Source organism: Paenibacillus sp. O199 (assembly GCF_001636635.1).
Classification (GTDB): Bacteria; Bacillota; Bacilli; order Paenibacillales; family Paenibacillaceae; genus Paenibacillus; species Paenibacillus marchantiae.
Genome location: NZ_LGRP01000006.1, coordinates 57,672 through 173,014, shown reverse-complemented (window position 1 = coordinate 173,014; position 115,343 = coordinate 57,672). Strand labels below are relative to the sequence as shown.

The window sequence follows — 115,343 nt, the reverse complement described above, 5'->3', positions numbered from 1 at the left end:
ATTGCCGGCACGGTGATGATGGATTCCGATGATGTGAACGATCCCAAGGCACAGGAATACATGACAGCATTGTACAATAACACGGATGTTCTTCAGGTGGCGCTGAAAGGAAAAGCATTCAAGCCGCTTGAAGGGAATACGAATGCAAATGCTGCGGATACGTTTGTTCTGAAAGACGGCAATAATTATTACCTTGCCGTATTTAATTACAGCGCCAATAGTTCAGCGAACAAAACGATTAATTTGGGTCGTGCCGGATTGAATGAATCCAAATCCTACACGTTACAAGATTTGTGGACAGGTGAATCTTCGTCAGCCACGGGTTCATGGTCCATCTCGCTTGGACCGGCTGAATCGAAGTTGGTTAAATTGACCGAAAAACCAGTCAATCCGGAAAATCCAGGCAACCCAGGCAACCCAGGCAACCCAGGTAATCCAAGCAACCCTGGCAACAATGGCAATACCAATAATACTAGCGGGAACTCCGGAAATAGCTCGACCCCGGAGAACGATACAGCAAAACTGGTCATCACAGCCGATATGCTGAAAGTGGACAGTGGGGCAGGGAAAGCCGTTGTGGACATAAAGGCTGGTACTCAGGAGCTACAATTGTCATCTGATGTTTTACGCCAGCTCGGCGACCGTGCACTGGAAGTGAAATCAGGCATATTAACCCTGCAAGTACCTGCGAGTTTGTTCCAGCAGCTGTTGAGCAAGCTACCAGCGGGGCAACAGGAAGATAGTACCATTTCCTTGAAAATGGTTCCGCTTGGCAGCAAGGCCAAGGAGGTCATTGCTGCAGTGGAATCATCTTCCCGGGCAACGGTTTCCCTTAAGGGAGAAATCTATGAATTCAGCCTTTCGGTAACAACTAAATCTGGTACAACCGAAACACTCTCTGCGTTCGATCATCCGGTTACGCTGAGTCTGGAAGCGGCTGAAGGCTTCGACCCTTCACAGGGAGGGATTTATTATATTAACGAAAATGGGAAATTGGAATTTCTCAAATCGGATTACGTGAATGGCGTATTAACGACTAAAGTGAGCCACTTCAGCAAGTATGCCGTTCTGGAACTGAATCGGACGTTTGCCGATGTTCCGGCCAATCATTGGGCTAGCTCTGTAATCAAGGAGTTAGCAGCAAAGGGGTATGTTGAAGGCACAAACGAAGATCAATTTGAGCCAGGACGTGCAGTCACTCGCGCTGAATTCACCGCCATGCTCGTTCATTCTCTGGGACTGACCGTAGCAGGGGAAGTACAATTTACAGATGTAGCGACAGATGCCTGGTACGCGGAACCTATCGCGATCGCGACCCAAGCTGGTATTGTCAACGGCCGAAGCACAACCAGTTTCCAGCCGGACGCACGGATTACCCGAGAGGAAATCACGGTGATGCTGATGAAAGCATACAAACTGAATGATGGGAAAGTGCCTGTTGGTTCTACAGACATCTTGTTTACAGATATGGCTCAGGTTTCTTCATGGGCAACTGCTTCGGTAAAGGATGCAGCCAAACTAGGACTAGTTCAAGGCCAAAGACAGGGGCAGTTTGTGCCTAAAGGGATAGCTTCCCGTGCAGAGGCGGCTCAGGTCATCTATAACCTGATTTTGAAGTAAGATTTAAGGCTGCGAATTGCATCGCAGCCTTATTTTCATAATTTGAAATGAGAGATGATTTCCCCTATGGATTGTAAGAATGCGATATGGCTAATTTAACTCCTGCTTCCTACAATAATAGGTATGTTCACAACACACAGCACGAGGGTAACTGGAACTCGAAAGGATGATAAACTTGACGATTCAATATAATGAACAACTACGTATATTTGCAATACAGACGCAAAATTCGTCCTACATTTTCGGAATCAATGAGAGAGAACACCTCCAGCATCTGTATTGGGGTGACCCCGTAGACATCGCGGACAGCGCTCCGTTGCTCCATCTACAATCCCATAGCTCTTTTGATGCGGAAGTGGAAGGAGAGATGGAGGAATATAGCTTCTGGGGAGGAGCATCTTATACAGAGCCATCTCTGAAACTGCGTATGCCTGATGGTGTCCGCGATCTTCAGGTAAGGTATGACCGTCATGAGATCATTGAACAGGATGGCAGACAGACGTTGATCATCACGTTGAAGGATCAGGTGTATGCACTTGAAACGCAGCTGGTATATCGGGTCATTCCGGAATTCGACCTGGTGGAGCGTTACGCCAATATCGTAAATACGGGACAGGAGGATATCGTGCTGGAAAGCATGCAATCCGCAGCCTGGACATTTCCATATCTCCAGGATTACCGCCTGACGCATGTTACGGGGAAATGGTCGGGTGAATTCCAACTGCGTAATACCATTTTGACAGAGGGGAAAAAGATACTTGAATCGCGGAGAGGTTTCACGGACGGTCATGCCAACCCATGGTTTGCGATTGATGATGGTCTTTCGACAGAAAGCGGCGGCGGGGTATGGTTTGGTGCTCTGGCCTGGAGCGGCAACTGGAAGATTGTTGCGGAGAAGACCCCATTCACGCATGTGCGGGTAACAGGTGGCATCAATGATTTTGACAATGAATGGTTGCTGGGTGCGGGCGAAACGTTTGAGACGCCTGTCTTTGTCGGCGGATTCAGCCCAGAAGGCTTTGGCGGAATGAGCCACCGCTTGCATCAATATCAATACAATTACATACTGCCTCGCAGTGAAATCGGGAAAGTGCTGTACAACTCCTGGGAAGCTACCTACTTCGATGTTAACGCACAGGACCAAATGGCGCTTGCCGAGCGGGCAGCCAAGATGGGCGTGGAGCTGTTCGTCGTGGATGACGGCTGGTTTGGACAGCGGCATTCCGACCGAGCGGGGTTGGGCGACTGGAACGTGAATATGGAGAAGTTCCCGAACGGACTTGTTGAGCTGATTGACCGGGTTCACGGACTTGGGATGGAGTTCGGCATATGGGTAGAGCCGGAGTCGGTCAACCCAGATAGTGATCTCTATAGAGCACATCCAGACTGGGTATATCATTTTGAGACCCGGGAACGTACGGAGCTTCGCAATCAGCTGCTGCTGAATATTTCCAAGCCGGAGGTTAAGCAATACATTATCGATTTTATGACCGAACTGCTTGGCAACCATGAGATTAAGTTCATTAAATGGGACATGAACCGGACCATCACGGAGCCAGGCATGAAGGGGCACCCTATTAACCGCCAGAAAGAAGTATGGGTAAGGCATGTCCAGAGTCTCTATGATATCTGGGCACAGCTGAGAACCAAGTTCCCGGATGTGGAGTTTGAGACTTGCGCAGGAGGTGGCTCGCGGATTGATTTGGGCATCTTCCGTTATGCCGACCAGTCCTGGGCGAGTGACAATACGGATGCGTTCGACCGTCTGAGCATTCAGGAAGGCTTCTCCTATACGTACGCACCACGTATGATGACCTGTTGGGTAACTGAGTCACCTACAGGAATGAACGGTCGAAACGTCTCCCTGAAGTATCGTTTCCACAGTGCAATGATGGGCACGCTTGGTATTGGCTCCAATCTGAACGAGTGGAGTGATGAATGGATTGGGCAGTCCGGGGAATTCATCGGTCAGTACAAAGCCATTCGCCATCTCGTGCAATTCGGCAGACAATTCCGCCTGACTGCGCTTCGACATAAGGGGGTTACGGCTGTCCAGTACAGCGATGCTGCAGGAAGTGATCATGTGCTGTTCGCTTTTCTTCACTCGCAGAAGCTGGGTGAACCGTTGCCTAGACTCCGTTTGGCAGGTCTTCATGCTAACAAGACCTATCTCATTGAAGAGCTGGGATTATCGGTCAGTGGCCGTGCGCTGATGAACATCGGGGTGGAGCTGCCTCTACGTGGCGATTTCGATAGCTTGGTGTATCGTATCCGTGAGCAGGTATAAAAGGATGCTGTAGAATGTTTTAAAAGGAGTGCTTTGCAAGCCAATAGTGGCTGCATTGCACTCCTTTTTTATTGGATCTCTTTTTGTGGCAGACGGATTTGGACCGTGGTTCCCATGCCTAGTTTGCTGTACACTTTTACACCGTAATATTCACCAAATTTCAGCTTAATTCTCCGATCCACATTTGAAATGCCATAGCCGCGTCCTTCTTTCTCTTCAAACAAAGACTGAAGCGTCTCACGCCGCATGCCCATTCCATCGTCTATAACAGATAAGATGATACTATTGTTCTCGATGACGCCCTTGATATGGATATTTAGGGGCCGATCCTGGTTCCAAAGTGCATGAATCACTGCATTCTCCACAAAAGGCTGTAACGCAAGCTTTACGGTCGAGTAGGGCAAGATCGATTGATCTATCGTGTAGGTGATATTCAGCTTGCCTTTAAATCGAATAAGCTGAATGGCATTATAGCTCTGCGTCAATTTCAATTCCTCATTGATGGTCAGGATGCTCTTTCCTTTATTCAGGGATATCCGATAAAACTTGGCTAGATGAAGGACCATATCCTGAATCTGCGGATCCTGATGCTTTACGGCCAGAGAGGAGATCGAGCCGAGTGTGTTATACAGAAAGTGAGGATTGATCTGAGCTTGAAGCAGGTCAAGCTCGGCTTCCTTACTCTGTAGCTCCTTCTGGTAGACCTCCGTAACCAGACTTTTCAACCGGGTTGTCATCTGTTCGAATGCAAAGTGAAGCTGTCCTATCTCATCATTGCCCATTTGTTCCTCATGGGTAGGATTGAAATCCCCCCGTTCAATGCGCCGAATCATCCGAATTAACGTCCTGATACGTTTGCTGAACAGCGATGCAGTAATATAAATGAGCAACAGCGCCACGCCGATGAAGCCCAGTGAAATTTTGATAATAAGCTGAGAGAGAGATTTGGCATCTTTGATAATACTGTCGTAAGGGAAGATGGACACCGTTTTCCAGCCATTTTTAAGCGTGTTATAGACCGCTAGAGCCTTCACGTCTTGATAAGTTGTATCAAATCTGCCTGAAGGCGTCTCGTCAAAATTTTGATGAAGCAATTCGGGCAAGCTTGTATTGATTAACTGTTTGTCCGCTGAAGAAAGAATAATGCCCTTGTCATTTATAATAAAGATATCTTTGCCGCCTGCTTCTTTTTCCATGAGAGAGTAGATGACAGACTCGGAAATTTGAAAGACCAGCATTCCGTAGGGATACTGATTACTGTTGTTGTTCAGCAGCCGGGCAAGCGTAAACATGGCGGGACTATTCTCTGTCTGCGGCGATGAGAGATGAATAATGTTCCCATAGGATTGTTTCAATTTGTGGAACAGTTCCGTGTTCTGAACTTCGGGTGTAATCGGCCGGATATAATAATTGTCTTTGGGCAGAGATGGATTGTCCGAATAAATGAATGCGCTATCAAAATCGGGGTAGGCAGCCATCACGGTGTCGATTCGATTGCCAATATAATTATAGACATCCAAATAAGACGGATCATCCTGATACTCGTTCGTAAGGTAATTGGCAAGGCGGTTATCCAAATAAATGGAGGCGGAAATATGTTCGTAGCTATCCAGTTTATTCTCCAGATTTTTAGTGATCTGAGCTGTGGAGTTCGTCATGTTGATGTAGATCTGCTCGGTAAGTTTCGTTTTGGTAAGTTCATAGGAAAAATAAACCAATAACATCATTGGAATGATGGTGACGAGTACAAATACCATAAATAGTTTGGAACGAAAGCTCAGGTTAACAAAAGGCATGTATATGTATTTTCGATAGAATTGGCGCATTTGGAAGCCCTCTCTTGACTGATTATTCGTTGCACAATTCATCATAGCAGAGTGAATATGGAAAACCAATCCTCTCTTTTTACAAAAACATCTTTAAAAAGCGGTATCTTTCGGAGAATTCGACTATGGCAAGCGATCTGCGTCAAATTTATGATAAATAGGAGAGAAGTTGAATCAAGATATGGCCGGCCATGCTGCTGTATAGAAAAAGGGAGGGTACTTAATGCATAAGGTAAGCGCTATCAAAACAGTCAGGAGCAATAATCTGATAAGCAGACTAAAAGAGCAAAAATGGTTATTCGTGCTTATGCTTCCTGCCTTCATTGCGACATTGCTATTTTCCTATGGTCCGATGTTCGGACTGTATATGGCGTTTACGAATTATCAGCCGGGTGGGGGATCTTTTTTATACCAGTTCTTCCATGCCGAATTTGTAGGTTTCCAGTGGTTTGAGTATTTCTTTACAACAGGGGATTTCTATCGGGTTATGCGTAATACGCTTGCGACAAGCTTGCTGACGCTGTTCTTCGGATTTCCTGCGCCAATCATTCTCGCGCTTGTACTTAATGAAGCGAGACAGGGATTTTTCAAACGTTTTGTACAGACGGTTTCTTATCTGCCGCATTTTATCTCATGGGTTATTGCAGCCAACATTGTAATTACGCTGCTTGCTTCGGATGGAATGCTTAACAATATTCTGGTTCTGCTGGGCATTGTCAAAGAACCAGTCGCATTTTTGCAGAACGGGCCTCTATTCTGGTGGATTATCGCATTGTCGAACATGTGGAAAGAGATGGGGTTCAGCGCCATTATGTATCTCGCCGCAATCGCTTCCATTAATCCGGAGCTCTACGAAGCGGCCAGGGTGGACGGAGCCAGCCGATTTAAGCAAATGTGGCATATAACGCTGCCATCCATGCGCCCTACTATTGTCATATTGGCTATTCTCGCGGTTGGAGGCATTTTGAATGCAGGATTTGAACAGCAATACCTGCTGCAAAATAATACCGTGCTTGAATACTCCGAAGTTATTGATATTTATGCTTACAAATACGGACTACAGAACAGCATGTTCTCTTACGGTGCTGCCGTGGGGATGTTCAAATCCGTTGTTGCCTTTATTCTTGTCCTCATCGTGAACCGGATTTCCAGAAAAGTGAACGACCAGGCGTTGTTCTAACTACAAAAGACAGAGGGGAGCGCTTGTGATGATTCTGAACAGATTCGGGGATCGTATTTTCAAAATTATTGTGTATTTCATTCTTATTCTCGTATTACTGGTTACATTTCTTCCGTTTTGGAATATACTCGTTCTTTCATTGAACAGCGCGGAGGATACGGTACGGGGCGGCGTTTACTTGTGGCCCAGGGACTTGACCTTGGACAGCTATCAGCAGATTTTGAAAGATAGTGAGATTTTAAACGGGCTGTGGGTAACCGTCAAACGGACGCTGATTGGCGCACCGCTATCGGTTCTCGTCATTACGATGCTTGCGTATCCGCTAAGTCGGCGGAATCTGGTTGGCCGCAAAGGCTGGAACCTGTACTTTATCTTTACCATGTATTTCAGTGGTGGACTCATTCCGTTCTACATGGTGCTTAAGGCACTGAACATGATCGATACATTTTCGGTGTTTATTTTGCCAAGTTTGATGAATGTCTTCTATATGATTATTGTCCGTACCTTTATGGAGCAGCTGCCCCATGAGATTGAAGAATCGGCAAGGGTAGATGGGGCTAACGATCTGACGATTTTCTTCCGGATTGTGATGCCGCTGACAACACCTGTACTTGCCACAATAGGACTTTTTCAAGCGATTGGGCATTGGAATGCCTGGTTTGATTCCTATGCGTTCACCTACAGCTCGGACCTGAAGACCCTGCAGGCCGTGCTCGTCAAAATCTTGAATCAATTTCAGACTGGCGGCATGATTTCACAATCGCAGATGCTGGCCAACTCTGCTAAACGAAATGCTGTTTCGAGTGATACCATTCGAATGGCTGCTACCATGGTGGCCACCTTACCAATCGTTATGGTGTACCCGTTCCTGCAAAAATACTTTGTTAAAGGCATGACTTTGGGAGCTGTTAAGAGTTAATCTATTCCGTGATCCGGTTGCAGGGAAGGCTTGTCCGGTGGCTTCTCCCTGAAAGGGGGTGGGCAAAGATCGTTTTGGAAATGCTCAATCTAGCACTACAGGAATTTATTCATTGGGAGGAATTAGGGTGTCAATGATAAAGACAAAAAAATGGATGACCATGGGAATTACGGCTGCATTAGTCGTTGGTTTGCTTGCGGGCTGCTCCTCCAATGATGGGGAGAATAATACAGCGGGTAAAGATGGGGAACAAGGGCCGATTACGCTGACGTGGTTTGATGGCAATACCAAAGGAGAACCATTTACCGATGCAATTGCCCAGGAAATTACCAAAAAGACGGGCATAGAGATCTCCATCCAACAACCAACAGGTAATCCAACGGAAAAACTAAGCTTGATGCTCGCCAGTGGTGACTATCCGGATGTGGTGGTCATGAGTCGGGGAGACGCTTCACTTGATAAGTACATTTCAAGCGGTGCATTCATTCCACTGGATGAGTTAATTGAAAAGTATGGTTCTGACTTGAAAGAGATGTATGGCGAAACCTTGACCAAAACACGTTATACAGACGGCAAGAACTACTATCTGGCAAACTGGTATGGACTCGACACTGATCCGGTCTTCGGTATGCTGATGAGACAAAACCTACTGGAAGAGTTTCTTCCAGACAAAGCAGATGGTTCAAAGCCACTTACAACGGATGAGTTTGAAGCACTCCTGAAAAATTTTAAAGAAAAATACAACACGATTGATGGCAAAGAGTCCATTCCCATGACGATGAACGGTGAGAACATGGGCGCGAATTTGGGAACATTCAAAGGCATGTGGGGCTTAAAAGCCTACTATGACAACAATGGACGTCTGCAATATGATGTTAAAGACCCCAAATATCGCGAGATGCTGTTATATATCAATCGCTTATATAGAGAAGGTCTGATTGAGAAGGAATTTGCGATCAGCAAAACACAGACTTGGATTCAAAAGCTGACGACTGGCGCAGTATTCTCTACACCAGGTGCCTATTGGGACCCAGGTAACGGCAATGGAGCCTTGAAGAAAGATGGCGGGGAAAAGAATCAGTTGTTCGCATACAAGGTTGTTGCTCCAGGTGTAGACCCGGCTCAAACAACATTTGGCCCAAGAAGCTCGCTTGGATGGGATGCCATTGCGATTACCAAAAACAACAAACACCCGGAAGAAACCATAAAGCTGTTTAATTATCTGGCGAGTGATGAAGGACAGCATTTGCTGCTGTGGGGCAAGGAAGGCGAGCAATACACTATGGTGGATGGCAAGCGACAACCGGACCCTGCATTCCTGAAAAGCTTCAAGGATAACTGGGATGATACGGTGAAGAAAAGTGGCGTTCGTAAATGGTTATGGTTTGTCAAAAATGGCCTGGATCCAAATGGACAGCCGTACGACATGGCCGTTAAATTCCAACGCAGTGAAGTGGATGAACTGGCCCTCAAGAGTCTTGGTGATTCCGTATGGGATACAGCACAGTATGATAACCTGAATCCGGATGGGGGAACACCTCAAGCACTGACGGCCCAGAAGGTGAAGGATATTATGGATCAGAGCATTACGAGAGCCATTATTGCTCCAAGTGAAGCTGAAGCCAACTCCGTATTTGACAAGATGCTGGAGGATATGAAGAAGGCTGGCGATGAGAAAGTGGAAGATATCATTAACGAGAAATATGCTCAGCGTATGGAACTGTGGTCTTCCAAGTAATTGAAGAGTAAATTTGGTAATAAGAAGCGTCCCGGGATGGTCAGGGACGCTTCTTATTTATGGTCACATTTTACAAGATACGCTAAAACGTCGCTTTAACAATGGAGATGATATCTCCTGCTACGGTTGAGATCTTGCCAACCTGACCAGAAAACATATATTGTTCACCAGAAGAAACTGTGCACAATGCCCCTTCTGCCCATGGGATATAGAAGGTTAGGGAAGTACCAGCTTCGCTCTCAATCTCGATCCAATCCGTCTCCCCATCCACAAAAGCCGCGCTGACAAGGAAGCCTCCCACAGCACGGAGAGTATGGAACTCTGCTTTTTGTCCATTCGGCCAGTTGGGAAAGAAGCGCAGGGTGCCATTATAACTTTGAAGAAGGCATTCATTGATAACGGCAGGCAGGGAGAAATTTTCGAACCAGATGCCCATGCGTGACATGAAATCGAAGTTCTCCGTGTCAGCATAGCGACCACCGCTCATCAGGACCCGATCTGTACAAGTACCGTTTGGTAGCAGACAATACTGGATTTGACGCTTGAAGCGTTCCAGATCCAACACGCCAAGCCGGGCTCCTGCAAGATGAAAGAATACCAGTTCATTCCCGCCTTCGTTGCGGTGGTTAAGGTAGGAGTTTACTGCGGTCTGATATTCCTCCTCTGACGAATGAAGCCCGTGATCTTCACCTGGAAATACAGTCGTAATAGGAATTGGGACGTTATACACCACGTCAGGATCTTCCCCCTCCACCGACACAAAGACTGGACCGTTGCGTGATTCGGCTGTGGGATAAGAAGGGAACTGGTTTAAAATCTCCTCTACATTCTCTAGCAGTTCCTGCTCGGATTTTATCCTTTCAAGAACACCGCAGGCCTGGGTGAACGCATTGAACAGAAATCGCGTCAGTGTCAGGTCGATCAGGCAGTCTTTGTTTTTGGCAAAGCCGGGTGAAATCTCATATAGCTCCGGCACCACCGTCGGAAAAATGTGATAATTACCATCTCCCCAGCGTTCACCCTGTGCTTCCGGACGATTCATGTAATCGACCATGAACAGCACGGCTTCCTTCATGGGTTGAAATGCACGATCACGCAGGAACGTCTCGTCCATGGAATATCGATAGTGCCACCATAGACTTTGTACGGTCCAAGGCGTCTCACAGATTTCCCATCCCCAGTGCGGGACAGGGTAGGGCATCATGGACATCTCAACAGGATAGGCTGAGTGGGGGAAATAAGCTCCGCTTAGTCCGTAATAATCACGTGCCCATGCTCGGCTGATGGGAAGTACATGATCAACCATATCCACGTAGGGCAGATGTTTGTCGAGATGATTGCTGGAGAATGCGAGCCAAAATGGCTGCTGTGTGTTGTAATTCATGTGGTAATCCCCATGCCAGTCTGCACCGATGGTACGGTAGCTCCAGTTGGCGAATAGGCCTGGACAGGTAACGCCCTCTCTCACGGCACAATTAAAAAAGTAAAGATTGTGGTACCAGATACGCTCCAGAAATTCATCTTCCAGAGAGACGGAGGAGCGGCTCCAATAATCACGCCACATTACATTCGATTCTTCCTTAGCTTGACTAAAGGAAGACAGTTTTGGCGGGTCGGCCTCAATATTGAGTTCACTGTAAAGGCCTTCCCAGAGCTCTGCACAGGCCAAAAAGCCGAGTTCAGGTTCTCCCAGAGGACAGCCGTTGGATGCGAGCGTCTGATGATGCAAAGCATGTTTCTTCATTGCTGTTAATCCAGACGAGCGAACAGCGAGCCGGAAAGCTCTATCTTTTTCATGTGTGATATAGGGCGTAGCGGGATGCTCAACATGCGGCAAAATTTGCGTAAATGACTGTCTACCCGTAATTTCACTGGTTACGATTGCTGCTTGAGGAAATTCAGGCGGTGTTTCGGGATCAGGAATGAGCTTGATCTCCTCGAATAAGGGGATCGGAGCACCCGTCGCAGTATCACTTACCTTCATCCAGATCCGGTCGTGCGCTCCTTCCACAAAGAGTTCGAATACAGCAGGTTTGCCATCGATCAGGAAATCAATCGTGCAAAGGCCGTTGGCAATATCCATGGTGTGGCCGATGACTTCGGCCTTTCGCCGATCATACCGCAGCAGTAGTGACCCGCAGGGCATGGGCTTGGGATATGCCTTACTGTAATTTTGGCCAGCCAACTCACAATATTGTTTGTACCACGGATGATCCGTTAATCGCGGTAAATCAGCTGGCAGAGCAGCAAATCTGTCATATACCTCTTGGAAAGTCATGAGCTCTTCACGGTGTTCTTCGGCGAGACGAATATCCCATACATTGTTGTGCCCAAAATGGAGCATCACAGCGTCTGGACGGGTTGTTACGACAACACCTAGTCCTCCATTGCCCAGTAGTGCGCCTTCAAAAAAATCCGGCGCAGGACCAGTGAAGGAAATGGGATGCTGCTTGGCCCGTTCATAGCCTCTGTTCTTTTTTATCTCGTTTTTTCTCTTCGTTAGACTATCCTTCTTCTGCACAAGTCGTCCTCCTCATGAAGTCATGCGATGTACAGTTATTACTGTATCTGAACAGCAGTTTGCTGTATTTAGCAAGACGTCCATGATTTGCACGATCGTCAGATCAATTGGTGCTCTGCTGATATGTACCTCTAGTCCCCAATTGTACCTTTCGATGATGGAGATGAAAGGTTAACATCGAGAAAAACGGAGTCGGAAAGGAAACTTCCAATGAATTTTGCTTCCTTGCATCCCTATGTATATTTGGCGACCCGATACCCTTTTGCGAAGGGACAGTCGAGTTCTCCGCGAATTTGTTATACCAGTTCCATTTACTTGATCAGCGAAGGGTATGGGATATTAAGTATAAATGGTCTGAGCAGCAGGCTCGGTCCTGGTTCGCTGGTCTATATTCCAGCAGGGCAATTACATGAATGGGTGGCTGATGGGAATAACCCTATGGTACATCTGTGTTGTTATTTTGATTGGCACTATGTGGAGCGAAAAGAGGTATTTGATACGTCCTGTCCGATCTGTTATCCGCCGCAGGTGTTGCAACAAGCTTTTGTTGGCCCAGCCTTTCCATATGAACTTAGGGAGATTTCAAAGGTGGAGTCGTTGCGAATCTGGCAGGATCTGTTCCAAGACTTTTATAAAAGTGGTTCATATACCAATGAGCAGACTTTTATGCGGAGCTTGACGATTCAGCGTCATTTTCAAACGTTTATCGACTACTTTCTGAACTGCTGCATGGAGAAGGGGCATTTAATCCCTGATCGCCGGATAGCCCATATTCTTAAAATTTTGGAGAAAGACTTACTTCACGGAGCACCCAAGCCGCTGGATATCTATCACAAAAGTCTCAAAATGAGCCGTGGTCATTTTTTCGAGCTGTTCAAGAAATCTACCGGATACTCCCCCATCCAGTATATGAATCACTTTCGTATTGGACGGGCGAAGTATGATTTGCTTCACACGACATTAAATATCACTCAAATTGCTGAAAAATATCATTTTAGCTCGGTTCATTACTTCTCTCGCCTTTTTCATCAACTGACAGGTCAGGCTCCTCGCCAATATCGCTTACATCATTCCAACACAGCGGCCTTCAGCGCTCCATTGGAATGAACAGGCTTTTTTTGTCTACATATTCCCCCTTCATTGTTCAAATAATGATGGGACAGAACAAAGGAGGGAACGATGGATGAATAAGGCCGGACGAAAAGGGTGGTCCTGCACCTGGAAATTTAAAATGTCAGTGGTACTCACAGGTACGATATTCATGGTTTATGGTTTTGGCTTTTCTGCCAGCAGTGCGGAATCACAAATTCGTTCAGGGCAGCCAGAGCAAATGTTAACGGAGCAAACCATAATACAAGCACCTGGTTCAACTTCAGGTCAGATATCACCAACTCCGGCAGACAAATCGCAGCGTAAACGAATGGCGATCATCATTGATGATGCGGGGAATGACATGAAAGGTACTTCTGAAATTTTGGCGACCCCGGTTAAGTTAACGTTGGCCGTGATGCCATTCTTGCCAACGACGAAGAAAGATGCGATTGCCGCACATGAAAAAGGAATGGATGTGATTGTTCACATGCCAATGGAGCCCAAAAAGGGAAGACCAGAATGGCTTGGGCCAGGTGCGATCACAACCAATCTGACGGATGAGGAAGTGCGTGATCGAGTCGAGAAAGCCATAGATGAAGTTCCTTATGCCGTCGGCATGAACAACCATATGGGTTCCAAAATTACGTCTGATAAACGGATCATGTCCATTGTATTGGATGTATGTCAAGAGCGCGGGCTATTTTTTGTGGATAGTCGTACCAATTTTCGATCTGTGGTGGGGGAATTGGCCATCACCAAAAATATGCCACCCGTCGGCAACGATATTTTTCTAGATGACCACAATTCCAAACAACAAATACGCAAGCAAATGGATTTGGCGGCCCAACGTGCTCTCGACAAAGATGTGTGTGTAGTGATCGGTCACGTTGGTCATACCGGATTAAATACCTCTGCTGTTGTCCATGAATCCGTATCTCGGCTCAAAGGTCAGATTGAGTTCGTCGGTATTAGCGATCTGGTCCGAGATGTGTGGCATTGGCAAGCTGAGCCTAAACTGCCGACAGATAATAAATAATGCCATTAGCAATGGACTGTGCAATCCGTTTCTGTTCGCCCGGGTCGCTGATCATTGCGCGATCGTGTGCATTGCTCAGAAATCCGGTTTCAACAATTACAGCGGGTTGCTTCACATGATTTAACAGGTAAAAGGGCTTGCCCCATACCACATCGCGCTCCGTCTTGTACAATTGATTTAGCTGATTCTGAATGGAACTTGCGAGCATGTAGCTTCTTCCTTCGTTCTGATGTAAAACAACTGGGCCACGAGCAGCTGATCTTGGACTCCAGTTGGCATGGATACTGACGACGATGTCGGTGCTGACCTCTTCGCTAAGGCTTTTGCGTTGAGCCAAATCTCTGCGATGGCGTGAGCGACTGTTTAACCAGCGATTCTCGTCACTCAGCGCATAGTCTCCAAGTCGGTTGATGATGACTGCATAACCCTTGCTGCGAAGCAGAAGATACACTTTTTGGCTAATGGCTAGGTTGATGTCTTTTTCCAGTACGCCATGGTCTGTTGTTCCACCGTCAATGCCGCCATGACCAACGTCTAGAAGGATGACAGGTGCTGCAAACGCATGATGAGTGGAGTGATAGGCATCCCCATCGGTTACCGGCAGCATGGATGGGCTTATGGGTGATCGTTGTGAATGCAATGTAGGCAGGTCGGTTAAGGCAAATTTTGCCGCGCTGGCATGGGAGGTCAGAGGGATGGAACTGATGCTGATTAGCAATGCCATCGATGCGGCCAGCAGCTTATACATGAGAATACACGCTCCTTCTTGAAATAGGCATCTTATGCCATAAAGTGAGTGGATGGATACCTTTGGCATTAGACTGTGCATTCTTCTGTTTTTCATACTCTTTGCAGCAAAAAAAATGTTTATTGATGATCCCTTCTGCACACAATAGAGATAACATAAGCCCCGGCTTTGCCGGAGCTAAGGAGGCAGAGGTTATGGCCAAAAGTGATGAGCTGGTGAAATACATTACAGAGCGAGTTGTTCATTATATCGACACACCGAAGGATGAACGTAAAGGACGAACCAAGACCAAAGAGCCATGGACTATGAAGTGGTTTGGAATGATTCCTTTTGCTGTATCTCTATGGGTTGGAAAAAAGGAAAAAGCAATGAATTCGCAGGGGAAAATGCAGAAACGAAGCTCTTCAGGTAAAGGGTGAATCAAGAACCAACATAGGTAGAAGCTTCTTCCAAAGAAAAAGACGCATTCCTATGAAGAACCAGAGGAAGGCGTCTTATTTGTTGTATAGATCGGTCAAGGTTTCACAGCATAGAAATGCCCGTCCCGCAGCAAAGTCTGAAGAGGTACAAATCGTCTTACCGAAGTATTCCCGCCAATAGCTACATATTGTTTTTGAACGGTTCCACGGTCGTCACGCCAGATTTGATAACCACTGACAGGCAAAGCCCCGCCATACAAGACATTTTTCTCATCTGCAGAGAAAACGATCTTTTTATGCTCTTTCCATTGCTGATTCAATGTTTTTACGCCATTGATCGAAAGTGCTTTTGACGTGATCCATAACAGATTGTCCGCGGGATCAAAGAGAGGTTGCAGATCCATGGAGTCAACGGACAACGACAACGAGGAGACTTGTGGCGAATCCTCGGGGGTCATCACGACAGCTTGTACAGATATTGACCTTATGAACTTCATTCGACTCGTAGCCTGCCGTGAGTCCGTATCCAGTGCATCCAAAATACCCGTTGGTAAGGTGTCGCCGTTGGTTGCGTCAATATAGATTGCATCATCGTTAGGTCTCTCCACTTTCCAATAAGCGAGCAGGGGAGGCGCATAACGTAATTGAAGCCCTCCTCCGTCATTAATCATTTTCTTCAAGTCCAGTTGCTGTCGATCCAGAGCTTGATCCAACAAGGAAATGTTGTACGGTCGTTGTTCTCCCTGACCATACTCGCTGAGCTGTAATTGTCCTTGCTCGTTAGCTGAAATGATCATATAACCAACGGGTGACTCTCCAACATTAGCGTATACCAACCAGCTGCGTGTGCCTGGACCGAGGGGATAAAAGTCCAATTGAGCATGATCCCAATGGTTCCCTTCATGTTCAGTACTTAGAATGATAGCTTGCTCGCGAGCAAATTGTTGAACTGCATCAGGAGCCAGTGTGTCGGAATGAAGTCCCGCCGTACTTGTGGCCAATGTAGTGGGTAGTACGGGCCTATATGCATTTTGGATTCCAGCACCTTCAGCTTGGAGTATGGGGAGCGGGGTGATTATACATAGAAAACACATTACAATGCCGGTTATACGGCGAATCACGTTCCATCCCTTGTGGAAGGGTCGTTTCATGCCAACACCTACTTTTCTGGGGTACATATCCTGACAAAACGGACTCCATTTTCGCTACGTGATCGTTTCTAATTCCATTTTAGAGGACAGGTTATGCAAAGGTTGCTGCAACCTGTCGGGCTGCCACTCATGAATAAACACTACTTTTGCCGTCATTTGCGGGAAAAGTAGTGTCTTCGTCGTCTATCTCAAATGAAACATGCCGCTGCTAATTGCGGTCACCTTCACTTTGGGCTCATATTGCCAGATCATTTCGGTACGCCGTGTTTCATATTGCAGCTTCATAGCTTCCCGGTCCATGACCGCTTGGCGGGCTTTCTCCTGTTCCGGGTCCGTTTCTGGTTCTGCCTGAACAGCAGCTTCAGCAGCGAGTTCGACATCTGCTCCAATCATCACGCTAGTTGGTTCGACGGGCTGTAGATGTGCTTTCTGGATACGAGTAGGGCCGGAGCGAGAAGTCTGCATTTGGGGAGATGGCCCGGTCCCTGTATGTTCCTGATCCGTTGAACTACCGTCTGTGCTGGAGGCAGAGGTTGTATCAACGTCGACTTCAGGGGTGTCCTCTCTAAGAACTGCTTCATAGTACGTATCCACAACAGCAAGCTCCAGATCAAGCCGTTCTTTGGCTTTCTCTGCCCAGCTATAGTCGAGTTCCAGCAAGCGATTTGTCAAATGCGATTCCAGAGCTGCCCCGGCATCGGCTAGCGATACTTTGGCGGTCTGTACGTGCATATTCTCAGCCAGCCTTGGGCTAAGGTCACGCCTGTTCAGTTTCGAGCCGAACTTCTCGACAATTTCCCCTGTTCTGAGGGAGATACCGATAAAATGAAGTTCCTCTTTTTTCAGATCACAGGCGAATTCCACTTTAAAACACACACCAAGCCATGGCTCATATACTGCTGGCGCGGTAGCTCGCAATTGCCTTTTTGCAGCTTGTTCGAACAGGTTCACGAATGCGCCGCCTTCACGCGCTGCATTGAAGATCTGTTGCAACCTGCGACTGCCATATACAACATCTTCTTTCAAAATCCGTCCGGGTCCCAGCTGAGGCAGAGAAGGGACAATACCGAAGTACCGACCTAGAATAGTCTCTTTGGGAGCTTCGGGGGTACCGGTACCTGGTGAGGTTGGAGGAGCTAACTGTGCAGCTTTTGCTTCTTCAGCTTCCAACGCTTGCTGATGGGCATCCGGATCAAAGACGAATGTAAAGGACATCGTCTCCGCAGGTGCACCGGTTCGCTCCACAAATCCCCAATAATACGGACGGTTGGTTAATGCCTTGTCGGCTTCAGGTGAAAGTTTTACCGTAACATGGGCAGGAGAACGCTCCATAATCTGACAATCAAGTGTTTCCAGGTAAGTGAGCACATACGCTTGCACTTCATGGGGTGACATGGTCATGATCAGAGGCCTCCTTTACGAATATCAAGCCCGGATACGGCTGGTGCCTCATCTGCGACTTCGCGTTGAATGGAGTTCAACGATTGTCCAAGGGAGTCCATTTTACGGCGGATATCCTCTTCGTTTTGTGATTCAAGCATGATTTTGTACAAGCTTTTTTCTATCGATTCCTTCTTCTCCAGCCGCTCCAGAATGACATCCAATCCACCAATGACCATCTCGAACATATTGATCTTCTCATGAAGCAGATTCAGAATATGCTCCTCGATTGTGCCTGTCGTCGAAAGGTTGTAGATGTTCACATCATGCTGCTGTCCTAATCGGTGTACGCGACCGATCCGCTGCTCGACACGCATGGGATTCCAGGGCAGGTCGAAGTTGATCATGTGATGGCAAAATTGCAGGTTGATACCCTCACCGCCCGCCTCGGTTGCAATCATCGCTTGTACTCGACCACGGAAGAGGTCCATCATCCAGTCTTTTTTACCACGGTTCATGCCGCCCCGGTAGGGAACAGCGGTTAGGCCGTTGTTGCGAAAATAATTGAGCAAATACTCCTGCGTGGCACGGTATTCGGTGAAAATAATAACCTTCTCATTCATGTCACGAACGAGTTCCATTGTTTTTTCCGCTTTGGTATTTTCCTTGATCGCTTTAATATGGGCAACGAGTTCCCAAATCTTATCCCGCAGTGGGGAGTCCAGTGGAAGCTTCTTCGACAGATTGACCAACGTCACAAACACGGCATCCCGACTGCTGCATACTTCGCGTTGCAACGTCACTAGCGAAAGCATGCTGCTCAGATTGCCGCCGGCTTCCTGGTACTGATCCTTCACAAAGGAAGTCACCCCATCGTAAAGGGCTTGTTCTTCAGGCGAAAGCTGTAAATTCACATTGGACACGTTTCGTTTGGTAAATTGAACAGGTCCTTCACCGCGACGGTTACGGATCATGACTTTGGACAACTCATCCTTAAGCTGCTCCTGATTTTTCGGAATGCGTTTGTCGACGACAAAGTTGGCTGCAAAATCACCCTGACGGCCAAGCTGTCCCGGCTTGAGCAGATTAATGAGGTTAAACAGCTCGCTCATGTCATTCTGTACCGGTGTAGCCGTAAGCAGCAGGCAGTACTTTTTCCGCAATTTCAGCATGAATTGATAGTTCGTTGTTTTTTTATTTTTGAGCTTATGAGCCTCGTCGATAATAATCATGTCGTAATCTGTATTCAGCAGCATATCTTTATGCGGGTCACGCTTTGCTGTATCCATAGAGGCAACCACGATTTCATTTTGCCAGGAATAGGCTTTTTTCTGTGCAATCGCTGGGATGCCAAATTTGGAATTCAGCTCCCGGACCCATTGTAGTACAAGGGACGCAGGCACGAGAATGAGCACTTTGGATACAAGTCCACGGACCATATATTCTTTCAAAATCAGGCCAGCTTCAATCGTTTTGCCAAGTCCAACCTCATCGGCGAGAATGGCACGGCCTGACATTTCAAACAGTACTCTGCGTGCAGTATCCATCTGGTGTGGAAGAGGAGTGAGTCCCTGTAAATGCTTCAGACATTGGATTTCATCAAAATTGGGAATCAGATTCGTCTCTTCAGCTTGAATACCAAGTTGAAAGAGTCTGTAATCGCCCCAAGGGCCGCCTTTATCGAGTCTGGACTCCAGTTGGGTGATCCAGCTGCGATCGAATTCAAGCGGAACGGGTAGTTCTGCTGCAGGTTGATTAATTTGATGCGGGTTTTTCCGGTTCATGGTGCTTCCTCCCCTGCCATTCGTGATGACGGTTTATTCGTAGGTAATAGTATGGACGAATGAGAGGCAGTTCATAACCAACCTTGGAATAAGGGGTGATTTCAATCAGAAAGTTTGGAAGGGTTGTAAAATGATAGGTATTCACGTATGTTGATGAATAGTCACTTTACTTAAGTAGAGTGACTATTATATCTCAAACTATATCCTGAATATGAAGGAGGAGAATCTGTTTATGCTTTCATTGATTTTTGATATGGATGGTACGTTATTTCAGACAGATCGAATATTGGAAACTTCTCTACATGACACTTTTAATCATCTGAGATCAAAGGGATTGTGGGAGCAGAATACGCCAATAGAAAAGTACCGTGAGATTATGGGAGTTCCTCTGCCCGTCGTCTGGGAGAATTTATTGCCCGGATACTCGGACCAGATTAGACAACAAGCAAATGAATGGTTTCATGAAAAGTTAATTGCCAATATCGAGGCAGGCCATGGAGCACTATATCCGTACGTAGAAGAGTTCTTTCAATACTGCAAAGAGAAGAGTATACCGATATACATAGCGAGTAATGGACAAATCGAATACTTGAATGCCATCGTAACCTATTATCATTTGGATGAGTGGGTAACGGAAACCTTCAGCATACAGCAGATTTCATCACAAAATAAGTCTGATCTCGTACGCTCCATCGTGGAGAAATATAAGATCATTCATGGCATGGTTATCGGGGATCGCTTGTCTGACATTAAGGCGGCGAAGGATAATGATTTAATTTCCATTGGATGTAATTTTGACTTTGCTCAAGCCGATGAACTAGCTCAGGCGGATCGGGTTATTGATAGCTTCGAGGAGTTGAAGACTTTAATCGGTGTACTGTAAAATGGATGCGACAAAAAAGCGGCCCATGTGGCCGCTTTATTAATTAATTATTTAAAGAGATTAACTCCAATATTTCTTGATAATTTCGTCACGTCCGGAATAAATCCGGGATTCTTTATAATATTTCGGATCTTTGCGATGGAAATTTTGATGATATTCTTCTGCCGGATAAAATACGGAGGCTTCCTCAATGGCAGTAACGACAGGTTTATCGAATCGGCCTGTTTTGGCAAGTTCCTCTCGGGATTTCAGGGCCAATTGGCGTTGCTCTTCATTGTGATACAGGATGGCAGCCCGATATTGGCTTTTGCGATCATTACCCTGACCCGTGGCATCTGTGGGATCGATCTGCGGCCAGTACAGCTCAAGCAATTTCTCATATGGGAAAATGGCTGGATCAAACGAGATTTGCACAACTTCCAAATGCCCCGTTTCCCCGGTCAATACTTGCTCATATGTAGGGTTTTCTACGGTTCCACCCATGTATCCGGATATAATCCCGTGAATGCCGGGCTGCTCTTCAAAGGGACTTACCATACACCAGAAACATCCCCCGGCAAACGTTGCTTTTTCAATCACTGCTATTCCCCATTTCTCAGTTGTGTTTAATCAAGATTACTATGAATGCTAATTATAACGCAATCCATTTGATAGTTCACCCAGCCTCTTCTTTTCAAAAAGTGATTTGTGATAAGGAAGTAATTCTTTCTCATCCTTTACTTATATTGTATAATAATGGATGAGAAAAACGGCCTAGTGCTGCTTTGGGGCCAATTAAAAACGAAGAGGTGATCAGATGCGGAAACCGATAGATGAACCTATGTTTTATTCCTATCCCGGCATGGTGGCGGTAGTGACATCCCGTCATAAGGGCATGCAGAATGTGATGGCCTCAGGCTGGCATACCTATATTGGGTCGTCTCCCGGAATTTACGGGATATCGCTGAGGAAGGAAACGTACTCTTATGAATTGATTGAGCAGAGTGGAGTATTCGGGGTACACTTCCTTCCGGGTCATCATTCGGAGTGGATTCAGGCTGCGGGAACCTTCAGTGGAAGAGACACAGACAAATTCTCGAAATTCGGGATTACATACGAAGAAGGAATTAAAGTGGATGTACCCATTCTGACTGAAGCTTATTTTGCTTACGAGTGCAAGGTAATCAATATCACAACATATGGGGATCATGAATGGATTGCAGGTGAAGTGATACAGCGGTATCAAGACCCGGAATACTTCTTGGAAAATGGAATGGTTAATCTGGACAAATTGCAGATTCCAATGTACGTAGGACGATCCTCTTATCGGATTCTTGATGGGAGTGCGGAGGAGAAGGTTCATCCGTTTTACCTCTAGGGTCCTAGGCACCAAGATGCAATTATGAGCAAAACTTTCAATCCGGCAAGAGATAGGTTTATAATGGTTATTGGCTGCTGAGCAAGTCGGCAGCCTTTTCCTATTGGCATAAGTGTACACTCCAGACCCTCAGAGGGATCTGCTCATATATGAAATAAAAGGTAAGGTAATATTAGCCATTCTATGAAAAATGCTGTATTTAAAAATAAAATTAGAGTATGATTTTACAGCTATATATGCTTGGCAGGAAAGGTTACATCGTTTCACTGGATTGTAACTATTACTGTAATTTGTGAATAATCTTTCGGGCGTATAATGCTAAACGGGACATAACGACAAAGATATAAAGAAATCGTAATCATAAAACATCATGGTTAAGTAACACGTCTTCTTTATGTTGTAAATGAATGATGGAAGGTGCAATACGTATGTTAATGACAACCAGAACCACAAGGAGTTCTCGAACGCCCCAGACATGGATGATGTCGACTCACATTGTCAAGGAGGGGCTCGCATGTCACAATCGTTGAAAAGCAAGCGGCATATGAACGGACTGGATGGTTTGCGAGCCATCGCTGTGCTTGCAGTAATAGGGTATCATCTGAATTTAGGTTTTATTCCGGGCGGTTTGCTCGGTGTAGGCATTTTCTTTGTTCTATCAGGGTATTTGATTACAGATATTCTTTTGACACAATGGCAGGAGCATGGCCGGATTTCGCTCGGTGATTTCTGGGTGCGAAGAGTAAGGCGCTTGTTACCTGGCATGATCACGATGACTGCAGTGGTGATGATTTGGCTGCTTTGCACAGATCCATCTCGACTGGCTGCGTTGCGTGGTGACATTGTCTCGGGAGTATTATACATAAGCAATTGGTGGTATATCTTTCATAACGTTTCCTATTTCGAAAGTTTCGGCCCTCCATCACCCTTTGGACATTTCTGGTCGCTGGCTGTGGAAGAACAGTTTTACATTGTTTGGCCCCTTCTACTGGTCGCAGCAATCGTCTTGTTCAAAAGAAAGGGATGGCTGGTCGTCTTTATTGTCGTAGCAGCTGAATTGTCTGCTGGTGCGATGGCCATCATGTATAATCCGGATCTGGACCCGAGCCGTGTTTATTATGGAACAGATACAAGAGCATTCGCCTTATTGGCTGGTGCTGCACTGGCCGTGGTATGGCCGAGTCGCAAACTATCGTCATCCCTTGCCCGCATCAATCGCCTTGTCCTGGACGTGTTAGGTTTAGCTGCGCTGGCTTGGTTAATCTACATGATGCTGAATAGCAGCGAGTACGACCCTTCATTGTATCGAGGAGGAATGGTACTTCAGGCTATAGCGACGACTTTGCTCGTAGCTGTACTGGCTCATCCATCATCCTTCCTGGCAAGGCTTATTGGCGCCAAGCCATTGCGCTGGATCGGGGAACGATCCTATGGTTTATATTTGTGGCACTATCCTGTCATTATTCTGACGAGTCCAACGGTAGACACGGGTGGAGCACATCCTGTGCGAATGGTTTTGCAGGTTGCAGCAACGGTTGCACTGGCCTCCTTGTCACTTAAATATATTGAAAATCCAATTCGTCATAACGGATTTCGTGATTCCTGGTCCCGGTTATGGGGAAGAGGGCGCAATGCAACAGGTATTCGCAACGTATGGTGGAAGCGCGCTGGATTGCTGATGAGTATTCTGTTGATGTGCTTTACGGTGTCACAGATGATGATTACGTCAGCAGCGAATTCTGATTCCCATTCGGTATCGATGTCGGCCACGCTGAATGGAGATCATTCCGTAACGGAGGAAAAGGGGCAGGACGTTCTTCCAGCAACAGTGAGCACCTCCGGGGCCAACAACCAACCTGCGCCACAGAAAAACGATAAACCAGCGGCGAACGCTGGAGATCCACCAGGCAAAGGAGAACAGCAAACGACGAAGCCAGGTAATGCTCCGAAATCTGAGGAACCAACTTCAGGTGAGCAGAAAGGATCAACTCCTGGCGACTCGAACCATGCTGTTGGTAAACCCAAAGGAAGCACCGACAATCCTGGAAATCCAGAAGACAACGGTAATGAACAACCCGAGGATCCTGTCAATACATCAGATTCGTCCAAAGAGCAAGAGGAAACAGCCCCTCCAGCCAAAGATGGCAAGATTCATTATACGGTCATTGGAGATTCAGTTATTTTGGACGCCAAGCCTTATCTTGAACAAACCATTTCGGGCGTGCACGTGGACGGTCATATCGGCCGTCAGATGTGGGAGGCTGCCGATGTACTGGATGGCCTGAAGAGAAATAACCAAATGGGCAGTCAGGTCGTACTGGAGCTTGGAACAAACGGTTCCTTCAATTCCAAAAGTCTGAATTCCGTGTTGGATTATTTGAAAGATGAAGAACATGTTTATCTGGTTACTGTGCGAGTCCCTCGCCCATGGGAACGAACCGTGAATAAAGCACTGAACGAAGCGGCGTCAGATTATAGCAATGTATCTCTCATTGACTGGCACACTGCAAGTGAAGGACATGACGAATATTTCGAAAAAGATGGTGTACATCTGACGAAGGAAGGTTCGGAAGCTTTTGCAGCACTTGTGAAAGACAGTATGAAATAAATCAGAACTTATCTATTCATTTATTTATAAATTCAAGAATGGTTCCCGAATCCACATACAGAAAGAGCTCTCATGATGAGGGCTCTTTCTGTATGTAGCAAAGATTGCAGGATCAACGGGGAATCCGATATTTTTCACCCCTGCATCCGTGCATCGTCACCTTACAGAATGATAGCGTTACCATTTAAAATAAGTGTATTCAAATCGCCAAGGGGGACTATAGAGATGTTGAAAAAATGGCTTTCGGGAATATTGGCAATGACGCTATTTTCCATCGTTCTGGCTGGTTGCGGCGGCGGGGACAGCTCAGAAGGCAGCGACAGCAAGGATAAAGTAACCGTCACTATATGGCACAACTGGACTGGACAGGACGCCAAAGCGGTGGCGATGCGCAAAATCATTGAAGACTTCCGTGGGTCGCATCCGGATATTGAAGTCGTGGATGAAGGTCTGCCGACAGATGGCCTCAAAACAAGGCTCCGGACGGTGGCAGCGGCCAATGAAATGCCGGATCTGTTCGTCATGTGGCCGGATGCGATGACCAAGGAGTTTGTGAAAGGGGATCTGTTGCAGCCGATCAATGCCGAGCTGGACGCGAAGCCGGAATGGAAAGACAACTTTATTCCGAACGCTCTGGATGGATATACGGTGGACGGGGATATCTACTCGGTACCGATGAATCTCGCACCCACTTCCTTTATTTATTACAATGAAGCACTGTTTAAGCAGTACAACGTGAAAGTACCTGAAACGTGGGCTGAGCTGGAGCAGGCCATCGCTACATTTAATGAGAACAAAGTAATACCGATGGCACTGGGGAACAAGGCCAATTGGGTGGCTCAATCCACGATCTTCAGTACACTGGCTGACCGGGTAACCGGCACAGACTGGTTCTTAAAAGCAACAGCGCAGGATGGGGCCAGCTTTACAGACCCACAATTCATCCAGGCGCTGGACAAAATGCAGGAACTCGGTAACAGCAAAGCATTTCAGGATGGTTTCAACAGTATTGACGAAACACAGATGATGCAGCTGTACTTCCAGGGAAAAGCAGCGATGGTGATGAACGGCGGATGGGCATTGGCCAACCTCGTCAACAACGCACCGGAAGACATTTTGAACAATACACACATTACGATTTTACCAGCAGTAGATGGAGGCCAGGGTGAGGCCAGGACGACATCTGGCGTTGTAGGGACAGGCTTGGGTGTAAGCAAAAAGTTAAGCGGTGCCCAGAAAGATGCGGCCATGGAGCTATTCTACGCTTTGGCAGGCCCTGACGGTCAGAAAGCAACTCTGGATAGCAGCACACTCGTCAGCTACAAGATTGATCTGGACAAATCAAAAGCCCATCCATTGTTTGTGGAGCTCTATGACTTAATGCAGGAAGTAAAGATTACTCCGGTGTATGATTCCAAACTAGGATCTGCAACCGTCGAGGTTATCAACAATGGATTGCAGGAGCTATTGATGGGTGGTAAAGCCGCAGATATCGCGAATAAAATTCAGGCATCGCAAGCCAGTGCAGTCGGAAATTAAGGTCATAGGTCATTCCGATCCAGATCTGGATGAGCTGAAAGATGCTTTGCGGTAAGATTCAGACCCCTTCCCGGTAGGGGAGGGGTTTTGCATTGATATCAAGGGTTGTAATTACCAAAGGTTTGATGAAAGGAAGTGAGCAAGATGAACGCATTGCGCAGTCGACGTTTTATTATGCTGGGGCTCGCTCCGGCAGTTCTAATTTACGCTTTGTTTGTATTTGTGCCGGTTGTATGGTCAGCGTACTATGGATTCTTCAACTGGTCGGGAATCGGAGAGTCAAAATATATCGGACTGGATAACTATGTGGAAATATGGCATGATTCCGTATTTTGGCGGGCACTGAAAAACAACGTCATTTTTGTTCTAGCTTCAGTATTTGGACAAATTCCGTTAGCGTTGATGCTGGCGGTCATTTTGCACAAAAGCAATCCGTTACAGCGTTTTCTGCGTTCAGCCGTATTTCTGCCGATGGTATTATCCACAGTAGTTATCGGTATGATCTGGCAATATATCTATCACCCGCAGATCGGGATACTGAACTTTCTACTGGATGCATTAGGGCTGGAAAGCTGGAAGCTGCAGTGGCTTTCAGATGAGAAAATCGCCATTTTCTCCTTGGTGCCACCGCTGCTCTGGAGTTTTGTCGGTTTGTACTTGATTATCTTCATCTCGGCGCTGCAGAATATTCCCGGCGAAATTCATGACGCTGCCAAGATTGACGGTGCTTCCGGAATTCGCAAGCTGGTTTCCATTTCTTTGCCCATGATCTGGGGAACGGTTCAGGTAGCGATCATTCTATGTATCTCGGGCAGCCTAAAATCATTCGATCTGGTGTACATCATGACCAAAGGCGGCCCGGCGCATGCGACAGAGCTGCTGGCAACGTATATGTATAATTCAACCTTCAACACGTATCGCTATGGCTTCGGGAGTGCTATCTCGACCACCATTGTGCTAATCTCCCTGCTGCTGATCGGAACAAGCCAGTGGGCGACAAGCCGTAAGAGAAAAGAGAATTAGGAGAGAGGGGGGAATGTAATGAGTGTTACACCGTTATCGATGCCAACACCAGGGAATACTTCAGGCCATCCGGTTCGCCAATTCCGTAGTGGAATTGTTTGGACGCTGTTGACGGTCTATGGTATTTTAACATTGTATCCGTTCTATTGGCTTGTGATCAGTGCATTCAAAACGAATGAAGATTTCTATAGCAGGCCCTTCGGGCTTCCGGAGAAATGGAACGTGGAGAATTTCAGTAATGCTTGGGAAAGCTCAAAGCTGGGAACCGCTTTTGGCAATTCCCTGATTGTGTCCGTAGGTTCGCTTATCATAACGCTGTTTATAGCAGCGCTGGCCTCATTTATACTTGCACGTTTCCAGTTTCGTTGGAAAGGGTTGATCATGACCTTCTTCGTTGTAGGTATGCTGATTCCCATTCATAGCACATTGGTTCCGTTATTTATTTTGATGAAACAGATGTCTCTGCTGAATACGTATTGGGCACTGATATTGCCGTATACCGCATTTGCGTTGCCAACCGCGATATTTGTGCTAACAGCTTATTTGACTAGCATTCCACGTGACATTGAAGAGGCCGCTTTTATTGATGGAACAGGTCTATGGGGGCTGTTCACCCGGATCATGCTTCCCATGTCTGTGCCTGCCTTGTCAACGGTCACTATTCTAAGTTTTCTACACGCATGGAATGACTTTTCATTCGCACTCGTGTTTATTAACAAAACAGGGTTGAAAACGTTACCGCTCGCGATCGCCAACTTTGCCGACGGATATCAGACCGATTACGGCCTGACTCTTGCTGCCATGACCTTGTCCGTAATCCCGACCATCATTCTATACCTGGTATTTCAGGAACAAGTCATGAAAGGCATGACGGCCGGAGCAGTCAAAGGTTAAATGAGAGCGCATCCAGAGGAGGAAAAGGTGTGGGACGCTGGCTAACATCTTCACTGCAGCGGAAGCTGTCCGTCGTGGTTACGGCTTCCATGATTGTGCCGCTGCTGGCACTGGGGCTGTTCGCCTTTCTGATCTCTTCCCGCATCACAGAGCAAAAAACAAAGCTTTCCGGCATGGACACACTGAAGCAGGTAGAAGCGAATTTGCGCTATATGCTGCAGGATGCCGAGACATTATCGATTTTTTTGATTGGAGAAAGGGACATTCAGCAGTATTTGAGTAGCGATGAGGACGATGTGCAGGAGCGTGTGGATATTCTGGGCAGGATGACCAATTTGGCCGCTTCCAAAAAATATATTGCCAACATTGCCATCTATCCGGAACGTTTCGATGCGGCTCTGTCCACGGCTACATGGTATGAATCATCCAATGTAACTTATCCTCCTGCTCCGCGTGGTGATGCGGTTAAAGCATGGACTGGCGTATATCCGGTTCAGAATTATGCGGGTATCCAAAATGTAATAACATTGGTTCGACCCATTCGCAGCATTCATGATTATCGGCCCATCGGATGGCTGGCGATCAGTCTAGATGAGAAGGCAATCTCGAAAGGATGGGCAGCGCTGGGACTGGGTATGGGCGAAGGTCGACTGGAACTGATCGGTCCCACTGGAGAGATTTTGTCTTCCATGGACAAATCCCGTCTTGGACAGTCACTGGAGAAGATCGAGCCTGAAGTACATACGCTGATCCAACAGGAAGTCAGTGGAACAGCCACGTATGGCAGCGGCAATGAGAAACGTACTTTGCTCTATTATCCGGAACTGTTGACAGATTGGACGCTGACCGGAACGGTTCCCTACGATCAGTATAAGTCCGAAAACGGTTATATTCTGATCCTAACTGCTGTTGCAGTGACGCTGTCTGCTGCGATCAGTGCAGGACTGGTCTGGTTTACGGTGCGACGAGTCACAAAGCCGCTGAGAGTTCTTACGAGACATTTGTCCCGAATGGACCCGGATCGACCGATGCCCCTATTTCGATCGGAAAGTGATGATGAAATCGGCAAGCTGGGAGAGAGTTATAATTTGCTCGGTGCACATATTAAGAGACTGAAGGAAGAGGTTATCCGTGGTGAAACCCGCAAGAAGGAAGCTGATCTCAGGGCACTTCAGGCGCAGATCAATCCTCATTTTCTGTATAACACCCTTTCATCCATTCACTGGATTGCCTTGATGTCTGAGGAAAAGCGGATCGCAGAGATGGTTGAGGGATTGAGTGATTTTTTGCGCATCAGTTTGAATCAGGGTAGGGATTATTGTCCAGTTGGGCAGGAGATTGCCCACATTCGCCATTATGTTCGTGTACAATCCATCCGATTTCCCGACAAGTTCGCCGTGCATTATATTGTGGATCCGGCACTTGAACAGCGAATGATGCTGAAATTGCTGCTCCAACCACTTGTCGAAAATGCCATGATTCACGGAATTCAGCCAAAAGCGGGTATGGGCACAATTACGATCATGATTCGTCAAGAACAGGAACGAATGAATGTGCTGGTTCTGGATGACGGGGCTGGCATGGAGCGGGACAGACTTGAGCATGTCAGAAGCAGCCTTGTGTCATCGGATGAGGAAGAGCACCATGATTCAAACCACTACTGGACGGAGAAAGAGCCAATGAAGCAAACATCCCAAGGGGGTTACGGACTCCGCAATGTGAACGAGAGACTACTGCTTCATTACGGAGCGGAGGCGCAGCTCGAAGTGGACAGCCGGGTCGGAGGTGGAACCCGGATTTCATTTTCCATTCCAATCCTGGAGGAATCACGATGAGATTACTGATTGTTGATGATGAAGTAATTATCCGCACAGGGCTCGCCAGTGTAATCGCTTGGCATGAACTGGGGATTGAGCTGCTTTCGCCAGCAGCCTCGGCAGAAGAGGCGTTAACACGCATGGCCGAGGAGAGGCCGCATATTCTGATGACTGATATTCGGATGACGGGAAGGTCGGGGCTTGAACTGGCTGAGGAAGGGCGGCATATGCTGCCGGAACTCGAGGTCATTATTTTGTCGGGATACGATGACTTCTCTTACGCTCAGCAAGCGATTCGTCAAGGTGTCACGGATTATCTGCTTAAGACGAGTAAACCGGAAGATATTATCAAGACGGTGCTTCAGGCCAAACAACGGATTACCGAACGATGGGCTGAGAAATCAAGAGAAGGGCAGCTGCTGCGAGAGAACAAACAGCGCCTGTTCGCTGGATGGATCATTGATGGAGACGTTGAATCAAGCCCTTGTCCTGTATTTCTCCAGTCGGGAATGAATGTGCAATCGGAATATTCCTCAGACAAGGAGCAAGTGCAGAGACAGATTCTTATTTTAAAAGCTGAGGGGTGGAATCATTCTTCGGTTACTTTACTGAACTTTGCCGTGCAAAATATGCTGGAGGATGTTCTGTCAGGCGCAATTGCACACATTCAAAAAGACCGGATTATCTGTGTTGTACAGCTGCCACCGAATGAGCAGGATTTCCAATTTACTTTGGGGATTGCGTTAACCCGGATGGAGCAATTGTTAAAATGTACATTGCGTGCAGCAGCAGGTCAACCTTGCATGGAGGTTCAACTTCTGCATGAGAGCTACCGAACGGCGTCGATTGCATACCGTTATCACGGGTTACTTGAGGATAGGATATGGCAATATGAAGACGTTTTGCACCGCATAGGAGGCAAAGCCGTCCTTCAGCATGAGGAAGAAACTACCCTGGGGACATTATTAATGGATAACGACTCGATTATGCTGACCACATGGACGCGAGAACTGGTGGATGAACTCCTGATGGACCCCGAAGTAACGCCAGAGTCTTTTGATGCCTGTCTGCATGCTGCGGTGAATGCCGGACAGCGCTGGTTGATTCGCACGATGCGGGCCATTGGAAGAGACGATCTGGAACGATTCGAACCATGGAGGCCAAACCCGGATGCCGATGCTGGTGAACTTCGTGATCTGCTGTTTCATCATTTATATGGGCTGATGCATACCTATCACAGCCAGATGGGACAAGGGCGGACTACCCATGTACAGAAGGCTATTGCTTATATGGAATCTGGATTGGCACAGGATATTAGCCTGCAATATGTCGCAGGTCAGGTTCATCTGCATCCGGGCCATCTCAGTGAACTGTTTAAGAAGGAAACGGGCGTCACTTTTGGTGATTTTGTAACAGGTATGCGAATTCGACGCGCGATGGACATGCTTGTGGTTTCTCCCGCAAAAGTAAGTGAAGTGGCCGCCATCAGCGGATATGAGGACGTTAAGTATTTTAGCAGGCTGTTCAAAAAACATACAGGCAAGACTCCGAGTGAGTATCGCGAGGAGGCTGTGTCGTACAAGACTTCCGGACATTAAAGGTTAGCAGGCTAAAGAACGAACGAAGTCATGTTTATATTGCAAACGTTTTCGATATTTTATTACCAAGGAAACTGGGGAGCGAGGCAAGGATGAAGATGATTAATTCAAGTCAGGATTTGTCAGGACAATGGAAAATACAGCATTTCGAGGTTGGGGAGAAGCGGCCCATGGATGTTGCAGCGGCAGCGCTTGATGATCGATTTTGGATCGGAGCGGAGGTGCCAGGGGATGTGCACACCGCTCTGGTGGAACGCAGCATCATTGATCCGCCCTACTATGGGCATAACGATGCCAAGAGTCGATGGATCGAGCAGAAGGAATGGTGGTATCGTACTAGCTTCAACCTGTCGAAGGATGGGGAAGCAGAGGAGTACTTTGAGTTAATATTCGACGGGTTGGATACGTTCGCCACCGTATATGTGAACGGACATGAAGTGGGGCAAACGGCTAATATGCTGATGTCCCATAATTTCGATGTGACTACACTAGTTCGTAATGGCTGGAACGCCCTAGCGGTCAAGTTCGATCCCCTTTATCTGCATCACAGAGACAAGGAAACGTTTGACTGGTCTTCGTATACGAAGGAACGGCCATGGTTGCGCAAAGCTGCGATGAATTTTGGCTGGGACTGGGGTCCACGGATGGTCACCGTAGGAATTTGGGGAGGGGTACGTCTTGAAAGACGAACGATTGCAAAGCTGGAGAACGTATTTGCACGTACCGAATCAGCCAGCAAGCAGCAAGCAGTTGTCCATGTCACTGCGGATGTGAAGTCCGTATTGTCTTTCCGTAGCAGACAGAAACGTGAAAAAGCGGTGGCCCTGTCTTGTGATATTCGTTTACTGGACGCGAGTGGACATGAAGTGGCACGGTCAGCCGAAGCAGTTGTGGAAAATGGTCTCGCCGATACAATACTAAAATTAGATTCACCACAATTATGGTGGACGCATGATTTGGGTGAACCTTACTTGTACAGGATGGAAGTTACGCTATTTGCCGATGGGGTGGAAGTAGATCGTTACAACGAGCCTTATGGTGTACGAACCATTGAACTGGCGCTTCATAATGAGCAGGGTGAGGATGCTTTTACGTTTATCCTGAACGGAGTGCGTGTGTACGCGAAGGGAGCCAACTGGATTCCGGCCGACCATCTGATTGGTGCCATCCCGGCCTCCCGGTATCGTGAGCTGATCGAGTTGACCGTGGAAGGGCATATGAATATGCTGCGTGTCTGGGCGGGCGGTATATATGAAAAGGACGTCTTCTATGATGAGTGTGATCGGCAAGGCGTACTGGTGTGGCAGGATTTTGCTTTTGCCAATGCCCTATTCCCTGATTTCAATCGGGACTTCATGAACAATGTACGGGATGAGGTTGAAAATAATGTCTTGCGCCTGCGCAATCGTGCCTCGCTTGCACTCTGGTGTGGCAATAACGAAATTGACTGGCTATATGACATGAAGTCCGCCAGTGGAGATATTACCAGCCCCTTCTATGGAGAGCTGATCTACCATGAGCTGATACCGGAAGTACTGGAGCGGCTGGATTCGTCTCGTCCATACTGGCCTTCTTCACCGTATGGGGACAGTCACGGCAATGATGCCAACGATCCGGCTGTGGGGGATCGTCATAACTGGCAAGTATGGCATGGTTCCGTGTATCCCCGAAAACACGGCGAGCCGCCACTGCTGAATTACAGTATTGAGGGTGTGACTTTCAAAAACTATAAAAAAGATAATGCCCTGTTCAGCAGTGAATTCGGCATGCACGCCTCGGCCAACCGCTACACACTGGAGAAAAACATGCCTGGAGGGCAATTTTACTGGGGCAGCCCCGAAATGGCCTATCGGAATAAGGATACCAATCATCAGAAAGGCATTCTTCTAATGGAAGGATATACGGGGATTCCGCAAAATATTGAAGAGTACATGAACTACTCGATGCTGACACAGGCGGAAGGATTACGGTATGGCATTGAACATTTCCGGCGGATCAATCATCGCAATAGTGGAGCCCTTGTGTGGCAGCTGAATGACAGCTGGCCAGGTACAAGCTGGTCCATGGTTGACTACGAGCTGCTGCCAAAGGCCTCCTTTTATTACGGAAAAGTATTCTTTCACCCGATACTGCTGTCTCTAGAACATGAACCGGGTGAGCCGCTTACGTTATGGGTTGTGAATGATACACGTGACACTCTGAAGGGACAGCTTCGACTTAATGTCTATGGATTGAATGGGGAAAAAGTATACTCCAGCTCGCATCATGTGGAGACAGGTTCGCAATCCGCTAATCGCATAGCAGAGCTGAGCGAAGCGGAAGTATTGGGAGGCAAATTGGCAGATGAAGTGATGGTTGAATTGGTAGCCGAAGGTTTCACTGCACCACTCAATCGATATTTCTTACGTGATCCGAAGGATGTTAACCTGCCTCAATCTCAGCTCAGTGTACATGTGAACGAAGAGGAGCAATCCGTGTCGGTTACAGCCATTGGTGCAATTGCACGGTTGGTGAAGCTCGAGCTGCCCCTCGGACGCGTTCGTTTTAGTGATAACTATTTTGATCTTCTCCCTGGTGAGAGCCGTACGGTGAGATTACGTCATCCCGATAAGTTGTCTCTGCCGATGACTGAGCTACGGGTAAGCGCCATGAATGGTAGTGAAGCCTGATCCCTAATTGTTTTTCCACAAAGAACAAAACAGCCGATGCTTCCCCAACAGGGAGTCATCGGCTGTTTGTTGATTTACGCGGTGCGTGAATAACACGCCCCATTATTGAAAAGATTCGTACCGCTGCTGGAACGAAGACTCCATCTCCAGTTGCCTAGCCAACTGCTGCTTCACTTTTTCTCCACGTCGGGCCTGCAGCTCTTGCAGCCGTTCTGTAGAAGTGAATTGATCGGCTGCCATATCAATGAGCAACTCAGCGAGCACGTCCGCATCTTCCAATGCGGCATTCAATCCAAAAGCGCCCGTTGGAGTCATTGTGTGAGCAGCATCACCAAGCAAGACCACGTTGTCCTGCGCCCATAATTCGGCGAAACTGCTCTCTACGGATAACAAAACAAAATCACTCCATGTCTGGATATGTTGAGCTACCGAATCAGCGAGACAGGGGAAGGCCGCCACGAGTTTCTGTACAAAGGGAGCAAAAGGCTGCTCACGCAGCTTGGAGAAGGACCCTTGCGGGATGTTCCATCCGATCTGTACGTATCCTCCAAATTGTGAGAATAGCGCCAACTGCTGACCATCCATACTGGCCATTCGAACAGCAGGTTCCCAGCCTGCTGGAGCAGGAATGCGAGCCCATAACAGATCGTATCCATGTTTGCGGATATCCGGGGTCAGACCAGCGTGTCTGCGTACAGCTGAATATCTGCCATCTGCACCAACAATAACCGCTGCTTCAATGGAAGCAGGCCGTCCTTCTTGCCGAATGTTGATGCCAACCGTGTGGTCAGCCTTATTCCGTAATAATCCAGTCATAACCGTATTATAAAGGACTTGTTCGTTTTCCTGGTTCTGTGATTGTGACACGATGACTTCCAGCAGATGATCCTGAGGCACATGAATGCCCACATGGGATTCTTGCTCTCCAGGGAAAATGGTGTGGATGATCTGACCGTTCTCCCAATATTGAATTTGCTCCAGAGGCAGCACGCCACGCTGGGTGACAGAAGGGTATAACCCATGTTTATTCAATACATGTTCACCATCTGCATTAAGCACTTCGCCACGAAACGACTTAAGAAGGTGCGGCTGGCGCTCGATCAGAATGGTGGATATTCCCTGCCGTTTCAGCAGGAATGAGAGTAGCGCCCCTCCAGGGCCAGCTCCCACAATACAAACGTCAGTTTTTAAATACGTATTTTGATTCATGTGTAAAATTCCCTTGCAATATAATGGATGAATATCCTATTACTTTATAATAACAGATTTATAAAAATCATTAAGTAACTAAAAGTAACTTTAAAGATATACGTTATTATAAACAAATTCAATCCAATAATGCAATAGAATCCTTCTATTTCTCTACAGGAAGGAGGATTCAAGCCTGCGGTACTGCTTTTCAGCTTATGAGCGCAGGCTTGATAAGAACAGCAAATTCTTTTAAGGGAAATACTCTGATATCTATGTGATCAGTCGGTTGGTTATGCGAGCCACGCGTTCTCCCAGAGCTTTACCCAGTGCTATGCCCTGTTCGCTGAGCAGATCATCACTGTCCACCGGACAAGTCACCCCAACACCATAATAGGAGCCATATAATGCATTATCTGCAAAGTTGCCAGGTAGTCCGGTAATGATCATGCCCTGATGGAGCATGGGTGTCAGCAGATGAATCAACGTTGACTCCAGTCCACCATGCTCGGTTGCGATGGTACAGAACACCGCACCTACTTTGTCTACAAGCTTGCCCTCTGCCCAGAGGTAGCCCAGCTTGTCGATCCAATTTTTCAACCCGGAGCTGATGGAGCCAAAATGTCCGGGGCAGCCCCAGATAATGGCGTCCATTTCCACCAGCTTGTAAATGTCGGCTTCTTCTGTGGAATGCAAATGAACGGTTGCACCATGCACGCTGGCTGCGCCAGCAGCAATCGACTCGGCAAGCGCTCGTGTATGACCGCCTTCACTATCGAAAACAATATAAATGTTCATTGCTTGATTCCTCCTTGTGTGGTTATCTGTTCATGCTATAAGGTAGCTTGTCACATGAAACGGCAAAATAAGCATGAACTTTACAGACAAGTAAAGGGTTTTGGGAAACAAGCGCATTTTTCACAAACAAAATAGTACAAATATGTTACAATATAAGGTAGGTTATGATCAAAGGTAGGAGGAACGTTTATGAGCCCGGATACGGAGCGAAACTCTCAATTGGCAAATGTCGATCAATTGTTGGAGGCCTTCTTCAGATATAAAAATAAAGTATTGGATCAGCAGCAAAGAAATGAAACAAACTGCAAATTGAATCCGACGAAAAGTCATATATTGGGCATGATTTTGCGTGAAGAACGCTGTATGGCTGTGGATGTGGCCAGACAACTTAGTCTATCTTCTGGAGCAACCACAATTGTGCTGAATCAACTGGAGAGCGAAGGTCTGATCCAGCGGGTGCGCAGTGAAGAGGACCGAAGAATTGTATGGTTGTCTTTAACTGAAGATGGGAAGCAGCTTGCAAGAACGTTGATTAATAATCGCGGTCGGATGACGTGGGAACTTTTGCAGGCGCTTACGGAAGAGGAACAACTGCAGATGTTTGGCATGCTGAAGAAAATTGAGCTGAAACTGCTGGAAAAAATGAAAACGTTGGAACAAACGCATCGCTAAATATATGGTGTGTAAAACGCCAGCCTTCAAGAATTTGAGCCCGCTTTGGGACTTGAATCTTGAAGGCTGGCGTTTTAATTTTTTCAATTAAAGATGGAAACGTTGAATGTGATCGGTCAGACCTTCCTGGATCAGAATTTCCTTCTGTTTTTTACCGAGCAGGTCAAAATGGGGGAAAGGCTGACGCCGATGGATGTAACGTAGGTCGAGTCCATGCTCTCTACACCAGTCCTCAAGCCGTTTCAGATCCGAACAGCCCACTTTGGTCACACTGGTAATGCCCGGAAAACGGTTGTCGATCCAGAAATGAGTGAGATAGGCAAGGTCGCCACGAGATACACGTTCTTTCCACTCGGTCAGCTCCTGTCGTTTAATTCCAAATGCCATAGACACCAAGTTCCTTTCCAAACGGGTATTGTCCTGAGCATATTGTAACATCTTATAAACAGAACCAATCAGAAATCTGCAATCGGACTGTTGTCCATTCGCTTTGGACGGGTATTAATATGACAACATTTTTATAATAAACTTTGGTTTATGTTAAAATAAGGTACACAAAATGGTTTTCACCACTTCATTATACGGAAAGGGATTGTCATCATGGAACTATTTATCGCCGTGCTTGTTTTGCTGGTACTGATCGGTTTATCGAATATTTTGAACCGATTTGTACCCTTTATCCCCATTCCGTTGATTCAGATTGTTCTCGGTGTAGCCATTGCACTATTACCTGCGGGTGTGCATCTGCCACTGAATCCGGAATTGTTTTTCGTACTCTTTATCGCTCCGTTGCTGTACAACGACGGGAAGCGAACACCGAGGCACGAGCTGTGGAATCTAAGAGCGCCCATCCTTTTGCTGGCCCTGGGCCTTGTATTTGTAACGGTTGTCGTGGCAGGATATGCCATTCACTGGCTCATTCCAACCATTCCGCTTCCTGCGGCTTTTGCACTTGCGGCAATTCTGTCCCCGACAGACGCTGTGGCTGTAGGCGCTATGGCAGGTCGTGTGCATTTACCCAAGAGCATACATAGGCTTCTTGAGGGAGAAGCATTAATGAATGATGCATCCGGTCTGGTTGCATTCAAATTTGCGATTGCCGCCACGGTTACAGGGGTATTTTCCCTGGCTCAGGCGTCATTTAGTTTTATACTTATCGCGATTGGCGGGTTGCTGATTGGTGCCTTATTATCGTTCCTGTTGATCCGATTGGGTGTCTGGATTCGGCGTCTGGGGATGGAAGATGTAACGATTCATATGTTATTGCAAATTCTAACGCCCTTCGTCATTTATCTGGTCAGTGAAGAGGTCGGTGTTTCGGGCATTCTTGCGGTCGTCGCTGGCGGGATCATTCATGCAATTGAGCGTGATCGGACCGAGTCTGTACAACTGAAGATGCAGGTGGTATCTGCCAGTACCTGGTCTGTCATTTTATTTATTTTGAACGGATTGGTCTTTGTCATTCTGGGGGTACAGATCCCGGATGTGCTGAGTACCATCTTCGAGAATGTCTCGTTTGATAACCTTCAAGTACTCGGATATGTGGGCCTCATTTCAGTGCTATTGTTGGTACTTCGTTTTGTCTGGATCTATCTGTTCTGGAAAGGAAATGAAAATTCCGGTGAGGCGTTGTCGAGCGGGAAGCCTCGGCTGAAAGAAGTTACGATCATTACTCTTTCGGGTGTGAGAGGGGCTGTAACGCTGGCGGGGGCATTCTCCATTCCTTATGTTCTCCAAGACGGGTCTCCTTTTCCTGAAAGGGATCTGATCATTTTCCTGGCCGCAGGTGTGATACTGTTCACTCTGATTGCTGCAAGTGTGTTCCTTCCTATTCTTGCGAAGAACGAAGATAAAGCAGAAGAAGGTACACCGCAAACGACGGAACGAAAAGCACAGGATATTATGCTGAATGCTGCCATTCGTGCAGTGAAGTCGGAAATGAACGACCAGAATAAAGCTGCTGCGCTTGCGGTTGTTTCCGATCTGTCGAAGTATATCAGGCAGGCGGCTGGCGAGCTTACTGCCGGTAAGCGCAAGGACATTTTAAAACAGGAAACAGCCATTAATCTCATCGGTACACGGGCTGAACGCAAAGAAATTGAGAATATGATGGATGAAAATGTAATTGCTTCGGAAGCCGCCTTTAGATGTAACAGTTGGTTGGATCGAAAGGAAATGATGCTTGCAAACCGCACGAATACACAGATGATGTTCTCACTCAGTGAAATTGGACGATTGTTTGGACATGTGTTTACGAATCGTTCACGGAAGCCGGATCAGCCATTTATGATTGAAAATGCAGATCTGTTCCGTCAAGTGAAGATGCGTACCTCTGAAGCAGCGATCAAGGCGATTCGTGCTCATATGAACGATAGTAACCGGATTGTGGCTCTGTCGGTCATCTCTAGATATGAGCGGGTAATTGCCAAATTACGCACCTGGAATCAGGGCAAAACGGAAGATCCATTTGATCAGGAAAAGCTGGAATTGCAAATGGTGGCGATGCAGGAGCAGCGCAATACCATACAGCAGCTATACGAAAATGGCGAAATTAACCGCGATGTGGCTGCAAAACTCCGCCGTTTCATCAATGATGTGGAAGCTACAGCGCTGAAAAACACCTAATCCGATAAACCCGATATTTTAAATATGCTTAAGCCTCTGATATAATATATGTGAGTTACCAACGCTCAGAAAAGGAGATGGATGAGACATGGCAGAACAACGTACTCGCTTGGGCAAAACCGAACTTATTGTTAACCCGATTGGATTGGGGGCTAATGCAGTAGGAGGACATAACATCTATCCGAATATGCTGAATGATGAGACAGGTAAGGATGTCGTTCGTACAGCTTTGAAACAGGGCATTAACTTTTTGGATACTGCTTTCATCTATGGACCTGAGCATTCAGAACGCTTAATTGGTGAAGTGCTGAAAGAAACGGGTCAGCGTCAAGATACTATCATAGCAACGAAAGCTGCACATAAATTCGTGGATGGTAACGTAGTCTTTGATAACTCGCCTGCTTTCCTCAAAACCTCTGTAGATGAGGCATTGAAACGCTTGCAGACAGATTATATTGACTTGTTCTATATTCATTTCCCGGATGAACTTACACCGAAGGATGAGGCTGTAGGTGCGCTGAAACGTTTGAAGGACGAAGGTAAAATCCGTGCCATCGGAGTTTCCAATTTCTCCATTGATCAGCTGCGTGAGGCAAATCGGAATGGAGATGTGGATGTGCTGCAGTCTGAATATAATTTGTTCAAAAGAGAAGCGGAGAAGGAATTGCTGCCCTATACGGCAGAGCATGACATTTCTTTTGTACCTTACTTCCCTCTGGCAGCAGGTCTGCTGGGTGGCAAATATAATCGTGATACAACCTTCCAGGATGGACGGGCGAAGAACCCGTTATTCACAGGGGAAGCCTTTATTCAGAATCTGGACAAGGTGGAACAACTACGCAGCATTGCACAGTCCAAGGATGCTGAGGTCGCCCATCTCGTTCTGGCCTGGTACCTGACTCAGCCGTCCATTGATGCGCTCATTCCTGGTGCCAAGAAACCAGAGCAGGTCATCAACAATCTGAAAACACTGGATGTTGAGCTCACAGCTGAGGAAATTGCAGTCATTGATCAAATATTTCGTTAAATAGTTCTGGTGAATCGGGAAATGCTAACAGGGAGTTTACGTTTGAAGATAAAGAGAGGACATAAACATGAACCTGAAGGCAGCCCGATGCATCGGATTGTGTACGCTGGTTTTTTTGCTTGGCAGCAGTTCTGCCTACGCCAAACCTGTGCAGAAGAACCGACAGTATTATGAGGAACGGGGAGAGATTGTATGGGAGGTTCCCACACATGACAAACTCATCGCACTGACCTTTGATGATGGGCCAGATCCGGTCCAGACCCCGCAAATTCTGGCTTTACTCGAGCAGTATCAGGCCAAAGGCACTTTTTTTGTGCTTGGCAAATGGGCGGAAAAGTTTCCTGACCTGATCAAACAGGAGCAGCGGGAAGGACATGAAATCGCCAATCATACGTATGCACATACGTACGCGGTCAGGTCAACAAGGGCGGATAAGTACAGCCATGAAATGAACATAGCGGAGAAATCCATTGTTGGAGCAGGGGCGCAGCGTCCGACGTTGTTTAGACCCCCGGGAGGCTATTACAATGACATGGTCATTCAGGTCGCCAAGCAGCAAGGCTATACGATTGTGCTATGGTCCTGGCATCAGGACACACGTGATTGGGCTTCACCAGGCGTATCAGCCATTGTGAACAAAGTGCTGAAGAACGCACGTAACGGGGACATTGTTCTGTTTCATGACAAGGTGGAGGGCAAGTCCCAGACGGTTGCTGCGCTAAAAACGATTCTGCCTAAGCTGCAGGAGCAAGGTTATCGTTTTGTAACCGTATCGGAACTGCTTGCCGTTAAGGCGAGAGAGGCTGCCAAGGATGACAATTCATCCTTACCCCAGCATCCATAGCGCAAGCCAAAAACCGCAGGTCTCTGGATTAAAGAGACTTGCGGTTTTTTATTGTTTCAATTGATCTAAGTGAAGCTTGCGGATCTGATCTGTGATACAGGGTTGTATAGGGGATATAGGGTGGTCCAACGCCATTTTAGCGTTCAGTTTTGACTTTACGAGGACGGGAGCGAGCCCGTCGCAGGAATAACGACAGAAACAGACCAATGATCGAAATCCAGGTCGCTACAATGAAAGCATCATTAATGCCTTCAATGGTTGACGTCTGAACAGCGATACCATAGAGCTGCTGTAATGCTAGACTGGTGCCTTGTTCAGGCGGCATTCCTGCCGCAGTAGCCATTTGCGTGCCAAGCATACCGACTTGTTCTGTCAGTGCTACATTAGTTGTAGTCACGGTGTTGCTGTAATCCGCCAAATGAATACCTGCACGTGTCGCCATTACGGTGATGAGCAGGGCGGTCCCTATTGAACCTGCGACCTGTCTGACCGTATTGGACATGGCCGTACCATGACTGGTGAGATGAGGCGGTAATTGGTTTAACCCCTCTGTCTGTACAGACATCATCAGCATGGACATGCCGAAGCTACGAAACGTGTATAGCATCATGATGTGACCATAAGGCGTCTCCCCCGTCAACTTACTAAACTCAAAGGTGGTGATGGCGGTAATGATCAAACCGACAATGGCTAGGGGGCGAGAGCCAATCCGGTCAAACAGCGCTCCTGAGATGGGAGACATGACGCCCATTAGCAATGCACCAGGCAGCAGCAACAACCCGGATTGCAGAGGAGAGAATCCCCTTATATTTTGCAGATAGATCGGTAACAGCAGCATCCCGCCAAAGAGTGCCATATTAATCGTTGCACTGACTAGCGTCGAGATGGTGAAGATGTCGTATTTGAATACACGAAATTCCAGCAGGGGGTTCTTCATAGCCGTTTCTCGGAGAACAAAGAAGACGATGAAGAGCACTCCGATAATGAGTGTCAACAGCACTGTCGCGCTGGTCCAGCCTTTATCTCCGGCAGAGCTAAATCCATATAACAGAAAGCCGAAACCGATGGTGGAGAATAATGCGCCAAAACCATCAAATTTCGGCGAAGTAAGCTTGGACACATTTCTCAGCCAAATGAAGGCAAACAAAATATCAAGCAAGGCAAGCGGAATGACCATATAGAACAGAATGCGCCATGTATAATGTTCCACGATCCATCCAGATAATGTCGGGCCAATGGCCGGAGCAAACATCATGGCAATACCCATCGTACCCATGGCGGTTCCCCGTTTCTCTGGAGGAAACACAGTCAGAAATACGTTCATAACCAAAGGCATAATAATACCGGCCCCACTGGCTTGTACGATACGACCGATGAGCATGACCGTAAATCCAGGACTGATGGCACAGATCAATGAACCTAACGTAAACAACAGCATCGCAGTCACGAACAATTTGCGGGTTCCGAACGACTCGATCAAGTAGGCGGTAATCGGAATGAGTACCCCGTTCACCAGCAAATAAGCTGTGGACAGCCACTGCACGGTCGTTGCTGAGACGTTAAAGTCATTCATCAGATGGGGGATGGCTACATTGAGCAAAGTTTGGTTCAGAATGGCGATAAATGCGCCAAGTAGCAAGACAGCGATGGTTTTTCCAAGTGGCAGTTGGTTTTTTTGATTATCCATCAGCAGCCTTAGATATGAACGCGCACGGTAGCGCTCATGCCGGGAACCACACCCAGTCCTTTATATCCTTCGATTGTAATGATGATCGGGATGACTTGTGTTACTTTGGTGTAATTCGCATTGGTATTGGACGACGGCAGTAGTGAAAAGGAGGACGCAGTGGCAAGTCCGATCTGGTCTACTTTGCCAGTCAATGTGGTGTCTGGAAATGCATCGACATATACATCGACGATCTGACCTGCTTTAATTTTATCAATCGCGGTCTCGTCTACATTGGCCGTCACGTACAGGTTATTGAAATCATAGGCCCGTGCGAGGGGCGTACCTGCAGATACTAGTGAATTTTCGACGGCGGTCTGTTGTACAATGGTCCCATCAACAGGCATCGTCACGGATGTTGATTTTCCCGCAGCGGTGACGGTGGCAACAGTATCGCCTGCATTAAATGTTGTACCTACCTTGCCTTTCCAGGATCGAAGTTCACCGCCTACTGCGGAAGCCACGGAGATAGGCTGCCCGGTAACAAGCGCATTATCGGTTTTAACGTAGCTGGTGGATTGGTTGTAATAGTAGATCCCGGCAGCCCCGGCCCCCAAAATCACCAGTATAACAATGATATTGATCAAAATGGCACGTGAATTCATGCTGATCATTCCTCCTCGATTCGGTTTTCTGTAAACCTTCTCTTTGATTGGTGCTGAAAGTCTTCTGCTGACAATCCTGTTTGGAGCATTCCCGCTACTTTGTCGCTCTATACGAAACAAGGTGAAATATTATTCGCAGAATAGGGCACCAATATATTGATTAAGGCTGCCTACAGGCGGATGATAAGGAGGATGCTCATATGTTGATCATTTTGGTGGTAATTGTTGTTATTGGGGTTGTGTTTCTGATGATTTATAACTCCAGATCGTCTCGCAAGGCTGCAGAAGCACGAGCTTCCAAAATAACAGAGATGGATGAAGGGCCTGTCCTGCTGCATGAAGAAGATCGAGCCCGGAAGGAAGACAGAATTTACGAACAGGCAGAGCATAAAGAAGTTTTGGAACATGAGGATCGTAGGCAAACAGAAATTCATCAGATGGATTCTACATCGGAAGTGACCCCTTCACCTCAGAAAAGAGAGACGCAGACTACAGATGGTGATCAAGCTTATCGCCAAGCATTGCTTCATTTCCGTAAACCTGCCGAAGTGGAAGACGAAACGGTGCTGACGGAGACAAAAGAACCTGAAAAGAGTGCAGATGAAGTCTATCGATCGGCTCTGAAAGTGATGAAAAGCAAATCTTCTGATCCCTCTTCAAAGCGGAAATAACAGTTCAGTTATGTTTTTGAACATTGGTCATGGCTTTCGTTTTCAATCCAAAACGTCTACAATAGATGAAGCTTTGTAAATTATGGCTACATGACATGGAATACGTTGATGAGGAGAGGGAAACCCATGAATGGACAACAACGAGTAAATATCAAACCGGGTCTTGAAGTGGATATCGTGCTCAAGCAAGATCAGCCGACAGGCAAACTGACACGCGGTATCGTGAAGGATTTGTTGACCAAATCGCCCACACACCCGCATGGGATCAAAGTACGTTTGACCAGTGGACAGGTGGGTCGAGTGAAACAAGTCGTTACAGGAGCGTCAGAATGAACCGCTACCCGAGGGTGTGACATGATTACAACTACGGATGTAATGGCACATTTGGCCTCGGGGAACGAGCGTCAGCAGGATGCATATAAGGTGTTGCAATCCAGTGGATTGTTAAGCATATTGGCAGCTTATCAGCCTTATCCGGCTGGAACAGTGCCGATTGATATTGATATTCCTGGAAGTGATCTTGATCTATTATGTGAGGCAGCGGATCTCGAGGCGTTCCAAACATTGGTGCACCAACAACTGGGCGGAATGCAGGGTTTTCGATGCGACAGGGGGGATGGCCGTGCTGGCCAGCGTCCTTATGTGACCTGTAGTGTGGAAATTGGAAACTGGCCTGTAGAGATTTTCGCTCAGTCCCTATCTGTACGCAGGCAGAATGCTTATATTCACATGCTGGTAGAGTGGGGATTGTTGCAACTCTGGGGTGCAGCAGGACATCGGGAAATTCGCAAACTGAAGCTGGAAGGCTTGAAGACGGAGCCTGCATTCGCTACTGTATTAGGACTTCAGGGAGACCCGTATGAGGAAATGCTTCATCTGGCCGCAATGAGTAAGGATGAGCTTTGGCAATGGGCCCGCTTGCGCACGTCTTTTCAGTTCGAATAGCACGGTTAAGTAATCAGATTAGAAAGATAGCAACGATAGTAGTAACTGTTAATCCCAGCAGTACCGGTTTCAGATTGCGTCGTGCCAGTTCAAATGGACTGACTCCACAGATGGCAGCAGCTGGAATTAAGGCCCATGGAATTAAGGTCCCACCGCCTACCCATATGGCGGCGACCTGACCCAGTGCCGTCAATACAGGTGCGGAATCTGCCGAGCCTGCAAACATGGACGCAATGGAGCCGACCAGGGATATTCCAGAGAACCCCGAACCATCCATTCCCGTGACCGCTCCGGTCACAGTCATCGTTATAGCACCTACCGTATTATTCAATGGCACTAGCCCTGCAAGAGCAACCCCTAAATCATTCACAATCCCGTGTGATCCAGCAGGCAGCGGGTTGTTGAACAGTTCTGTGATCGCAGCATCCCCAAGATAAAAGAAAGCGGCAATCGGGATAACAGGACCAAACACCTTGAATCCGAACTGAAATCCTTCAATTAAATAGTTTGTTGTTTCTTCCGGACCTGTATGACGATGCGCGGCAAGTGATACGGCAATCAGAATGAGCACGGCCGTTCCACCAATTAGTGCTGTGGCATCACCGCCTTGTAATTTAAGTAAAAACATCAGAATGACATTGACTAAGAATAACAATGGGATGATCAGAGCGAATACCTTTTGCAAACGTGGGGGCATTGCTTGACGTTGAACGGCTGGCTCCTCGGAGATCGGCGCAGAGTCTGACGAAGGTGGATGAACGGTTACTGCTTCACCAGAGATCGGATCACTGAGTTTAACGGGGGAACCTGACTTCATCTCCTTGCGCAGCATCCAGAATGCCGTTACGGTAGACACCGTCCCCATCACTATGACAAGTGGGATACTTGCAGTCATAACAGCGGTAACGGGAAGGCCAGCTGCATCAGCTGTCAGTTTGGGTGCCCCTTGGATAATGTAATCCCCTGATAAGGCAATGCCGTGACCGAACAGATTCATGGCAATGGCAGCGCCGATGGGAGGAAGTCCGACTCGTACTGCTACCGGAAGAAGTACAGCTCCAACCAGGGCAACGGCAGGAGAGGGCCAGAAAAACAATGATACGATCATCATAATGAATCCAATTCCCCAATAGGCGACCTGTGGAGAACGGATGAACCGGGTGAGTGGTGTCACCATGACTTCATTGATCCCCGTCCGGATTAATACCCGGCTCATGGCGACAATGATCGAGATGATAAAAATGGTGCTGAGCAGCTCCTTGGCTGCGTAGATAAAACTGCTGAAGATTCCGGAAACCGATCCGCTTAATGTTTCAGTCGCCAGGAGTCCAATGGTCATGATACCTGCGACACAAATGATGGTTGTGTCTCTACGCCGAACCATGACGGCGATAATCAAGACGATAAAAGCCAGATATACATAATGCAATGGGACGAGTTGTATATTCATCGGACATGCCTCCTTACATCCTTGATGTCAATCCAAGGAGTGATATATCGTATGCATGTCATCACCGGGCGTTCGTGGAGTGTGGAGCAGGATTTTTTTTACAGATGGAGAACTAATTAGAGCATGGACCCTCGAACACGTACTGTAAGCCAAGAGCAAGTCACCAGAATTGACACTGACAGGTCACGGAACCACATAGACAGATGCAAGCAAGTATGACTACAATAAACATGCCATTATAAGGAAGAAGATGGAAGAAATACAGTGGTAGAGCATCAAAAAAACAGGAGAAATCGCTTGATCTTGATAGCGGTTACAACAATGTGCAAAAGAACTGAAATCTAGATTAAACAAAAGGGCGGGAATTCATGAATTTCATCCGTTCACTGCGCTTTAAGTTTATTGTGGGTCTGACATTGATCATGCTGCCACTATTCATGCTGCTATATTACAACAACATATATGCCATGAAAGTTGTACGTGATCAAGTGTCTCTCACCAATATGAATCATCTTGCAAAGAGTGTGGAGCAGAACGAGCGTGTGCTGCAGGAGACCAATCGGTATTTATACAGTCTGGGCGAGCGAGACCCGGACATTATTTCCCTGTTTTTTCTCAAATACGGCAGCGGCGATTATATTATTGCGAAACAGCGCATTATGAACAAATTCATGACCGATATCGGATTTTATAATCTGATCGATTCATTTTTTCTGTACGATGCCGTGAATGACGATCTGTTACTCGCTACCTCGGGCAATTATGATGTCAAAATGTCGATTGTGCAGGAGAGCATGCCGGTCCAGATGCAGCAGCTGGAGGGGGAAATCCAGAAGCCAGAGTGGAGCATCGTTCGGGGAGGCACATGGAATGCCTTGGTCAAAACGGTGCGGATCAACGCCCAGTTCTATGCGGGGGCGCTGGTGGACATGAATGCACTGAATCACCCCGAGCAATTCACGGAGTCCGGTGACCGGGGAGGTGCAGTCATCGTGGGAGCAGATGGCGGGGCGCTGTCCGATTCAGCCCTGAACTCGGCACAAATCAAACTGGCCGCAGCCCATATCACTGGATTGAATAATCCGTACCAGGTGATCTCTGAAGTGACGTCTATAGGCAGTGCACGTCAGTACCTGATGCTTGGCATTCCCTCAGCCATGTCTGAGATGAACTATGTTGTCCTGCTGCCCGAGGAGGATATGATGCGAAACCTGCCATTTTTTCAGCAGATCATTCGCCTGCTTCCAATTGGTGCAGCGGTCATTCTGATCACAGCTATGATTTTTCTCAGGCAGCTCCTATTCCGTCCGATGAATGTGCTCATACGTGGGATGAGAAGGGTTAGCCGAGGAGAACTTGATGTGAGGCTTGAGACGCCGTCTTCATCTGAACTGGAGTTTGTCACGCACAGCTTCAATCAGATGACAAGTGAGATCCAGCATCTGAAGATAGATGTGTATGAGGAACAATTGCGCACGAGGGAAGCAGAGTTTAAACAATTGCAGATGCAGATTAATCCTCACTTTTACCTGAATTCATTGAATATCATTCATAGCCTGGCTTCGTTGCAAAAGCATGAGCTGGTGCAGCAGATGGCGGGGCATCTGGCAGATTATTTCAGGTTCAGCCTGCGTGCAGGCAAACGTGTTATTCGATTGGATGAAGAATTGGAACATATCAGTCATTATTTGGAGATCCAGAAGCTGCGGTTTCCAAACAAGCTGGATTTCGTTCTGGATGTCGGACCGGATCTGGGGCATTATGTGCTGCCGCCTTTAACGATTCAGCCTTTTGTGGAGAACGCCATTATTCATGGCTTCCAGCGGCGCAAAGAGCCTTTTGTTATTTGCATAAGAGCATGGAAGTCGAAAACGTTATCTGATCCTGAACCGTCTTCGGTTCTTCAACTTTCAATTACAGATAACGGTGTTGGATTTGAGCAAGAAATACTGGAGCGCCTGCAACAGGGGCAATACGCCGAAGATCCGGGTGGACAGCACATTGGCATCTGGAACGTTATTCATCGGCTGCTTGTAAAGTACGGCGAACATGCCGGATTGCAGTTCAGCAATCAGACTGAAGGAGGGGCAGCAGTCCATATTCATATGCCCGCTCAGACGGAAGAAGAAGAAGGGAGAGCCTATGCGGAACCTGTTGATCGTGGATGATGAAGTATACGCCTTGCAAGCGATGGTGGAAGGGGTGAACTGGAGCCTGGCCGGAATCGACCAGGTATTCAGTGCTGGTGATGCGGAAGAAGCGAGAATGCTGATGAAATCCCATCCCATTGATATTATGATCTGTGATATTGAGATGCCGGGTGAAACGGGACTGGATCTGCAAAGCTGGGTGTTAAAGCATGATCCCGGCATGCAGACGATTTTTCTTACAGGTCATGCCCTGTTCGATTATGCCCAGACGGCAATCAAGCTGAACAGCTTCGATTATGTGCTGAAGCCTGCTCCCGCAGACCAGCTGATCAAGGTTGTGAGCCAGGCAATGGACAAAATCAAGGATGACGAGCAGCGTTCCCGCACCAATGAAGTATATGAGACGGTGTACAAACGCTGGCAAACGCATAAACCACTGTTGACCGAGCGTTTCTGGAAAGACGCCATCTCACAGCGCGTAACCTTAACCCAGCAAAAGCTGCAGGAGCTGGCCGAGGTCTATGGAGCCGAGATTGATCCGCACGTGCGCGTGTTGCCGATTGTCATTTCCGTCGAAGAATGGGTGCGAGACTTCGATCTGCGTGACGAGGAGGTGCTGGAATATGCGCTCCGCAATGCTGCCAAGGAAATGCTGCTTGGTGACAAACCTGGGGAAGTGTTTCAGGATCACAGTGGGCTAAATATTGTGCTTGCATACGAACAGGACGGTATCATACCTACGGCGAGTGAAATGGCACAAGGATGTCAGAGCTATATTCAGGAGTGTGGTACCTATTTTTATTGTCGATTGTCCTGTTACGTCGGAGTCCCGGTTGCTGTTACAGATTTACAGGGGATGCTGAATGAGCTGATGGACATGGAGCGTCGCAATATCAACGAGCTTGAAGGGGTCTTTATCTATGACGAGGTGGGCCGAGATACGGAGGATCGTTTTCTGCCAATACCGTGGTTCTCCGAGCTGTCCATCCTGTTCGAAACGGGAAAGTTTGACGACCTGCGCGAGCGTGTGGACGAAATCTTTGAATTACTGGCTTCACAGGAGCGTTTGTCACCGGAAATTCTGCGCTTGTATTATCATGCGATGCTGCATGTAATCTACCCGTTGCTGCATCAGAAAAATGTATCTGTACGCAGCCTGTATCCCGGAGAACGGGAGCCGGAAGAAAACGTTGTGACACGTTCGCTGCCCCAACTGAAGCAGTGGACATCAGACCTGATCAGTCGTGCCATCCCGGTATTGTATCCGGACGATCACAGTCCAATGACGATTGTGGACCAGTTATGCATTTACATTGAAAATCATATTGGTGAAGAGCTGATGCGAGAAGAACTTGCATCCTTTGCCGGATTTAATCCGGCCTATCTATCCCGCCTTTTTCGTAAAGAAAAGGGCATGTCACTTTCCGAATTCATTCTCCAGCGCAGAGTAGCCAAAGCGAAGACATTATTGTCCCAGTCTACTGTGAAAGTGACGGATATCGCAGGCAAGGTCGGTTACTACAATTACTCTCATTTTACGAAAATGTTTAAAAAGTGCACGGGCATTACCCCACAGGAGTTTCGCAAACAGTCCCGAACGGTACAGATTTGACGCAGCATGCTGCGTCTTTTGTTTTTTTGTGCCCTAAAGTCATAATTTGATAAGTGAACAGGTCACCACAGCAGATAGTGGACCTGAACGCCCCGCCGTATACTTGAACCACAGGAGACACAGCGGTGTTTCATCCTGAGGATGAAATTCAAGAGGAGTGAGGGAGAACAAGTTATGAAGACACAACCCCAGGCGGGTAAGGCAGCACGTCTTTCGGATGGAAGGGACATACCGGTTCGAAAACGAAAGTCTGTCCTGTACAATCTAGGTAAATTCAAGGTTTTGTATCTCATGTTTTTGCCAGGCATTCTATTTCTGCTGGTGAACAACTATATGCCGATGTTTGGCGTTCTGATTGCATTCAAAAATGTAAACTATGCCGACGGTATTTGGGGCAGTCCGTGGAGCGGCTGGGATAATTTCAAGTATTTATTCTCCACCAGCGATGCTTGGGAGATCACACGTAATACGCTCGCCTATAACACGGTATTTATTGCGCTGAATTTATTTGTAGGTGTAGGGCTTGCGATTTTGTTGAATGAAGTGAAAAACAAGGCGATGTCCAAATTGTATCAGTCACTCATGCTGCTTCCGTATTTTCTGTCGATGATTGTAGTCAGCTATCTGGTGCTCGCGTTTCTCGGCAAGGATTCGGGTTTCATGAACTCAACGATTCTTCAGCTCTTTGGCGGACAACCAATTGACTGGTATTCGGAGCCCAAGTATTGGCCGTACATTTTGCCACTGGTGAACACATGGAAGAATATCGGTTATTATGCCGTCATTTATCTGGCAGCAGTGGTAGGCATCGATGAGGAATATTATGAAGCAGCCGTGCTGGATGGCGCGAGCAAGTGGCATCAGATTCGCTTCATTACCGTTCCGTTTCTCGTACCGCTGATCGTGATTATGACATTGCTGCAGATCGGTCGTATTTTCTACGCGGATTTCAGTCTGTTCTACCAGGTTCCGCTGGAATCGGGCGCATTGTTCCCGGTTACGAACGTTCTGGATACGTATGTGTACCGAACCTTCCTTATTGGAGGCGATATCGGGATGTCCTCGGCAGCCGGGCTGTATCAGGCTGTTGTCGGATTTGTACTTGTTCTCGTATCCAATACCATCGTTAGGAGAATGGACAAAGATAATGCATTATTTTGAGAGGAGGCAAGCCAGCTGTGAAATCACGTGATCCATTAGCCGTGTCGCGGCGTTCCGCGTCTGTCATACACGCTATGTTTATATTCTATGCCATTGCCTGCATCGTGCCGATCCTGCTTGTCTTCGCGATCTCATTCTCGGACGAGACGACGGTCATTGCGAACGGGTATAAGCTGATTCCGGAGAAGTTTAGCCTGACTGCCTATGAGTTTCTGTTCAAGGACATGGATCAGATCATCCATTCCTATGGCATTTCAATTATAGTAACCGTGATAGGTACAATAACGAGTGTTGCGCTGACTGCATTGTACGCATATCCGCTTTCCCGAAGAGATTTGCCGTATCGTGGGTGGTTCGCCTTTTTCATCTTTTTCACCATGCTGTTCAATGGCGGTCTGGTCCCGTGGTATCTCGTCTATGTAAACGTACTGGATTTGAAAAACTCGATTCTGGCACTGATCATGCCGCTGCTGTTGTCACCGTTCTTCGTGCTGGTCATGCGTACGTTCTTCGCCAATTCCATTCCGGTATCGATTCTTGAATCGGCACGGATTGATGGAGCGGGTGAATTGAGAACGTTTACACGTATCGTGCTTCCGCTCTCCCTTCCGGTGATGGCGACTGTTGCACTGTTCAGCACATTGAATTACTGGAACGACTGGTATCTCAGCATGATTTTTATATCTGATAACCGGACGATCAGTCTTCAGTACCTTATGTACCGGACGCTGCTCGATATTCAATATTTAACATCCAACTCCAATGTCTCTTCACAGATTTCGTCACAGGGCGGATTGCTGAATCTGCCGAATAAAACACTGCAGATGGCGATGGCTGTTGTCGGTATTGGTCCAATCGTACTGGCATATCCATTCTTCCAGCGGTATTTCATCAAAGGCCTAACCGTAGGCGCAGTGAAGGGGTAACTCCGGCCGGTTAGCGGAGAGGGCAACGGATAATCGAAGATGGACCTGAGAGGGCATATACAAAAAGCAGCGAGTACAGACACGCCGGAGGGCCGGCAAGCGAACGGACTTTTGCAGATTGGGGAACAGTGCGAATTGGGGCAATCGGTTGCAGGGTCCAACATATGACGGGAGGGGTTCACTTGGTTAGAACGTTTAAGGTATGGCCGCGTTTCGCGGCAGCAGTTATGGCGCTGAGCCTGGTGCTGGCAGGTTGCTCATCAGACAAAGGCGGAACAACACCGGAAGCACAGGGTGGCGGTGGAGCGGAGACTGGGGGCAAGCCCTATGAAGTGACGTTGTATTATCCAGGGACACCACAGAAAGATGTAGCTCTGGTGGAAGCCGAGATCAACAAAAAGATGGAGCCAAAGATTGGGGCAACACTCAAGATTAATGCGATCGACTGGGGTCAGTGGGATAACAAGCTGAATCTTATGATCTCTTCCGGCGAAAAATCAGACATTATTTTCACAGCGGCTTGGCAAAATTATACGGTCAATGTGGCAAAAGGAGCTTTCTTGCCGCTCAATGATCTACTTGACAAGTATGGGCAGGATATCAAGAAAAATCTCGATCCAGCCTTTCTGGAAGGTTCTCAGGTGGATGGCGTAAACTATGGCGTTCCTACCAACAAGGAGTTAGCTGCGACGCGTGGTGTACTCGTACGCAAAGATCTGGCTGACAAATACAAGCTCGATCTGACCGCAGTAAAAACATGGGCTGACCTGGAGCCGCTGCTCAAAACAATCAAGGAAAACGAACCAGGCATCACTCCATTCTATATGTCCAATACCAATGGTAACGGGCTGTTAGAAAATCTGGACTGGGATTATCTTGGTGATGCATCCGTTCCAGGCGTCATCTCCAAAACAGCGGGTACAACGACGGTACTGAATGAAGTGGAGACCCCTGAATTCAAGGAAGCGGCTGAGCTTGCACGCAAGTGGTATCAGGCTGGATACATTAACAGTGATGCAGCAACTTCCAATGTATTCCCGAAAGATCAGGCGAAGGCAGGCAAGGCCTTCCTGTGGACCGATGGCATGAAGCCGGGCAAGGATAAGGAAGAAGAAGGGTATGTCGGATATCCATTGACCCAGATCGAGATGACACAGCCTACGATTACAACCGGGGATGCTTCCGGTGCGATGCTGGCGATCTCCCGTTCCTCTGAGCAGCCGGAGAAGGCGATGCAAGTCATTAACCTGCTGCATTCCGACAAAGAAATCAACAACTTGCTCAACTTCGGAATTGAAGGCACACATTATGTGAAGAAAGACGGCCAGGACAACATTATTACCTTGCCGGAAGGTGTAGATGCGAACAGTCGCACATATAATCCTGGTGCACAATGGCAGCTAGGTAACCAGTTCCTGAACTATCTCTGGGATAATGAAGATCCGCAGAAATGGGAAAAGTTCAAGGAGTTTAATGCCAAAGGCGTTAAGTCACCTGCACTGGGCTTTACGTTCAATAGCCAATCCGTCAAAAACGAAATTGCTGCGGTCAACAACGTGAACAAACAGTTCAAACCGGGTATGACCTCGGGTGCAGTAGATCCGAACGAGATGATCCCGAAATATCTGGAGAAGCTGAAAGCCGCAGGTATTGATAAAATCATTGCAGCTAAACAAGAACAGCTCGACGCATTCCTGTCGAAAAAGTAGAATTGAGTTGCAAAACCAAAGACGTTTTCGGTTAAAAACCGGAGCGTCTTTTTTTATTTGGATCGTAAACCATAATAAGGAAATATATGATATAATCAGGTGGTTGATTAGGGGGTGTTCGTGTGTCGAGAACCAGACTTGTGTTCTCTGCGATGTTATTGCTGTTTGGCATCATTTTTACGTTTAAGCATCACCTCGGTTTCTCTGTGGGGGACACGATGTTGTCTGCTATAGGCATGTCGCCTTATACCACATCCTATGTAAGTGGTGTGCATATCACGTTATTTTTTGGAATGGGTATATTAGCGTGCAGCTACTATCTTACACGCAAAGAAATCATGCCATTATATCCGGTTCTGGCCAAACGGCTCTGGCTGATCGTTCTCGCTATTGTTCTCAGTTATTCCTACATGACGGATAAATTGATGTATGTAGCCAAATGGGGGGCATCCGGTATCAATGGTGTTTCCTATGTCCAAAACGATAGCTCCTGTACCTATGATGTACTGGAAAATGGCATTACACGAGTAAACTGTGACCTGACACTCAAAAATTACACCAGAGAGCCTGTAGCAGCTGTGCTTTTGCCTGACTTGGCCCGCAGTTACAAACACCAGGATGATCCGCTCTATGAATCCCTGCAATCTGTCCAGCTGAAGCCTGTGCATATAGAGATTGAGCCGCATGGAACATTTAAAGGTCAACTGGCGTTTTCCGGTTTGGCTGCCTCCCCGCTGCAAGTCAAAGGAAAGCTAACCGATATTGTAATGGATGTCGCCGTAGATGGAGAGAACACTGTGTTTGACTACGATATTCCATAATGATTTTGCGTTAGCAAGATAGAATGAATACATAAGAAGAGCATTGCGAATTAGAAGAAATTAATCAATATATAGTGTTTAGAAAGGAGCTGGCGATTGCCAGCTCTTTTTGGCATGGAAGTTGCAATTAGTGCAGAAAAGTTGGTTTTGTCACCTTTATGTATGTATATGGTAACGCTTACGATATATAGAGAGTCTCTTTAAAGAGATTAAGTCAGGAATAACAGATGAGCTGTGGAGCGGATTCGCCCAGAAAAAATAGTTTATGTTTAACGCTTTCATCGTTAAAATTAGATTCACTGACTAATGAAGGCAAGGTGAGGTAAGCAGATGTCATACCGGACGAATCTATTTTCCAAAATGGTCATTTTAATTCTAATTATGCTGGTTCCAGTCGTACTGCTGTACTGGTATTCCAACCATAAAACGACAGCAGTTCTGCGAGATGAACTCAATCGCTCCAACAGTAACCAACTGGAATTTTTTCAGAATCAAGTGAACACACACATCGAGTTGTTATCCTCGTGGCCGAATCTGCTCATCCATGATCCCGATATTGCGAGCTTCCGGCGGATCTACGCCGACAGTAAATATTTCGATCTGGATACGATCAATTTGGTTAAACGTATTCAGAACAAGCTGAGCATCCAGGAGAGTTCATCCAACTGGACAACGAAATTGTACCTCTATTCGCCGACGCTGGGCAGAGTCATCTCTGAAAGAGATGCTGGCTATTATGATCAGCAGACGCTGAGAGGCAACATATCATCCGGATGGAATGTTCGAAAGACTCAGGAAGGGCAAGATGATAAATTCATCTTCAGCTGGATCACCGTATCTCCGTACGGCATTAGCGATCCCGCAGCCAATGCGCAAACCGTGATTAAACTAGAATTCGACAGTGACAACATTCGAGATATGTTGGACAAATTCAAGGACGATGGTCGCCATGATCCATTTTATTACCGGGAAGAGACGGGGGTCATCTATAACCGAACCTCGGATCGTGCCCTGACAGGTCAGCTTATGGACAAGCTGGCCATTGATAAGCTTAAGGATGTGGATAACCGGACGGTAGTCATTAACGGCGAGCCTTATATGGTTAATACGGTAAAGTCCAGCACGACTGGCTGGTATCTGGTCGATTACATGCCACTATCGGCTATTCTGAAGCCGATTCATCAATCCAATATACTGTTCTATTCAGCGATGATCTGTCTGCTATTGATGAGCTTTGCCGTAGCCTATCTGTTATATGTACAGGTCCAAGTCCCTGTCAAACAGTTGATTCGTGGATTCCAACGATTGAAGCAGGAGGATTATTCAGTCCGAATTACACCCAAAGGACGCAATGAATTCAGCTTTTTGTCCGAACGATTCAACTCTATGGTGGCGCAGATTCAGCAGTTGTTTGAACACGTGTACCTGGAACAGATTCATGTGCGTGAAGCCCGGCTGAAACAGCTGCAATCGCAGATTAATCCACACTTTTTCTATAATTGTTTCTCATTCATTACGAGCATGGCCAAGCTGAAGCGTGTCGATGCCGTCGTTGCCATGTCGCATAATCTGTCCCGATACTATCGGTATACGACGAGGCAGGAGCGTGATGTGGTACCGCTCACAGAGGAAATTGAGTTCGTCACCTGTTATCTGGAGATTCAGCAGATGCGTATGGACCGAATACGTTTCAAAATTGACTTATCGGAAGACCTCTTAAGGCAAGAGGTGCCTCCTCTAATCGTACAGCCACTGGTGGAAAATGCGGTCATTCATGGAATTGAAGCCGATGCCGAAGCTGGGGAAATACGGGTGTCCGGAGAACAGAGAAATGGCATGATGATTCTTACCGTAGATGACGACGGGCAAGGTATGGATGAATTGGCCCGGCAGATGCTGCTCCACAAACTCACAGGCGGTATGGACCAAGAGATGGGATGTGGGTTGTGGAACGTTAACCAGCGTCTTCAGCTCAGGTATGGGGAGCAGGCGGGAATTAGCGTCACGGAATCACCGCTTGGTGGGCTGCGTGTTACCTTGTCCTGGCCTACTGACGAAAAACATCTTATTGAATAGAAGGATAGAAATAGAGACGCCATATGACCACAGAATTAGAACTATAGAAAGAATGCATTGCATAACGAAGCAGATAGGGAGTGACTGTCTTGATTGATATTTTACTGGTGGATGATGAAACGTATGTAACTGAAAGTCTAGAATTGACCATTCCTTGGGGCGAGCTCGGGGTTACGACGGTTTTGCGTGCAGCATCTGGCAAGGAAGCGCTGCAGATCTTGGAAGAGAATGCAGTGGACCTTGTGGTGACCGATATTCGAATGCCGGGCATGTCTGGGCTGGAGCTGGTTGAGGAGGTAAGCAGTCGATGGGCGCATATCCGCTGTATTCTGCTTACCGGGCATAGTGATTTTCAATATGCCAAAAAAGCAATTCAGCTGCAGGCTGCCGATTATATTCTCAAGCCGGTAAACGATGAGGAATTTATGGCTTCGGTCTCTGCTGCCATCACGTCCCTTCGGGATGATTGGGATGAATTTGATAAATACCATCGGTTGTTATACAGCCGGAAGTCAGATTATAAAATTTTGCGGGAGAATTTGATGCACGATCTGTTGCTGGGCCGCGAGATCACAGCACGGGCACTGGGTGAACAGCTTGAAAAGTATGAGATTGTGCTTCAGCCGGATCAACCGGCAGTTATGATGTTGGTTCGCCTTACAGGCCGGTTCTCGGCAATGGACCAGCAATCACTGGATTTGATGGAGTTTGCGGTTGGCAATATTGCCGAAGAGGTGTTTGGTCCCCAATTCAACGTATGGTTTGGACGAGGTCCTCATGAGAGTTTGGTCATGATGATACAGAGTCAGGACTGGACGGAGCCTGCTCAGACGAATGTGGATGAGCTGAAGCAGCCAGTTGGGACTTTCCGCGAGCATGTCATTCGATATCTGCAAGGCGATCTATCCATGGTGGTTACTGCACCGTTTCAATTTGCCGATCTGACAACCGCTTATCGTAAAGGTTTGGGATCACTCGTACTATCGGGTCCAGAGGAAAATACAATCATTTACATGGATAAAGAGCTGTCCAAACGATCGGAGAACGATGCGGCTCAAGCGCTTGAAGAGCTCTATAAGCCACCCGTTCTGCCTCAATTGCTTGAAACCAAACAGTGGGAGGCTGCGGCACGTAAACTGAATGCTGTCTTTGATGCAGCGGACCGTGTATGTCTCTCCAGAGAGCATGTGTATGAGATGTATTTGTCTGTAACGAATGCTTTTATGTACATTGCGCACAAGCAGGGGCATCTTGTACATGAAATTGATCATGCGGGATTTGATCTGCTATTGGCACATCAGTTGATTCAATCACCTGACAAGCTTCGACGCTGGGCGACTGAGATGCTTGCCAAGTTGCAGGAGGAGCTGTCGGATCAGGAAGGCGTGCAGAGTCGCAGACACGTCATCAAGCAGGTTCAGGAGATGGTAACCAGAGACGCAGGACAGGATCTATCCGTGAAGATGATCGCAGACAAGGTGTATTTGCATCCCGTTTATTTGTCCAAGATCTACAAAGCAGAGACAGGTGAGGGGCTGGGCGATTATATGATTCGCATGCGGATGGAGCGTGCATTGTATTTGCTCAAAAACACCAACAAAAAGATATACGAGATTACCAGTGAGCTGGGGTACCAAAATCCGCAATATTTCAGCAAAATGTTCAAAAAACATTACGGCATGACACCGAATGAATATCGGGATCAGGCATAATTTCAACATCATTCCAATATATAGGTTGCCAAAGGTGCAGAAATCTTGTTTTCGTGACATAGGCTGAAAGACCCGGCAGGCCTATAATGAAAGGGTAACCAAAATGATTGAAGGGGGAACAACATTGAGAGCGAAATCCACGAAAAAGAGATTACTGTCGCTTCTCGCAACGGCGGTGTGTCTGACCGGCGTCCTTGCAGGCTGTACAGGAGGAAATAGCGGAGGAGATAGCGAGGCATCAAGTACGCCAGCTATTGAAAACGAATACAAAGAAAAATATGATCCTGCAGTAACGATTACAACGGCATGGGGAATTGATCCTGAGCTAAAATTCAAAAATGGCGAATCGATGGAAAATAACGTAGCAACCAAGTGGGCTAAAGATCAATTTGGCATCGACATCAAATCCTTGTGGTCTGTAACGGATACGAACAACGCATTTGCGACAAAACTTCGTCTTGCTATGTCATCCGGTCAGGAGATGCCTGAAGTGGTAATGGTAGGGGACAACCTGCTTGCACAGGATCTGATTGATTCTGGCATGTACCAGGAAGCGGGTCCGCTGTTCGACAAATACGCTTCCGACACATGGAAAAAAGCGATGGAGCAGGATCCCAATGTATGGAACCAGTATAGCCGTGACGGCAAAAGAATGGGTATTCCCGTACTGGACTATGCGTACAACAATGATTACCTGCTGTGGATTCGCCAGGACTGGCTGGACAAGCTGAATCTGGAGGCGCCAAAAACAATCGATGAACTGGAAAAAGTCATGGATGCGTTCAAAAATCAAAATCCGGATGGCTTAGCTCCAGATAAAGTCATTCCGCTCAGCATTGGTTTCAAAACATCCATGAACACATGGATGGGAGATCCATCCTGGATCTTTGGTGCATACGGAACATTGCCGTTCCAATGGAATGTAGCTGAAGACGGCAAGCTGGAGTATGGTTCCATCAATCCTGGCATGAAGCAAGGTCTGACCAAATTGAGCGAATGGCTCAAAAAAGGTTACATCCCGCAGGAAGCAGCATTGTGGGATGAAAACAAAACAGCCGAGCCAGCAGTGGCAGGTACAGCCGGTATTATCCCAGGTCCATACTGGATGAGTGGATGGCCGCTTCTGGATACAGTGAAAAATGTGCCAAGTGCCGTTTGGAAACCGATTGAAATCCCGACCGGTCCAGAAGGCAAAGCTATGCGTCATGGTACACAGTTTGTTAACGGCGTCATTCTGATCAAGAAAGACATGGAGCACCCTGAAGCGTTCTTCACGTATGAGAACTACCTGTTCGACAATTATGCAGACCCGGCACCGGGTAGCCAGTATGATAACGGTCTATTTGCAAAGTATGACTATCAATTGGATGCCAATGGCAAACAATTGCCGATTGACCAAATTGAAGGCGGATATGTGAACGTTGTACGTTATTTGCTCGTTCGTGACGGCGCCCGTATTCCCGATGCTCAGATGAAAGCCCTGCTCAATCTGGCAGATGGCAAAGAGCCTGAGACGAAGCTTGAGAAGGATGTTGCTGTCAACTACGGTAAAGAGACCCCTGCCGCAGCGAAAGTGTTGCTCAGTCAGGAAGAAATCTCCTACAAAAACATGTTCACAGGTCCTACAACAGCGACAATGAAATCCAAGCTGGACTACCTGAACAAAATTGAGAATCAAGCATTCAACGAAATTATTTATGGCAAAAATCCGGTAGATGCGTTCGATACATTTGTACAAACGTGGAAATCGGGTGGCGGCGACCAAATCACACAAGAGGTCAACGAATGGTATGACAGTGTGAAAAAATAAGGATACAGCAGCGTGCAGACCAACCAGGTCTGTACGCTTTTTTGTCGTTATGAGAGCCTGATTTGCTTCGGGGAGGTGCGGGTCAGCAGTGGATGAATGACTGGAATGACAGCGAGTCCAAACTGGTTGCTTTTGTGCCATTTATATTGCTTTTATGTGCTGTTTGACCTATGCAAACGGTTGATATAATCGCAGTATAAGCCACTCAGGGAGCACTTGAGTAGGAAGAATTACAGGGGGAGCAATCATGAGAACTTTAAAACGAACTTGGCCATTTCACGTAATGCTGCTGCCAGCCATCATCTTTTTGATCATATTCAGCTATGTGCCTATGGGCGGAATCGTTATGGCATTTCAGAACTACAAACCATGGCTCGGCATCAGCGGCTCGGAGTGGGTCGGGCTAGATAATTTTAGATATTTGTTTGAACGCGAAGACAGCCTGCAAGTCATATGGAATACTCTGATCATTGCTGTACTCAAACTCATTTTTAACTTGTTTGTCCCGTTTGTGTTCGCGATTTTGTTGAATGAAGTTCGCAAGATGGCGATCCAGCGAACGATCCAAACCTTGGTGTATCTGCCTCACTTCTTGTCTTGGGTTATCTTGGGCGGAATTCTGATTGATCTGTTATCCACCGGAGGACTGGTGAACCGGGTACTCGGAACATTCGGACTTGGGCCATATTTCTTCCTTGGAGATAACAGCTGGTTCCGACCGACGATCATTCTAACGGATGTGTGGAAAGAATTCGGCTATAACATGATTGTCTTCTTGGCTGCCCTTGCCGGCATTAACCCAGCGCTGTATGAAGCAGCAGAGATTGACGGAGCGGGTCGCTGGAAACAGACACTGCATATTACCATCCCGTCTCTTGTACCGATGCTGATGGTGGTTGGAACACTGGCACTGGGTAACGTGCTTAACGCTGGGTTCGATCAGATTTTCAATCTGTACAACCCGCTCGTATATCAAACGGGCGACATTATTGATACATTCGTTTATCGCTCGGCGCTGGAAAACGGAGAGATGGGCTTCGCGACCGCAATTGGATTATTTAAATCGGTCATCAGCATGGTCTTGATCCTTGTATCATACAGCTTAGCCAAAAAATACGCCGGATACCGCATATTCTAATCGAATGAACAGAGAAAGAAGGGACCACGATGTATCATAAATCAACGCCTTATCGCGTGTTCAATGTCATCAATATTTGTTTTCTCATTTTGGTTGCCATTATGTGTATTGTACCGATGATTCACGTTCTGGCTGTATCCTTCAGTAACAAGGCTGCCGCAGATGCCAATCTCGTTAACCTCTGGCCGGTAGGGTTCTCACTTGAAGCATACAAAAAAACGATGAATAACCCCATTTTCCTAAACTCTCTCTGGATTTCCTTGCTTCGGACAGTCATTGGTACGGGAATTACGTTGCTGATCACCTTTTTGGCAGCGTACCCGTTGTCGAAAGAAAATAATGAATTTAAAGGAAGAACCGTCTATTCATGGATTTTTGTTTTTAGTATGATCTTCAATGGGGGACTCGTTCCCTTCTATATGGTCATCCAGAAGATCGGCCTGATGGATTCCTTCTGGGTGCTGGTGCTTCCGGGAGCGGTTAACACCTTCCTCGTTATTCTGATGCTAAACTTCTTCCGGGGTATTCCGAAAGAGCTTGAGGAAGCGGCGCTGATGGATGGAGCCAATCACTTCAGAACGTTGTTCAGAATCTTCCTGCCGATTTCCATGCCATCTATCGCAACGATTGCATTGTTCAGCATGGTGTTTCACTGGAACTCATGGTTTGACGGATTGCTCTACATGAACAATGCCAAGGATTATCCGCTGGCCACTTTTATGCAGACCGTAATTATCAAACGTGATATGAGTACGATGGCCATGAACCCGAAAGAGATGGAAACCATTTCTCAAACCACAGTAAGAGCGGCACAAATTTTTATTGGAAGTGCGCCAATCCTCATTGTGTATCCATTCCTGCAGCGCTTCTTTGTCAAAGGTATGACCTTGGGTTCAGTTAAAGGCTGAATCTGCATCTAAATTAAACGGAGGTTGATGAAGTGAGCAATTTAAAGGAAGAGGCATTCGTTCTCGGAATGGATGTGTCATTTATGGATGAAATTGAGCAGCATGGTGGGAGCTATCGTGATGAGCATGGGCAGCAGGCGGACTTGCTGACCCTTCTCAAGCTGGGTGATGCCAATGCAATCCGATTGCGAATCTGGAATGATCCTGTAGGCGGATTCTGTAATCTGGAGCGGACGGTAGCGGTAGCCAAACGGATCAAGGAACAAGGATTACAATTTTTGCTGGATTTTCATTATTCGGATCGCTGGGCTGATCCAGCCAATCAATGGAAGCCGAAGGCATGGGAGAAGCTGTCCTATGAGGAACTACAACGCGAGGTATGTACCTATACGGCGGATGTGCTGAGAACACTCAAGGAGCATGATGCATTGCCGGACATGGTGCAGGTGGGGAACGAAATAACACCTGGCATGTTATGGGATGAAGGACGTGTTGGTGGGGAAGAGCATGATACCGATGAACAGTGGGAGCGTTTTGCTGGACTTGTGAAGTATGGCATCGCTGCTGTTAAATCCGTTGATTCGGAAATCAAAATTATGATTCATATAGACCGCGGTGGTGATAATGCGGAGAGTCGCAGGTTCTATGATCGGTTTGAGGCGCTAGGTGTGGAGTTCGATATCATTGGGCTCTCATATTACCCATGGTGGCATGGAACACTGGATGCACTGCGGGATAATCTGCATGACTTGGCTGAACGCTACGGCAAACCAATCAATGTTGTTGAAACCGCTTATCCTTGGACATTGGAGCAGCCTGAAGGTCACGAGTGGATTCTGAATCAGGAAGAACTGTTGCTGCCCGGGTATCCGGCAAGTGTGGAAGGACAGACACGTTATCTGAAGGATTTGCTGCAGATTATTCGTGAGGTTCCCGGAGGTCTAGGAGCGGGATTCTATTACTGGGAGCCTGCCTGGATTCCTAGCAAGGAAGAGTGGTCTGTTGGACATCCGAATAACTGGGGCAACCTGACGATGTTTGACTTCAAGGGTCAGAAGTTGCAATCGTTTTCAGCGCTGAAGGCTGGAGAGGAAAATGACACTACATTGGATGAGCAGCCGAGTGCTGCATTGATCAAATAGATAATAAAAATGAAATGAATAAGGAGTTGTCAGCATGACATACAAATATCCACCTGTGAGTTCCAAAGCACCTCATATGTTACATGGTGCAGATTATAACCCGGAGCAATGGCTACGCTATCCTGAAGTCCTTGAGGAAGATATCCGATTGATGAAGCTTGCCAAATGTAATGTGATGTCCATTGGCATCTTCTCATGGGTATCCCTTGAACCGGAGGAAGGCGTGTATACGTTTGAATGGCTGGATCAAGTGCTGGATCGTTTTGCTGCCAATGGAATTTATGCATTCTTGGCTACCCCAAGCGGTGCAAGACCTGCCTGGATGTCGGCCAAGTATCCAGAAGTGTTGCGTGTTGGGGCCAATCGGGTTCGCAACCTGCATGGCTTCCGTCACAACCATTGTTACACATCTCCGGTATACCGAGAGAAGGTTACTGCAATCAATACAAAACTTGCAGAACGTTACTCGGATCATCCGGCAGTAATTGGCTGGCACATTTCCAATGAATTTGGCGGGGATTGCCACTGTGATTATTGTCAGGATGCTTTTCGCGGCTGGGTGAAAAACAAATACGGCACACTGGACGAGTTGAATCACTCTTGGTGGACGACATTCTGGAGCCATACCGTGACAGACTGGAGTCAAGTGGAGTCTCCTGCCCCGCATGGAGAGACACAGGTCCATGCGATGAATCTGGACTGGCGCAGGTTTGTCACCGATCAGACCGCTGATTTTATCGTGCACGAAACGAAACCGCTGAAGGCCAAAAATCCCGATCTGCCGGTAACGACCAACCTGATGGAGTTTTATGAAGGATTGAACTACTGGAAATTCGCTGACATTCTGGATTTTCTGTCATGGGACAGTTATCCGACATGGCATGATGCGGACGAAGAAGATACACTGGCATCCAGAGTGGCGATGATGCATGATATCGTTCGTTCCATCAAGGGCGGGCAGCCGTTTCTATTGATGGAGAGCACACCAAGCTCAACTAACTGGCAAGAGACCAGCAAATTGAAACGTCCGGGTATGCATTTGCTGGCATCTCTGCAAGCAGTAGCACACGGCTCGGACAGTGTACAGTACTTCCAGTGGAGGAAGAGTCGGGGTTCCAGTGAAAAGCTTCATGGAGCGGTTGTAGATCATGTTGGTCATGAACATACCCGCGTGTTCCAGGATGTAACTGACGTAGGAGCGGCACTAGAAGGAATGCAAGCGGTGGTTGGAACGTCCGTTCCGGCTGAGGTTGCCATCATCTTCGACTGGGAAAACCGCTGGGCAGTAAAGGATTCCCAAGGGCCGCGTAACATCGGAGTGAAGTACGAGCAGACGGTCGAATGGCATTATGATGCCTTTTGGAAAAAAGGTGTGCCTGTGGATGTCATCGACATGGACGCTGATCTCTCCAAGTACAAACTGCTCATCGCACCTATGCTCTATCTGGTACGTGAAGGCGTGGGCGAACGCATTGAGCGATTCGTGGAAAATGGCGGTACATTTGTGGCCACGTATTGGTCAGGTATCGTAAATGAGAATGATCTGTGCTTCCTTGGAGGATTCCCTGGACCGCTTCGCAAGACACTAGGGATCTGGTCAGAAGAGATCGACGGCTTGCATGACCGTGATCTGAATGGGGTTGTGCCTGTGAAGGATAATGAGCTTCAACTGAATGCCGAATATGATGCTTTCGAATTATGCGACCTGATTCATCTGGAAGGCGCAGAAGCTCTGGCGACATATCGCTCCGACTTCTATGCCGGACGGCCTGCTTTGACCGTTAACCGCCTTGGTTCAGGTAAAGCCTATTATATGGCTACACGTTTCAAAGCTCCATTTTACGATGATTTCTATGGCAGTCTAATCGCTGATCTGGGTATAGAGCGTGCTCTTGAAACTCAGCTTCCTGCTGGAGTTACGGCACACATTCGTACAGATGGCACAGCGGATTATGTATTTGTGCAGAACTACACACCGGAGACGAAGCAAGTACAACTGGACAACCAGTCCTATCGTGATCTGCTGAGTGATGATGCTGTAGAGGGCAGCCTGGATTTGCAACCATATGATATCCGAGTACTGCGCAGAGCGGCTGAGCGTAAATAATATATTTGTTACTCATTTGGCTGAAAAATGTAGGGATAACAGCGATCGGAAGGTTGTTCTATCATCGGAGTGGCAAGTGTAAATATTCTTTAGTTTAACTTATATAGTGTGCAGAAGGGCCACCCTTAACGTCTCGATCAGACGGAGAGGGTGGCCCTTTTTGTCGTATTTAGATCACACTGAGCACTTTTTTTGGGCAAGATAAAGGATAAACGTGTCCGCGCAGCGAAGACAAACAGGTAACATTGCAACTCATGACTTTCAGTCTGGGAGGAATTGGAATGAATCAAAGGAATTTAGACGGTAACAGCTTTATTATTCGGCTGGAAATGACAACAAAAGACATCAAGTTTGGTGAAGTGGCCTCGGCCATCTCGGAAGCTGGCGGAGACATTATCGCCATCGACGTAATTTCGACCAATCAGGATGTAAGTGTGCGCGACTTAACTGTCGCTGTAACGGATGCACAAGATAATAGCAAAATTATAGAAGGGGTGCGCCAGCTTAAAGGAGCATCCATCATAAACGTATCGGACCGGACGTTCCTGCTGCACTTGGGCGGCAAGATCGAAGTTACGCCGAAGGTCCCGATTCATAACCGTGAAGACCTGTCACGTGTATATACACCGGATGTGGCCCGGGTATGTTCGGCTATATCAGAAGAGCCTGGAAAGGCATTTTCGCTGACAATCAAGCGGAATACGGTTGCCGTAGTATCCGATGGTAGTGCCGTGCTTGGCCTTGGCAACATTGGACCACGTGCCGCGATGCCAGTCATGGAAGGTAAAGCGATGTTGTTCAAACAGTTTGCAGGAGTGGACGCTTTCCCGATCTGCCTGGATACACAGGATACCGAGGAAATCATTCGAACTGTGAAAGCGATCTCACCAGCGTTTGGCGGGATTAACCTAGAGGATATTTCTTCACCACGTTGCTTCGAAATTGAGCGTCGCCTGAATGAGGAACTGGACATCCCGGTATTTCATGATGACCAGCACGGTACAGCAGTTGTGTTGTATGCAGGTCTGATCAATGCGCTCAAGCTGGTTGGTAAATCCATCACGGATGTGAAAATTGTCGTCTGTGGTATCGGTGCAGCAGGTGTGGCATGCAGTAATATTCTGCTGTCCGCGGGTGCGAGTCGGGTTGTCGGGGTGGATCGTGATGGTGCGCTGGTACGGACGAATACCTATGAAAATGAAGTATGGAGCGACTATGCGGCTCGTACCAATCCGGAACTGGAGACAGGTTCACTTCGTGACGTGATTCGCGGAGCAGATGTCTTCATCGGTCTGTCGCGCGGTAACCTGTTAACCCGTGAAGATGTGCAAACCATGGCCGCCGATCCAATTGTTTTCGCCATGGCGAATCCTGTACCGGAGATTATGCCGTCTGTGGTGGAAGACATCGTGGCTGTCATGGCGACAGGCCGCTCAGATTATCCGAATCAGATCAATAACGTATTGTGTTTCCCAGGTATGTTCAGAGCCGTTCTGGATTGCCGTGCCAGTGAGATTAATGAAGAGATGAAGCTCGCAGCAGCTCAGGCGATTGCTTCAGCCATTTCCGATGAAGAGCGCACCCGCTATTATATTATTCCGAGTGTGTTTAACGATAAAATCGTCAAATCGATGCGCAATCGCGTGATTGAAGCAGCGGTCAAAACGGGTGTGGCAAGACGTATACCGCGTGAACAAACCCGCGAAGGCGGGGACGTGTAAGATGCAAGAGAATTCCCCTCAACATCTGAACCTACACACGCAACAATTAGGGCATGGGGATCAGGTTGATGGAACGTTAACAGGAGAGGCTATTCTTCGGGCGGCTCGTGCTTTTGTACAGGGAGATGCGGCCGCACATACGGATGGTCATGACTGGCCGCATATCGAGCGGGTGACCGCACTTGCGGTCGAGCTTGCACACCGTATGGGTGCCGATCCCTTTATCTGTGAACTCGCTGCATTGCTTCATGATGTGCCGGATGAGAAGCTTAACGAAAGTCTTGAAGCCGGAATGGCGAAGCTGAATGCATGGCTGGATACCCAGCCGCTTGAAGCGGGTACACGGGAAGCTGTGGTACGCATCACTAGTTCCATTTCCTATGCAGGAGGGCAGCGACCTGCCGTCTCATCCCTGGAAGCCCAGGTGGTGCAGGATGCGGATCGCCTGGATGCGCTGGGCGCTATTGGTATTGCGCGTACGTTTGCTTTTGCCGGCGCGAGAGGTCGTGAGATGTATGATCCCGCCCTTCCGCCACGAGAGCAGATGACGCGGGAGGAATACCGGAATGGACGCAGTACAACGATCAATCACTTTTACGAAAAGCTGTTTAAACTAAAAGATCTGATGAATACGTCCTATGGCAAGGAACTGGCAGAGCAGCGTCATGACTTTATGGTGCAGTTTGTGGAGCAGTTCAAGCGTGAATGGGAAGGAAGGTTTTCATAACTTTCTCCGTTTGAGTTAAACATACAATACCCCCTACTTCCGAGAGTGGAGTGTGGGGTATTGTTTTGTGTACATAGAAGTAGTAGGGAATGGAATTTAACTCATCAACAGGATACAGGGCATGGTAACCCAAAGGCTTCCATGATACAATAAATCGTTCTCCTGAATTGATTTCGGGCAAAAAAAGAAATATGGGGTAATAATGATAATGATCATCCAACGAATGAAATCAGTTTCGAAAAAGAGGAGGGGTCACCATGTCATTTGGTGCACGTGTACTTAAGACAGGGATTGCGGTCACGCTGGCCCTGTACCTTAGCAGCATGTTCCTGAACCCGCAATCTCCCGTTCCCGCCGCAATTGCGGCCATCTTTGCGATGCAGCCATCCATTTATCGTTCCTGGAAGTATTTCCTGGATCAGCTGCAGACCACCACACTTGGGGCAATTGTGGCTCTGCTGGGAGGCATGGTGCTGTCCAATGAGCCCATCGCCGTCGGGTTAATTATTGTGCTGGTTATTATGATTTGTCTTAAATTGAATATGGGCGAAACGGTTGGCCTGACGCTGGTAACCGTTGTATCAATTATGGAAGCGTCGGGTGACTGGCATTTTGCATTGAACCGTTTCCTGCTGACACTTGTCGGCATTGTATCTGCTTTTCTTATTAATATTACCGTATTTCCACCCAAGCCGAAGATTCAGTTCGTGAAACAGATTCAGAGTGTGTTCAGTGGCATGTCACTGCTGCTGCGGACATCGATCTCGGATGAGATTAAGGAAGTGGTGTTCCGGGATGAGAAAAATAATCTGGGCGGTTCCATTAAATCTTTGTCAGATAAATATAATTTGTTTGAAGAAGAACAGAAGAAGATGAAACGTTCCACATTCAGCGAGACCCGGCAGATGGTCGTATACAAACAGATGCTGCTGAGTCTGCAAAAAGGATTCGATGTGCTGGATTCGGTAGAACGCCATTATTTCCAGGCATCGCGAACACCGGAAATGGATCAGTTCTTTGATACACATCTGGAGCTTGTCATCAAATTCCATGAACATGCGCTGCTCAAATTCGAGGATAAGCTGAAACCGAACGGGGAAGAGGCGGCACAGTTCATTTTGGATAATGATCGCTTCATGGAGCAGGCCATTTCCCAGTTTGATATTGATCAGGAAGGGATGCTGAGACTGTCCATCGTAGCTGCCGCGATCTATGACTATGGCTATCAGCTGGAACGATTGAACCGGCTTGCCGAACATGTGCATAGTGCCAGTGAAGACAAGGAGTCACAGGATAAAATTCTGAATTGGCTTAAATGGCCGTAAACATGGTAATACGGTTTGCGGTGATGTGGTTTCATCATATACAATGGAACCACAACCAGCCCGGACAGCATGTCCGGGTTGTTTTGCATACATAGCGCAAACCTTGCGCAACCAACTCAATCGAACCGAGGTAGATACGTATGAATTTAACACAGCTTGACCCTAAATGGACGCAGTGGTTCAATGGACAGGATCTGGAGCAGAAGCAGCACGAAGCGATGCAATTACTGACTGTGTCCGAAGATGGCTGGACACATCAGGCGATGATCAGTATGGGGGAAGTTATTGCCGTCACGCCCAACCTGCTGAGACTGGCTTTATGGCCGGGAACACAGACAAGTATGAATATGAGTCGAACAGGCAAGGCTACCTTGATTGCTGTTCATCAGAAATGCTTGTTATCTATTCGTCTGGATGTGACTTCACTGCCACAACTCATGGCAGCTGTGCATCCGAGAGATCGTTTCGAGGCTCAGGTGTTAAACGTTCGTGTAGATCATGCACCTTATGCGGAGATTACTTCAGGGATAACATTTCAGTTAAAAGATGAGTCTGGGGCCATCACACGCTGGAGAGAGACCATTGAAGAATTACGACAATAGTATAGGAGCGTTCTATATTCAACCAATTTGAGGGTAATAATAGAATGAAGACAACAAAAAACGCCTCCGCTTGCATCGGGACGTTGTCACTGGTACAATAAAAAATGGTTTTCAGAAAATTAGAACTAATTAACATAAAATAAAAATGTTTACTTTCTAATTAATTATACCATAGCCTTTTCGGGCTTGTCAAATGGGCTTTTGAGGACACAATCCGGGGAAAGAGGGGCGTATTAATATATGAGTACAGACCAGCAATGGAGCGAGGAGCAACAGCGGGTCAACATTGTAACAGAACAGATCGATCGGAAAATCGACATCCTAGAAAAAGAGGTAGGTTCCTTCAGGGACGAAGTTGTGGGGATGAGAAAAGATTTCTGGGACGAAGTCACCATGAACTTCAGCGAAGCGGATGACGTGGGTGAGACCTCCACCAGTATGAGGCAGCAATCACAGGTTCTATCGGATCGGGAGCGCAGTCATCTGAATACGGCAGCAGCGCTAGACAAAATGAAACGGCTGCATCATTCACCGTATTTTGGACGCATTGATTTTAAGGAAAGTGGCTATCCAAATGCAGAGCGAATCTATCTAGGGATCGCATCATTGCTGGATGAGAAGGAGGAATCCTTTCTTGTCTATGACTGGCGTGCACCCATATCGAACCTGTATTACGATGGTGCGCCAGGTCCGGTCACGTATCATACACCGAGTGGTGAGATCCGTGGCGATATTGAGATGAAGCGGCAGTTTGTTATTCGGGACGGACGTATCCGTTTTATGTTCGACACCGGAATTACGATTGGGGACGAACTGTTACAGGCCGTTCTCAGTCGAACCTCGGATGCACAGATGAAAAGCATTGTGGCGACCATCCAGAAGGAGCAGAATCGGATTATCCGTAATGACCGGACTCGCATGCTGATCGTTCAGGGAGCTGCTGGCAGTGGTAAAACATCCGCTGCACTCCAGCGTGTGGCGTATCTTCTCTATAAATACCGCGAGCATCTGCAAGCGGATCAGATGGTCCTTTTTTCGCCAAACCCAATGTTCAACAGTTATGTTTCTACCGTACTACCTGAGCTTGGGGAGGAAAATATGCTGCAAACGACCTTCCAGGAGTATCTGGAACGCCGTCTGGGTCGTGAATATCAGCTGGAAGACCCATTCATTCAGCTTGAATATGTACTGACCGGAACAGAAGATCCTCAGTATGAAGCACGCATGTCCGGCATTCGATTCAAGTCATCCGAATCTTTCCTGAAGGTAATAACACGTTATAAGGACAGCATGATGTCGGAAGGCATGAAGTTCAAGCCGGTTCGTTTCCAGGGACGGGCTGTGGTTACAGCTGAGGCCATGGCGGAGAAATTCTATAGCTTCGAGCCATCCGTCAAACTGGCAAATCGATTGGAAATCCTGCGGGACTGGATGCTGAAAGAGTTATCGGCCTTTGGCAAAGGTGAATTGGAAGCCCCTTGGGTAGATCAACAAATGGATCTGATGGAGCCGGAAGATCTGCAACGGGCCTATCAGCGCCTCAAGCGAAAGCAAAAAGGGAAGTCGGACACGTTCGATGATTTCCAGCAGGAACGGGAGATCCTTGCCCGGATGGTGGTCAGTGATCGGCTCAAGCCTTTACGCAAATGGATCAAATCGCTACGTTTTGTCGATGTCCGTCAACTGTACGCGCACTTATTCAACGACCGGGCCCAGATGGTTCGCCTGTTGGGAGAGGAAGAACTGCCTTCACATTGGGAAGAGATTAGTGAGATGACACTTCGCAGACTGAAAGTACAGGAGCTGGCCTATGAGGATATCACACCTTATTTGTATCTGCGTGAGTTGCTGCTTGGTTTCCATATTAACTCCAATATCCGCCATGTGATCATAGACGAGGCGCAGGATTACTCTGCCTTCCAGCTGGCCTTTATGAAAAGATTGTTCCCGAGATCGAAAATCACCGCACTTGGAGATTTTAATCAAGCTATCTATGCACACTCTTCGGTATTGAGTGGTACGGGACCGCTGACTAACCTGTATGGACCGGAAAATACGGAAGTGATCGAGCTGACGAGAAGTTATCGTTCAACACAGGAGATCGTGGAGTTTACACGCGGCATGGTTCCCGGTGGAGAAGAGATCGTTCCATTTAACCGAGGCGGGGAGAAGCCGAAAGTGATCGTTTCTTCCAATGAACAGGAGCATCTGGATGTTATTACAGCCGATCTCAAGCATCTGATTCAGGAAGGGTATGAATCAGTTGCGGTCATCTGCAAAACCGCGGAAGAGAGCAAGGACATTCATGAGGCGTTAAGCAAAGTACTGCCTGCGGCACCGAAACTGATCAAGAAAACAACACTTGCCTTTGAACGGGGTGTGCATGTCATCCCGGCGTATCTGGCCAAAGGTGTGGAGTTTGATGCCGTTCTGATCTATGACGGATCTGCATCGCAATATGCGCAGGAACATGAACGTAAGCTGTTCTATACGGCATGTACCCGTGCAATGCATTTACTGCATGTCTATTGCATGGGTAAACCGAGCCCATTTATTACATCCCAGTCCGAGGAATTGTATGATATGGGCAAGGTATCTGCGGCTCAGGCCGATTGACTTCGTCTTTCAGGTTCATGAAGAAGGCTTCCGTTCGATGGGACGGGAGTCTTTCTGTGTATTGCGGAATATGATGTGGGGAATAAGAAGCTCCATGGGGATGGTCTTTGGTGTGAGAAGTATGGAGTAGAACACTGGACATAATTGGACATAGTAATTTCATCTCTTCTGACATGAGATCAGGCGGATTAGGTTTCATGGATAAAAAATGATCCATCCTTTGTGTTCATGTACAATAGGTGTGAATTTTCTTTACACATGACGGCGAGACTCATATAATCGTAACAATCTATTTTTTTTTGGATCGTTTATTTAATGAAGGAGGCAGCAACATGAACACACCATCTTTTGAACGCCCATTAATGGCAGATTGCGTACCGGATCTGGTGGCAACAGCACGGGGAGACTTGCCTGCTACCTTGGTCATTAGGGGCGGAACGCTGGTTAATGTGGTTTCGGGTGAAATTTTGCCGGGCATGTCTGTAGCGGTACAGGGAGCCCGGATTGCATATGTTGGTAAAGATGTAAGCCATACCATTGGAGAGAATACACGCATCATTGAGGCTGAAGGCAAATACATTGCTCCCGGATTGCTGGATGGGCACTGTCACATTGAAAGTACACAAATGAAAGTAACGGAGTTTGCGAGAGCTGTTCTACCTTCCGGTACAACGGGAGGGTTCTTTGACCCGCATGAGATCTCCAATGTGCTTGGACTCAAAGGTCTGCGATTGATGCTGGATGAAGCACGGACGACGCCAATGGCTGCTTATATGCAGGTGGCTTCCTGTGTTCCTTCCACACATCCTGGACTGGAGACAACAGGCGCTTATATTGGACCGGAAGAAGTGGCGGAAGCCCTCTCCTGGGGTCCGGATATGATTGGTCTCGGAGAAGTGATGAACTTCCCTGGGGTCGTGTACGGGGACGAGACGATGATCGGTGAGATTCAGGCGACGCTCCGAGCGGGCAAGGTGGCAGACGGTCACTTCACCTGGGCAGCGGATGACTGGCGTCTGCCAGCCTACGCAGCAAGCGGCGTTACGGGGGATCATGAATGTGTTACGAAGGAAGATGTGGTGGAACGCCTGCGGCTTGGTATGTACGCCAAAATGCGTCAGGGCTCTGCTTGGCATGACGTTGCGGAAACGATCAAAGCCTGCACAGAGCTTGGCCTGGATACACGTCGCATGATGCTGGTGACTGATGACCGAAGTTCAGAATCGCTGCTCAAAGAAGGCCATATGGACTTTGTTGTGCGTTTGGCCATTTCTCAAGGGGTGAAGCCGGTTACCGCTTTCCAGATGGCGACAATCAATACGGCTGAACGTTTCGGTGTAGCTCGCGACATTGGTGCGGTTATTCCGGGGAATATCGCCGATATTATTTTGCTGGATGGACGCCTGGCTGATGTCCGTGTAGGCATGACGATTGCCGCAGGGCATGTCGTGGCAGAGAACGGAAAAATGACAGCGGTCTGGGACAGCTTCACATACCCGGAAGAGGCGCTGAACACCGTGAAACTGGAAGCCAATATCCAGCCGAAGGATATGGAGTTGTCTGCGCCGGTTACCGAAGGTACAATTGGAGCAAAAGTCATTCATGTGACGGAGAATCATGTGGATACCAAGGAGAAACATGTTAATGTCATGGTAGAACATGGCAATGTCGTCGTTTCAACATCAGGTGAAATCTGCAAAATTGCGGTGCTGGAGCGTCACAAACAAACGGGCAATCGCGCCGTTGCTCTTGTTGGGGGCATAGGCTTCACAGGTCCTGCGGCCATTGCGATGACCGTTGCGCATGACAGCCACAATCTGCTCATTATCGGGAATGATGACGCATTGATGGCTGAGGCGGGCAACCGGGTCATTGGAATGCAGGGCGGCGTAGCTGTCGTGACTGCCTCTGGTGTGACTGAATTCCCGCTGCGCATTGCAGGCTTGATGTCCACGGAATCTTTTGAAGCGGTAGCAGCTCAATCTGCGGCTGTCAGTGAAGCGTTACAGTCTGCTGGTTGTACGTTAAATAACGCATTTATGACGCTGTCTCTGCTGGCACTTGTTGTTATTCCAGAATTGCGTTTGTCTGATAAAGGACTGGTACGCATTTCGGCAGAAGGCATTGAGCTGGTATCCCTGTTTGATGAGATGGTGGAGAATACACCGGCTGCTCCAGCTGGTAATTAACGAATAATAGCGTGTCCATTCTTCCTTGAAATGGGAAGAGAAGTGTAGGTCGCCTTTGGGCGGCCTTTTTTATTTTCATAGGAAAACGCTTACTAGGTCTTGAGTCGTCTGTTGTACATATGCAAAAATGACCCATGTTGGGGTGGAATTAGGCTTAAATTAAAAAGTTTTTCATAAATGAGACTTTAGAACTATAAATACAGAAGTGTGAATACCCGAAATAATGTTATATGATTCTTTCGTCGTGAGTCTAAGAGATGATGTTGCATATAAAAGCAATGTAAATAGTCGTACATCGAAATCGTATCCAATGAATGAATATAAAACGACAGAATTTCATCGAGATTTGCACGATAGAGCTGCATAACATCAAAGGGAGTGTACAAATATGAAAAGCAAAAGAAGATACCAATTCATCTTGTTAATCAGTTGTTTCATGCTGTTTGTAGGGAATACTTATGTTTGCAAGGCCACTGCACTTGGCTCAGTCGACAGTTATGAAACCATCCATGGAACGGTACAGGGAACCGTAAGAGCAACCTGGGTATGGGACACGACGCAGATTCAAAGTAACCCTCAGCTAGTGCTGAAGTTTGCCACAACGAACAAAATCAATACGATCTACCTACAAATGAATCGGGATGTAAAGCTTCCGTACTATACGGATTTTATTCGTAAGGCCAGAGAGAAAAATATTGCCGTAGACGTTATGGATGGAAGACCTGCTTGGGGACTGACGGAGAGCCGGGATCAAATTGCAGATTTTCTGGACTGGGTTGAAGCGTATCAAAATCAAGTAGAGCCCAATGAGAAGTTTGCCGGCATCCATTTGGACATTGAACCTCATGTACATCCAGAGTGGAAAACCAATCAAGCCAGTGTGATTACGCAGTGGCAGGGGAACGTTCAATACATTGTCGATCGAGCCGCACGGATGAAGATGCCTGTTGCCGCTGACCTGCCTTTCTGGCTGGATGGTTATAAAATTCCGGGTTCCACGATGAATGTAAGCAGCTGGATGATCCGCAAGTTTGACTCGATTACCATTATGGCTTACCGGGATACCGCTGCGGCCATCTATAATGTAGCGAAGGATGAGCTTGAGGAAGCGTCACTTTTGGGTAAAACGGTATCGATCGCCGTGGAGACCAAGCAAAGCAAGGAAGGCGATTTTATTACCTTTTATGAAGAGGGTACAGCGTATATGGAAGCACAGCTTAAGCTGGTAGAGAAAATGGCAAGTGTGCACTCGTCCTTTAACGGATTCTCTGTGCATGAGTACAGCTCATGGGAGACTTTGAAAAAGTAAAATGGAATTCCATTCATCAGAATGATAAAGAAGGTGCTTACGACCGAACAGGTTGTAGCACCTTCTTTGCATCTTCTATCTGAAATATAAGGGGAGAGCATTGAACAATCGACAATTCAATGTGATGAGTGCCGCACCGGATAGGAGTTTAAGGTTAGACCAGTGCAGGTTCCATCGCCACTTTCTCATAAAACATTTTCCGATATTGGGACGGGGTAATGTTCTTGTGTTTCTTGAATGTTGTAATGAAATAGCTCAAATGCTCAAACCCGACGTCCATGGCAATATCCACAATTTTGTGATCGGTATTCTCAAGCTGAACACAGGCCTGTTGGATGCGATAATAGTTGATATAGTCGACCGGACTTTTCTGCACCATCTGTTTGAAAAAGCGGCAAAAATGTCCTTCGCTCATGTTGGCCTCATCTGCCAGTTCTTTTAACTTGAGTGGTTCAGGGTAACGATTGTGAATATAGCTTAGCACTGATTTCAGGCGCTCCACTTTATCGTGACTGCCTGACGGAACGGTCCCTTTGAGTGCTGCAGGTCTCATATGTTCAAACATTTGTGCAAATATTAAATAGAGGTAAGCTTTGGTTGTCATCTCGCAGGTTGGTGTGCCAGCGGCATGATCGGCGAAAATTCGTTTCAAATGAAAAATGATTTCTTGCCCCCACGCTTCATCGGTTTGGATATGGTAAGGGGGAAGAACAGTTTTGTGCACTAGCGGGCCAATGAACTTCTCCTGTATGGCATCAAACGTCCGACTGCCTAACAGCTCCGGATTAAATACAATGGATGAAAAAACACAGGGGACATCGCCTTTCAGGTAGCCTGCGTGAATTTCCCCCCGATTAATAAAGATGGCTTCTCCCGCCTGAACCTCTACCGTATTCATATCAATTTGAAAAACAGCACTGCCCTGTGTCACCATGGTGAACTCCATCTCGTCATGCCAATGGCAATCGAGAATGCTGTCGCCATTCAATTGTTGAATATCCGGGTACACACTGACTGGATACATGGCATTGCCGTGAATCCGGTCTTCCCGTAATCGTTCACGTTCCATATGTGAATCTCCTTTTGCATCATTATTAATGTAAACGTTCCCATAGATTGGTGGTGTTTATAAAGAATCGGATAAGAAATATCAGAATCGTGATATATTTGGTCAAAATATGAGAAGAAATTCGTTATTAATGTCAATATTATTATAGTATAACCGAAGGGGGAAAGAAAACATGAAATTTACTGATGGATTCTGGATGACTCGTGAAGGGTACCACGTTCAAAACCCGACTGACATTCGTGATATTGTGCAAAAAGAGGATTCTTTAACCGTACATGCGGCTACTAAATATATTCGTACCAAAGGCGACACGTTGAACGGTACATTACTTAAAGCAACATACAGCTCCCCTATGCCTAACGTTATTCGCGTAACCTTGAATCACCATAAGGGCAGAGTGAAAAAAGGGCCTGAATTTGAGCTTTACCATCAAGATGTGAAAGTAGACATCTCGAAAAATGAACAAGGCGCTGTTTTGAAAAGCGGCAATCTGGAAGTTCAAATCGACAAAACGAACGGTTGGGACGTCAGCTTCCTGTATGGAGGAAAACGGATTACAGGTAGCGGTCAAAGAGCGGCTGGTTATATTACAGGTCCAAGTAAGGAAGCGTACTTCCGCGAGCAGCTTGATCTCGGCATTGGTGAATACGTTTACGGACTTGGTGAGCGCTTTACGCCGTTTGTTAAGAATGGCCAAGTGGTGGACACTTGGAATGAGGACGGCGGTACAAGCAGTGAGCAGTCATATAAGAACATTCCTTTCTACTTGTCCAACAAAGGATATGGCGTATTTGTAAACCATCCTGAACGCGTATCGTATGAGATTGCATCTGAGAATGTATCTAAAGTGCAGTTCAGCGTAGAAGGCGAGACTTTGGAATACTTCATTATCGGTGGGGACAATCCAAAGGATGTACTTGATAATTATACGAAATTAACAGGTAAACCAGCGCTTCCACCGGCATGGACGTTTGGTCTGTGGCTGACAACATCATTCACAACGGACTATGATGAAGCAACGGTTAACCATTTCGTAGATGGCATGGCTGAACGTGATCTTCCGCTTTCTGTATTCCATTTTGACTGCTTCTGGATGAAGGAATACCAATGGTCTGATTTCGTATGGGATGAAGCGATGTTCCCAGATCCGGAAGGTATGCTTGCACGTCTGAAAGAAAAAGGACTCAAAATCTGCGCGTGGATCAATCCATACATTGCAGAAAAATCCTACTTGTTCGATGAAGGTATGGAGAACGGTTATCTGGTAAAAACAGCGGATGGCAGCGTATGGCAATGGGATTTGTGGCAAGCAGGTATGGCACTGGTTGATTTCACGAACCCAGATGCTGTTAATTGGTATAAGAGCAAGCTGGAAGTCCTGCTTGATCAAGGTGTTGATTCATTCAAAACAGACTTCGGTGAAAGAATTCCGACAGATGTCGTGTACTTCGATGGCTCTGATCCGGTTAAAATGCACAACTATTATACACAGCTCTATAACAAAGCTGTATTTGAATTGCTCGAAGATAAGATTGGCAAAAACGAAGCTGCCCTGTTTGCACGCTCTGCAACAGCAGGTGGTCAACAGTTCCCGGTTCACTGGGGCGGAGATTGCTCTTCTACTTATGAATCCATGGCTGAATCACTTCGAGGCGGCCTCTCACTTGGACTTTCCGGTTTCGGGTTCTGGAGCCATGATATTAGCGGCTTTGAAAGTACAGCGACCCCTGACGTATACAAACGCTGGGTACAATTCGGACTTTTATCTTCTCACAGCCGCCTACACGGAAGCACTTCGTATCGTGTGCCTTGGCTGTTTGACGAGGAATCCGTGGACGTTGTTCGTGACTTCACCAAACTCAAAATCAGCCTGATGCCGTATCTTTACAATTCTGCGGTCGAGTCGACTGTGAAAGGTATTCCGATGATGCGCGCTATGCTGCTTGATTTCCCAGAGGATCCAACAACATACAGCCTGGATACACAATACATGTTTGGTGATTCGATCCTGGTGGCTCCAATCTTCAACAAGGAGGGTGATGTTCGTTATTACCTGCCTGAAGGTACATGGACCAACTATCTGACAGGTGCCAAAGTTGAAGGTGGACGTTGGATTAGCGAAAACCATGACTTCAAAACACTGCCAATGATGGTTAAGCCAAACAGCCTAATTGCTGTTGGTGCTGTGGATAGCAAACCGGATTATGACTTTGCGGACAATGTGTCCCTTCACTTGTTCGAACTGGCTGACGGCAACTCCGCTCAAGCGGTGGTTGTAAACCAAAGTGCTGAGCAGGAGCTGGTTGTTAACGTATCACGTAACGGTTCTGTTCTGGAAGTTCGTGCTGAAGGTGCAGGCAAACCATGGAATCTCGTGCTGCGTGGCATTGAGAGTGTATCCGGCGTAGAGGGTGGTTCCCAAATGTCTGGTGCAAATGGTGTTGTCTTTACGGCAGCAGCAGGTGCTAGCTCGCTTACAATTCAACTGTAATGTTTATTGGATGAACAGAAGGACGGTACCGCAAGGTGCCGTCTGTTTGTCTACTGTCTACTGTCTACTGTCGTGCCATGGAAGTATGGTTCTAACAAAGAAATGGTAGTATCATTTAGTTGCTAGCGACAGATAAAGATAGGGGATTATATCAAATGAGTACAACGAAATCAGGTTTACACCAAACCATTACAGCAGAGATGCTACATCAGTTGGTTGAGAATACTTTTGGAACCGCTACCATTGTGAAGAGTTTTGCACTGTTGCAGGGTGGACTTTTTAATACAACGTATCGAATTCAGCTTGAACATGCGTCGTACACGGATGTGATATTACGTTTGGCTCCAGAGCTGCCGCTGGGATCTTCTGGCGATCCGTTATTTTCATTTGAACGGACAATGATGTCTGCTGAACCTGTCGTTTATGAATATTACCGTAAGGCAGGCATTCCTGCTCCAAACATTATTGCCTGTGATGACAGCGGATTGATCATTCCGAGAACCTACATGTTTATGGAGTTTATACCCAGTAAGCAATTGGATCATCCATCGATTTCGGAGTCAGATAAAGAGCAATTATATCATCAGCTCGGCGCTTATACCGCTGTCATGCATCAGATTGAGGGTGCATCGTTTGGCTGGCCGCAAGGGGATGGGACGATTAAAGGCTCGGATCATTGGTCCGAGGTGCTGCACTCTTTTGCAGAAGAGACGGCACTCAAAGCTTCACAAGCCGGGTATATGCCAGGTGTGGGAGAAGAAATCTCAGATATGTTCATAACCAATAAGGATTTATTTGATCAGGTGACTGTTCCGGTTCTTGTTCATAATGATCTGTGGGAAGCCAACGTGCTTGTTCATGAGGAGAACGGGCAACTAAACATAGCCGCCATCATTGATGGGGATCGTTCCATGTTTGCGGACAGGGCGTTTGAGGCGATTTTATCGACAGAATCATCAGCTGGTTTTCATGAAGGTTATGGCCGGCCACAGGATATGTCCGATGAGGGACAGGCACGCCTTCTTGCCTATCGCATACTTTCCTCTTACTTTAACGCATATGTGCATGAACATCAGGTGGATCAGCCGGAGGCAGGACAGAAGTATCGTGAGCGTACACTGGATCTATTGAAAGAATGGAAGAGACTCAAACTTAACGAATAAGTAGGAGGGTTTAGTATGAAAGAGTATATGCAATATCCGATGTGGGACGCAACATTACCTTTGGAAGAACGATTGAATGACTTGATTGCGCGTCTGACAACGGAGGAGAAAATCCGATTAATTCCTACACGCGAAGCCGCAGTACCCCGATTGGGAATACCCGGTTACAATGTGGGAGGCGAAGCGGCTCACGGGGTTGCCTGGATAGGTGAAGCTACCGTTTTCCCGCAGCCACTCGGTCTGTCGAGCACCTGGAACACCAAGCTCATGCGCGAAATTGGTTCCGTCATCGGAGATGAAGCTAGAGCATACCACCATCGTGCACCCGAGCGTCACGGCTTGACCTTATGGGCGCCAACTGTCGATCTGGAACGTGATCCCCGTTGGGGGAGAACGGAAGAAGGATATGGTGAGGACCCTGTACTGACAGGTGAAATGTCGGCAGCTCTTGTGAAGGGTATGCAGGGTAATCATTCTTTCTATTTAAAAATGGTAGCGACGTTGAAGCACTTTTTTGCCAATAATAATGAGAAGGATCGGTTGAATTGTTCATCCAGCATCGATCCGCGTAACTTGCGTGAATATTATTTAAAAGCATTCGAGACGCCTTTCGTAGAAGGTGGGGCCTTTTCCATGATGACAGCCTACAATTCGATCAACGGCACACCCGCTATTGAAAGTCCATACGTGAATAATGTGGTCAAGGGTGAGTGGGCTATGCCTGGATTTATCGTGTGTGACGGGGGAGATTTGTCTCAGACGGTCAATTATCACGGTTATCATGCCACGCATGCGGAATCCGCAGCAGGGGCTATAAAGGCAGGTGTGGACTGTCTGACGGACGAGGTTGACTTGGTAGTATCTGCCTTGGAAGAGGCGCTTGAGCGTAACTTGCTGGAGGTCGAGGATCTTGACCGGGCCATTCGTAATATTTTTGGCGTGCGGATGCGGCTTGGACAACTGGATCAGACGGGACTTAACCCGTATGCTTCAATATCGGAATCTGTATTGTGTGCGCCTGAACATGCCAAATTAAGTTATAGAGCAGCAGCCGAGTCTATCGTTTTACTCAAAAATGACGGACTGCTTCCTCTCCAATCGGAAAGATTGCAGAAGGTTAGCGTAATCGGTCCCCTCGCGGATGTGGTCTATACCGATTGGTATAGCGGCACACTGCCTTATCGTGTTACCGTTTTGGAAGGACTGAGCAAGCAGCTTGCTGGAGCTGAAATATCTTTTGCAGATGGGAATGATCGCATCAGCTTGAAGACAGCCGATGGCAAGGTGATCACGCTCGGTGCTGAAGGAAAGCTTGCAGCCGTGCCGGAAGGTAGTGCGGAGGCCGCTGAGTTCATCCATCAGGACTGGGGCTGGGGAAGTCATACGCTTCGCAGTGTGAAAAATAATCGCTATGTTTCGTTAACCGAACAGGGCATCTATCAGGCGAATGCGCCGGAGATTGGTGGCTGGTTCGTCAAGGAAGTAGTACAGATTGATTCACAAGCGGATGGAACCAGCACGTTGCGTACGTGGAACGGACTGCCACTGAGGCTGGATGAACATCAGGGGCAACTGGTGCTGTCCCCAACGCCGGAACAAAAAGACGAGGACTTGAGTTCATCTGGTAATCCGGATGCCGTAGAAGGGAAGCAGAAACCTCCTGTGTTCAAGCTGGACATTGTTGCTAACGGAATAGAGCAGGCGAAAAAAGCTGCTCAGAATAGTGACGTTTCTATCGTTGTTGTAGGTAATAGTCCATATATTAACGGCAAAGAGGAGATCGATCGCCCAAGTCTGCTGCTTCCGCCTGAGCAGGCCCGACTGGTAAGAGAAGTCTGCCAAGTGAACCCGAATACGGTCGTTGTCATTGTTGGCAGTTATCCATTTGCACTGCAAGAGTTAAAAGACGTGGCTCCGGCAATCGTATACCTGACGCACGCAGGCCAGGAACTGGGGAATGCGATTGCGGATGTTCTGCTCGGAAATTATGCTCCTGCTGGTAGACTGAACATGACATGGTATGAGGATGAATCACAGCTGCCAGACATCATGGATTACGACATTATTCATAACGGTACAACCTATATGTATCATGAAGGTCCAGTCCTGTATCCCTTTGGTCATGGGTTGACCTATTCGGAATTTGAGTATAAGGCGATTCGAGTGGAGCGGGCACAGGGATCTTCTGGAGATGATGTGCTGAAGATTGAAGTGCAGGTCGAGAACAAAGGGGCACGTGCCAGCGATGAAGTGGTGCAGCTGTACGGGCACGCCCAAACTTCACGGGTAAAGCGACCACAACGTCAGTTGATCGCTTTCCGACGTATTCATCTTGCTTCTGGCGCCGTGGAAACTCTATCTTTCGAAATTCCTGTTCAAAAACTGGTCTTCTGGGATGTCACTCGTGACAGATATTGTCTTGAAACAGCCATCTGGTCGATCATGGCTGGACGTTCCTCGGCAGATATTCGTCAGACCGCAGAAATTCTCATCGAGGGTGAAACTATTCCTGCACGCGCGCTGAATCTGCCTACGTTTGCGGAAAATTACGATGCATATGCAGGCGTTCTGTTGGATGAGTGTCTGGAAGGTCGTTCAGCCGTCCGAGCCATTGCTTCAGGCGAACCGCTGTATCATGAAGGTCGTTCTTCCTGGATTTCATTCCACGACAATGTTTTCCGGCAAGCTAGTGCGTTTGAGGGTCGGGTGGCAACCTTCGGAGAGGGTGGCGAATTGGAGATTCGGGCGGAAGGTCCGGAAGGCCCACTGCTCGGCACTTGTGTCATTCCTGGTCCCGCTGGAACAGTCAACGGGAAGAATCTTCAGTGGAGCACAGTTCGCTGTTCCCTGAAGGGAGAGCGTGAGATTGACCAGCTCTGCATTGTTTTCAGGGGCGGTGCAGCCCTTCAGCAATTTGTGTTGAAATAAGTTGATTTGTTGATCTTCATAATGCATGGCCAAAAGGCTGTCCTGGCACTGAATTTAGTGCGGCAGCCTTTTTGCGCTGTTATCCCCAGTGACCTTTTTTACATAGGCCGTATATTCAACTGCAGAACAACCCACAATAACGTTGTTGTTTTCTGATTCTGTAAAGGTGGTTGAGGTATGAAAGATAAAAAGTGGGACCTCGTCGCACTCGCTTCCATCCCGGTTATTATGACACTGGGTAACTCCATGCTGATCCCCATCCTTCCGCAGATTGAGCGTGAATTGAAAGTGTCCTCATTCAAGGTCAGCATGTTAATTACGGTTTATGCGGTCGTCGCAATCCTGCTCATTCCACTTGCAGGATATCTGTCGGATCGATTCGGCAGGAAAGCCGTTATTATCCCCAGTCTCATCATTGCAGCCGCAGGAGGCGCTGTAGCAGGAGGAGCAGCCTGGATGCTGGATGGAAATGCGGCATACTGGAGTATTCTCGGTGGCAGACTTTTGCAAGGGATAGGAGCAGCAGGGGCTTTCCCGATTGTCATTCCATTGGTGGGTGATATGTTCGATGATGAAAACGAGGTAAGTAAAAGCCTTGGCATTATTGAAACCTCGAATACCTTCGGCAAGGTACTAAGTCCGATTTTGGGTGCAGCTTTGGCTGTATGGATTTGGTATTTGCCTTTTATGGCTATTCCGGTACTTTGTGTGCTTTCATTGGTTCTGGTTATTTTCCTGGTGAAAACACCCAAGAGGAAGGAAGAACCAAAGAGCTTTCCCGAATTTGTTGCTTCCATCCGCAGTGTGCTGAAAGAAAAGGGCCGCTGGCTGTATGCGATTTTTGCGATTGGCGGTATTTGCATGTTTGTTCTCTTTGGTGTGCTCTTTTATCTATCGGAGACGTTGGAATCGGAGTTCAAATTAAAGGGTGTACTTAAAGGACTTGTACTTGCTATACCACTGGCAGCCTTGTGTCTGGCGTCTTTCTTTGCTGGAAAATGGATAGGAAAGAACAAGACACGGATGAAATGGCTTGGTTTTATCGGACTTGCTGTTTTAACTGTATCTCTTGGCGTGATCGGGCTTTTTGACAACATTTATGTAGTTGTTGGTTTGTTCACCCTTGGTGGAGCGGGAATAGGCGCTACACTGCCATGTCTGGATGCTATGGTTACTGAAGGGGTGGACAAGGAACAACGCGGCACCATCACGGCGTTATTCAGCAGCATGCGTTTTATCGGTGTGTCTCTCGGTCCTCCTGTCGTGTCATTGTTGATCTCTTCCCACCATTTCCTTCTGTTTGGTATTCTCGCCGCGTCCGGGGCGGTGGGAGGGCTACTCACGTTATTGGCAGTCAAGCCAGATAAGGGAAATCAGCCCACATCAGGCAGTGGTCAAAATCAACGTGAACGTGATTATGATGAAGTGAAACAGCCCAGTGGTTATCTGCCGGGGCGGAGAAAGAAAAGTCCACTCTGAATTAAAATATAAAAACGCGTTTACTCTGAGGGATGTATCTTTCCTCACAGAGTAGACGCGTTTTAATGAATCGAAGGATAACAGTGTAGTTACATCAATTATCTTTTTGCTGAGTAGTTGTGTTATTCTCGGTTGCAGTCTCGGTAAGCTCATGCCGATCGGAATCCTGGGCAGCGATATGTGTATGCGTCAATAAAGGATGCACAGGCACCGCAAACCCTCCATTTCGTTTCCCTTGAATCAGGTATATCAGGAGGAATAGAATCATGAACACAATGGAATAACGGTACATATCGGTATAACTAGTTATGGAAGCAATAGCGCCCAGCAGAAGTGCTCCCAGAGCAATCCCCAGATCCAGCGTATTCAGAAACATGCCGTTAGCCATACCGCGCTGTGAAGGGGAGACAATCTGAATCATCCAGGTCTGCATGGAAGACTGTATTGAACCATATCCAATTCCATATAAAAATGCAGCGACAAACAAGATGGACATCGACGAAGCGTAAGAGAGCGTAATCAGTCCAGCAGCGATGAATATCGCTCCGGGAATCAGTAAGGCTTTTGGACCTTTACTGTCATAGATCCGACCTGCAAACGGTCTAACCAGCAGTACAGCGAGAGCATTAAACAAAAAGAACAGTGCAGGGTTAGCCAGGTTGGCTTCCTTTCCGTACAAAACGATGAATCCGACCAGTCCGCCATACGTGATGGACAGTAAACAATTCAGTACACTTGGCAGAATCAGTTTGCGGTTGAAAGGCGTCTTTACTTTGGTGCCTGATATCGCAGCTGTTCCAACAGGAGGTGTTAGTATCACCTCATCATTCACCCTACGTGCTTTCTTGCGTGTCAGTGAATAGCTGAGCGGATAGATGACCACAATAACACCTGCCGTACATAACATGAGTGTCATGAACCCGGCACCCTGAAGCAACGTGACCCCAATAATGGGACCCATGGACATGGCAAGACTTGTGGACAGGCCGAAATAGCCCATACCTTCACCCATCCGTTTCACAGGCACAATATCCGACGCCATAGTCGGGAAAGCCGTGCTACTCATACCGAATCCGATACCGAACACCATGCGCAGCAATAACAGGACCGCAATCCCGGCAGCAAAATAATATCCAAGTGTAGCGAGTAAGGCAACTGTCAGGCCAATATAGATCATGGCATTACGAAGACCCTTCTCCAATGCTTTGGCTGAATAGAGCCGGGCAGCAATGGCGCTAAGGGCAAAAAGACAGGTAAAGAGGCTGACTTCAAAGGCATTGGCGTGAAAACGGTCCTGCACATAAGAAGGCAGTGGGGATACAATCATGTGGAGTTGTAGAAAGAGTAGAAAGTTACATAACATGAGCAGGATAAAATCGGTGGTCCATAGTTTGACTTGCGATGATTGTGATTTCATTAGTTGTTCATTCCCCCTGGTGTAAAATTCGTTACAGGTTGCTGTTCATGAGGGAAAGAGTATGTCTAAATGCTTCCATCTGGTCTTCGGGTATACCTTCAATCAGATTTTTATTCATTTCTCTTTCGAGCGGAACAAGCTGGTCAAGCAATATCTTTCCTTCATCGGTCAAGTAGAGCAAGTAGGCTCTGCGATCCTGTTCGCTGGTCCGGCGTTCGACCCAGCCTTTCTTTTCCAACAGATCAATAATGCGGGCAGTTGTGGGCTGGTCCTTATAAACGCGATTGGCGACTTCCTTCTGGTTCACGCCTTCGCCTCTGCCGATATTGAACAGAACGGAAAACTGCTCTGTCGTAATATCATAGGGTTTGAATCGTATGGCTAGTACAGCCGACGCCTTGCGATGTGTCATGCCCAGCATGAATCCAATGGATTGATCGAGTGAATAATCGTTCCCCATATAATCCTCTCTTTCTTAAAATAAAAATAGTCTCAATTCATTTACTTGTTATAACAACTATATGCTAAACAATTAATTTTGTCAAAACGGATTTATGAATATCGGCGTCATGATAACACCCTTTCATATGAGATTGGCAGTGGAATAATGTTTTATGTGAACATTGAAATATGCAAACGTTGGTAAATACTGATAAAATAGAAGTGCCGCTGTATCGCGGTAATTGGGCCACATGATGGTTGAGGTTACGAAGACGAATCCGCTCCAGCTGATTCTGGAGCTGACTGAGGAGAGCTGAGTATGCTGAAGAACATTCCCGCAATAATACCTCCGGAACTGCTGAAGATCATGTCTGAAATGGGTCATGGAGACGAACTAGTACTGGCTGATGGCAACTTCCCCGCAGCCAGTCATGCCCAGCGGTTGATTCGCTGTGATGCGCTGGGTACCGTGGAGTTACTGGATGCCATTTTAAGTTTGTATCCACTCGATACGTACGCTGAGCGGCCGGCAGCCGTTATGCAGGTCGTCAAGGGGGATCAGGTGGTGCCCATCATCTGGGAAGACTATCGCAGGCTGATCCTTGACCATGAGGGCATCACGGATGCCTTTGATCATGAAGAGCGTTTTGCTTTTTATGAGCGGGCTTCTCGCGCCTATGTCATTGTTGCAACCGGTGAACGTGCGCAGTATGCCAATTTGATTTTGAAAAAAGGTGTCATTTTTCCAGATACAGAGCCTTACCCACAAGCGAAAAAAGTTGAACTGAACTGAATCAAACTCAAGGCGACGGGGCGGCAGAAGCCTCGCTTGCCTTTTTGCTTTTCCCAAATCGCAGCCAGTAAACAACAACATATAATATAGGCATACTCTCGATAAGCACGGCATATGTAGCAATGGCGTAAGAACGAATGGCTAATTCATAGGAAGCCGCGTCTTTTGCATATTGAAGCACATAAGAAGCCGCAGTTCCGGCTAGCAAGTAAACTACCGTTTTTTCCTGCCGAACTCCGGTAAGTTTAGCAAGACAAACGGAGGCGACGTATAACAGAAACGAGCTGCGAGTAAACATGGTCGTAGACCAGATGGCAATTAGGAAAGGGTCCAGGTTATCCAGAAAATCGCCGTAACGGGCAAAACGTATCATCTCCAGCAAAGGGTAGCGAAGACTGCTGGCTTCGTAAGGTCCAAAATTCATTAACGTAAACATCCAGAACACGATAATGAATAATGCAAGCGTAGAACCTGCAAATAACATACTTCGTAGAAGCGGCCGCCTGAAAGCAATGGCAGGGGCGAGGAACAGGAACATCATCCATTCGGAAAACCAGGGCATGGTTGAAATCGAGCCTGTTAAAATTTCTTTCAGATCATGATGCGTTACCATGGCAAGCAGTACATCAGGATTCCCCCCACCCATTACAGCAGGCATGAGAAAAGTAGAGGTGAAGATTTGCACCAGAAATATCCCTTCTGATAAATAGACAATGGTAATCAAACCTGAGCGCGCTGAAAGACTAATACATAAAATAGTTACGGTTGCTGTCAGCCATATGGGTGTCTCGGGTAAATACATGGATTGCAGAAAAACGATGAAATTCTCTACGTCAACGGATATCAAATACAGGCACAGTAACACAATGAGACCGAGGAACAGCTTGTGAACGGCCTTGCCCACAATTTCTTCACCGAAATCAATCCAGGGTCGATCCGGGTAAACCGCTCCCAATCTGTATGTGAAAAAGAGAAGAATCAGACTGATCGCAAACCCGCCAAGGATGGATATCCATCCTTGATAACCGCTCATTTTGAACAAGCGCTGCAGAAGGAAAGCGATGGGTTCGGAATACAGGTAGACAAACATAAAACGGTACGCTTGTCCGGCAGACAATTTGATCATGGCGTGCTCCTTTCTTAGCCAAACAAGCGGTCTGCCCAGCCAAAGACCAGCCTGATGACATCATTGGGATTAGGCCAGCCCGGTACAGAGACAGCCAACGTATTCCACAGCAGAAATATCCCCAGCAGAATGAAATAGGCCCGTTTCATCCCTTTTTTGCTGGACTTGATCATGGGCCACTCCAGTATGTACAGTACGGCAAACAAAACAACAGCAATCATTGGTTTACCTCCTAAAGTGGCCTGAAGCTTTCCTCTGTTCCTATCAGTAGCTGGATTCCGAACCTACGAACTGGATGTTGATTTGGGTATGCACGTTAAACTGCAATTCGTTTTTGACATAATCATTCCAAACGGGACGCAACTTTTCCCAGATCTGAGGATATGCCCATTCCAGGCGATAACCGAGCATTAGAATATCGGCGTTCTTACGTTGGCCACTCCTTATTGCGTCGGTTAGATAGGCACTCACTTTTTCATTGGCCTTTTGCTCAATCTGATTCACGCCCACAATATCTTTGACCTTGAGAATCGGAATCACGGAATTCAGTTCTGCCTGCCCCCGCAAAGTGATGTCGAAGAAAGGCTGTCCGTTGACAAGCCTGACCTTAATTTTGGAATTCATATTATAGATCGTCATGCTCGCTTTTTCTTTATCGGTTTCCACGGAAAGGGCCACGGAATCCAATTTGCGATTGGCCCAGGCTATGGTCCTTGCTTCATTCGCCGAGATTGAATCGACCATCTTCATCTGTTTGAAAAGAGCACCACCTATTTGACTGGTCCATTGCTTTCGTTTATTATCCTCACTTGCCATCGAGGTTCCTTTCGATTCCAGAAAGGGGGCGGCAAAGCCCTGATTCATTTTGTCAGCCATAAGTACACTGAGCATTTGCGTCTTTAACATGTTTTCTTGGGTTGCAAATTCTCTTAACACATCACTGGGTGTTTCCTCGAAAACGGGAGTCAGATCCGCCACGTCTCTGGCTCTGCCCTTCGCAACCATGACGTAACTGCTAAGATGGAACAAAGGTTCACGTGAGATCCATTCCATCGCATCTTGAATACCCTCTCTGGCGTATGCCTCACCGAACACCACTACCCGTGTGTGCCCCCAGGAAATCTTTCGTGTGAGATCGGTTTGGATTTTCTCTATGGCGTCAGCGATGGTGGATGCGGTAGACGAAACGAGAGCATATGGATTTTTTCCAGGTCCGCCCGTACCTTCCGGAGAGAGACGGTTGGGAAGTGGCATACTTAATGAAATATCGATTTCACCTGGTTTCTCACCCTTATCCACATACATGGTTGTAATAAACGTACGTTCATTTATTTCCACTTTGGACCAGCAGCCACTGCAAAGTAACACGCATACCAAAACGACACTCAGTTTGGGCATAATCATCCACGTTTTCATGTTTTTTGCCTTTTCTTATTCGCATCTTCGTAAGCTGCTGGTCGCTTCTTCATTAGGAACCAAGGCACACGAACGATAGTATCCTTGATATCACGTAGCACGAGGGGGGCAAATGGCTGCATATAAGGCACGCCAAATGAACGCAGACTAACCATATACCAATAGATCAGATAGATCGAGATCACGATGCCGAACAGACCCAGCGTTCCACCCATAAACAGCACCGGAAATCGAAGCAGCCGGAAGGCCAGTCCGAGCTCGAAGTGCGGGATGATAAAGGCGGCAATACCTGTGATAGATACGACAATAACCAGTGGTGCTGAGACAATTCCAGCCTGTACGGCCGCCTGACCAATAACAATCCCCCCGATAATAGACACCGTTTGGCCCAGTGGCTTCGGAATACGAATCCCCGCTTCGCGCAAACCTTCAAAGGTCACTTCCATAATGAGCGCTTCAATCAAGGCAGGGAAAGGAATGTTTTCTCTAGCAGAAGCGATCGTAATCAGTAGGTTGGTCGGAATGATTTCCGGGTGAAATGTAGTTACGGCGACATAAAAGGATGGAAGCAGGAAGGCTATAAAGGCAAACAACAGACGAATAAGTCTGATAAAGGAGGCAGAATAAAATCGTTGATAATAGTCTTCCGAAGACTGCATTAAAGAGAAAAAAGTAACCGGAATGAGCAGGGAGAACGGTGTTCCATCCTGCATGACCCCAATCCGTCCTTCAACCAGTGCAGCAGCCACCGTATCCGGTCTTTCCGTATATTGATATTGTGGAAACGGAGAGAGAGGATGGTCCTCCAGAAATTCAGATAGATAACTTACACCCAGGCTGCTATCCATATCAATATTACCAAGACTTTCCAACACGTTTTCCAAAATGTCTGGCTTGCATAACCCTTGGATATATACAACGAACACCTCGGTTTTGGTGTATTTTCCAATGGTGAATTTGATCATCTTCAAATCAGGGTGTTTAATTTTGTGCCGAAGCAGAGACATGTTCACATGAATATCTTCAATGAAGGCTTCCTGAGGGCCAACAATTACAACTTCATTGGTTGATTCCGCTACGGAACGCCTTTGATAATTTTGAAGTGCAAAATGAATCATTCCCGAAATACCCTCGATATATAAGGCTGCATTACCTGACACGATATCATCCACAATTGCTTCTGGTGAATTCGAGTGGTGGCTGTTAAGGGTGAAAAATGATCCGGTCAGGACTCGGGTAATGAATTGATGATCTATTTCATTTCTCGAGGCTTCCTCAAGCAGTGGTTTGACGATGGCTTCCCGCATAGTAGGGGTATCTACAATGGACTGAATATAGATGAGTTCACAATGGAAAGGTCCAATTTGAAAAGGCTGATAGATTATGTCGGCAACACCCAACAGATTAGCTCTAACCTGTTCATAGATATTGTCTTTTTCCATTTCAGTTTCGCCTCCCTATGCTGTAATGCCGAGCCTGTAATCTGACTATAGTGTGCGACGCTTCCAATGAAATATACTTTTAAGTTTGGATTATCGAAATATATTACAAACTTTGATGCAGATGATGAATGGGGAGATCGTCAGATCTGCCTTAAAATAAGAGGATGGAATGAAGTAAGTAGACGATTTTATAAGGAGTTGAGGGAAGATGGCGTATCGGATCAGACTTGCTGAGCTTAGTGATGTTAACGGAGTGGCACAGTTGTTCAATGACTATAGAATGTTTTACGATCAGCCTACCGATCTGGAGAGAGCAAGTGAATACATAAAAGAACGAATGGAACGGAATGAATCCGTTATTTTGGTTGCCGAATCGAAATTGGAGACAGAAAAGGAAGAGGAGTACAGTCTGACGAATAAACCCTTAGCGGGTGAGTTTGGTGGATTTATACAGCTGTATCCTAGCTTTAGTTCAGTGTCCATGAGGCCAATCTGGGTACTAAATGATCTGTACGTACATGCGGATCATCGCCAGAGAGGAATTGCGCGTAAGCTGCTGGAAGCTGCACGACTATGGGGAAATGAGAGTGGGGCTGTACGAATAGTGCTCTCTACGGCGATAAGCAACAAGAAAGCTCAGGCATTATATGAGTCGGAAGGCTATACGCTGGACACCAAGTTCATGTATTATGAACTTCATATATAAGATAGACTTTGAGAAACCTGAAGTTGAGGATAAGCAGGAGGGATTAGCACAAAATGATGCAATGGATAGCCATGATCACGATGTTGATCGATCATATAGGAGCCGTCTTTTATCCACAGGTCGGTGAGCTGCGAATCATTGGTCGAATTGCTTTTCCAATCTATGCTTTTGCCGTTTATATCGGTTATAAACATACTCGCAACGTACAAAAATACATATGGCGGTTGTTCTGGATTGCAGTGATTTCTCAATTGCCGTTTATGGTGGCTTTTAATCATTTTTCGCTGAATGTGGTATGGACATTATGGTCTGCTCTGCTTGTATTGCTTGTGCTCGATAAACTTCCGGTCCGTTTGCTGGGAATTCCGATTGTGATCGTGGCTGGTTTGGTCATGGAGATGACCCATATGGATTATGGTATGTATGGCCTACTGCTTGTATTGCTATTCCGTTACTTCCAGGGCCCAGTACTAGTAATGGCTCATTTGCTCTTAAATGTGCTGTATATTTATCTGCACAGCAGCTCTATTCAGATGTACAGCGTGATTGCTACGGCAGGAATTGCAATGGCCCAGTATTATAACGCAGGCTTCCGTCTGAAAGGTCCGCGTTGGATTTGGCGTTATTTTTATCCTGCACATTTGGCTGTCATTGCTTTGATCCGCTTGATTTGAGAATTCTTCACGAAGAAAAGAAGCCACCTTATCCGTCATCACTGACGTTGAGGTGGCTTCTTTATATTCATTAATGGATGCAATATAGGCATTCACTTTATTGGAGTTATTCCATTGTTGGCGAAGTACCAAACTGCGGTCGGACGGCCTTAGGGAAATAACCAATCTCGATGGCATGTTCCATCATTTTTGAGATGAAACGATCATCAGTTTTGGCGCATATAATGCCGGCTGGTTCTACATAGGCGGTTGTTACAGGAGAAGCATATACGTAGGCAGAATCCTTGGCACCGTCTCCTTCAAGCTGGGCGATAGCCAGTTGAAGTGCCTCAGGGTCCTTGCTGACACTGCCATCGAACAACCAGTTGGTGTATTCTGCAAAAGGCAGAGTCTCTACTTCATAACCGGCCCGATTCACAGAACGAATCAGATCATCGTAGCTGATAGGTTCCGGATTACAGATATGGAATACACGTCCTGCTGTGTCCTGGCGTAATGCCAGATGCACAATGGCCTGACTTGCATAATCAATAGGTGTAAAATCAACCATCCAGTCGGCTGCCGGTGCCTTGCCCAGCAATAACATTGCTTTAATCATGCGATAAAAGGCGTTGCTATCAATATTAGACTGGAAACGTCCCGTCTCGGAATGACATGTCAGGTTACCTGCACGATAGATGCTAACAGGTACACCTTCTTCAGCAGCAATCATAAGCACTTTCTCGGCTTCAAGCTTGCTGTCCGAGTACAGGTTGTCCACGTGCAGGTCCGCTGGGAAGCGATCATATTGCAATGATGACTCCCACTGTCCACTGAGTGCAAGATCTTCCGGTATCCCCATCGTGGATACATGGTGGAAGGAGGCACCTGGTTTGCTGCGAACGAGTTTGAGCAATGCAGTGGTTCCATCCACATTGGTTTTGGCGAATTGTGCTGCATCCCCGAAATGTCGTACATCCGCGGCGCAGTGTATCACACGGTCAATTCGTTCTTGCACGTAAGTTGTCTGCTCGACTGAAAGACCAAGATTCGGTTGCTCCAGATCGCCTTCAATAATCTCGACGCGGGATGCGAGGAGAGGTAGAAGCTCCGGTCCAAAGTAACCTTTCATGACGCTGCTCAGTCGTTCCATCGCAGAGCTTCCGTCTGCGGGACGGCGCACAAGAGTATAGATGCGTGTATTCGAAGTTAGAATCAACTGTTGCAGCACATGGGATCCAAGATATCCGGTAGCCCCGGTCAGGAGTACATGCTCGGGATTCAGAATTTCAGGATATCCAATCTGGGATCTCAGCTCTACAGGATGTTCTGACAATTGGGTGATCATGCCCTCATTCACTGAGGAATGGGTAGTTTCTTCTGTAGTTTGAGCCAGCTTCTCCACGCGTTGTGCCAAGGCACGAACCGTCTTCTCGGCAAAAAAGTCGACAATTTTCAGCTGCGGATAATGCGGCTTCAGAATAACCAGCACATGGATGACCCGAAGAGAATCACCGCCAATGGCGAAGAAGCTATCCTCCACACCAAAGTCATCGTGCTGAAGAATTTCTTTCCATGCTTCCAGAATAATTGCTTCGGTTTCCGTCTCTGGCAGTACCCGATCAGGTCGATCTTCATGACGCTCTAGGTGAGGCAGAGCTACCATCGCTTTACGATTGATTTTCCCTGTCGGTGCGATTGGCATTTCATCGAGCTGACAGATCCATTTGGGTACAAAATAGGAAGGAAGCTTCACCGTTAGCTCCGCTTTAATATCCGCAACGGAAAGTGTACTGCCATCTTTGGATGTAAAGTATCCTACGAGCATGTTTTGACCATCCGATTCCTTCTTGGGAATCACGGCCACATCCTGAACCTGATCCAGACGGGCAAAATGATCCTCGATCTCTCCAATCTCAATCCGGTGACCCCGGATTTTTAACTGGGAGTCGCTGCGTCCGACATATTCCAGCAGTCCGGTATCGAGCATTTTGGCAATATCGCCAGACTTATAGATTTTCTCATCGATGGCAAATGGATTATCAATGAATGCCTGCGCTGTACGCTCCGGCTGGTTCAGATAACCTTTGGCCAAAGCGGGTGTTGCTATATATACCTCGCCGGGAACGCCTACCGGGCATAATTGCTGTTCTTCATTTACGATATACACTTTATAGTTATGAATCGGTCTGCCTATTGGAATGTTAACGACACTTTCCGGAACTTGCTCACTAATTCGGTGAGTCGCTGTCGCTACTGTACATTCCGTAGGTCCGTATACATTGACGATATCAATCTGGTTGCCGAATTTGCGCTGGAAGGCACGAACCTGCTCACCGTACAGTGCTTCTCCAGCCACGGTAATGATTTTGACTTTGGCCAGCTTGTGGAAGCCTTCATCAGACAGGAAGGAAGCAAGCTGGTTGAAAAAGATGGTTGGCAGTATCGTAATAATTGTTGTGCCTGTGCGCTCAATTGCACTCGCAAATTCTTCAACGGATACACGTTCTTCCGCCGACAACAGGTACAGTTCTGCTCCGTAGAACAAGGCGCCAATCGTATCCCACACTGATGCATCGAAGCTGTATGTAGCAAACTGGGTTAATACGTCACCTGGTTGAATATCGCAATCTCGCTGCACCACACTACCAAGATTGGCTACACCCCGATGGGCAATAAGCGCACCTTTGGGCTTGCCGGTAGATCCCGAGGTATAAATGATATACGCCAGGTCGTCTGGCTCAATATCGAGATTGGGGTTACTTGCAGCGAATCCGGCAAGGCGTCCATCTACGGCCAGGATTTGGCGAACGCTAGTAATTCCTGAGAATAACCGTGAAGCTTCAGGTAAAGAGGACTCTTTGGTCAGGACAAAGGATGAAGCTGTATCTTCGACAATATAACTGTTGCGTTCTTGTGGGTGCTCAGGATCGACAGGAACGTATACTCCGCCAGCTTTGAGAATACCGAGCAAAGAAATAATTGTTTCCAAACTCCGCTCCATAAAGATGCTGACGAATTCTCCTTTTTGCAATCCGTTGGATAACAGCACACGGGCAACCTGATTGGCACGTTCATTCAATTCTCTATAGGTGTACCTGCCAGTTGGTGAAGTAATTGCTGGAGATTCAGGATATTCGGCTGCTGTTGCTTCGAACCAGCCATGAATTGTCTGATGTTCTGGTTCGTGAACGGCGGTATCATTCATTTCTCGGTATAGCAACCGGTCTGAAGCGGATAAAATGTCCACTGTGCCGATGGCCTTGTCTTGGTCACGCAACATAGCCAGTAAAAGAGTCTGATAATACTCTGCATATCTTGTGACCGTAGATTCATTTAGAAGTGAACTGTCATAGAACAGATCCAGCGTGAGCATATTCTGATCATCACGAATATTCCAATTTAACAATTGAGGAGCTTTAGGGAGCTGTACACTGTTAAACATGAACAGCGTTTCCGGATTACCTCCCGCTTGCAGCGTGTAATGCAGCTGGAGTTGATCTGAAATCTGATGAATCAGTTCGATAAAGGTTAACTTTCCTTGAATCTGCAATAACACATGGGAGGCTACCTGATCGGGAGCCAGCGTGCCGATGGCAAGTTCCTGCTCAGCTGATAAACGGAACAACAAGGCTGCGTAGGCAGACAATAATGCTGGATATACGCCCTCTGAACCGAATTTTTGTTTCAGTTCCCGACCCAGGGACGATTCCAATGAAATATGAGCAGACTCATAAGTGAATGCTTGTTGACGGCGCCCAAAATCCAGTGGAATCTGAAGAACCGGCAGGCCAGATTCCACTGTTTGGGTAGATGATGATTGATTTTCGACCACTTCAGTTGTTCCTCCTTGGTTCAAACCGTTCAAGTTGTGGGTTGAATTATTGTTTACTTACATTAAAATGCGAAATCAGTTCTTGCAGTTCCTCAGACATGTTGTTCAAACGGGTAGAGGAATCAACAAGTGTAATCAGAGATGCTTTTTGTTCATCTACGGATGAAGAGATCCGTTCACTGTTGTCAGCTGTCTTACTCACACTCGCAGACAAATCATCCGCAGTTGCGGTCATTTCTTCTGTACCTGCAGAGATTTCTTCTGTAGCACTCGATACTTCTTGAATCTGATTCGATACTTTCTTGGCTGCTTCCAGAATCTCTTCGAACAATTGACCGGTTTGATCAGCTACGCTGAGTCCAGTATCCACTTCAGACGTTCCTTGTTCCATCGCACGAACGGCTTGTCTGATTTCAGCCTGGATCTCTTGGATCAGTACAGCAACCTGGCTCGTGGATTGTTCGGACTGCTCAGCAAGCTTACGTACTTCACCTGCTACAACTGCGAATCCTCGACCTTCTTCACCAACACGTGCTGCTTCAATAGATGCGTTGAGTGCAAGCAAGTTCGTCTGGCTGGAAATGCCTGAGATGATATTCAGAATATCGCCAATTTCTTGAGAGCGGCTCTCCAGAACCTGAATGGCCGAAGCGGTGTTTTTAACAGATTCCGTAATCAGATTCATCTGTTCGGATACCTGACGAACCACACTGTTTCCTTGTTGGGATCGACGTTCCATCTCATAGGCCTCGTCAGCTACACTCGCTGAACTGCTGGCAATAGTTTGAATGACGATAGCCATCTCGGACATCGCACGGGCACTATCCCGGGTTGCCTGTTCCTGTGCACGAATGTTGGATGTAATCTGAGTAACGTTGCTATTAATAGAATCAGCATTCTCGCTGTTTCTCTCCGAGACTTCATACAGTTCCTTAGCAGACTCGTTAACTTCTTGCGAAGTGATTTGCACTTTGACGATGGTATCGTTGATCTTGCGAACCATTGTATTGAACTTTTCGTTCACAATGCCCAGATCGTCTTTGCCTGTCGGAATTTTGACATTTAAATTACCCCGGCTTACGTCATCAATCCCTTTGATCAGGTGACGAATAGGGGAAAGCGTGTTTTTGACAACAAGATATTGGATAATCAGGAACAACAGCAGGAACGCTACCAGGATGATAATTCCGTTCTTGAGCAATTTGTTCAGTCCGGCAGGTACTGCTGATGCGTCTGCATCGACTGCAAAGTAAGAGTAAATCTTGCCGTTGCTATCCTTGATCGGGTAAGCAATGGTTGTCCAGGTTCCGAAATCATCGGAATAAAATGTGGTGAACGTTGGGCGATCGGTATTCACCATTTCTTTCAGTGCATTTGCCACAACGACTGGCTGTTCATACATGTCGCCGATATTTACATTTTCACTCTGGAAGGCTTCCTTCAGATTGGTTGGCATGGCAACAAGGGAAGTTAACCGTTGGTTATCTCCACCCAGCTCGACGCCAAAGATGTAGGCTTGTGCAATATTAGGATAATATTGCTGCATTTCATCGAAATAGGCACGCAATTTGGTTTGGGTTTTTCCATCATAATTGGCTTCTGCAATAGCAGCCTGCACTTCGGTGGAATCAATGCCTTCTGCCCATTTTTTAGTAATTTGTTCTACCTGACCATGTAGTTGGTCTACGAGGATTGTTTTTTGAAAGTAATAGCTGCTGGCAATAAGTGCCACGCCGATGATAATAATGTTAGTAAATGAAAGCAACAGATTTTTGGAGAAAAAAGACATGCTTTTCCAACTTAATGATTTCACTAAAGTCCACTCCTGATCTTCTTTGAATTGATAATATGTTGGTGCCTTCATGTTGCAAATTAAGTCATTCCAGTATCCCCTCCAAAGGCATAATGTGCGACCATGGTCTTGGGTTCCTGGTCGCTATGTAGAGATATTTTTACCTAGATACCCATAGGTGTCTAATTATTAAAACACATCTATACTTAATATGTCGTATAAAATGTCGTCAAATTGAATAGTTTTGTTAAAACTTTTTTAATATTTTACGTACTTATGGACATATGAAAGTAAAAAGTAGGTATTTAGAACTGTTTATTTAAAATAATTCCCATTTTTTAGTTTCATTCTGTATTCTATAACATGGTGGGTTAAAAAACATCCTAAAACATTGAAAAAATAGTGAAAACGACAGAAAACGGACTTTCTTTTGCCACACAAATCAGATATCAGGGAGGAGAATCTAACCAAGAATGTACATAAGCAACATTATTGATACATGTGAAGCAGATAAACAGGCCAAGTTTCCCAGTTGAACACGTCATGCACAGATATACATCGGAAGCGGTTTTATCTATAATAACTACAGTATGCATTTCTCAAATCATGAGCAGGCGGGGGTTTATAGATGAATCTTAAACAGATAGCAGCTGAGCGCGCGGCAGAGTATGTTCAAGATGGAATGAAGGTTGGATTGGGTACGGGGTCAACGGCGTATTACGCTATTTGTCGAATTGGTGAGCGAGTACGTGAAGGGTTGAACATTCAGGCTGTAGCTACTTCGGAAGCATCGGACAAGCTCGCCAAAGAGTGGGGAATTCCGATCGTTCCCTTTGATCAAATTGGACGTCTAGATCTGACCATTGACGGTGCAGATGAAGTAGATCCTCAGTTTAACCTGATCAAAGGTGGCGGCGGTGCGCTTTTGCGTGAGAAAATTGTAGCTGCAAACAGCGACAAACTGATTATTGTAGCCGATGGCAGTAAAGCCGTACAAAAGCTAGGAAAGTTCCCGTTGCCAGTTGAAGTGGTTCCGTTTGCTTCAGAGTGGACCTTCCAAGCGCTGGAGAAACTCGGGTGTCACCCAGAATGGCGTATGGATGGGGATCAACGTTATCTTACGGATAATGGCAACCTCATTGCAGATTGCCGCATGGAAGCCATAGAGCATGCTGCAGAGCTTAACATTCAGTTAAATATGCTCCCAGGTGTTGTCGATAATGGACTGTTTATTAAAATGGCGGACACCGTCATTCTTGCGAAGGATGATGGCAGCATCGATGAGCGTCATCGTTCATGAACGGAAAGTGAGGTCATTGCATAGATGAGGGAAAACCCGTTCGTGGATGGTGAGATTGTTCTTCGATGTGTGGAGAAAGAGGATCTGACTGAACTCTATGATTCGATCTACAGTGAAGACGTACCGGAATGGAAACAATGGGATGCGCCATATTATGCCCTTGAACATGAGAGCTACGAAGACTTTGAACGGAGCATGTTAAGAAGACTTGAAGCAACTCAGAAAAATTCTGATCCGGACTCCATTCGAATTATTGAGCTGAATGGCCGAATCGTCGGTACAATCAGCTATTATTGGGAACATCGTCCATCCATGTGGCTGGAAATGGGAATAGTGTTATATCGATCAGCCCAATGGGGGCGCGGGATCGGCACGCGAGTACTTCAGATGTGGTCCAGTCACTTATTCGAGCAATTGCCCGTGGCCCGGGTTGGATTGACAACCTGGTCGGGCAATGAACGAATGATGCGTTCAGCTTCGAAGGCGGGACTGCAGGTGGAAGGACGTATGCGCAAATGCCGCATCGTGGATGGCAAACATTATGATTCAATTCGTATGGGAATGCTGCGCGAAGAGTGGGAGCAAATGAAATCTGCAGGCGCAGGTCGAAATGTAAACAACTGATGGAGGATTAAGAAATGCCGAACAACGAGGACAATCGGGAACTGTCTTTACAATTATTTGTGGTTCTCGCTCGCGCATACAATTCCGTTACATCCAGGTCCAACCGGGATATCCAGAGTCATGGACTGAATACAACAGAATTTGGCGTGCTTGATTTGTTATACCATAAAGGGCCGCAGGCGTTGCAAAAGATCGGTGAGAAAGTGTTAATGTCCAGTGGCAATATCACGTATGTGGTGGACAAGCTTCAGAACAAAAATCTGCTGATTCGTCGAGCGTCCAAGGAAGATCGACGTGTCATATACGCTGAATTGACGGAGGAAGGAAGACATCTGTTTACACAAATCTTTCCTCAGCACCACCAGGTGATCATTGATGCGGTGGATGGGTTGGAACCTTCGGAAAAGGCAGATGCGATTCGTTTGTTAAAAAAGCTTGGACTCGCCGCAGAGGGGAAAACTGACTTGCGTTAATAACGCAGGTCAGTTTTTTTATATGAATGTATGCCATTCGTCGTTCATGTATAATGAATAGAGGGATTGTATTTGAACGGGGAAGATCGAAGCTGCCGAAGCTTTTGCAAACGATTGGATGAGTGAAGCCTTCGTATAAGCAGTATGGCATAATTCGCGATTAGGAGAGTGATCATGTGATGTCTAATGAACATGGCAAGATGAAATCATCGCACAGAACGATTGAATCGTTATCCAATCAGATGATTCACGGTAAGGAGGACCAGAAGCAGATTCGTACATCCCTTCCGATATCAATCTTGCTGGCAGACGATAACGTCATCAATCGGCAGGTTGTGCAGTTGCAACTCAAAAAGCTGGGCATGACCGAAGTGCATATCGTCTCCAATGGGGAAGAGGCTAGTGAAGCTTTTCTCAGCAATAAATATAGTATGATCCTGATGGATAGCATGATGCCTGTAATGGACGGACTGGAGGCGACACGCCATATCAGAGCTTTAGAACAGGATAAGAAGTGGCATCCCACTCCGATTATTGCGATGACAGGAAATGTGATGGATGGAGAGAAAGAGAAATGTTTTGAAGCCGGGATGGATGATTTTATTGGTAAACCCTTCACCCTTGAAGCTCTAAACAACTTGATCCAGAAGTGGCAACCATCATCCATGTCTGAAGAAATTACGAAACGATAAATAATATACATACATGTTTCACGTGGAAGATCGACTGAAAGAGAGGAAAATGTTCATGTTATTATACAGCCTTGCCGTTCTGGTCCTAATCGTTCTTGCCTTACTATGGTTAGGTGGACTTTACTTCTTCAAAACCGCCATTCGGCGTGCTCCAAAATCATTTTTGGTTGATAATCCGAATCTGATGCCCGAACCGGATAACGAAATAATCAGCAGTGCTTCTGACTTGACGTGGCTTGATACGCAGCCAACCGAAGATATATATATTGAATCACATGATGGATTAAAGCTGCATGGAACATGGCTTCCTACCCACTACGAATCGCAGCGACCAACGGTTATCCTGGCCCATGGCTATTCGGGAAAAGGCAGAGAAATGGCGGGTTTTGCCCGCTTTTATGCTGAAAAACGGGGCTACAATGTGTTGATGCCGGATGATCGGGGTCATGGCCAAAGTGAGGGCAATATCATCGGATTCGGCTGGCTGGATCGTAAAGATTATGTTCAATGGGTCCATTGGGTTCTGAGCAAGGTTGGTACGGAGACGGAGATCATTTTGCATGGAATTTCGATGGGAGGCGCTACAGTATTGATGACAGGTGGTGAAGCTCTCCCTGATCAGGTAAAGGCCATCGTATCGGATTGTGCTTATACCTCCGTGAAGGAGGAGCTGACCTTCCAGCTCAAGCAGCTATACAAGCTGCCCGCATTTCCGTTTATTCCCGTTACAAGTTTCATTTCCAAATGGAAGGCGGGCTACTTCTTTGGGGAGGCATCGGCACTAAATCAACTCGCCAAAGTTCAAGTTCCGGTTCTTTTTATTCATGGTGAGGCAGATACGTTTGTACCGACGGAAATGGTCTATAGACTATTTGAAGCATGTCCGACAGAAAAGGAACTGTTGACTATTCCCCGTGCGGGTCATGGAACAGCATTTCAAGTGGATCGTACCCGATACGAGCAGGTACTTGAATCCTTTTTGACAAAGAACCAGCAGCATTCATCTGATTCCAATTAAGCATCCTGGGTATTAAGTAGAAGATGTACTTAAGGGGAGGTGCGAGATGCCCTATACACCTAGAGTTTGTTCGTATTGTCATGAAAAAATGGCAGAAGATGAGTTCAAATGCAAATCCTGCGGCAATCTGGTTACTACCAAAACGGTTCAGCCTGAACAACCGTACATGATTGAAAATGATGAATTTATATTGGATCGATATACGATTGTGTTGCTTGTTCTGATGACACTGTTTCTTCCTCCCGTAGCCATGACCATCGGCGGCGTGATGTTATTTAATGACAATACGTATAAGCAGGATACGGGTAAATTGCTCGTCACCGGGGCATTTGTAGTGATGGTTATTCTCATCATTATTCTGTTTGCAGGTTCGGGGACATTGACGATTAACATCTAAGCTATGGAGGTGCTTGTATGGCAAATGAACAATTTGAGGCTGCACGGAAAGCAGAGGCAGGTTACCATTCTAACTTCTATCAGAATAATGAATTATTCGCGTCCGGTACCTGGATGGCGAGACCCATGCCGATGGTTATGGATATGCTTGAGCGTTTGCTTACCCATAAGACAGAGCTGCGTGTTCTCGATTTGGGATGTGGTGTAGGCAGACATACGATACCCATTGCGCAGCGTCTTGGGCAAACAAATAGTGAAGTTATCGGGGTGGATTTGCTGGATGAGGCTGTAGATGGACTTCGTAAATATGCGAAAGAATATCAGGTTGATCATATCGTGCAAGTAGAGAAGGCGGATGTTGAGCATTACGCTGTCAAGCCGGATCATTTTGATTATATTGCTGCTTGCTCTTGCCTGGAACATGTTTCAAATAAACAAGCCTTAGTGGAGGCTATTGAACGTTTGCAAGTGGGAACTCGTACAGGCGGCATTCATTGTATCACGATGAGTACGAGTGTAGAGGAAAAGGAAATCAACACAGGCCGGGAGATTAAGCCGTTGATTGAATTGAATCTGCCCACAGCTGAGGCTATAGCATTACTGGAGAAGGCTTATGCTAATTGGAACATTCTGCTTCAGGAACATGTAACACAGACGATCGAAGAGGAAAAATATGATGAACCGACACAGTTCCGTTGTGAACTGCTTCGTTTCGCTGCACAGAAGCAATAGTAGCCTGCCGGGATCGCGTAGTAAGGTCCCGGTAGTTCGTATTACTCGGCAGCTTAATAGAACATCACGAGAAGCATCATGGGATAGGGGACATCATCACACCAGAACATGGGGGATCAGAATGAGTACATATGTGATTGGCATGGATGGCGGGGGAAGTCATACACGTGTGGCATTGGCCGATGAGAACGGAAAGGTTTTGTCTTATGTGCAAAAAGGCGGTTGCAACCGCTATCATGATGCCAATGCAGAGCAGAACGTATTGGAGGGCATCGCTGAAGCTATTCGCAGAGCTGGGCTAGAAGTGGATCAGATTGCTTCCATTCAGGCGGGGATGGCAGGCCTGGATCGGCCTGAAGATACAGTCTGGGCTGAAGCGTTACTCGCCCAAACCGGTATATTAGGCAGAATCAGTGCAGTAAATGACACACATATTGCACATACGGCAGCTTTTGGCGGTGAGCCGGGCATTGTAGCTATTGGAGGCACAGGCTCTCTGATTCTGGGTAAAACGGAACAAGGGACCTGGCTCCGCAATGACCAGTTTGGCCACTATGCGCCAACAGCAGCTCGTTTTTTGGCTTATGACGCGGTGCATTCCATCCTTGCGGGACGTTATGGTCCGCAGGACCAACCCTGGATCGAACAGCTATTAGCCTATTGGAATGTAACTTCGATTCCGGAGCTTGCTGCACTGGGCGTATCAGGTTTTGCTGAAAATAGACAGGCCATCAATCGGATATTTGGTCAAATGGCTCCTTTAGTTACCGAAGCAGCAGCCGAAAATATTCCCCTTGCGGTCAGAGTATGCGATTCAGCAGCGGATACGGCCGTTGTGGGTATTCTCATGCTTGCATCGTGTTTTAAAGATCAGCAGGTGCGCATGACGCTTACAGGAAGTTGTCTGAGTACACCTTATATGGTGGAGGCCATTCGAAATGGGCTGAATGCAGCCTATAAACCGGGTGGACAACAGATTCATTACATTACCAGCCATGTGCCAGCAGTCGGAGGTGCGCTGCTGGATGCATATCATTTGGCAGGAATTCAGGTGCCTGAAGGTATCACGTCTGATCTCCAATCGGAGCTGAAACGGCATACGACTTGAACTTTTAAAGGCTAACGACTACAATACGATAACGGAATCAAGCAAGTTATAGGAGGAATCAGGGTGTTAATTCAATTGAAATCACGCATACAGGAGCCGGAAGTGCAGGAGCTGTTGTCCTACTCGGTCTTTCCCGACCCGGATCACCTGAATCGTGCGTTACAACAGTATGTTAATAAGGACGAGCTGCATTTGGACGGTTATGAAGACGAAGGCCAGCTGATCGGTCTGATTGGATATGAAAGTACAGGAACGAGTGAGATCACTATTCATCACATCGCTGTCCTGCCTGAGAACCGTTTTAAAAATTATGGTCGTGGCATGATTTCACAGGTGCTGGCCAAATATAACCCCGACAGACTAATCGCTGAGACCGATGTGGAAGCGGTAGAGTTTTATCGAAATACGGGATTCGTAGTGTACAGCCTGGGTGAGCTGTATCCGGGTGTGGAGCGATTCCGCTGTGTATTAGAGAAGGACGAGGAGCAAGACGAAGACTAGTAACTGTCTACTACTGTGTAACGTAAAGAGAGCATAATCATAACAGGATGTTGGATTTGGCGAAGCAGCTGAGTCGGACGTCCTGTTTTTTTGTCGTTTGTTTGAAAAAATAGGAAAAACGTATTGCTTTGCAATATAGTTTCATTATAGAATAGTTTCATTGAAGAATAGTTCTATGAGTGAACTATATTTTTAGGGAAGGAGAATGAAGAATGAACACACCGGATGCTAGAAGTTTGGTTAACCGCTATTTGGATGCTTCTTTCCTGGTAACCAAACGGTTTGATACCCAGATACGTGAACGCCTGGGCCAAACCATTACCACAGATCAGTTCTGTGCACTTCGTATGATTGAGGAGAAACCGTTATGTACGCCTTCTGATCTGGCAGAGCTTTTGTGTGTAGGCAAGAGCAGTATCACTGCTCTGGTCAACAAGCTGGTGGATCGGGATCTGGTCCATCGGGCCGGGGATGAGCGTGACCGCAGAGTTGTTTATTTGACCCTGACGGACAATGGACGTGAAGTATACAGGGAAACGGAACAGGAAATACAGCAGCTTCTGGAGCCGTATTTGGTCCATTTCAAACCGGAAGAGGTTCAGAATTTCATTGAATCTTTTGAGAAGCTCGCAGCTTTGCTAACGCATGAAGGAGGACAGGAGAACGAATGAGAACGATTTTGAAAGCGCGATGGTGGTTGATGGGGCTATGGGTCGTTGTGGCCGCCGTATTAATGTTCACCGCCCCTAACATGAGTGAATTGATTCGGGAAAAGGGACAGTTTTCGGTTCCTGAAGGACACTCTTCCACCCAGGCAGCGGCGATTCTGGAAGAAGCCGCTGCACAAAAGGGTGAGCAGCAGGGCAGCCAGTTGGCTCTTGTATTTTATAATCCGGATGGTTTGGGTGCCGAGGGTAAAGAAGAGGCAGAACAGGCCGTTAAGAAACTGGAGGCCGAAAAAGAGAAACTGGGCATTCTGTCCATACTGGAACCGTTCTCTCAACCAGAATTATCAGACAAAATGATCTCTGCCGATGGCAAGACGATCTTAACGTCGCTTTCTATTGATCAGGGAGATCGTACAGTCAAGGAAATGCGCGAAGATCTCAATGAAGCTTTGTCATCGGTCAATGTGGAGCATTACATAACCGGTAAAGGTTTAATTGATGAGGATACGGTGGAAAGCTCCCAAGAAGGACTCAAAAAATCGGAGTACATTACCGTAGTATTTATTTTGCTCATCCTATTCCTTGTATTCCGCTCTTTTGTCGCTCCATTTGTTCCACTGCTTACGGTAGGGATCAGCTACATTGTTTCACAGCAGATTGTCGCGTTCCTTGTGGACGGTCTAGACTTCCCTATTTCGACATTTACGCAGATCTTTATGGTGGCAGTCATGTTCGGGATCGGTACGGACTATTGCATCCTGTTGATTAGCCGGTTCAAGGAAGAATTGGCTCATCATGAAAATACGTGGGATGCCATTATTGCTACGTACCGCACAGCAGGCAAAACGGTATTCTTCTCCGCACTCGCCGTGCTGGTTGGATTTATTGCCATTGGTTTTGCACAGTTTATGTTGTATCGTTCCGCGGTAGCGGTTGCTGTCGGTATTGCCGTGATGATGCTGGCATTAGTCACGATTGTTCCATTTTTCATGGCAGTGCTGGGCAAAAGGCTGTTCTGGCCTTCCAAGGGTTCACTGGAGCATGCCGAGAGCAAGATTTACGGTGCAGCCGGTCGTTTCTCCTTAAAACGTCCATGGGCAGCTCTGCTCATCGTTGCAGCGGTATGTGTGCCATTGCTGGCAACTTACGACGGCAAACTGTCGTTTAACAGTCTTGATGAGATTGGTGAGAAATATGATTCGGTCAAAGCATTCAATATCATTTCCGACAGCTTCGGTCCGGGTGAATCCTTGCCGGGTCAGGTCGTTATTCAAAATGATGAAGCTATGGATAACGCCAAGTATATGGCGCTCGCCGAAAAGATTAGCCGGGAAGTGGAGAAGGTGCCAGGGATCTCTGGTGTCCGCAGCATGACACGTCCAACCGGTGATGAGATCAAAGATTTTGAAGTGACACAACAAGTAGGGACATTATCTGATGGTTTGGGCGAAGGCAAATCGGGTCTGGATAAAATCCGTGATGGTCTGAGCGAAGCCAGCAGTCAGTTAAGCAAAAATGAACCACAACTTAAAGAAGCTGCGGATGGGGCTGGAGAACTGACCAAAGGTACTTCCCAACTGCAGTCTGGTATTACACAGTTGTCGGAAGGACTTCAGCAGATTGAAAAAGGAATTCGTGACGGCTCCTCGGGCGCCGGTGATCTAAAAGCAGGTCTGCAGAAAGCCAAAACGAGTGCAGATCAACTTGCACAGGCCAACAATCAGCTGCTTCAAGCCTATCGTCAGGCAGGAGCAGGTGTCGCAGCGCTGGGTGATGGTGTAGGTGAACTGCAACAACAACTCAAAGGTGTATCTACAGCGTTGACCAGCTTGAATGAATCGTTCACAGCGCTTGAAGAGCGCTATCCTGATTTGCTGCAAGACGCCGATTATCAGCGGGTCAAAGGCACCCTTGGTGAAACAGGTACCGGCACAGCACAGCTCGCTCAAGGTTTGGGTCAAATTCAAACCAAGCTAGGCGAAGCCGCGGCTGGAATCAATCAGGCTAACAAAGGCTATGCCTCCGCAGCTTCCGGACAGAAGGCACTTGCCGATGGTCTGGGTCAGATTGTGACGGGAATCAGTCAGTTACAATCCGGTCTCAAACAGGCCGCTGACGGTCAAGGTAAAGTGATTAGTGAAATTCCTTCCATCCAGAACGGACTTGGTCAGCTTCAGGGTGGTCAGGAGAAAATTCAGCAAGGCTTCTCGGATCTGAGTGGTCAACTGACTCAATTGACAGATGGTCTTAATCAGAGTGTAGATGGAATCGAACAGGTTTCAGGTGGACTCGATTCAGCACAGGACTACCTGACACAATTGCAAAACTCTCCTGATTCGGATCTGGCAGGCTGGTATGTTCCTGAAGAAGCACTGAATAGTAAGGACTTCACACAGGTATTCGATACGTATCTGTCCAAAGATCGGAAAACGATGACGATTGACGTTATTTTTGCCGAGAATCCATATGGAACTGAAGCGATTGATCGTGTTCCGGATATCGAAGCTGCTGTACATCGTGCTGTACAGGGAAGTGCGCTTGAAAAAGCAGATATTGCCATTGGCGGGGTAACCAGTACATTTGCAGATCTGCAGGAAGTCTCCAACAATGACTACACACGCACAGTTATGCTGATGCTTGCAGGAACGTTTATCATTCTGGTCCTGCTGCTCCGTTCGGTTATTATGCCGCTGTATCTGATTGTCTCGTTGTTGCTGGCTTATTTCACATCCATGGCCCTGACGGAAGCGATCTTTGTGAATATACTTGGGTTCGCGGGCATCAGTTGGGTTACGCCGTTCTTCGGCTTTGTCATGCTGATTGCACTGGGAGTGGATTACAGTATCTTCCTGATGGACCGTTTCAATGAGAACAAAGGTATGAGAGTACAGGACGCCATGTTGTATGCCATGAAAAACATGGGTACGGTTATCCTGTCTGCAGCCGTCATTCTGAGTGGTACCTTTGCCGCAATGTATCCATCGGGAGTTCTTTCGATGATGCAGATTGCGACGGTTGTACTCAGCGGACTGATCTTGTATTCTCTGTTGTTCCTGCCATTCTTCGTTCCTGTAATGGTGAAAATGTTTGGCCGTGCCAACTGGTGGCCATTCCCGAATAAGGAACAGGCAGATTCCGTTGATTCGGATCGTAACATAGGCATGTAATTAAATGATATATGAACAGCCCCACTGGATTCCCGGCGGGGCTTTCTGTATGGTTTTGAACAATCCTTTATGAAACGGACAAATAAATGTGTATGCCTACGGACACCATCCCGCGCCTTGTCTCCGTTCCTCTCATACGATATATAGGAATTGTATATGGAGTAGTTTATAACACAGCAGAGAGGGGCGGCGGGATGGTATATCGATATGTGGCTATAGGAGATTCATTAACGGTAGGTACAGGAGCGCTGCTGGGCACCGGCTTTGTTCCTTTATATCGGAGAATGGCAGAAACGAATGTGCGTACGTTTGTATCCATGGATAATTTGGGCGTGAATGGACTTACGTCAGGGGAAATGCTGCAGATGATATCCAACAATCCAAGAGTGCGGCAATCGCTGCGTGAGGCGGATATTATTACGTTGTCGATTGGTGGGAACGATCTGATTCGTACATTCAAAGCGAGTGGCGGGATCCCGAATGCAAGTAAGATGACACAGGTGCTTGGGGATACTCGCAGTAACGTGTCCCAGATTATGAGGCATATCCGGCAGTTGAAAGGAAACAGTGTATATATGGTCCGTACGATTGGGTTGTACAACCCGTATCCGCAAGCGGCTGAAGCTGCATATTGGGTGCGGCAGTATAATTCCTTTCTGAATAGTGCAGGATCGGGGAACTATGCCTGTGCTCAGGTCTATGACCGGTTTGAAGGGCGTGAACGTGAACTGTTATTTTGGGACAGGGTTCATCCAAATGCAAAAGGATATCGCGTGATTGCAGAACAGTTGAATCGTACAGGATACTATCCATTTGCCTAATCAGCTGGCAGTGAAGCTTAGAATGACTATTACCTCGAAGCTGACTAGACCGAAAGAAATACTTCCGTTAAGATGAGGACATATAGAGGTTGTATTACGTGAGATAAAGGAGTTATTTTTGGTGCACATCATCGATTCAGGTTCCCTAAACGATTCAGAACAGCAGCTCATATCCACCGTTTTATCCTCATATGGCTTCACGTCCAACTGGAAAGCTCAGCGTGGAAAGGGAGGCATGAACAACTCTACCTTCATGGTAGAGATGGGCCAAGAATGTTACGTGCTGAGGCAGTATGAAACGCATAATGATCGAATGAAAATTGCTTTTGAACACGAGGTGCTGTCTGCCTTGTCACGTTCAGAGTTTGAGCTTGATGTGCCTGCGCCCGTTAACCTTCCTGATGAGAAGCATGCAACATTTCTTGCTGTGCAGGATCATTCCTCGGGCCGGAGCAAAATCGTGACGTTGTTCCATTATCGTGAGGGTCATAATCCCGTGTGGAATACACCCGATCAGCTCAGTGGGCTGGGCAGGGCGGGTGGCATGCTGTCTTCCGTTATGGCGCGCCTTCCCATAACCCTGGCTCCCGTTTATCCGCCCTATTATCAGATTCAGGAGGCTTACCCGCTCTGTTCACCGGAGAAACTATTACAACTATGCACCTCACCCCCAGATACGCTGATGGCATGTGCAGATGACTTGCAGAAGCTGAAGGTTGTATTGCCAGACTTATTCAATACGCTGCGAGGCATGGAGCTTTTACCACATCAACTGGTACATGGGGATTTGAATGCATCCAATGTATTGGCAGACTCTCAGGATATCATATGTGCCATTTTGGATTTTGAATTCGTCACATGGGATCTGCGGGTAATGGAGCTTGCTGTGCCCATGTCTGACCTTCTGACGATGGACAAGGAGCAGGCATGGATGTGGGAGGCTTTGGAGGGATTGATTCAGGGATTCAGGCAACAGGTCAGCCTGGAACCAGAGGAGCTGAGCGTGATTCCAGCGCTTATTTTGCTTCGAAGTCTGGATGTCGTGATGCATTTTATCAGTCGATTGTTCGAAGGTACAGATGAGCCTGATGTGGCTGTGCAGCAAATCAGGAAGCTGAGAGAACGGATAGACTGGATGAAAGGTAATGAGGAACGACTGCGTGAGCTGCTGACCTAGCTCTGCAACATGGGATGTATGACAAAAGTGCACTGATTTCTGCCTTGAGGCAATTATCAGTGCACTTTTTATTTGGTGAAATTTTTTATCACGAATGAATGGAATGGATGCGTACATTTCAAATTCACGACGTCGAATCCATTGCTCAATCTGACGTAATCAAACAGCTTTACAGTCCACGCTTGCGGAACCAGCTGCGAACAGCCCAGCGACGTTCCTGGCGCTTCTTATATTTTGGCAGGGAGCGATACACGTTCAGTGATTGCTCGTAGGCTTGTTTTGCATCAGCAGTACGTCCAAGGGAGCGGTACACCGAGCCGAGCAGATAATATGCTTCACTGGATGAAGAATGAATCTCCTGGAATTGCTGAACGTATGCCAGCGCTTTGTCCCGGTGAGTATCCTTGAAAGCACCTGCAAGTGTTAGATAAGGACGTCCATATTTCACTCTTGGATTAATATCCAGTGCCTGCAAAATATGACGTTCGCCTTCTTCCGTTTGGCCCAGATGAAGTTCAGTTGTGCCCAGCGCCTCCCAATATTCGGCTGATTGCTCGTAAGGACGTTCCAGTTCCAGCAGCAAGGCATGAGCTTCGCTATAACGTTTACGTTCAATCAACAGACGGGCCAGATCCAGCTTGGAAGAGACTTCATTCGGACTCATGGCAAGCTGCTGCCGGAGCCGTGAGATGTTACGCATACGTTTAAGTGGCTTCATGAAGCTTGGCATCACCCCAACATAGCGACGATCCAGGAAATACAGAATGATGAGGAAAATAATAACCGCCAAGAACGGATTGCCTACAATCCGCCACAGCAGGCCAAAGATTAGAAATTTAATCAGCACGACAAAGTCAACTCCAATTATGATGTAATCGCATTTCGAACACTTAAAATATATTTGGATTGGTCCAGCGGGTTAACTCCTCTGCGTTTCCGCGTATGGGTCTGATCCGAAGGACAATCCTGGTACCCGGCAAAAGAAGTCGTGAGCACCCCGCGTCCGCTCGTCTCTGAGCGGAGCTTCACCGGATAATCCATGGAGCTTGCCAGAGGCATACGTCCTTCAACGATGCATCGACCGCCTCCGATGATCGGCGCTTCAAAGGTTGCTCGCATATGTACCAGATCACTGAGCGCTTTACCGCCGTACTCCTCGGGGACCGTTAACCGGAAATTCAGAATGGGTTCCAGCAGGGTCGTGCCTATGCTTGCCAACCCGTCCATAATCCCCATCGGCGTGGCTACCACAAAATCCAGTGGATGGGTATGCCAGACATGATGCTCACCTTCGATTAGCGTAATGCGCAGGTCGGTAACCTCCCACCCCAATAACCCCTGAGATAGCGCTTCGGGAATGCGGCGCTCCACTTCATTCTGATAACGAACCAGAAGATGATCCGTCCGGACGGTGGATGAGTAGATCAGACCGCTACCACGTGGCAAAGGCTCAATGCTGAATCGAAGAATGGCCCAGCAAGGCTTGGGCATCGTATACGCGATGAATCCTTCCCCTGAAGAACGAGGAGTTTCCTTATAGATGACGGACGGCGGGTCAAATACAACATCCAGTCCGAAACGACTCATCAGCAGGCTGGACAGAATTTCAAGCTGAATGGTTCCCATGACTTTAAGATGCAGTTCCCGTTCTTCAGGCAACCATTGCAAATCGAGCAGGGGATCTTCATCCGTCAGCTCTTGCAGTGCCGCTACAAGGTCAGAATAACGAGCCGTGTCTTTACCATGTACCTGCACGGTCAACAAGGGAACAGCCAGCTGGGGTACAGGAGGCACACCTTCGGGGCTGCCAATAATATCACCAACATGGGTTTCGCTTAGTCCGTACAGTGCGGCGATCTGTCCAGCATGAACAGCACCCGTATCCGCCCATTTCCGACCATCCATTCGGCGAATCTGTGTCACTTTCTCTTCCAGCTCCCGAGTGGAGTTATAGATCGTATCCCGATTATACACACTGCCACCATACATGCGAACATAGGCTGTACGGCCCATCGTTTTATCCCGTTCAATTTTGAATACAACCCCGGATACTGAAGGTTCTTGAGGCTGCGCAGGTGCAGGAAGAAATTCGATGATGGCATCCAGCAGCTCTTTTATGCCGATTCCTTTGCCCGAAGCACCATAACAAATGGGGAACACTTCGCCCTGATGCACCTTTTTGCAAAATGCTTCATCTAGCTGGTCAGCTGGCAGCGTTTCACCATTAATGTAGGCTTCCATCAGATCTTCGTCGAGTTCGGCCAATAATTCAAAAAGGCCGGGGATAGAAGAAGAACCCTTCACTTGCGCTTGGCTCTCATTCCATAAAGAGTCAATGCCCTCGAACACCTCTTCATTCATCCGAAAGGTTTGGATTTCGCATACGAAGGGAGAGAGACTGGAGCGGATCTGATCGATAACCGTCTCAGCAGAAGCGCCAACCCGATCCATTTTGTTAATATAAATCAGGGTAGGAATTCCAAGCGAGCGGAGAGCATGCCAGATGGTCTCGCTTTGGGATTGGACCCCTTCCACGGCGGACACAATCAGTACGGCTCCGTCCATAACGCGCAGGGATCGCTCTACCTCAGAGCTGAAATCGATATGACCCGGCGTATCAATCAGATCAATAATCGTATCTTTCCAGATCAAAGAGGTCATAGCCGCCTGTACGGAAATGCCTCGTTCCTTTTCAATATCCAGAGAGTCTGTGGCTGTTGTTCCATCATCTACGCGACCTGGACTACGTACGACACCGCTTTGAAATAACATATGTTCTGTCGTTGTTGTTTTCCCTGCATCGACGTGTGCGAAGATGCCGATATTTCTGCGATTCAATTCGTTTAACATGGGATGTAAGGCTCCTCTGGCAGCAGAAACGCATCGTTTCCGACATTGTAATTCAGTATTATAACATACCACACGAATAGTATGGAAGAATATGTTACACACAGACAAATCTCTACATTTCAGGATGTTGTGACAATCACGTTTGATGCTGATTCTTCATGGTTTTACGGTAGGCAGCGGGTGTGGTACCCGTCAGTTTCTTGAATTGTCGATAAAAATGGGGCAGGCTCTCAAAGCCGCAGGCATCGGCAACAACGGTCATTGTCTCATCGCTTCGAAGCAGGTGCTCTTTCGCCATAATGACCCGGCGGGCCAACGCATAGTCAGTTAGTGTCATACCAGTATACCTTTTGAACGCACGGCTGAAGTGCGCCGGGGATACGGCTGCCTGCCGTGCCAGTTCCGGCAAGGAAAGGCCACTGCGCAGCTCTTCATCCATATGAGTCAGCGTAGAGGAGAGCCAGCTTGGTCCAGGAACACTTCTGGCAGGATTTGCAGGACCGACTGCCTCCAATCGCTCCAGATAAATAAGTAAGAGTTGCAACCGCAGCAGAGCGGCGTGGGCACTCAGGTGATGTTCTAACTGGAATTCTGCATGAATGTCGTCAATTAATGCAGCAACCTGGGCTTGCTCCTTGGCATCCAGATGTCTCTTGTACACCCT

88 protein-coding genes and 1 pseudogene (2 of these 89 cut by a window edge) are annotated in these 115,343 nt (G+C 47.2%); 64 read left to right on the top strand and 25 right to left on the bottom strand.

The features are described 5' to 3' along the window. On the top strand, nucleotides 1-1,620 hold the final stretch of the coding sequence (locus A6049_RS11445) for an S-layer homology domain-containing protein (protein WP_063564767.1). It extends 2,967 nt beyond the left edge of the window; only the last 1,620 of its 4,587 coding nucleotides appear in the window; the start codon falls outside the window, past its left edge; it ends in the stop codon at nucleotides 1,618-1,620. A 166-nt stretch (nucleotides 1,621-1,786) separates the two neighbouring features. Further along, complete coding sequence (locus A6049_RS11440) at nucleotides 1,787-3,907, top strand: alpha-galactosidase (protein ID WP_095206055.1); 2,121 nt, start codon at nucleotides 1,787-1,789, stop codon at nucleotides 3,905-3,907. A gap of 68 nt (nucleotides 3,908-3,975) precedes the next feature. On the opposite strand, the gene A6049_RS11435 is transcribed toward A6049_RS11440, so the two are convergent. After that, nucleotides 3,976-5,733, bottom strand: a complete 1,758-nt coding sequence (locus tag A6049_RS11435) for a cache domain-containing sensor histidine kinase (protein WP_161490576.1) — start codon at nucleotides 5,731-5,733, stop codon at nucleotides 3,976-3,978. 223 nt (nucleotides 5,734-5,956) lie between these two features. Between A6049_RS11435 and A6049_RS11430 the strand changes: the two genes are divergently transcribed. From A6049_RS11430 to A6049_RS11420, 3 genes are all read left to right on the top strand, one after another. After that, nucleotides 5,957-6,913, top strand: a complete 957-nt coding sequence (locus tag A6049_RS11430; protein ID WP_063564765.1) for an ABC transporter permease — start codon at nucleotides 5,957-5,959, stop codon at nucleotides 6,911-6,913. A gap of 28 nt (nucleotides 6,914-6,941) precedes the next feature. Further along, nucleotides 6,942-7,832, top strand: a complete 891-nt coding sequence (locus tag A6049_RS11425) for a carbohydrate ABC transporter permease (RefSeq protein ID WP_063564764.1) — start codon at nucleotides 6,942-6,944, stop codon at nucleotides 7,830-7,832. 133 nt (nucleotides 7,833-7,965) lie between these two features. Further along, entirely contained in the window at nucleotides 7,966-9,570 is a 1,605-nt protein-coding gene (locus tag A6049_RS11420; RefSeq protein WP_063564763.1) for an extracellular solute-binding protein, read from the top strand. A gap of 82 nt (nucleotides 9,571-9,652) precedes the next feature. On the opposite strand, the gene A6049_RS11415 is transcribed toward A6049_RS11420, so the two are convergent. After that, on the bottom strand, nucleotides 9,653-12,091 hold the full coding sequence (locus tag A6049_RS11415) for a glycosyl hydrolase family 95 catalytic domain-containing protein (RefSeq protein WP_063564762.1): 2,439 nt from the start codon (nucleotides 12,089-12,091) through the stop codon (nucleotides 9,653-9,655). A 210-nt stretch (nucleotides 12,092-12,301) separates the two neighbouring features. Here A6049_RS11415 and A6049_RS11410 point away from each other — a divergent pair, with 210 nt between their 5' ends. Both A6049_RS11410 and A6049_RS11405 read left to right on the top strand, forming a co-directional pair. Next, a complete protein-coding gene (locus A6049_RS11410) occupies nucleotides 12,302-13,198 on the top strand; it encodes an AraC family transcriptional regulator (RefSeq protein ID WP_063564761.1) in 897 nt (298 codons plus the stop codon). Between the two features lie 76 nt (nucleotides 13,199-13,274). Then, nucleotides 13,275-14,219, top strand: a complete 945-nt coding sequence (locus tag A6049_RS11405) for a divergent polysaccharide deacetylase family protein (RefSeq protein ID WP_240321373.1) — start codon at nucleotides 13,275-13,277, stop codon at nucleotides 14,217-14,219. Here A6049_RS11405 and A6049_RS11400 read toward each other — a convergent pair. Continuing rightward, nucleotides 14,194-14,967 carry an N-acetylmuramoyl-L-alanine amidase family protein gene (locus tag A6049_RS11400; RefSeq protein ID WP_063564760.1) on the bottom strand — a complete coding sequence of 258 codons (774 nt, stop codon included), beginning with the start codon at nucleotides 14,965-14,967 and terminating at the stop codon, nucleotides 14,194-14,196. The two genes, A6049_RS11405 and A6049_RS11400, sit on opposite strands and share 26 nt — an antisense overlap. A 194-nt stretch (nucleotides 14,968-15,161) precedes the next feature. Here A6049_RS11400 and A6049_RS11395 point away from each other — a divergent pair, with 194 nt between their 5' ends. Beyond that, a complete protein-coding gene (locus A6049_RS11395; RefSeq protein WP_063564759.1) occupies nucleotides 15,162-15,386 on the top strand; it encodes a YqzE family protein in 225 nt (74 codons plus the stop codon). A 95-nt stretch (nucleotides 15,387-15,481) separates the two neighbouring features. Here A6049_RS11395 and A6049_RS11390 read toward each other — a convergent pair whose 3' ends face one another. The 3 genes from A6049_RS11390 to A6049_RS11380 all read right to left on the bottom strand — a co-directional run bounded on the left by A6049_RS11390 (nucleotide 15,482) and on the right by A6049_RS11380 (nucleotide 19,701). Continuing rightward, nucleotides 15,482-16,537, bottom strand: a complete 1,056-nt coding sequence (locus A6049_RS11390; RefSeq protein WP_145921918.1) for a hypothetical protein — start codon at nucleotides 16,535-16,537, stop codon at nucleotides 15,482-15,484. Nucleotides 16,538-16,720: 183 nt separating this feature from the next. Continuing rightward, nucleotides 16,721-17,938 (bottom strand): YqhG family protein, encoded by a 1,218-nt coding sequence (locus tag A6049_RS11385; protein WP_063564757.1) that lies wholly within the window; start codon nucleotides 17,936-17,938, stop codon nucleotides 16,721-16,723. 2 nt (nucleotides 17,939-17,940) lie between these two features. Beyond that, a complete protein-coding gene (locus A6049_RS11380; protein ID WP_063564756.1) occupies nucleotides 17,941-19,701 on the bottom strand; it encodes a DEAD/DEAH box helicase in 1,761 nt (586 codons plus the stop codon). Nucleotides 19,702-19,891: 190 nt separating this feature from the next. Here A6049_RS11380 and A6049_RS11375 point away from each other — a divergent pair. After that, a pseudogene (locus A6049_RS11375) lies at nucleotides 19,892-20,584 on the top strand (HAD family hydrolase); the annotation flags it as partial. Nucleotides 20,585-20,644: 60 nt separating this feature from the next. On the opposite strand, the gene msrA reads toward A6049_RS11375, so the two are convergent. After that, nucleotides 20,645-21,160, bottom strand: coding sequence for a peptide-methionine (S)-S-oxide reductase MsrA (msrA, locus tag A6049_RS11370; RefSeq protein WP_076289735.1), 516 nt, complete (start codon nucleotides 21,158-21,160; stop codon nucleotides 20,645-20,647). 220 nt (nucleotides 21,161-21,380) lie between these two features. Between msrA and A6049_RS11365 the strand changes: the two genes are divergently transcribed. From A6049_RS11365 to A6049_RS11330, 8 genes are all read left to right on the top strand, one after another. Then, complete coding sequence (locus tag A6049_RS11365; protein WP_063564753.1) at nucleotides 21,381-21,941, top strand: flavin reductase family protein; 561 nt, start codon at nucleotides 21,381-21,383, stop codon at nucleotides 21,939-21,941. A 514-nt stretch (nucleotides 21,942-22,455) separates the two neighbouring features. Then, nucleotides 22,456-24,549 (top strand): acyltransferase family protein, encoded by a 2,094-nt coding sequence (locus A6049_RS11360; protein ID WP_063564752.1) that lies wholly within the window; start codon nucleotides 22,456-22,458, stop codon nucleotides 24,547-24,549. A gap of 225 nt (nucleotides 24,550-24,774) precedes the next feature. Then, nucleotides 24,775-26,088, top strand: coding sequence for an extracellular solute-binding protein (locus A6049_RS11355; protein ID WP_090949008.1), 1,314 nt, complete (start codon nucleotides 24,775-24,777; stop codon nucleotides 26,086-26,088). Nucleotides 26,089-26,232: 144 nt separating this feature from the next. Then, the gene (locus tag A6049_RS11350; protein ID WP_063564751.1) at nucleotides 26,233-27,111 is read left to right on the top strand and encodes a carbohydrate ABC transporter permease; all 879 of its coding nucleotides are present in this window, start codon (nucleotides 26,233-26,235) and stop codon (nucleotides 27,109-27,111) included. Between the two features lie 39 nt (nucleotides 27,112-27,150). Continuing rightward, complete coding sequence (locus A6049_RS11345) at nucleotides 27,151-28,005, top strand: carbohydrate ABC transporter permease (protein ID WP_371121405.1); 855 nt, start codon at nucleotides 27,151-27,153, stop codon at nucleotides 28,003-28,005. Between the two features lie 29 nt (nucleotides 28,006-28,034). Beyond that, on the top strand, nucleotides 28,035-29,840 hold the full coding sequence (locus A6049_RS11340) for a cache domain-containing sensor histidine kinase (protein WP_063564749.1): 1,806 nt from the start codon (nucleotides 28,035-28,037) through the stop codon (nucleotides 29,838-29,840). Beyond that, a complete protein-coding gene (locus tag A6049_RS11335) occupies nucleotides 29,837-31,420 on the top strand; it encodes a helix-turn-helix domain-containing protein (protein WP_063564748.1) in 1,584 nt (527 codons plus the stop codon). Before A6049_RS11340 ends, A6049_RS11335 begins: the two co-directional genes overlap by 4 nt. A gap of 92 nt (nucleotides 31,421-31,512) precedes the next feature. Beyond that, nucleotides 31,513-34,089: a beta-mannosidase gene (locus A6049_RS11330; RefSeq protein WP_095206054.1), complete on the top strand. Its 2,577-nt coding sequence runs from the start codon at nucleotides 31,513-31,515 to the stop codon at nucleotides 34,087-34,089. Nucleotides 34,090-34,191: 102 nt separating this feature from the next. Here the strand turns inward: A6049_RS11330 and A6049_RS11325 are convergent, their stop codons facing one another. Together A6049_RS11325 and A6049_RS11320 are read right to left on the bottom strand one after the other, a co-directional pair. Beyond that, nucleotides 34,192-35,298 carry an FAD-dependent monooxygenase gene (locus tag A6049_RS11325; protein ID WP_063564747.1) on the bottom strand — a complete coding sequence of 369 codons (1,107 nt, stop codon included), beginning with the start codon at nucleotides 35,296-35,298 and terminating at the stop codon, nucleotides 34,192-34,194. Between the two features lie 252 nt (nucleotides 35,299-35,550). After that, nucleotides 35,551-36,075, bottom strand: coding sequence for an NAD(P)H-dependent oxidoreductase (locus A6049_RS11320; RefSeq protein WP_063564746.1), 525 nt, complete (start codon nucleotides 36,073-36,075; stop codon nucleotides 35,551-35,553). A 189-nt stretch (nucleotides 36,076-36,264) separates the two neighbouring features. On the opposite strand from A6049_RS11320, the gene A6049_RS11315 reads away from it, so the two are divergent. Beyond that, nucleotides 36,265-36,747 carry a MarR family winged helix-turn-helix transcriptional regulator gene (locus A6049_RS11315; protein ID WP_063564745.1) on the top strand — a complete coding sequence of 161 codons (483 nt, stop codon included), beginning with the start codon at nucleotides 36,265-36,267 and terminating at the stop codon, nucleotides 36,745-36,747. An 87-nt stretch (nucleotides 36,748-36,834) separates the two neighbouring features. Here A6049_RS11315 and A6049_RS11310 read toward each other — a convergent pair whose 3' ends face one another. Further along, on the bottom strand, nucleotides 36,835-37,134 hold the full coding sequence (locus A6049_RS11310) for a hypothetical protein (RefSeq protein WP_063564744.1): 300 nt from the start codon (nucleotides 37,132-37,134) through the stop codon (nucleotides 36,835-36,837). A gap of 213 nt (nucleotides 37,135-37,347) precedes the next feature. On the opposite strand from A6049_RS11310, the gene A6049_RS11305 reads away from it, so the two are divergent. From A6049_RS11305 to A6049_RS11295, 3 genes are all read left to right on the top strand, one after another. Then, complete coding sequence (locus A6049_RS11305; protein ID WP_063564743.1) at nucleotides 37,348-39,372, top strand: Na+/H+ antiporter; 2,025 nt, start codon at nucleotides 37,348-37,350, stop codon at nucleotides 39,370-39,372. Between the two features lie 88 nt (nucleotides 39,373-39,460). Next, nucleotides 39,461-40,399, top strand: coding sequence for an aldo/keto reductase (locus A6049_RS11300; protein ID WP_063564742.1), 939 nt, complete (start codon nucleotides 39,461-39,463; stop codon nucleotides 40,397-40,399). Between the two features lie 67 nt (nucleotides 40,400-40,466). Continuing rightward, complete coding sequence (locus A6049_RS11295) at nucleotides 40,467-41,243, top strand: polysaccharide deacetylase family protein (protein ID WP_063564741.1); 777 nt, start codon at nucleotides 40,467-40,469, stop codon at nucleotides 41,241-41,243. A gap of 136 nt (nucleotides 41,244-41,379) precedes the next feature. Here the strand turns inward: A6049_RS11295 and A6049_RS11290 are convergent, their stop codons facing one another. Continuing rightward, nucleotides 41,380-42,930, bottom strand: coding sequence for a DHA2 family efflux MFS transporter permease subunit (locus A6049_RS11290; protein ID WP_063564740.1), 1,551 nt, complete (start codon nucleotides 42,928-42,930; stop codon nucleotides 41,380-41,382). 8 nt (nucleotides 42,931-42,938) lie between these two features. Then, a complete protein-coding gene (locus A6049_RS11285) occupies nucleotides 42,939-43,574 on the bottom strand; it encodes a biotin/lipoyl-containing protein (RefSeq protein WP_053783698.1) in 636 nt (211 codons plus the stop codon). Between the two features lie 200 nt (nucleotides 43,575-43,774). Between A6049_RS11285 and A6049_RS11280 the strand changes: the two genes are divergently transcribed. The 3 genes from A6049_RS11280 to A6049_RS11270 all read left to right on the top strand — a co-directional run bounded on the left by A6049_RS11280 (nucleotide 43,775) and on the right by A6049_RS11270 (nucleotide 45,190). Further along, nucleotides 43,775-44,245, top strand: coding sequence for a hypothetical protein (locus A6049_RS11280; RefSeq protein WP_063564739.1), 471 nt, complete (start codon nucleotides 43,775-43,777; stop codon nucleotides 44,243-44,245). A gap of 126 nt (nucleotides 44,246-44,371) precedes the next feature. Further along, nucleotides 44,372-44,578, top strand: a complete 207-nt coding sequence (locus A6049_RS11275; RefSeq protein ID WP_063564738.1) for a YwbE family protein — start codon at nucleotides 44,372-44,374, stop codon at nucleotides 44,576-44,578. A gap of 21 nt (nucleotides 44,579-44,599) precedes the next feature. Next, nucleotides 44,600-45,190: a DUF4269 domain-containing protein gene (locus tag A6049_RS11270; RefSeq protein WP_063564737.1), complete on the top strand. Its 591-nt coding sequence runs from the start codon at nucleotides 44,600-44,602 to the stop codon at nucleotides 45,188-45,190. 13 nt (nucleotides 45,191-45,203) lie between these two features. Here A6049_RS11270 and A6049_RS11265 read toward each other — a convergent pair whose 3' ends face one another. Further along, a complete protein-coding gene (locus tag A6049_RS11265) occupies nucleotides 45,204-46,640 on the bottom strand; it encodes a hypothetical protein (protein ID WP_063564736.1) in 1,437 nt (478 codons plus the stop codon). Between the two features lie 368 nt (nucleotides 46,641-47,008). Between A6049_RS11265 and A6049_RS11260 the strand changes: the two genes are divergently transcribed. The 20 genes from A6049_RS11260 to A6049_RS11165 all read left to right on the top strand — a co-directional run bounded on the left by A6049_RS11260 (nucleotide 47,009) and on the right by A6049_RS11165 (nucleotide 76,401). Then, nucleotides 47,009-48,808, top strand: a complete 1,800-nt coding sequence (locus A6049_RS11260) for a sensor histidine kinase (RefSeq protein WP_063564735.1) — start codon at nucleotides 47,009-47,011, stop codon at nucleotides 48,806-48,808. Continuing rightward, nucleotides 48,783-50,402: a response regulator transcription factor gene (locus A6049_RS11255; protein WP_063564734.1), complete on the top strand. Its 1,620-nt coding sequence runs from the start codon at nucleotides 48,783-48,785 to the stop codon at nucleotides 50,400-50,402. Before A6049_RS11260 ends, A6049_RS11255 begins: the two co-directional genes overlap by 26 nt. Nucleotides 50,403-50,576: 174 nt before the next feature. Then, nucleotides 50,577-51,563 carry an ABC transporter permease gene (locus tag A6049_RS11250; RefSeq protein ID WP_063564733.1) on the top strand — a complete coding sequence of 329 codons (987 nt, stop codon included), beginning with the start codon at nucleotides 50,577-50,579 and terminating at the stop codon, nucleotides 51,561-51,563. Nucleotides 51,564-51,580: 17 nt separating this feature from the next. Next, nucleotides 51,581-52,489: a carbohydrate ABC transporter permease gene (locus A6049_RS11245; protein ID WP_063564732.1), complete on the top strand. Its 909-nt coding sequence runs from the start codon at nucleotides 51,581-51,583 to the stop codon at nucleotides 52,487-52,489. A 182-nt stretch (nucleotides 52,490-52,671) separates the two neighbouring features. Then, the gene (locus A6049_RS11240) at nucleotides 52,672-54,198 is read left to right on the top strand and encodes an ABC transporter substrate-binding protein (protein WP_063564731.1); all 1,527 of its coding nucleotides are present in this window, start codon (nucleotides 52,672-52,674) and stop codon (nucleotides 54,196-54,198) included. A 122-nt stretch (nucleotides 54,199-54,320) separates the two neighbouring features. Then, entirely contained in the window at nucleotides 54,321-55,019 is a 699-nt protein-coding gene (locus A6049_RS11235) for a hypothetical protein (protein WP_063564730.1), read from the top strand. A 330-nt stretch (nucleotides 55,020-55,349) separates the two neighbouring features. Beyond that, nucleotides 55,350-57,095, top strand: coding sequence for a sensor histidine kinase (locus A6049_RS11230; RefSeq protein WP_063564729.1), 1,746 nt, complete (start codon nucleotides 55,350-55,352; stop codon nucleotides 57,093-57,095). A gap of 89 nt (nucleotides 57,096-57,184) precedes the next feature. After that, nucleotides 57,185-58,807 carry a response regulator gene (locus tag A6049_RS11225; RefSeq protein WP_063564728.1) on the top strand — a complete coding sequence of 541 codons (1,623 nt, stop codon included), beginning with the start codon at nucleotides 57,185-57,187 and terminating at the stop codon, nucleotides 58,805-58,807. Nucleotides 58,808-58,931: 124 nt separating this feature from the next. Beyond that, complete coding sequence (locus tag A6049_RS11220) at nucleotides 58,932-60,617, top strand: type 2 periplasmic-binding domain-containing protein (RefSeq protein ID WP_063564727.1); 1,686 nt, start codon at nucleotides 58,932-58,934, stop codon at nucleotides 60,615-60,617. Nucleotides 60,618-60,864: 247 nt separating this feature from the next. Further along, nucleotides 60,865-61,755, top strand: coding sequence for an ABC transporter permease (locus A6049_RS11215; protein ID WP_062321959.1), 891 nt, complete (start codon nucleotides 60,865-60,867; stop codon nucleotides 61,753-61,755). A 29-nt stretch (nucleotides 61,756-61,784) separates the two neighbouring features. Next, nucleotides 61,785-62,663, top strand: a complete 879-nt coding sequence (locus A6049_RS11210) for a carbohydrate ABC transporter permease (protein ID WP_063564726.1) — start codon at nucleotides 61,785-61,787, stop codon at nucleotides 62,661-62,663. A 32-nt stretch (nucleotides 62,664-62,695) separates the two neighbouring features. Further along, nucleotides 62,696-63,805 carry a glycoside hydrolase family 53 protein gene (locus A6049_RS11205; protein ID WP_095206053.1) on the top strand — a complete coding sequence of 370 codons (1,110 nt, stop codon included), beginning with the start codon at nucleotides 62,696-62,698 and terminating at the stop codon, nucleotides 63,803-63,805. Between the two features lie 34 nt (nucleotides 63,806-63,839). Next, a complete protein-coding gene (locus tag A6049_RS11200; protein WP_063564725.1) occupies nucleotides 63,840-65,912 on the top strand; it encodes a beta-galactosidase in 2,073 nt (690 codons plus the stop codon). A gap of 281 nt (nucleotides 65,913-66,193) precedes the next feature. Further along, complete coding sequence (locus tag A6049_RS11195; RefSeq protein ID WP_063564724.1) at nucleotides 66,194-67,633, top strand: NAD-dependent malic enzyme; 1,440 nt, start codon at nucleotides 66,194-66,196, stop codon at nucleotides 67,631-67,633. Nucleotide 67,634: 1 nt separating this feature from the next. After that, nucleotides 67,635-68,360, top strand: a complete 726-nt coding sequence (locus A6049_RS11190) for an HD domain-containing protein (protein WP_063564723.1) — start codon at nucleotides 67,635-67,637, stop codon at nucleotides 68,358-68,360. 257 nt (nucleotides 68,361-68,617) lie between these two features. Continuing rightward, complete coding sequence (locus A6049_RS11185; protein ID WP_063564722.1) at nucleotides 68,618-69,685, top strand: FUSC family protein; 1,068 nt, start codon at nucleotides 68,618-68,620, stop codon at nucleotides 69,683-69,685. A gap of 140 nt (nucleotides 69,686-69,825) precedes the next feature. After that, on the top strand, nucleotides 69,826-70,287 hold the full coding sequence (locus tag A6049_RS11180) for a hypothetical protein (protein ID WP_063564721.1): 462 nt from the start codon (nucleotides 69,826-69,828) through the stop codon (nucleotides 70,285-70,287). A 240-nt stretch (nucleotides 70,288-70,527) separates the two neighbouring features. Beyond that, nucleotides 70,528-72,903: an RNA polymerase recycling motor HelD gene (gene helD / locus A6049_RS11175; RefSeq protein ID WP_063564720.1), complete on the top strand. Its 2,376-nt coding sequence runs from the start codon at nucleotides 70,528-70,530 to the stop codon at nucleotides 72,901-72,903. A 332-nt stretch (nucleotides 72,904-73,235) separates the two neighbouring features. After that, the gene (locus tag A6049_RS11170) at nucleotides 73,236-75,092 is read left to right on the top strand and encodes an adenine deaminase (protein WP_063564719.1); all 1,857 of its coding nucleotides are present in this window, start codon (nucleotides 73,236-73,238) and stop codon (nucleotides 75,090-75,092) included. 388 nt (nucleotides 75,093-75,480) lie between these two features. Continuing rightward, nucleotides 75,481-76,401 carry a hypothetical protein gene (locus tag A6049_RS11165; protein WP_063564718.1) on the top strand — a complete coding sequence of 307 codons (921 nt, stop codon included), beginning with the start codon at nucleotides 75,481-75,483 and terminating at the stop codon, nucleotides 76,399-76,401. Nucleotides 76,402-76,555: 154 nt separating this feature from the next. Here A6049_RS11165 and A6049_RS11160 read toward each other — a convergent pair whose 3' ends face one another. Then, on the bottom strand, nucleotides 76,556-77,470 hold the full coding sequence (locus A6049_RS11160; RefSeq protein WP_063564717.1) for a helix-turn-helix transcriptional regulator: 915 nt from the start codon (nucleotides 77,468-77,470) through the stop codon (nucleotides 76,556-76,558). 172 nt (nucleotides 77,471-77,642) lie between these two features. Here A6049_RS11160 and yicI point away from each other — a divergent pair, with 172 nt between their 5' ends. The 4 genes from yicI to bcbE all read left to right on the top strand — a co-directional run bounded on the left by yicI (nucleotide 77,643) and on the right by bcbE (nucleotide 85,531). Beyond that, entirely contained in the window at nucleotides 77,643-79,961 is a 2,319-nt protein-coding gene (yicI, locus tag A6049_RS11155; protein ID WP_063564716.1) for an alpha-xylosidase, read from the top strand. A gap of 155 nt (nucleotides 79,962-80,116) precedes the next feature. Beyond that, a complete protein-coding gene (locus A6049_RS11150; protein WP_063564715.1) occupies nucleotides 80,117-81,124 on the top strand; it encodes a phosphotransferase family protein in 1,008 nt (335 codons plus the stop codon). Nucleotides 81,125-81,139: 15 nt separating this feature from the next. Continuing rightward, a complete protein-coding gene (locus A6049_RS11145) occupies nucleotides 81,140-84,052 on the top strand; it encodes a glycoside hydrolase family 3 C-terminal domain-containing protein (protein WP_063564714.1) in 2,913 nt (970 codons plus the stop codon). A gap of 177 nt (nucleotides 84,053-84,229) precedes the next feature. Continuing rightward, nucleotides 84,230-85,531, top strand: a complete 1,302-nt coding sequence (bcbE, locus tag A6049_RS11140; RefSeq protein ID WP_063564713.1) for a bacillibactin exporter BcbE — start codon at nucleotides 84,230-84,232, stop codon at nucleotides 85,529-85,531. A gap of 94 nt (nucleotides 85,532-85,625) precedes the next feature. Here the strand turns inward: bcbE and A6049_RS11135 are convergent, their stop codons facing one another. Beyond that, nucleotides 85,626-86,948: an MFS transporter gene (locus tag A6049_RS11135; protein ID WP_063564712.1), complete on the bottom strand. Its 1,323-nt coding sequence runs from the start codon at nucleotides 86,946-86,948 to the stop codon at nucleotides 85,626-85,628. 31 nt (nucleotides 86,949-86,979) lie between these two features. Continuing rightward, a complete protein-coding gene (locus A6049_RS11130) occupies nucleotides 86,980-87,408 on the bottom strand; it encodes a MarR family winged helix-turn-helix transcriptional regulator (RefSeq protein ID WP_063564711.1) in 429 nt (142 codons plus the stop codon). A gap of 300 nt (nucleotides 87,409-87,708) precedes the next feature. On the opposite strand from A6049_RS11130, the gene A6049_RS11125 reads away from it, so the two are divergent. Beyond that, nucleotides 87,709-88,182 carry an RbsD/FucU family protein gene (locus A6049_RS11125; protein WP_063564710.1) on the top strand — a complete coding sequence of 158 codons (474 nt, stop codon included), beginning with the start codon at nucleotides 87,709-87,711 and terminating at the stop codon, nucleotides 88,180-88,182. A gap of 7 nt (nucleotides 88,183-88,189) precedes the next feature. Here the strand turns inward: A6049_RS11125 and A6049_RS11120 are convergent, their stop codons facing one another. Genes A6049_RS11120 through A6049_RS11105 form a run of 4 tightly spaced genes read right to left on the bottom strand, consistent with a single transcriptional unit; the run spans nucleotide 88,190 to nucleotide 92,166 of the window. Beyond that, nucleotides 88,190-89,308: a GerAB/ArcD/ProY family transporter gene (locus A6049_RS11120; protein WP_063564709.1), complete on the bottom strand. Its 1,119-nt coding sequence runs from the start codon at nucleotides 89,306-89,308 to the stop codon at nucleotides 88,190-88,192. Between the two features lie 14 nt (nucleotides 89,309-89,322). Beyond that, nucleotides 89,323-89,529: a hypothetical protein gene (locus A6049_RS11115; protein ID WP_063564708.1), complete on the bottom strand. Its 207-nt coding sequence runs from the start codon at nucleotides 89,527-89,529 to the stop codon at nucleotides 89,323-89,325. A gap of 43 nt (nucleotides 89,530-89,572) precedes the next feature. Then, a complete protein-coding gene (locus tag A6049_RS11110; RefSeq protein ID WP_063564707.1) occupies nucleotides 89,573-90,724 on the bottom strand; it encodes a Ger(x)C family spore germination protein in 1,152 nt (383 codons plus the stop codon). Next, nucleotides 90,721-92,166: a spore germination protein gene (locus A6049_RS11105; RefSeq protein ID WP_063564706.1), complete on the bottom strand. Its 1,446-nt coding sequence runs from the start codon at nucleotides 92,164-92,166 to the stop codon at nucleotides 90,721-90,723. Before A6049_RS11105 ends, A6049_RS11110 begins: the two co-directional genes overlap by 4 nt. Before the next feature lie 208 nt (nucleotides 92,167-92,374). On the opposite strand from A6049_RS11105, the gene A6049_RS11100 reads away from it, so the two are divergent. Together A6049_RS11100 and A6049_RS11095 are read left to right on the top strand one after the other, a co-directional pair. Further along, nucleotides 92,375-92,872 (top strand): GNAT family N-acetyltransferase, encoded by a 498-nt coding sequence (locus A6049_RS11100; RefSeq protein ID WP_063564705.1) that lies wholly within the window; start codon nucleotides 92,375-92,377, stop codon nucleotides 92,870-92,872. 53 nt (nucleotides 92,873-92,925) lie between these two features. Further along, the gene (locus A6049_RS11095; RefSeq protein WP_240321372.1) at nucleotides 92,926-93,546 is read left to right on the top strand and encodes a TraX family protein; all 621 of its coding nucleotides are present in this window, start codon (nucleotides 92,926-92,928) and stop codon (nucleotides 93,544-93,546) included. Between the two features lie 106 nt (nucleotides 93,547-93,652). On the opposite strand, the gene A6049_RS11090 is transcribed toward A6049_RS11095, so the two are convergent. Together A6049_RS11090 and A6049_RS11085 are read right to left on the bottom strand one after the other, a co-directional pair. Then, nucleotides 93,653-97,360, bottom strand: coding sequence for a non-ribosomal peptide synthetase family protein (locus tag A6049_RS11090; protein WP_063564704.1), 3,708 nt, complete (start codon nucleotides 97,358-97,360; stop codon nucleotides 93,653-93,655). A 46-nt stretch (nucleotides 97,361-97,406) separates the two neighbouring features. Further along, nucleotides 97,407-99,149 carry a methyl-accepting chemotaxis protein gene (locus A6049_RS11085; RefSeq protein ID WP_063564933.1) on the bottom strand — a complete coding sequence of 581 codons (1,743 nt, stop codon included), beginning with the start codon at nucleotides 99,147-99,149 and terminating at the stop codon, nucleotides 97,407-97,409. Nucleotides 99,150-99,780: 631 nt separating this feature from the next. Between A6049_RS11085 and rpiA the strand changes: the two genes are divergently transcribed. The 13 genes from rpiA (at nucleotide 99,781) to A6049_RS11020 (ending at nucleotide 111,829) form a co-directional block, all read left to right on the top strand. Beyond that, nucleotides 99,781-100,452, top strand: a complete 672-nt coding sequence (gene rpiA / locus A6049_RS11080; protein WP_063564703.1) for a ribose-5-phosphate isomerase RpiA — start codon at nucleotides 99,781-99,783, stop codon at nucleotides 100,450-100,452. Nucleotides 100,453-100,476: 24 nt separating this feature from the next. Continuing rightward, on the top strand, nucleotides 100,477-101,076 hold the full coding sequence (locus A6049_RS11075; RefSeq protein ID WP_063564702.1) for a GNAT family N-acetyltransferase: 600 nt from the start codon (nucleotides 100,477-100,479) through the stop codon (nucleotides 101,074-101,076). 14 nt (nucleotides 101,077-101,090) lie between these two features. Continuing rightward, a complete protein-coding gene (locus A6049_RS11070; protein WP_024630132.1) occupies nucleotides 101,091-101,549 on the top strand; it encodes a MarR family winged helix-turn-helix transcriptional regulator in 459 nt (152 codons plus the stop codon). A gap of 179 nt (nucleotides 101,550-101,728) precedes the next feature. Further along, nucleotides 101,729-102,241, top strand: a complete 513-nt coding sequence (locus A6049_RS11065) for a response regulator (protein WP_063564701.1) — start codon at nucleotides 101,729-101,731, stop codon at nucleotides 102,239-102,241. Nucleotides 102,242-102,296: 55 nt separating this feature from the next. Next, nucleotides 102,297-103,259: an alpha/beta hydrolase gene (locus tag A6049_RS11060; protein ID WP_095206052.1), complete on the top strand. Its 963-nt coding sequence runs from the start codon at nucleotides 102,297-102,299 to the stop codon at nucleotides 103,257-103,259. 46 nt (nucleotides 103,260-103,305) lie between these two features. Then, entirely contained in the window at nucleotides 103,306-103,656 is a 351-nt protein-coding gene (locus A6049_RS11055; RefSeq protein ID WP_063564700.1) for a hypothetical protein, read from the top strand. Nucleotides 103,657-103,673: 17 nt separating this feature from the next. Next, on the top strand, nucleotides 103,674-104,387 hold the full coding sequence (locus A6049_RS11050) for a class I SAM-dependent methyltransferase (RefSeq protein WP_063564699.1): 714 nt from the start codon (nucleotides 103,674-103,676) through the stop codon (nucleotides 104,385-104,387). A gap of 121 nt (nucleotides 104,388-104,508) precedes the next feature. Next, nucleotides 104,509-105,495, top strand: coding sequence for an N-acetylglucosamine kinase (locus tag A6049_RS11045; RefSeq protein ID WP_063564698.1), 987 nt, complete (start codon nucleotides 104,509-104,511; stop codon nucleotides 105,493-105,495). Between the two features lie 63 nt (nucleotides 105,496-105,558). Then, entirely contained in the window at nucleotides 105,559-105,996 is a 438-nt protein-coding gene (locus tag A6049_RS11040) for a GNAT family N-acetyltransferase (RefSeq protein ID WP_063564697.1), read from the top strand. Nucleotides 105,997-106,208: 212 nt separating this feature from the next. Beyond that, complete coding sequence (locus A6049_RS11035) at nucleotides 106,209-106,667, top strand: MarR family winged helix-turn-helix transcriptional regulator (protein WP_063564696.1); 459 nt, start codon at nucleotides 106,209-106,211, stop codon at nucleotides 106,665-106,667. Beyond that, complete coding sequence (locus tag A6049_RS11030; RefSeq protein ID WP_063564695.1) at nucleotides 106,664-109,831, top strand: MMPL family transporter; 3,168 nt, start codon at nucleotides 106,664-106,666, stop codon at nucleotides 109,829-109,831. Before A6049_RS11035 ends, A6049_RS11030 begins: the two co-directional genes overlap by 4 nt. A 194-nt stretch (nucleotides 109,832-110,025) precedes the next feature. Next, the gene (locus A6049_RS11025; RefSeq protein ID WP_063564694.1) at nucleotides 110,026-110,652 is read left to right on the top strand and encodes a GDSL-type esterase/lipase family protein; all 627 of its coding nucleotides are present in this window, start codon (nucleotides 110,026-110,028) and stop codon (nucleotides 110,650-110,652) included. 121 nt (nucleotides 110,653-110,773) lie between these two features. After that, nucleotides 110,774-111,829 (top strand): phosphotransferase, encoded by a 1,056-nt coding sequence (locus A6049_RS11020; RefSeq protein WP_095206050.1) that lies wholly within the window; start codon nucleotides 110,774-110,776, stop codon nucleotides 111,827-111,829. A gap of 169 nt (nucleotides 111,830-111,998) precedes the next feature. On the opposite strand, the gene A6049_RS11015 is transcribed toward A6049_RS11020, so the two are convergent. The 3 genes from A6049_RS11015 to A6049_RS11005 all read right to left on the bottom strand — a co-directional run. Continuing rightward, nucleotides 111,999-112,676 carry a tetratricopeptide repeat protein gene (locus A6049_RS11015; RefSeq protein WP_063564693.1) on the bottom strand — a complete coding sequence of 226 codons (678 nt, stop codon included), beginning with the start codon at nucleotides 112,674-112,676 and terminating at the stop codon, nucleotides 111,999-112,001. 17 nt (nucleotides 112,677-112,693) lie between these two features. Further along, entirely contained in the window at nucleotides 112,694-114,679 is a 1,986-nt protein-coding gene (locus tag A6049_RS11010; RefSeq protein ID WP_063564692.1) for an elongation factor G, read from the bottom strand. Nucleotides 114,680-114,815: 136 nt separating this feature from the next. Continuing rightward, a protein-coding gene (locus A6049_RS11005; protein WP_063564691.1) for an AraC family transcriptional regulator crosses the window boundary here: on the bottom strand, nucleotides 114,816-115,343 show its 3' portion. It continues 354 nt past the right edge of the window; 528 of the gene's 882 nt are visible here — the last part of the coding sequence; its start codon lies off the right edge, out of view; its stop codon occupies nucleotides 114,816-114,818.

Bases quoted from the DNA above. Each gene is read 5' to 3' on its own strand.
- A6049_RS11105 (WP_063564706.1), bottom strand. From the start codon at position 92,166: ATGGAAAAAGACAATATCTATGAACAGGTTAGAGCTAATCTGTTGGGT.
- A6049_RS11110 (WP_063564707.1), bottom strand. From the start codon at position 90,724: ATGAAAACGTGGATGATTATGCCCAAACTGAGTGTCGTTTTGGTATGC.
- A6049_RS11265 (WP_063564736.1), bottom strand. From the start codon at position 46,640: ATGAATATACAACTCGTCCCATTGCATTATGTATATCTGGCTTTTATC.
- A6049_RS11120 (WP_063564709.1), bottom strand. From the start codon at position 89,308: ATGATCAAATTGTCTGCCGGACAAGCGTACCGTTTTATGTTTGTCTAC.
- A6049_RS11400 (WP_063564760.1), bottom strand. From the start codon at position 14,967: ATGTATAAGCTGCTGGCCGCATCGATGGCATTGCTAATCAGCATCAGT.
- A6049_RS11125 (WP_063564710.1), top strand. From the start codon at position 87,709: ATGCTGAAGAACATTCCCGCAATAATACCTCCGGAACTGCTGAAGATC.
- A6049_RS11255 (WP_063564734.1), top strand. From the start codon at position 48,783: ATGCGGAACCTGTTGATCGTGGATGATGAAGTATACGCCTTGCAAGCG.
- A6049_RS11270 (WP_063564737.1), top strand. From the start codon at position 44,600: ATGATTACAACTACGGATGTAATGGCACATTTGGCCTCGGGGAACGAG.
- A6049_RS11210 (WP_063564726.1), top strand. From the start codon at position 61,785: ATGTATCATAAATCAACGCCTTATCGCGTGTTCAATGTCATCAATATT.
- A6049_RS11365 (WP_063564753.1), top strand. From the start codon at position 21,381: ATGCGGAAACCGATAGATGAACCTATGTTTTATTCCTATCCCGGCATG.
- A6049_RS11065 (WP_063564701.1), top strand. From the start codon at position 101,729: ATGTCTAATGAACATGGCAAGATGAAATCATCGCACAGAACGATTGAA.
- A6049_RS11055 (WP_063564700.1), top strand. From the start codon at position 103,306: ATGCCCTATACACCTAGAGTTTGTTCGTATTGTCATGAAAAAATGGCA.
- A6049_RS11285 (WP_053783698.1), bottom strand. From the start codon at position 43,574: ATGAATTCACGTGCCATTTTGATCAATATCATTGTTATACTGGTGATT.
- A6049_RS11280 (WP_063564739.1), top strand. From the start codon at position 43,775: ATGTTGATCATTTTGGTGGTAATTGTTGTTATTGGGGTTGTGTTTCTG.
- A6049_RS11160 (WP_063564717.1), bottom strand. From the start codon at position 77,470: ATGGAACGTGAACGATTACGGGAAGACCGGATTCACGGCAATGCCATG.
- A6049_RS11170 (WP_063564719.1), top strand. From the start codon at position 73,236: ATGAACACACCATCTTTTGAACGCCCATTAATGGCAGATTGCGTACCG.
- A6049_RS11440 (WP_095206055.1), top strand. From the start codon at position 1,787: ATGATAAACTTGACGATTCAATATAATGAACAACTACGTATATTTGCA.
- A6049_RS11315 (WP_063564745.1), top strand. From the start codon at position 36,265: ATGAGCCCGGATACGGAGCGAAACTCTCAATTGGCAAATGTCGATCAA.
- A6049_RS11130 (WP_063564711.1), bottom strand. From the start codon at position 87,408: ATGGGGAACGATTATTCACTCGATCAATCCATTGGATTCATGCTGGGC.
- A6049_RS11025 (WP_063564694.1), top strand. From the start codon at position 110,026: ATGGTATATCGATATGTGGCTATAGGAGATTCATTAACGGTAGGTACA.
- A6049_RS11320 (WP_063564746.1), bottom strand. From the start codon at position 36,075: ATGAACATTTATATTGTTTTCGATAGTGAAGGCGGTCATACACGAGCG.
- A6049_RS11010 (WP_063564692.1), bottom strand. From the start codon at position 114,679: ATGTTAAACGAATTGAATCGCAGAAATATCGGCATCTTCGCACACGTC.
- A6049_RS11085 (WP_063564933.1), bottom strand. From the start codon at position 99,149: ATGTCTTTTTTCTCCAAAAATCTGTTGCTTTCATTTACTAACATTATT.
- A6049_RS11335 (WP_063564748.1), top strand. From the start codon at position 29,837: ATGAGATTACTGATTGTTGATGATGAAGTAATTATCCGCACAGGGCTC.
- A6049_RS11075 (WP_063564702.1), top strand. From the start codon at position 100,477: ATGAGGGAAAACCCGTTCGTGGATGGTGAGATTGTTCTTCGATGTGTG.
- A6049_RS11180 (WP_063564721.1), top strand. From the start codon at position 69,826: ATGAATTTAACACAGCTTGACCCTAAATGGACGCAGTGGTTCAATGGA.
- A6049_RS11115 (WP_063564708.1), bottom strand. From the start codon at position 89,529: ATGATTGCTGTTGTTTTGTTTGCCGTACTGTACATACTGGAGTGGCCC.
- A6049_RS11275 (WP_063564738.1), top strand. From the start codon at position 44,372: ATGAATGGACAACAACGAGTAAATATCAAACCGGGTCTTGAAGTGGAT.
- A6049_RS11050 (WP_063564699.1), top strand. From the start codon at position 103,674: ATGGCAAATGAACAATTTGAGGCTGCACGGAAAGCAGAGGCAGGTTAC.
- A6049_RS11435 (WP_161490576.1), bottom strand. From the start codon at position 5,733: ATGCGCCAATTCTATCGAAAATACATATACATGCCTTTTGTTAACCTG.
- A6049_RS11410 (WP_063564761.1), top strand. From the start codon at position 12,302: ATGAATTTTGCTTCCTTGCATCCCTATGTATATTTGGCGACCCGATAC.
- A6049_RS11145 (WP_063564714.1), top strand. From the start codon at position 81,140: ATGAAAGAGTATATGCAATATCCGATGTGGGACGCAACATTACCTTTG.
- A6049_RS11390 (WP_145921918.1), bottom strand. From the start codon at position 16,537: ATGAAACGACCCTTCCACAAGGGATGGAACGTGATTCGCCGTATAACC.
- A6049_RS11195 (WP_063564724.1), top strand. From the start codon at position 66,194: ATGAATCAAAGGAATTTAGACGGTAACAGCTTTATTATTCGGCTGGAA.
- A6049_RS11250 (WP_063564733.1), top strand. From the start codon at position 50,577: ATGAAGACACAACCCCAGGCGGGTAAGGCAGCACGTCTTTCGGATGGA.
- A6049_RS11215 (WP_062321959.1), top strand. From the start codon at position 60,865: ATGAGAACTTTAAAACGAACTTGGCCATTTCACGTAATGCTGCTGCCA.
- A6049_RS11095 (WP_240321372.1), top strand. From the start codon at position 92,926: ATGATGCAATGGATAGCCATGATCACGATGTTGATCGATCATATAGGA.
- A6049_RS11165 (WP_063564718.1), top strand. From the start codon at position 75,481: ATGAAAAGCAAAAGAAGATACCAATTCATCTTGTTAATCAGTTGTTTC.
- rpiA (WP_063564703.1), top strand. From the start codon at position 99,781: ATGAATCTTAAACAGATAGCAGCTGAGCGCGCGGCAGAGTATGTTCAA.
- A6049_RS11260 (WP_063564735.1), top strand. From the start codon at position 47,009: ATGAATTTCATCCGTTCACTGCGCTTTAAGTTTATTGTGGGTCTGACA.
- A6049_RS11030 (WP_063564695.1), top strand. From the start codon at position 106,664: ATGAGAACGATTTTGAAAGCGCGATGGTGGTTGATGGGGCTATGGGTC.
- A6049_RS11060 (WP_095206052.1), top strand. From the start codon at position 102,297: ATGTTATTATACAGCCTTGCCGTTCTGGTCCTAATCGTTCTTGCCTTA.
- A6049_RS11100 (WP_063564705.1), top strand. From the start codon at position 92,375: ATGGCGTATCGGATCAGACTTGCTGAGCTTAGTGATGTTAACGGAGTG.
- A6049_RS11345 (WP_371121405.1), top strand. From the start codon at position 27,151: ATGCCAACACCAGGGAATACTTCAGGCCATCCGGTTCGCCAATTCCGT.
- A6049_RS11310 (WP_063564744.1), bottom strand. From the start codon at position 37,134: ATGGCATTTGGAATTAAACGACAGGAGCTGACCGAGTGGAAAGAACGT.
- A6049_RS11330 (WP_095206054.1), top strand. From the start codon at position 31,513: ATGAAGATGATTAATTCAAGTCAGGATTTGTCAGGACAATGGAAAATA.
- A6049_RS11350 (WP_063564751.1), top strand. From the start codon at position 26,233: ATGAACGCATTGCGCAGTCGACGTTTTATTATGCTGGGGCTCGCTCCG.
- yicI (WP_063564716.1), top strand. From the start codon at position 77,643: ATGAAATTTACTGATGGATTCTGGATGACTCGTGAAGGGTACCACGTT.
- A6049_RS11190 (WP_063564723.1), top strand. From the start codon at position 67,635: ATGCAAGAGAATTCCCCTCAACATCTGAACCTACACACGCAACAATTA.
- A6049_RS11200 (WP_063564725.1), top strand. From the start codon at position 63,840: ATGACATACAAATATCCACCTGTGAGTTCCAAAGCACCTCATATGTTA.
- A6049_RS11425 (WP_063564764.1), top strand. From the start codon at position 6,942: ATGATTCTGAACAGATTCGGGGATCGTATTTTCAAAATTATTGTGTAT.
- A6049_RS11430 (WP_063564765.1), top strand. From the start codon at position 5,957: ATGCATAAGGTAAGCGCTATCAAAACAGTCAGGAGCAATAATCTGATA.
- A6049_RS11380 (WP_063564756.1), bottom strand. From the start codon at position 19,701: ATGAACCGGAAAAACCCGCATCAAATTAATCAACCTGCAGCAGAACTA.
- A6049_RS11360 (WP_063564752.1), top strand. From the start codon at position 22,456: ATGTCACAATCGTTGAAAAGCAAGCGGCATATGAACGGACTGGATGGT.
- A6049_RS11295 (WP_063564741.1), top strand. From the start codon at position 40,467: ATGAACCTGAAGGCAGCCCGATGCATCGGATTGTGTACGCTGGTTTTT.
- A6049_RS11150 (WP_063564715.1), top strand. From the start codon at position 80,117: ATGAGTACAACGAAATCAGGTTTACACCAAACCATTACAGCAGAGATG.
- A6049_RS11395 (WP_063564759.1), top strand. From the start codon at position 15,162: ATGGCCAAAAGTGATGAGCTGGTGAAATACATTACAGAGCGAGTTGTT.
- A6049_RS11070 (WP_024630132.1), top strand. From the start codon at position 101,091: ATGCCGAACAACGAGGACAATCGGGAACTGTCTTTACAATTATTTGTG.
- A6049_RS11135 (WP_063564712.1), bottom strand. From the start codon at position 86,948: ATGAAATCACAATCATCGCAAGTCAAACTATGGACCACCGATTTTATC.
- A6049_RS11230 (WP_063564729.1), top strand. From the start codon at position 55,350: ATGTCATACCGGACGAATCTATTTTCCAAAATGGTCATTTTAATTCTA.
- A6049_RS11305 (WP_063564743.1), top strand. From the start codon at position 37,348: ATGGAACTATTTATCGCCGTGCTTGTTTTGCTGGTACTGATCGGTTTA.
- A6049_RS11300 (WP_063564742.1), top strand. From the start codon at position 39,461: ATGGCAGAACAACGTACTCGCTTGGGCAAAACCGAACTTATTGTTAAC.
- A6049_RS11035 (WP_063564696.1), top strand. From the start codon at position 106,209: ATGAACACACCGGATGCTAGAAGTTTGGTTAACCGCTATTTGGATGCT.
- A6049_RS11325 (WP_063564747.1), bottom strand. From the start codon at position 35,298: ATGAATCAAAATACGTATTTAAAAACTGACGTTTGTATTGTGGGAGCT.
- A6049_RS11405 (WP_240321373.1), top strand. From the start codon at position 13,275: ATGAATAAGGCCGGACGAAAAGGGTGGTCCTGCACCTGGAAATTTAAA.
- A6049_RS11290 (WP_063564740.1), bottom strand. From the start codon at position 42,930: ATGGATAATCAAAAAAACCAACTGCCACTTGGAAAAACCATCGCTGTC.
- bcbE (WP_063564713.1), top strand. From the start codon at position 84,230: ATGAAAGATAAAAAGTGGGACCTCGTCGCACTCGCTTCCATCCCGGTT.
- A6049_RS11420 (WP_063564763.1), top strand. From the start codon at position 7,966: ATGATAAAGACAAAAAAATGGATGACCATGGGAATTACGGCTGCATTA.
- A6049_RS11385 (WP_063564757.1), bottom strand. From the start codon at position 17,938: ATGACCATGTCACCCCATGAAGTGCAAGCGTATGTGCTCACTTACCTG.
- A6049_RS11355 (WP_090949008.1), top strand. From the start codon at position 24,775: ATGTTGAAAAAATGGCTTTCGGGAATATTGGCAATGACGCTATTTTCC.
- A6049_RS11045 (WP_063564698.1), top strand. From the start codon at position 104,509: ATGAGTACATATGTGATTGGCATGGATGGCGGGGGAAGTCATACACGT.
- helD (WP_063564720.1), top strand. From the start codon at position 70,528: ATGAGTACAGACCAGCAATGGAGCGAGGAGCAACAGCGGGTCAACATT.
- A6049_RS11185 (WP_063564722.1), top strand. From the start codon at position 68,618: ATGTCATTTGGTGCACGTGTACTTAAGACAGGGATTGCGGTCACGCTG.